117 protein-coding genes and 2 tRNA genes (1 of these 119 only partly in view) are annotated in these 115,343 nt (G+C 28.3%); 55 read left to right on the top strand and 64 right to left on the bottom strand.

All coding sequences use genetic code 11. From position 1 onward, the window contains the following. On the bottom strand, positions 1-1,924 hold the beginning of the coding sequence (gltB, locus tag ACTTBO_RS00570; RefSeq protein ID WP_440655718.1) for a glutamate synthase large subunit. The gene continues 2,582 nt to the left of window position 1, outside the view; 1,924 of the gene's 4,506 nt are visible here — the first part of the coding sequence; its start codon is at positions 1,922-1,924; its stop codon lies beyond the left edge, outside the window. Next, positions 1,924-3,363, bottom strand: a complete 1,440-nt coding sequence (locus tag ACTTBO_RS00575) for an NAD(P)-dependent oxidoreductase (protein WP_440657123.1) — start codon at positions 3,361-3,363, stop codon at positions 1,924-1,926. The genes gltB and ACTTBO_RS00575 overlap by 1 nt, the downstream gene beginning before the upstream one ends. A 182-nt stretch (positions 3,364-3,545) precedes the next feature. Here ACTTBO_RS00575 and ACTTBO_RS00580 point away from each other — a divergent pair, with 182 nt between their 5' ends. Then, complete coding sequence (locus ACTTBO_RS00580) at positions 3,546-4,310, top strand: undecaprenyl-diphosphate phosphatase (protein ID WP_440655719.1); 765 nt, start codon at positions 3,546-3,548, stop codon at positions 4,308-4,310. Here the strand turns inward: ACTTBO_RS00580 and ACTTBO_RS00585 are convergent. From ACTTBO_RS00585 to aceE, 3 genes are read right to left on the bottom strand one after another with little or no spacing between them, the layout of a single operon-like run. Then, on the bottom strand, positions 4,307-5,200 hold the full coding sequence (locus ACTTBO_RS00585) for a DMT family transporter (RefSeq protein ID WP_440655721.1): 894 nt from the start codon (positions 5,198-5,200) through the stop codon (positions 4,307-4,309). The two genes, ACTTBO_RS00580 and ACTTBO_RS00585, sit on opposite strands and share 4 nt — an antisense overlap. A gap of 6 nt (positions 5,201-5,206) precedes the next feature. After that, a complete protein-coding gene (locus ACTTBO_RS00590; protein ID WP_440655722.1) occupies positions 5,207-6,469 on the bottom strand; it encodes a 2-oxo acid dehydrogenase subunit E2 in 1,263 nt (420 codons plus the stop codon). Then, positions 6,469-9,513 carry a pyruvate dehydrogenase (acetyl-transferring), homodimeric type gene (gene aceE / locus ACTTBO_RS00595; protein WP_440655723.1) on the bottom strand — a complete coding sequence of 1,015 codons (3,045 nt, stop codon included), beginning with the start codon at positions 9,511-9,513 and terminating at the stop codon, positions 6,469-6,471. Before aceE ends, ACTTBO_RS00590 begins: the two co-directional genes overlap by 1 nt. 147 nt (positions 9,514-9,660) lie before the next feature. On the opposite strand from aceE, the gene ACTTBO_RS00600 reads away from it, so the two are divergent. Together ACTTBO_RS00600 and ACTTBO_RS00605 are read left to right on the top strand one after the other, a co-directional pair. Further along, positions 9,661-9,737, top strand: a tRNA-Arg gene (locus tag ACTTBO_RS00600). A 117-nt stretch (positions 9,738-9,854) separates the two neighbouring features. Beyond that, entirely contained in the window at positions 9,855-10,280 is a 426-nt protein-coding gene (locus tag ACTTBO_RS00605; protein WP_440653399.1) for a PaaI family thioesterase, read from the top strand. Between the two features lies 1 nt (position 10,281). Here ACTTBO_RS00605 and ACTTBO_RS00610 read toward each other — a convergent pair whose 3' ends face one another. From ACTTBO_RS00610 to ACTTBO_RS00625, 4 genes are all read right to left on the bottom strand, one after another. Then, a complete protein-coding gene (locus tag ACTTBO_RS00610) occupies positions 10,282-12,603 on the bottom strand; it encodes a TRAP transporter permease (RefSeq protein ID WP_440655724.1) in 2,322 nt (773 codons plus the stop codon). Between the two features lie 72 nt (positions 12,604-12,675). Beyond that, complete coding sequence (locus tag ACTTBO_RS00615) at positions 12,676-13,680, bottom strand: TAXI family TRAP transporter solute-binding subunit (protein WP_262590104.1); 1,005 nt, start codon at positions 13,678-13,680, stop codon at positions 12,676-12,678. An 84-nt stretch (positions 13,681-13,764) separates the two neighbouring features. Further along, positions 13,765-14,991, bottom strand: coding sequence for a pyridoxal phosphate-dependent aminotransferase (locus ACTTBO_RS00620; RefSeq protein WP_440655725.1), 1,227 nt, complete (start codon positions 14,989-14,991; stop codon positions 13,765-13,767). After that, complete coding sequence (locus ACTTBO_RS00625) at positions 14,992-16,953, bottom strand: acetoacetate--CoA ligase (RefSeq protein WP_440655726.1); 1,962 nt, start codon at positions 16,951-16,953, stop codon at positions 14,992-14,994. It abuts the gene before it with no gap. A 174-nt stretch (positions 16,954-17,127) separates the two neighbouring features. Between ACTTBO_RS00625 and ACTTBO_RS00630 the strand changes: the two genes are divergently transcribed. From ACTTBO_RS00630 to ACTTBO_RS00645, 4 genes are read left to right on the top strand one after another with little or no spacing between them, the layout of a single operon-like run. After that, on the top strand, positions 17,128-19,605 hold the full coding sequence (locus ACTTBO_RS00630; RefSeq protein ID WP_440655728.1) for a helicase-related protein: 2,478 nt from the start codon (positions 17,128-17,130) through the stop codon (positions 19,603-19,605). A 4-nt stretch (positions 19,606-19,609) separates the two neighbouring features. Then, positions 19,610-20,026 (top strand): TerB family tellurite resistance protein, encoded by a 417-nt coding sequence (locus ACTTBO_RS00635; protein WP_440613524.1) that lies wholly within the window; start codon positions 19,610-19,612, stop codon positions 20,024-20,026. Further along, positions 20,023-20,349, top strand: coding sequence for a ferredoxin FdxA (gene fdxA / locus ACTTBO_RS00640; RefSeq protein ID WP_075484280.1), 327 nt, complete (start codon positions 20,023-20,025; stop codon positions 20,347-20,349). Before ACTTBO_RS00635 ends, fdxA begins: the two co-directional genes overlap by 4 nt. Next, positions 20,306-21,211: a CarD family transcriptional regulator gene (locus ACTTBO_RS00645; protein WP_440655729.1), complete on the top strand. Its 906-nt coding sequence runs from the start codon at positions 20,306-20,308 to the stop codon at positions 21,209-21,211. Before fdxA ends, ACTTBO_RS00645 begins: the two co-directional genes overlap by 44 nt. 359 nt (positions 21,212-21,570) lie before the next feature. Here the strand turns inward: ACTTBO_RS00645 and ACTTBO_RS00650 are convergent, their stop codons facing one another. Together ACTTBO_RS00650 and ACTTBO_RS00655 are read right to left on the bottom strand one after the other, a co-directional pair. Continuing rightward, a complete protein-coding gene (locus tag ACTTBO_RS00650) occupies positions 21,571-23,268 on the bottom strand; it encodes an AMP-dependent synthetase/ligase (RefSeq protein WP_440655730.1) in 1,698 nt (565 codons plus the stop codon). Positions 23,269-23,274: 6 nt separating this feature from the next. Continuing rightward, positions 23,275-23,359: transfer RNA gene (locus ACTTBO_RS00655), tRNA-Leu, on the bottom strand. A 57-nt stretch (positions 23,360-23,416) separates the two neighbouring features. Here ACTTBO_RS00655 and ACTTBO_RS00660 point away from each other — a divergent pair. From ACTTBO_RS00660 to ACTTBO_RS00670, 3 genes are read left to right on the top strand one after another with little or no spacing between them, the layout of a single operon-like run. Next, positions 23,417-24,022, top strand: coding sequence for a YqaA family protein (locus ACTTBO_RS00660; RefSeq protein WP_440655731.1), 606 nt, complete (start codon positions 23,417-23,419; stop codon positions 24,020-24,022). Next, positions 24,015-24,497: a disulfide bond formation protein B gene (locus ACTTBO_RS00665; protein WP_440655732.1), complete on the top strand. Its 483-nt coding sequence runs from the start codon at positions 24,015-24,017 to the stop codon at positions 24,495-24,497. The genes ACTTBO_RS00660 and ACTTBO_RS00665 overlap by 8 nt, the downstream gene beginning before the upstream one ends. Continuing rightward, positions 24,481-25,014, top strand: coding sequence for a demethoxyubiquinone hydroxylase family protein (locus ACTTBO_RS00670; protein ID WP_262590095.1), 534 nt, complete (start codon positions 24,481-24,483; stop codon positions 25,012-25,014). The genes ACTTBO_RS00665 and ACTTBO_RS00670 overlap by 17 nt, the downstream gene beginning before the upstream one ends. Here the strand turns inward: ACTTBO_RS00670 and ACTTBO_RS00675 are convergent. Together ACTTBO_RS00675 and ACTTBO_RS00680 are read right to left on the bottom strand one after the other, a co-directional pair. Then, positions 25,011-25,580 carry an HNH endonuclease gene (locus ACTTBO_RS00675; protein WP_262590094.1) on the bottom strand — a complete coding sequence of 190 codons (570 nt, stop codon included), beginning with the start codon at positions 25,578-25,580 and terminating at the stop codon, positions 25,011-25,013. The two genes, ACTTBO_RS00670 and ACTTBO_RS00675, sit on opposite strands and share 4 nt — an antisense overlap. 47 nt (positions 25,581-25,627) lie before the next feature. Next, complete coding sequence (locus ACTTBO_RS00680) at positions 25,628-26,278, bottom strand: alpha/beta hydrolase (protein WP_440655733.1); 651 nt, start codon at positions 26,276-26,278, stop codon at positions 25,628-25,630. A gap of 49 nt (positions 26,279-26,327) precedes the next feature. Here ACTTBO_RS00680 and ACTTBO_RS00685 point away from each other — a divergent pair, with 49 nt between their 5' ends. Continuing rightward, positions 26,328-26,531: a twin transmembrane helix small protein gene (locus ACTTBO_RS00685; protein ID WP_262590092.1), complete on the top strand. Its 204-nt coding sequence runs from the start codon at positions 26,328-26,330 to the stop codon at positions 26,529-26,531. Here the strand turns inward: ACTTBO_RS00685 and ACTTBO_RS00690 are convergent. Further along, positions 26,528-27,037 carry a TlpA family protein disulfide reductase gene (locus tag ACTTBO_RS00690; protein WP_440655734.1) on the bottom strand — a complete coding sequence of 170 codons (510 nt, stop codon included), beginning with the start codon at positions 27,035-27,037 and terminating at the stop codon, positions 26,528-26,530. The two genes, ACTTBO_RS00685 and ACTTBO_RS00690, sit on opposite strands and share 4 nt — an antisense overlap. Before the next feature lie 24 nt (positions 27,038-27,061). Here ACTTBO_RS00690 and argH point away from each other — a divergent pair, with 24 nt between their 5' ends. From argH to ACTTBO_RS00710, 4 genes are read left to right on the top strand one after another with little or no spacing between them, the layout of a single operon-like run. Beyond that, positions 27,062-28,453, top strand: a complete 1,392-nt coding sequence (argH, locus tag ACTTBO_RS00695; protein ID WP_440655735.1) for an argininosuccinate lyase — start codon at positions 27,062-27,064, stop codon at positions 28,451-28,453. After that, on the top strand, positions 28,450-28,581 hold the full coding sequence (locus ACTTBO_RS00700) for a hypothetical protein (RefSeq protein ID WP_440633241.1): 132 nt from the start codon (positions 28,450-28,452) through the stop codon (positions 28,579-28,581). Before argH ends, ACTTBO_RS00700 begins: the two co-directional genes overlap by 4 nt. Beyond that, positions 28,581-29,795, top strand: a complete 1,215-nt coding sequence (gene lysA, locus ACTTBO_RS00705) for a diaminopimelate decarboxylase (RefSeq protein ID WP_440655736.1) — start codon at positions 28,581-28,583, stop codon at positions 29,793-29,795. The genes ACTTBO_RS00700 and lysA overlap by 1 nt, the downstream gene beginning before the upstream one ends. Positions 29,796-29,806: 11 nt before the next feature. Continuing rightward, the gene (locus ACTTBO_RS00710; protein WP_440655737.1) at positions 29,807-30,508 is read left to right on the top strand and encodes a lysophospholipid acyltransferase family protein; all 702 of its coding nucleotides are present in this window, start codon (positions 29,807-29,809) and stop codon (positions 30,506-30,508) included. On the opposite strand, the gene dnaN is transcribed toward ACTTBO_RS00710, so the two are convergent. The 4 genes from dnaN to mutM form a co-directional block, all read right to left on the bottom strand. Beyond that, positions 30,505-31,617 (bottom strand): DNA polymerase III subunit beta, encoded by a 1,113-nt coding sequence (dnaN, locus tag ACTTBO_RS00715; RefSeq protein ID WP_440655739.1) that lies wholly within the window; start codon positions 31,615-31,617, stop codon positions 30,505-30,507. The genes ACTTBO_RS00710 and dnaN overlap by 4 nt on opposite strands. Then, complete coding sequence (gene dnaA, locus ACTTBO_RS00720) at positions 31,607-33,025, bottom strand: chromosomal replication initiator protein DnaA (RefSeq protein WP_440655740.1); 1,419 nt, start codon at positions 33,023-33,025, stop codon at positions 31,607-31,609. Before dnaA ends, dnaN begins: the two co-directional genes overlap by 11 nt. Positions 33,026-33,341: 316 nt before the next feature. After that, positions 33,342-33,602, bottom strand: coding sequence for a 30S ribosomal protein S20 (gene rpsT, locus ACTTBO_RS00725; protein ID WP_440655741.1), 261 nt, complete (start codon positions 33,600-33,602; stop codon positions 33,342-33,344). Positions 33,603-33,650: 48 nt separating this feature from the next. Then, entirely contained in the window at positions 33,651-34,514 is an 864-nt protein-coding gene (gene mutM / locus ACTTBO_RS00730) for a bifunctional DNA-formamidopyrimidine glycosylase/DNA-(apurinic or apyrimidinic site) lyase (RefSeq protein ID WP_440655742.1), read from the bottom strand. Between the two features lie 29 nt (positions 34,515-34,543). Here mutM and ubiE point away from each other — a divergent pair, with 29 nt between their 5' ends. From ubiE to ACTTBO_RS00760, 6 genes are read left to right on the top strand one after another with little or no spacing between them, the layout of a single operon-like run. Beyond that, positions 34,544-35,248, top strand: a complete 705-nt coding sequence (ubiE, locus tag ACTTBO_RS00735; RefSeq protein ID WP_440655743.1) for a bifunctional demethylmenaquinone methyltransferase/2-methoxy-6-polyprenyl-1,4-benzoquinol methylase UbiE — start codon at positions 34,544-34,546, stop codon at positions 35,246-35,248. Further along, complete coding sequence (gene ubiB, locus ACTTBO_RS00740; RefSeq protein WP_440655744.1) at positions 35,248-36,816, top strand: 2-polyprenylphenol 6-hydroxylase; 1,569 nt, start codon at positions 35,248-35,250, stop codon at positions 36,814-36,816. Before ubiE ends, ubiB begins: the two co-directional genes overlap by 1 nt. Positions 36,817-36,824: 8 nt before the next feature. Continuing rightward, the gene (gene coaBC / locus ACTTBO_RS00745) at positions 36,825-38,030 is read left to right on the top strand and encodes a bifunctional phosphopantothenoylcysteine decarboxylase/phosphopantothenate--cysteine ligase CoaBC (protein ID WP_440655746.1); all 1,206 of its coding nucleotides are present in this window, start codon (positions 36,825-36,827) and stop codon (positions 38,028-38,030) included. Next, positions 38,030-38,467 carry a dUTP diphosphatase gene (gene dut / locus ACTTBO_RS00750; protein ID WP_440655747.1) on the top strand — a complete coding sequence of 146 codons (438 nt, stop codon included), beginning with the start codon at positions 38,030-38,032 and terminating at the stop codon, positions 38,465-38,467. The genes coaBC and dut overlap by 1 nt, the downstream gene beginning before the upstream one ends. After that, positions 38,464-39,219: a HesA/MoeB/ThiF family protein gene (locus tag ACTTBO_RS00755; RefSeq protein WP_440648205.1), complete on the top strand. Its 756-nt coding sequence runs from the start codon at positions 38,464-38,466 to the stop codon at positions 39,217-39,219. The genes dut and ACTTBO_RS00755 overlap by 4 nt, the downstream gene beginning before the upstream one ends. Further along, the gene (locus ACTTBO_RS00760; protein ID WP_440613543.1) at positions 39,210-39,650 is read left to right on the top strand and encodes an SH3 domain-containing protein; all 441 of its coding nucleotides are present in this window, start codon (positions 39,210-39,212) and stop codon (positions 39,648-39,650) included. Before ACTTBO_RS00755 ends, ACTTBO_RS00760 begins: the two co-directional genes overlap by 10 nt. Here the strand turns inward: ACTTBO_RS00760 and ACTTBO_RS00765 are convergent. The 4 genes from ACTTBO_RS00765 to ACTTBO_RS00780 all read right to left on the bottom strand — a co-directional run bounded on the left by ACTTBO_RS00765 (position 39,647) and on the right by ACTTBO_RS00780 (position 42,685). Beyond that, the gene (locus ACTTBO_RS00765) at positions 39,647-40,240 is read right to left on the bottom strand and encodes a DUF3501 family protein (protein WP_440655748.1); all 594 of its coding nucleotides are present in this window, start codon (positions 40,238-40,240) and stop codon (positions 39,647-39,649) included. The two genes, ACTTBO_RS00760 and ACTTBO_RS00765, sit on opposite strands and share 4 nt — an antisense overlap. A 2-nt stretch (positions 40,241-40,242) precedes the next feature. Further along, positions 40,243-41,574, bottom strand: a complete 1,332-nt coding sequence (locus tag ACTTBO_RS00770; protein ID WP_440655749.1) for a (Fe-S)-binding protein — start codon at positions 41,572-41,574, stop codon at positions 40,243-40,245. Between the two features lie 159 nt (positions 41,575-41,733). Further along, positions 41,734-42,150 (bottom strand): rubrerythrin family protein, encoded by a 417-nt coding sequence (locus ACTTBO_RS00775; RefSeq protein ID WP_262590070.1) that lies wholly within the window; start codon positions 42,148-42,150, stop codon positions 41,734-41,736. Positions 42,151-42,256: 106 nt separating this feature from the next. After that, positions 42,257-42,685, bottom strand: coding sequence for a Fur family transcriptional regulator (locus ACTTBO_RS00780; RefSeq protein WP_440655751.1), 429 nt, complete (start codon positions 42,683-42,685; stop codon positions 42,257-42,259). Between the two features lie 94 nt (positions 42,686-42,779). Between ACTTBO_RS00780 and fabA the strand changes: the two genes are divergently transcribed. Genes fabA through ACTTBO_RS00795 form a run of 3 tightly spaced genes read left to right on the top strand, consistent with a single transcriptional unit; the run spans position 42,780 to position 45,280 of the window. Next, a complete protein-coding gene (gene fabA / locus ACTTBO_RS00785; RefSeq protein ID WP_440655752.1) occupies positions 42,780-43,280 on the top strand; it encodes a bifunctional 3-hydroxydecanoyl-ACP dehydratase/trans-2-decenoyl-ACP isomerase in 501 nt (166 codons plus the stop codon). Further along, positions 43,280-44,491 (top strand): beta-ketoacyl-ACP synthase I, encoded by a 1,212-nt coding sequence (fabB, locus tag ACTTBO_RS00790; RefSeq protein WP_440655753.1) that lies wholly within the window; start codon positions 43,280-43,282, stop codon positions 44,489-44,491. The genes fabA and fabB overlap by 1 nt, the downstream gene beginning before the upstream one ends. Positions 44,492-44,494: 3 nt before the next feature. Further along, a complete protein-coding gene (locus ACTTBO_RS00795) occupies positions 44,495-45,280 on the top strand; it encodes an enoyl-ACP reductase FabI (RefSeq protein ID WP_440655755.1) in 786 nt (261 codons plus the stop codon). Positions 45,281-45,355: 75 nt separating this feature from the next. Here ACTTBO_RS00795 and pnp read toward each other — a convergent pair whose 3' ends face one another. The 12 genes from pnp to ACTTBO_RS00855 form a co-directional block, all read right to left on the bottom strand. After that, the gene (gene pnp / locus ACTTBO_RS00800; protein WP_440655757.1) at positions 45,356-47,428 is read right to left on the bottom strand and encodes a polyribonucleotide nucleotidyltransferase; all 2,073 of its coding nucleotides are present in this window, start codon (positions 47,426-47,428) and stop codon (positions 45,356-45,358) included. A 57-nt stretch (positions 47,429-47,485) separates the two neighbouring features. Further along, positions 47,486-47,734 carry a 30S ribosomal protein S15 gene (rpsO, locus tag ACTTBO_RS00805; RefSeq protein WP_075485648.1) on the bottom strand — a complete coding sequence of 83 codons (249 nt, stop codon included), beginning with the start codon at positions 47,732-47,734 and terminating at the stop codon, positions 47,486-47,488. 12 nt (positions 47,735-47,746) lie between these two features. Next, entirely contained in the window at positions 47,747-48,115 is a 369-nt protein-coding gene (gene rbfA, locus ACTTBO_RS00810) for a 30S ribosome-binding factor RbfA (RefSeq protein WP_440655758.1), read from the bottom strand. Next, the gene (infB, locus tag ACTTBO_RS00815) at positions 48,115-50,331 is read right to left on the bottom strand and encodes a translation initiation factor IF-2 (protein WP_440655759.1); all 2,217 of its coding nucleotides are present in this window, start codon (positions 50,329-50,331) and stop codon (positions 48,115-48,117) included. Before infB ends, rbfA begins: the two co-directional genes overlap by 1 nt. 10 nt (positions 50,332-50,341) lie before the next feature. Continuing rightward, entirely contained in the window at positions 50,342-51,895 is a 1,554-nt protein-coding gene (gene nusA / locus ACTTBO_RS00820; RefSeq protein ID WP_440655761.1) for a transcription termination factor NusA, read from the bottom strand. A 97-nt stretch (positions 51,896-51,992) separates the two neighbouring features. Then, on the bottom strand, positions 51,993-53,162 hold the full coding sequence (metK, locus tag ACTTBO_RS00825; RefSeq protein ID WP_440655763.1) for a methionine adenosyltransferase: 1,170 nt from the start codon (positions 53,160-53,162) through the stop codon (positions 51,993-51,995). Next, positions 53,155-54,693 (bottom strand): apolipoprotein N-acyltransferase, encoded by a 1,539-nt coding sequence (gene lnt / locus ACTTBO_RS00830; RefSeq protein ID WP_440655764.1) that lies wholly within the window; start codon positions 54,691-54,693, stop codon positions 53,155-53,157. Before lnt ends, metK begins: the two co-directional genes overlap by 8 nt. Before the next feature lies 1 nt (position 54,694). Then, positions 54,695-55,156: an rRNA maturation RNase YbeY gene (ybeY, locus tag ACTTBO_RS00835; RefSeq protein ID WP_440655765.1), complete on the bottom strand. Its 462-nt coding sequence runs from the start codon at positions 55,154-55,156 to the stop codon at positions 54,695-54,697. Continuing rightward, entirely contained in the window at positions 55,149-56,144 is a 996-nt protein-coding gene (locus ACTTBO_RS00840) for a PhoH family protein (RefSeq protein ID WP_440655767.1), read from the bottom strand. The genes ybeY and ACTTBO_RS00840 overlap by 8 nt, the downstream gene beginning before the upstream one ends. 3 nt (positions 56,145-56,147) lie before the next feature. Next, positions 56,148-57,473, bottom strand: a complete 1,326-nt coding sequence (gene miaB, locus ACTTBO_RS00845) for a tRNA (N6-isopentenyl adenosine(37)-C2)-methylthiotransferase MiaB (protein ID WP_440655768.1) — start codon at positions 57,471-57,473, stop codon at positions 56,148-56,150. A gap of 6 nt (positions 57,474-57,479) precedes the next feature. Then, positions 57,480-57,890, bottom strand: coding sequence for a Fur family transcriptional regulator (locus ACTTBO_RS00850; protein WP_440655769.1), 411 nt, complete (start codon positions 57,888-57,890; stop codon positions 57,480-57,482). Positions 57,891-57,899: 9 nt separating this feature from the next. Next, positions 57,900-58,286, bottom strand: coding sequence for a peptidase M22 (locus ACTTBO_RS00855; protein ID WP_440655770.1), 387 nt, complete (start codon positions 58,284-58,286; stop codon positions 57,900-57,902). Positions 58,287-58,293: 7 nt separating this feature from the next. Here ACTTBO_RS00855 and ACTTBO_RS00860 point away from each other — a divergent pair, with 7 nt between their 5' ends. After that, positions 58,294-59,295 (top strand): polysaccharide deacetylase family protein, encoded by a 1,002-nt coding sequence (locus ACTTBO_RS00860; RefSeq protein ID WP_440655772.1) that lies wholly within the window; start codon positions 58,294-58,296, stop codon positions 59,293-59,295. Here the strand turns inward: ACTTBO_RS00860 and ACTTBO_RS00865 are convergent. From ACTTBO_RS00865 to murJ, 4 genes are read right to left on the bottom strand one after another with little or no spacing between them, the layout of a single operon-like run. Next, complete coding sequence (locus tag ACTTBO_RS00865) at positions 59,292-60,359, bottom strand: glucosaminidase domain-containing protein (protein WP_440655773.1); 1,068 nt, start codon at positions 60,357-60,359, stop codon at positions 59,292-59,294. The genes ACTTBO_RS00860 and ACTTBO_RS00865 overlap by 4 nt on opposite strands. A gap of 6 nt (positions 60,360-60,365) precedes the next feature. Continuing rightward, positions 60,366-60,905: a NifU family protein gene (locus tag ACTTBO_RS00870; protein WP_262590050.1), complete on the bottom strand. Its 540-nt coding sequence runs from the start codon at positions 60,903-60,905 to the stop codon at positions 60,366-60,368. A gap of 56 nt (positions 60,906-60,961) precedes the next feature. After that, the gene (gene trpS, locus ACTTBO_RS00875; RefSeq protein WP_440655774.1) at positions 60,962-61,963 is read right to left on the bottom strand and encodes a tryptophan--tRNA ligase; all 1,002 of its coding nucleotides are present in this window, start codon (positions 61,961-61,963) and stop codon (positions 60,962-60,964) included. 4 nt (positions 61,964-61,967) lie between these two features. Beyond that, positions 61,968-63,497, bottom strand: a complete 1,530-nt coding sequence (murJ, locus tag ACTTBO_RS00880) for a murein biosynthesis integral membrane protein MurJ (RefSeq protein ID WP_440655775.1) — start codon at positions 63,495-63,497, stop codon at positions 61,968-61,970. Between the two features lie 118 nt (positions 63,498-63,615). Between murJ and ACTTBO_RS00885 the strand changes: the two genes are divergently transcribed. Next, complete coding sequence (locus tag ACTTBO_RS00885; protein WP_440655776.1) at positions 63,616-65,904, top strand: NADP-dependent malic enzyme; 2,289 nt, start codon at positions 63,616-63,618, stop codon at positions 65,902-65,904. On the opposite strand, the gene ACTTBO_RS00890 is transcribed toward ACTTBO_RS00885, so the two are convergent. After that, positions 65,901-66,497: a BON domain-containing protein gene (locus ACTTBO_RS00890; RefSeq protein WP_440648164.1), complete on the bottom strand. Its 597-nt coding sequence runs from the start codon at positions 66,495-66,497 to the stop codon at positions 65,901-65,903. The two genes, ACTTBO_RS00885 and ACTTBO_RS00890, sit on opposite strands and share 4 nt — an antisense overlap. After that, positions 66,487-67,347 (bottom strand): 16S rRNA (cytidine(1402)-2'-O)-methyltransferase, encoded by an 861-nt coding sequence (gene rsmI, locus ACTTBO_RS00895; RefSeq protein ID WP_440655778.1) that lies wholly within the window; start codon positions 67,345-67,347, stop codon positions 66,487-66,489. The genes ACTTBO_RS00890 and rsmI overlap by 11 nt, the downstream gene beginning before the upstream one ends. Before the next feature lie 33 nt (positions 67,348-67,380). Here rsmI and ACTTBO_RS00900 point away from each other — a divergent pair, with 33 nt between their 5' ends. Beyond that, the gene (locus ACTTBO_RS00900; protein ID WP_440655779.1) at positions 67,381-68,535 is read left to right on the top strand and encodes an ABC transporter substrate-binding protein; all 1,155 of its coding nucleotides are present in this window, start codon (positions 67,381-67,383) and stop codon (positions 68,533-68,535) included. Here the strand turns inward: ACTTBO_RS00900 and rdgB are convergent. Continuing rightward, positions 68,519-69,121 carry an RdgB/HAM1 family non-canonical purine NTP pyrophosphatase gene (gene rdgB, locus ACTTBO_RS00905; protein ID WP_440655781.1) on the bottom strand — a complete coding sequence of 201 codons (603 nt, stop codon included), beginning with the start codon at positions 69,119-69,121 and terminating at the stop codon, positions 68,519-68,521. The genes ACTTBO_RS00900 and rdgB overlap by 17 nt on opposite strands. Positions 69,122-69,157: 36 nt before the next feature. Between rdgB and ACTTBO_RS00910 the strand changes: the two genes are divergently transcribed. From ACTTBO_RS00910 to ACTTBO_RS00935, 6 genes are all read left to right on the top strand, one after another. Next, positions 69,158-69,811: a nucleotide exchange factor GrpE gene (locus ACTTBO_RS00910; RefSeq protein ID WP_440655783.1), complete on the top strand. Its 654-nt coding sequence runs from the start codon at positions 69,158-69,160 to the stop codon at positions 69,809-69,811. A gap of 63 nt (positions 69,812-69,874) precedes the next feature. Continuing rightward, the gene (gene dnaK, locus ACTTBO_RS00915; protein ID WP_440655784.1) at positions 69,875-71,800 is read left to right on the top strand and encodes a molecular chaperone DnaK; all 1,926 of its coding nucleotides are present in this window, start codon (positions 69,875-69,877) and stop codon (positions 71,798-71,800) included. 29 nt (positions 71,801-71,829) lie between these two features. After that, positions 71,830-72,960 (top strand): molecular chaperone DnaJ, encoded by a 1,131-nt coding sequence (gene dnaJ / locus ACTTBO_RS00920; protein WP_440655785.1) that lies wholly within the window; start codon positions 71,830-71,832, stop codon positions 72,958-72,960. 169 nt (positions 72,961-73,129) lie between these two features. Continuing rightward, positions 73,130-73,906, top strand: coding sequence for a 4-hydroxy-tetrahydrodipicolinate reductase (gene dapB / locus ACTTBO_RS00925; protein WP_440655786.1), 777 nt, complete (start codon positions 73,130-73,132; stop codon positions 73,904-73,906). Beyond that, a complete protein-coding gene (gene nth / locus ACTTBO_RS00930) occupies positions 73,906-74,559 on the top strand; it encodes an endonuclease III (protein WP_440655787.1) in 654 nt (217 codons plus the stop codon). Before dapB ends, nth begins: the two co-directional genes overlap by 1 nt. Before the next feature lies 1 nt (position 74,560). Then, positions 74,561-75,490: an adenosine kinase gene (locus ACTTBO_RS00935; RefSeq protein ID WP_440655789.1), complete on the top strand. Its 930-nt coding sequence runs from the start codon at positions 74,561-74,563 to the stop codon at positions 75,488-75,490. 101 nt (positions 75,491-75,591) lie between these two features. Here ACTTBO_RS00935 and ACTTBO_RS00940 read toward each other — a convergent pair whose 3' ends face one another. Next, on the bottom strand, positions 75,592-76,155 hold the full coding sequence (locus tag ACTTBO_RS00940) for a winged helix-turn-helix domain-containing protein (RefSeq protein WP_440655790.1): 564 nt from the start codon (positions 76,153-76,155) through the stop codon (positions 75,592-75,594). 11 nt (positions 76,156-76,166) lie between these two features. Here ACTTBO_RS00940 and ACTTBO_RS00945 point away from each other — a divergent pair, with 11 nt between their 5' ends. Beyond that, entirely contained in the window at positions 76,167-76,661 is a 495-nt protein-coding gene (locus ACTTBO_RS00945; protein ID WP_440655791.1) for a L,D-transpeptidase family protein, read from the top strand. Here the strand turns inward: ACTTBO_RS00945 and ACTTBO_RS00950 are convergent. Next, positions 76,658-77,317 carry a YggS family pyridoxal phosphate-dependent enzyme gene (locus ACTTBO_RS00950; RefSeq protein WP_440655793.1) on the bottom strand — a complete coding sequence of 220 codons (660 nt, stop codon included), beginning with the start codon at positions 77,315-77,317 and terminating at the stop codon, positions 76,658-76,660. The two genes, ACTTBO_RS00945 and ACTTBO_RS00950, sit on opposite strands and share 4 nt — an antisense overlap. A 9-nt stretch (positions 77,318-77,326) precedes the next feature. On the opposite strand from ACTTBO_RS00950, the gene ACTTBO_RS00955 reads away from it, so the two are divergent. After that, a complete protein-coding gene (locus ACTTBO_RS00955; protein ID WP_440655794.1) occupies positions 77,327-77,842 on the top strand; it encodes a thiamine phosphate synthase in 516 nt (171 codons plus the stop codon). Between the two features lie 61 nt (positions 77,843-77,903). Here ACTTBO_RS00955 and ACTTBO_RS00960 read toward each other — a convergent pair whose 3' ends face one another. After that, positions 77,904-78,890 (bottom strand): porin, encoded by a 987-nt coding sequence (locus tag ACTTBO_RS00960; RefSeq protein ID WP_440655795.1) that lies wholly within the window; start codon positions 78,888-78,890, stop codon positions 77,904-77,906. A gap of 220 nt (positions 78,891-79,110) precedes the next feature. Between ACTTBO_RS00960 and ACTTBO_RS00965 the strand changes: the two genes are divergently transcribed. Genes ACTTBO_RS00965 through holA form a run of 4 tightly spaced genes read left to right on the top strand, consistent with a single transcriptional unit; the run spans position 79,111 to position 83,670 of the window. Beyond that, positions 79,111-79,668: a DUF3576 domain-containing protein gene (locus tag ACTTBO_RS00965; protein WP_440655796.1), complete on the top strand. Its 558-nt coding sequence runs from the start codon at positions 79,111-79,113 to the stop codon at positions 79,666-79,668. Positions 79,669-79,686: 18 nt separating this feature from the next. Next, positions 79,687-82,221 (top strand): leucine--tRNA ligase, encoded by a 2,535-nt coding sequence (gene leuS / locus ACTTBO_RS00970; RefSeq protein ID WP_440655797.1) that lies wholly within the window; start codon positions 79,687-79,689, stop codon positions 82,219-82,221. 7 nt (positions 82,222-82,228) lie between these two features. Continuing rightward, positions 82,229-82,681, top strand: a complete 453-nt coding sequence (locus ACTTBO_RS00975; RefSeq protein WP_440655799.1) for a hypothetical protein — start codon at positions 82,229-82,231, stop codon at positions 82,679-82,681. Then, positions 82,678-83,670, top strand: a complete 993-nt coding sequence (gene holA, locus ACTTBO_RS00980; protein WP_440655800.1) for a DNA polymerase III subunit delta — start codon at positions 82,678-82,680, stop codon at positions 83,668-83,670. Before ACTTBO_RS00975 ends, holA begins: the two co-directional genes overlap by 4 nt. Here the strand turns inward: holA and ACTTBO_RS00985 are convergent. From ACTTBO_RS00985 to mnmE, 5 genes are all read right to left on the bottom strand, one after another. After that, positions 83,660-84,499: a ParB/RepB/Spo0J family partition protein gene (locus ACTTBO_RS00985; RefSeq protein WP_440655801.1), complete on the bottom strand. Its 840-nt coding sequence runs from the start codon at positions 84,497-84,499 to the stop codon at positions 83,660-83,662. The two genes, holA and ACTTBO_RS00985, sit on opposite strands and share 11 nt — an antisense overlap. Continuing rightward, on the bottom strand, positions 84,499-85,293 hold the full coding sequence (locus tag ACTTBO_RS00990; protein WP_440655802.1) for a ParA family protein: 795 nt from the start codon (positions 85,291-85,293) through the stop codon (positions 84,499-84,501). The genes ACTTBO_RS00985 and ACTTBO_RS00990 overlap by 1 nt, the downstream gene beginning before the upstream one ends. Before the next feature lie 21 nt (positions 85,294-85,314). Further along, entirely contained in the window at positions 85,315-85,959 is a 645-nt protein-coding gene (locus ACTTBO_RS00995) for a 16S rRNA (guanine(527)-N(7))-methyltransferase RsmG (protein WP_440655803.1), read from the bottom strand. Next, positions 85,959-87,830: a tRNA uridine-5-carboxymethylaminomethyl(34) synthesis enzyme MnmG gene (gene mnmG / locus ACTTBO_RS01000; RefSeq protein ID WP_440655805.1), complete on the bottom strand. Its 1,872-nt coding sequence runs from the start codon at positions 87,828-87,830 to the stop codon at positions 85,959-85,961. Before mnmG ends, ACTTBO_RS00995 begins: the two co-directional genes overlap by 1 nt. Before the next feature lie 116 nt (positions 87,831-87,946). Next, positions 87,947-89,278, bottom strand: a complete 1,332-nt coding sequence (gene mnmE / locus ACTTBO_RS01005) for a tRNA uridine-5-carboxymethylaminomethyl(34) synthesis GTPase MnmE (protein WP_440655806.1) — start codon at positions 89,276-89,278, stop codon at positions 87,947-87,949. A 46-nt stretch (positions 89,279-89,324) separates the two neighbouring features. Here mnmE and ACTTBO_RS01010 point away from each other — a divergent pair, with 46 nt between their 5' ends. Then, on the top strand, positions 89,325-90,176 hold the full coding sequence (locus ACTTBO_RS01010; protein WP_440655808.1) for a sulfotransferase domain-containing protein: 852 nt from the start codon (positions 89,325-89,327) through the stop codon (positions 90,174-90,176). Positions 90,177-90,181: 5 nt separating this feature from the next. Here the strand turns inward: ACTTBO_RS01010 and ACTTBO_RS01015 are convergent, their stop codons facing one another. From ACTTBO_RS01015 to hemE, 5 genes are all read right to left on the bottom strand, one after another. Continuing rightward, complete coding sequence (locus ACTTBO_RS01015) at positions 90,182-91,849, bottom strand: O-linked N-acetylglucosamine transferase, SPINDLY family protein (protein ID WP_440655810.1); 1,668 nt, start codon at positions 91,847-91,849, stop codon at positions 90,182-90,184. Between the two features lie 4 nt (positions 91,850-91,853). Next, positions 91,854-93,122 (bottom strand): transcription termination factor Rho, encoded by a 1,269-nt coding sequence (rho, locus tag ACTTBO_RS01020; RefSeq protein WP_440655812.1) that lies wholly within the window; start codon positions 93,120-93,122, stop codon positions 91,854-91,856. 65 nt (positions 93,123-93,187) lie between these two features. Continuing rightward, complete coding sequence (gene hemJ / locus ACTTBO_RS01025) at positions 93,188-93,622, bottom strand: protoporphyrinogen oxidase HemJ (protein ID WP_440655813.1); 435 nt, start codon at positions 93,620-93,622, stop codon at positions 93,188-93,190. Positions 93,623-93,625: 3 nt separating this feature from the next. Continuing rightward, positions 93,626-94,618 carry a ferrochelatase gene (gene hemH / locus ACTTBO_RS01030; protein ID WP_440655814.1) on the bottom strand — a complete coding sequence of 331 codons (993 nt, stop codon included), beginning with the start codon at positions 94,616-94,618 and terminating at the stop codon, positions 93,626-93,628. A gap of 3 nt (positions 94,619-94,621) precedes the next feature. Then, positions 94,622-95,623 (bottom strand): uroporphyrinogen decarboxylase, encoded by a 1,002-nt coding sequence (gene hemE, locus ACTTBO_RS01035; protein WP_440655815.1) that lies wholly within the window; start codon positions 95,621-95,623, stop codon positions 94,622-94,624. A 267-nt stretch (positions 95,624-95,890) separates the two neighbouring features. Here hemE and ACTTBO_RS01040 point away from each other — a divergent pair, with 267 nt between their 5' ends. Genes ACTTBO_RS01040 through dnaQ form a run of 5 tightly spaced genes read left to right on the top strand, consistent with a single transcriptional unit; the run spans position 95,891 to position 99,314 of the window. Beyond that, complete coding sequence (locus ACTTBO_RS01040; protein ID WP_440655817.1) at positions 95,891-96,718, top strand: pyruvate, water dikinase regulatory protein; 828 nt, start codon at positions 95,891-95,893, stop codon at positions 96,716-96,718. Then, on the top strand, positions 96,708-97,295 hold the full coding sequence (locus ACTTBO_RS01045; RefSeq protein WP_440655818.1) for a Maf family protein: 588 nt from the start codon (positions 96,708-96,710) through the stop codon (positions 97,293-97,295). The genes ACTTBO_RS01040 and ACTTBO_RS01045 overlap by 11 nt, the downstream gene beginning before the upstream one ends. Beyond that, positions 97,292-98,086 carry a shikimate dehydrogenase gene (gene aroE, locus ACTTBO_RS01050; protein ID WP_440655819.1) on the top strand — a complete coding sequence of 265 codons (795 nt, stop codon included), beginning with the start codon at positions 97,292-97,294 and terminating at the stop codon, positions 98,084-98,086. Before ACTTBO_RS01045 ends, aroE begins: the two co-directional genes overlap by 4 nt. Then, positions 98,079-98,648, top strand: a complete 570-nt coding sequence (locus ACTTBO_RS01055; RefSeq protein WP_440655820.1) for a dephospho-CoA kinase — start codon at positions 98,079-98,081, stop codon at positions 98,646-98,648. The genes aroE and ACTTBO_RS01055 overlap by 8 nt, the downstream gene beginning before the upstream one ends. Further along, positions 98,649-99,314 carry a DNA polymerase III subunit epsilon gene (gene dnaQ / locus ACTTBO_RS01060; RefSeq protein WP_440655822.1) on the top strand — a complete coding sequence of 222 codons (666 nt, stop codon included), beginning with the start codon at positions 98,649-98,651 and terminating at the stop codon, positions 99,312-99,314. Here the strand turns inward: dnaQ and ACTTBO_RS01065 are convergent. Further along, positions 99,311-99,733 (bottom strand): protein-export chaperone SecB, encoded by a 423-nt coding sequence (locus ACTTBO_RS01065; protein WP_440655824.1) that lies wholly within the window; start codon positions 99,731-99,733, stop codon positions 99,311-99,313. The genes dnaQ and ACTTBO_RS01065 overlap by 4 nt on opposite strands. After that, entirely contained in the window at positions 99,717-100,139 is a 423-nt protein-coding gene (locus ACTTBO_RS01070) for an FxsA family protein (protein ID WP_440655825.1), read from the bottom strand. The genes ACTTBO_RS01065 and ACTTBO_RS01070 overlap by 17 nt, the downstream gene beginning before the upstream one ends. Before the next feature lie 58 nt (positions 100,140-100,197). Here ACTTBO_RS01070 and ACTTBO_RS01075 point away from each other — a divergent pair, with 58 nt between their 5' ends. Next, on the top strand, positions 100,198-100,794 hold the full coding sequence (locus ACTTBO_RS01075; protein WP_440655826.1) for a Tim44/TimA family putative adaptor protein: 597 nt from the start codon (positions 100,198-100,200) through the stop codon (positions 100,792-100,794). Continuing rightward, positions 100,795-101,217, top strand: a complete 423-nt coding sequence (locus ACTTBO_RS01080; protein ID WP_440655827.1) for a Smr/MutS family protein — start codon at positions 100,795-100,797, stop codon at positions 101,215-101,217. Here the strand turns inward: ACTTBO_RS01080 and hslU are convergent. Together hslU and hslV are read right to left on the bottom strand one after the other, a co-directional pair. After that, positions 101,207-102,580, bottom strand: a complete 1,374-nt coding sequence (gene hslU, locus ACTTBO_RS01085; protein WP_440655828.1) for an ATP-dependent protease ATPase subunit HslU — start codon at positions 102,578-102,580, stop codon at positions 101,207-101,209. The genes ACTTBO_RS01080 and hslU overlap by 11 nt on opposite strands. Then, positions 102,580-103,095 carry an ATP-dependent protease subunit HslV gene (gene hslV, locus ACTTBO_RS01090; RefSeq protein WP_440655829.1) on the bottom strand — a complete coding sequence of 172 codons (516 nt, stop codon included), beginning with the start codon at positions 103,093-103,095 and terminating at the stop codon, positions 102,580-102,582. The genes hslU and hslV overlap by 1 nt, the downstream gene beginning before the upstream one ends. Before the next feature lie 89 nt (positions 103,096-103,184). Between hslV and hisB the strand changes: the two genes are divergently transcribed. Genes hisB through ACTTBO_RS01125 form a run of 7 tightly spaced genes read left to right on the top strand, consistent with a single transcriptional unit; the run spans position 103,185 to position 107,016 of the window. After that, complete coding sequence (gene hisB / locus ACTTBO_RS01095) at positions 103,185-103,775, top strand: imidazoleglycerol-phosphate dehydratase HisB (protein ID WP_440655830.1); 591 nt, start codon at positions 103,185-103,187, stop codon at positions 103,773-103,775. A gap of 5 nt (positions 103,776-103,780) precedes the next feature. Further along, complete coding sequence (gene hisH, locus ACTTBO_RS01100; RefSeq protein ID WP_440655831.1) at positions 103,781-104,407, top strand: imidazole glycerol phosphate synthase subunit HisH; 627 nt, start codon at positions 103,781-103,783, stop codon at positions 104,405-104,407. Next, a complete protein-coding gene (hisA, locus tag ACTTBO_RS01105; RefSeq protein ID WP_440655832.1) occupies positions 104,407-105,132 on the top strand; it encodes a 1-(5-phosphoribosyl)-5-[(5-phosphoribosylamino)methylideneamino]imidazole-4-carboxamide isomerase in 726 nt (241 codons plus the stop codon). Before hisH ends, hisA begins: the two co-directional genes overlap by 1 nt. Next, positions 105,125-105,880, top strand: a complete 756-nt coding sequence (gene hisF / locus ACTTBO_RS01110) for an imidazole glycerol phosphate synthase subunit HisF (RefSeq protein ID WP_440655833.1) — start codon at positions 105,125-105,127, stop codon at positions 105,878-105,880. The genes hisA and hisF overlap by 8 nt, the downstream gene beginning before the upstream one ends. A 1-nt stretch (position 105,881) precedes the next feature. Continuing rightward, positions 105,882-106,154, top strand: a complete 273-nt coding sequence (gene hisE, locus ACTTBO_RS01115) for a phosphoribosyl-ATP diphosphatase (RefSeq protein WP_440655834.1) — start codon at positions 105,882-105,884, stop codon at positions 106,152-106,154. Further along, positions 106,151-106,516, top strand: a complete 366-nt coding sequence (locus ACTTBO_RS01120; RefSeq protein WP_440655836.1) for a histidine triad nucleotide-binding protein — start codon at positions 106,151-106,153, stop codon at positions 106,514-106,516. The genes hisE and ACTTBO_RS01120 overlap by 4 nt, the downstream gene beginning before the upstream one ends. Beyond that, positions 106,513-107,016: a GNAT family N-acetyltransferase gene (locus ACTTBO_RS01125; RefSeq protein WP_440655837.1), complete on the top strand. Its 504-nt coding sequence runs from the start codon at positions 106,513-106,515 to the stop codon at positions 107,014-107,016. The genes ACTTBO_RS01120 and ACTTBO_RS01125 overlap by 4 nt, the downstream gene beginning before the upstream one ends. Here ACTTBO_RS01125 and ACTTBO_RS01130 read toward each other — a convergent pair. After that, on the bottom strand, positions 107,013-107,558 hold the full coding sequence (locus tag ACTTBO_RS01130) for a LolA family protein (RefSeq protein WP_440655839.1): 546 nt from the start codon (positions 107,556-107,558) through the stop codon (positions 107,013-107,015). The genes ACTTBO_RS01125 and ACTTBO_RS01130 overlap by 4 nt on opposite strands. Next, positions 107,558-109,642, bottom strand: coding sequence for a DNA translocase FtsK (locus ACTTBO_RS01135; protein ID WP_440655840.1), 2,085 nt, complete (start codon positions 109,640-109,642; stop codon positions 107,558-107,560). Before ACTTBO_RS01135 ends, ACTTBO_RS01130 begins: the two co-directional genes overlap by 1 nt. Before the next feature lie 61 nt (positions 109,643-109,703). Here ACTTBO_RS01135 and ACTTBO_RS01140 point away from each other — a divergent pair, with 61 nt between their 5' ends. Further along, on the top strand, positions 109,704-110,780 hold the full coding sequence (locus ACTTBO_RS01140; RefSeq protein ID WP_440655841.1) for a ubiquinone biosynthesis protein UbiB: 1,077 nt from the start codon (positions 109,704-109,706) through the stop codon (positions 110,778-110,780). Here ACTTBO_RS01140 and ACTTBO_RS01145 read toward each other — a convergent pair whose 3' ends face one another. From ACTTBO_RS01145 to ACTTBO_RS01160, 4 genes are all read right to left on the bottom strand, one after another. Continuing rightward, the gene (locus ACTTBO_RS01145; RefSeq protein ID WP_440655842.1) at positions 110,781-111,425 is read right to left on the bottom strand and encodes an LON peptidase substrate-binding domain-containing protein; all 645 of its coding nucleotides are present in this window, start codon (positions 111,423-111,425) and stop codon (positions 110,781-110,783) included. It abuts the gene before it with no gap. Between the two features lie 42 nt (positions 111,426-111,467). Next, on the bottom strand, positions 111,468-112,784 hold the full coding sequence (locus ACTTBO_RS01150; protein WP_440655843.1) for a tetratricopeptide repeat-containing sulfotransferase family protein: 1,317 nt from the start codon (positions 112,782-112,784) through the stop codon (positions 111,468-111,470). Between the two features lie 11 nt (positions 112,785-112,795). Then, positions 112,796-114,109: a tetratricopeptide repeat protein gene (locus ACTTBO_RS01155; RefSeq protein WP_440655845.1), complete on the bottom strand. Its 1,314-nt coding sequence runs from the start codon at positions 114,107-114,109 to the stop codon at positions 112,796-112,798. A 333-nt stretch (positions 114,110-114,442) separates the two neighbouring features. Next, on the bottom strand, positions 114,443-115,264 hold the full coding sequence (locus ACTTBO_RS01160; protein ID WP_440655847.1) for a hypothetical protein: 822 nt from the start codon (positions 115,262-115,264) through the stop codon (positions 114,443-114,445). Positions 115,265-115,343: the final 79 nt, after the last annotated feature.

Consider the following 115,343-nt stretch of genomic DNA (forward strand, 5'->3'; position numbering starts at 1 on the left):
CAAGCAGCATTGGAATTGGAAGTTTTGAAATTGATAAATCTTTATCGCTAAGAATTAGTTGTGTAACACCCTGTCTAACAGCAATTTCTGCATCTTTTTGAATTTTTTTAATAGCTTCATACAAACTGTTACTTTCTTCAAAAGTACAATCAATTATTGCTGAATTATTTCCAAAAAAATTGATGAATTTTTCAAACTGAGAATTAGATAAAATTGGGCTATTAAGAACATAAATATTCTGTTTTGTTAAATTATCAAAATCTAGAATATTTCCTAGATTTCCAAATCTTGTTTTTAAACTCATCACTTTGTTTTCTCTTAAAGAGTCTATTGGTGGATTTGTAACTTGGCTAAAATTTTGTCTAAAAAAATGATACAGAGGTCTATATTTATCTGATAACACAGCTAAAGGGGTGTCATCGCCCATAGATCCTGTAGCCTCTTTTGCATCCTCAGCCATAGGGTGTAAAATTAATTCAAGATCCTCTAAACTAATTCCAAAAGTATACTGTCTTCTTCTTAAATCATCCCCTGAAAAAGAATTTTTTTCATCTTCAATATTTAGTTTGTCATCTAAATCAATAATTTGTGAATTAAAATGTTTATACTCTTTTGCTAAGTAATCCTTAATTTGTTTATTAGTAAATACTTTACCTTTTTCGATTCTTACTCCTATAATTTCTCCAGGACCTAATCTTCCTTTTGATAAAATTCTTTTTTCATTTAGTTCGATCATCCCAGTTTCTGAGCCTGCAAACAATAACTTATCCTTTGTGATTGCATATCTTAAAGGTCTTAATCCGTTTCTATCATTTGCTGCAATAACCCACTCATTGTCAGTTCCGGCTATAGCGGCAGGCCCATCCCAAGGTTCCATTGTGCTATTTAAAAAATTAAATAACTGCTGATGATCTTTTGGCAAAGTCTTATTCTTCTTAGACCATGCATCTGGAACTAACATTAGTTTAGCTAATGGTGCAGGTTGACCTGAAATGTTTAATAATTCGAAAACATTATCTAAAGCTGCAGAATCTGAGGCTCCTTGTTGAATAACTGGCTTAAGATTTTCTATATCATCAAATAATAGACTATTCATTTCTTGCTCATGAACTTTCATCCAATTTTTATTTCCTCTATAAGTGTTAATTTCTCCATTATGTGCAATTGCTCTGAATGGTTGAGCAAGATTCCAGCTTGGAGCCGTATTGGTTGAAAACCGCTGATGAAATATTGCGTATCTTGATACAAATCTTTCATCATTTAAATCTAAATAAAATTCTGAAATTGCTTCAGCTAAAAACATTCCTTTGTAAATAATTGACTTTGAACTTAATGAACAAATATAAAAATTATTTAATGATTTTTTGAAAGCTTCGTTTTCGATTTTTCTTCTTGTCTCATAAATTTTTCTCTCCAAATCTTTATTTGTAAGCTCTTTATTATGAGGTTTGAAAAGTACCTGAATAATTTCAGGCATAGTTTGAAAAGCTTTTTCACCTAAAACCTTTGGATTAACAGGAACTTGTCTCCAGCCATAAATATTAAAATCATTTTTCGTTAGTTCGCTTTCAACAATTGTTTTACAGCTCTCTTGTGCAGCATAGTCATTACGTGGAAGAAAAATCATTCCTACGCAGATTTCAGAATTATCGTGTGTGTGTCCAGTAACCTCAATTTTTTCAATAAAAAAATCTTTTGGAATTTCTACGTGAATTCCAGCTCCATCTCCTGTTTTTCCATCGGCATCTACCGCACCCCTATGCCAAACAGCTTTTAAAGCTTCAATTCCATACTCAACAACATTCCTGGATTTTTTTCCCTCTGTTGAAGCTATTAAACCTACTCCACAAGCATCATGCTCCATATCTTCAGAATAGACATTGTTTTTCTTAAGTAGATCAAAATTTTTTTTATAAGTTTTCATTAAGCAACTTTTTTCTCATTTTTGGATTTTGTTTCTAAATAATTTTTTATGGAAACTGCTGCGTCTCTCCCATCTTTAATTGCCCAAACAACTAATGAAGCTCCTCTAACGATGTCTCCAGCCGCAAAAACACCACTTAGATTAGTTTCCATAGTATCAAAATCTGTTTTTATTGTTCCCCATTTTGTAACTTGAAGTTCATTGCTATCAAATAAATTAGGTAAATCCTCTGGATCAAATCCAAGAGCTTTAATAACCATATCTGCTTTTATTTCATAACTTGATCCTTCTTGTACTTCAGGTTTTCTTCTGCCAGTTTCATCTGGTTCACCTAACTTTATTTGATCTACAATTAAATTTTCTACCTTATTAGTCCCTTTAAATTCTTTAGGACTAGATAGCCATACAAATTCAACACCCTCTTCTTCAGCATTTGCAACTTCTCTTGCTGAACCAGGCATATTTTCTTTATCTCTTCTATATAAACATTTTACTGATTTTGCTTTTTGTCTTATTGAAGTTCTCACACAATCCATTGCTGTATCACCTCCACCAATTACAACAACATCTTTTCCCTCAGCATTTAGAATTCCCTTGTCAAATAATTCAACATCATCGCCCAATCCTTTCTTATTTGATGCTGTAAGAAAATCCATTGCTGGAAAAATGTTATCTAAATCATTACCTGGTAAATTAACTTCTCTTGCTTTGTAAACTCCTGTTGCAATTAATACTGCATCATGTTTTTTTCTTAATTGCTCTAAGCTTGCATCCTTTCCAACTTCAAAATTTTGTATGAATTCTATTCCACCATCTTTTAAAAGCTTTGTTCGTCTTTGAACTATTTCTTTTTCTAATTTAAAATTTGGAATTCCATATATTAACAATCCTCCAGCTCTATCATAACGATCGTAAACTGTAATTTTATACCCATTTTTTCTTAACTGTTCTGCCGCCGCTAATCCGGCAGGACCAGCTCCTATAATTCCAACACTTTGATTTTTTTCATTTGTAACTTCAATTGGTTTAACCCAACCTTGTTCCCAGGCGTTATCTGTTATATATTTTTCAACAGAACCAATTGTAACTGTTCCATGACCAGACTGCTCAATTACACAATTTCCCTCGCATAATCTATCCTGCGGACAAATTCTTCCACAAACCTCAGGCATATTGTTAGTGCTTTGGGAAAGCTCGTATGCTTCTTTTAATCTTCCTTCAGCAGTTAACTTTAGCCAATCAGGAATATTGTTACTTAAAGGACAATGAACCTGACAGAAAGGAACTCCACATTGAGAACATCTGCTTGATTGCTCTTTAGCTTTTTCATTGATATATTCGTCATATATCTCGTTAAAATCCTTTTTTCTTTGATCAACCTCTCTTTTAGGTGGAGTTTGTTGACCTATTTTTACAAATTTTAACATCTTGTCAGTCATATAAAATATAATTTTAGGCAAATTATATAATGATTTTGTTTAATAAAGCATTAAATAGGTCATATTTATTGACCTTTAAGCTCTCATTTTTGTTATAAATAAACAGGTTTCTAATAAATGCATAGCTACTATGATCAAATCGTATTGTTTGAAATATAAGCTTTATAAGCTACGAAGAAATTATGTTTCAGAATATTATAGAAGTTTTAATCCTTTCAGCAATTCAAGGGGTTTCAGAATTTCTTCCGATAAGTTCTTCTGCACATTTAATTTTAGTTTCAAGTTTATATGAATTTAAATCTAGCTCATTACTAATTGATATAAGCCTTCATCTTGGATCTCTTTTTGCAATAGTTTATTACTTTAAAGAAGAGTTATTAAACATAAATAAAAATAAAAGACTAATAAGTTTAATTGTTATTGGATCTATTCCATTAATAATCTTTGGATATTTTTTGTATACCACAGGGCTAATTTATAGTTTACGAAACATTAAAACTATTGCATGGACAACTTTAATATTTGCGGTTGTTTTATATATCTCTGACAAGAGTCGTTTTGATAAAAAAATTTCTACAAATTTAAATATTCAATCAATTCTATTTATAGGAATAATGCAAATTTTATCATTGATACCTGGAGTAAGCAGAGCAGGTATTACAATAACAGCTGCGAGGATTTTAAAATTTAATAGAGTAGATTCGAGTAAAATATCTTTTTTACTATCTATCCCAGCATTAGCTGGTTCAAGTGTACTTAGTTTAAAAGATATTTTTAATCAACCAACAGAATTTAATTATTTGGTAATAATTGCAATTATATCTTCTTTTATTCTTTCTTTTTTAACAGTTAAATATTTTTTAATTTTTATAAATAAGTTTTCTATGAATGCATTTGTAATTTATAGAATAATAATTGCTTTAGTATTGTTTAGTTTAATTTATTAAATTTTTTTTCTTTTTATAAGTGGGAGTAATTGTGATAATAAAACTCCACACAAAATAAAAAAACATCCAAGTATATTATTTATATCTAATACTTGATTTAAAATAAACCATGCAGCTACAGTTGCAAATACACCCTCAAGGGAGAAAATAATTGCTGCTGGTGCAGGTGAAATATTTTTTTGTGCATAAATCTGTAATACAAATGCAAATCCTCCAGATAATATTCCAGCATATAATATAGAATATATTTCCATTAGAATGTTGTTCCAAACAAATTCTTCATAAAGAATTCCAATGAAAAAAGATAAAATAGCTACGATTAAAGTTTGAATTGCTCCAATTGTAAGTGGAAGATTGTATTTAGAAATAATAATTCCAGTAAATATAATATGTGTGCTCCAAAATAAAGCTCCTAGTACAACCAAAGTATCTCCCAACCTAACAGTTGCATCGTAAAAATTTGTTAATAAATATCCTCCAATTAAACATAAAATTACTGAAGGCCATACACTCCAATGAATTGATTTTTTTCCAAACAAATAAATTATGATAGGCACCATAGGTACATAAAAGATGGTAAAAAAGGCTGCATTTGCAACATCTGTATAGAGCAAAGCAACCTGTTGTAATGCAGAACCTAAAAATAAGGATAATCCTATTAAAGACACATAATTTATAAATTTTTTTTTATCTGTCTTTAATTCTGATTTAAAATTTTTTAACTCAAATAAAATTACGAGTGGGGTAATAGCTAAAAAACCAACAAAAAATCTAACAGCATTAAATGTGAAAGGACCAATATTGTCCATACCAGTATCTTGAGCAATAAAAGTTGTGCCCCATATAAAAGTACATAACAAGGCACTAAATAGGGAAATGGGTTTGGACATTTTAGACTATACAGCTAGCTTATAAGCAAAATTTTTGCCTAAGTTTTCTTTAAGATCATTGTTAAATCTTGCTGCCTCAGCACCATCAATAATTCTATGATCATAAGACAAAGAAATCGGTAACATTGTTCTAGTTTGAAACTTTCCATTTATATACATTTGTTTTTTCTCTGATCTTCCTACTCCTAAAATTGCTACTTCAGGATAATTTATTATTGGTGTAAAAAATGATCCACCTATTCCACCCAAACTAGTAATGGTCATCGAACCACCAAACAATTCTTTTTTGTCTATTTTTAAATTTCTACAAAGCTCGCTTACCTCTCTCAGCTCTCTACTAATATGAGAAATTTTTTTATTATTAGCGTTTCTAATTTTTGGAACCATTAGTCCATTTGGAGTGTCTACAGCTATACCTACATGGTAATATTTTTTCACTGTCATTTTGCCAGTTTCAATTTCATCAATTGAGGAATTAAAACTTGGAAACTTTTGGAGCGAAGCAACTAAGGCTTTTACAATAAATGCTAAAGGAGTAATTTTAATTTTTTCTCCTGTATAAATATCAGTCAAAGAATTTCTGAAGCTTTCCATTTCTGTAATATCAGCCTCATCATGATTTGTAACATGAGGTATAGTGGTCCATGAATTTGTTAAATACTTTGATGATAATTTTTTTACTCTTGGTATATCTGTGATCTCTATTTCACCAAAATCTGAATGCTCAAATTCATTTTTAATTTTGTTTGATTTTTTTTCCTCAACAACTTCAACTTTATTATTTGATCTTAACGCTACAAATTTTTTTATATCATCTTCAACTACTCTTCCATCTCTCTCGCTTCCTAAAACTTTATTTATATCTACACCGAGTTCTCTAGCAAATTTTCTAGCTTTTGGGCTTGCTGATGAAATGTTAGATACATTATTTAAAACTTTAGTTTCTTGTTGAACTTCAGGTTCTATTACTTCAATTTTTTTGAACTCTTTTTCTATTATTGGCTTTTGTTCAACTTTTTGATTTATCTGTGATGACTTTTCTAAAGTTAAAATTAAATCTCCTTCAGATACTTTATCTCCAACTTTTATATTTAAGTTAGAAATTTTACCTTCAAAACTAGATGGTATTTCTACGCTAGACTTATCACTTTCTATTGTAATTAAAGGGTCATTTTTTTTAATTGATTGGCCTTTTTTTACTAATACCTCAATAACCTCAACATCTTTAAAATCTCCTATATTTGGTACCTTAATTTCAATATCTGACATTATAATTTTGTTGGCATAGGTTTATCGCCATCAATTTTGTATTTTTTCATAGCATCTTTTGCATATTTTGAAGCTATCAATTGTTCTTTTGCTAAAATACTTAATCCATAAGCTACTAAATGTTCTTTATCTACCTCAAAGAATTTTCTTAAATTTTTTCTAGTATCACTTCTTCCAAAACCATCTGCACCTAGAGAATAAAAGCTCTTATTGTTTGTGTAAGGTCTTATTTGATCAGAGTTCATTCTCATATAATCAGATGCTGCCATAATTGGTCCTTCAGTACTTCCAAGACATTGCTCTACATATGATTTTTTAGGAGTTTTGTCCGGATTTAGAAGGTTATATCTTTCAACTTCCATCCCATCTTTTCTTAACTCATTAAAACTTGTAACACTCCATATTTCACTATCAATTTGATAGTCGTTTTGTAAAATTTCAGCTGCTGACATCATCTCTCTTAATATCGTTCCTGAGCCTAAAAGTTGAAGTTTCGTTTTTTTATATTTGCTAAATTCCTTTATCTTATACATTCCTTTAAGAATTCCCTCTTCACAATTTTTATCCTTAGGCATTTCAGGATGTGAATAATTTTCGTTCATTGTTGTAATATAATAAAAAACATTTTCTTTCTTCTCATGCATTCTTCTTAGACCCTCTCTAAAAATAGTTGCCAATTCATAGTGAAATGTAGGATCATAAGTTACACAATTAGGAATTGTTGATGCAATCAAATGACTATGTCCGTCTTGATGTTGTAATCCTTCACCTGCTAATGTTGTTCTTCCGGCTGTTGCACCAACTAAAAAACCTCTAGCTTGGCTATCACCAGCAGCCCAAGCTAAATCTCCAATTCTTTGAAATCCAAACATAGAATAAAAAATATATATCGGTATCATTTCAATATCATGATTTGTGTAAGCAGTTGCAGCTGCTATCCAAGAAGACATCGCTCCTGCCTCATTAATTCCTTCTTCAAGTACCTGTCCACTTTTATCTTCTCTATAAGAACTTAGTTGTGCAGCATCTTCGGGCTCATATTTCTGTCCTTCATGAGCGTATATTCCAATTTTTTGAAAAAAACCTTCCATACCAAATGTTCTAGCTTCATCTGGGATAATTGGAACTAATCTAGGTGAAATATTTTTATCTCTTAACAAATTAGTTAACATTCTGACCAGCGCCATTGTGGTAGACATTTCTTTTTCACCAGTTGAAACTTTCATAAAATCAAAAATATCTTTTGATGGTGCTTTAATAGGTTTTGCAAAGGTTGATCTCTCTGGCAAATAACCTCCCAGTTTAAGCCTTCTTTCTTTTATGTATCTAATCTCTGGAGATTTTTCATCAGGCTTAAAGTATTCTATGTTTCTAACTTGTTCATCAGTTAGAGGAACGTCAAAACGATCTCTATAATACATAAGATCATCCACATCTAATTTTTTAGTTTGGTGAGTAGTGTTTACACTTTCACCTGTTTTTCCCATTCCATATCCCTTGATTGTTTTTGCAATAATAACAGTTGGACTTCCTTGGTTTTTAATTGCTTTATCATAAGCTGCGTATACCTTATGGGGGTCGTGTCCTCCTCGATTTAATCTCCAAATATCTTTATCTGACATAGATGAAACCATCTCCAAAGTATCTGGATTTTTTCCAAAAAACTTTTCTCGTACATATGCACCATCTCTTGCTTTCATGGCTTGGTATTCACCATCTACAGTTTCATTCATAATTTTTACTAATTGACCAGATTTGTCATTAGCTAATAATGAGTCCCAATATGAACCCCAAATAACTTTTATTACATTCCATCCAGCACCTCTGAAGCTACCTTCAAGTTCTTGTATAATTTTTCCATTTCCTCTTACAGGTCCATCAAGTCTTTGGAGATTACAATTAATTACAAAAATTAAATTATCTAGTTTTTCTCTAGCTGCTAATCCAATTGCACCCATGGATTCTGGTTCATCCATTTCACCATCTCCTAAAAAAGCCCAGACCTTTCGTCCTTCATCTTTAATCAATCCTCTATTGATTAAATATTTCATGTATCTTGCTTGATAAATTGCAAGCATTGGTCCTAACCCCATTGAAACAGTCGGAAATTGCCAAAAATTTGGCATTAGCCAAGGGTGAGGGTATGAAGATAATCCTCCAGGTTTTACTTCCTGTCTAAAACTATCTAATTGTTTCTCAGTTAATCTACCCTCTAAAAATGCTCTAGCATACATTCCAGGTGCACTGTGTCCTTGGAAATATACTAGATCACCTCCAAATTTATTGTTTTTTGCTCTCCAAAAATGATTCATTCCAACATCATATAAAGTTGCAGCAGATGCAAAGGTTCCTATGTGTCCACCTAATTCTGGAAATTTTTTGTTAGCTCTTACTACCATTGCAGCTGCATTCCATCTGATCAGAGATCTTATTCTTCTCTCAATATTTTGATCTCCATTTGATTTTATTTCAGCCTCAGGAGGAATGGTATTTATATACGGAGTATTTTGGGTGTAAGGAATATTTGCTCCTTCACGATAGGCTTTGTTAATTAATTCCTTAATTAAAAAATGAGCTCTTTGATTTCCATCTTTTGAAATTACTGCAGATAAAGACTCTAGCCAATCTTGAGTTTCTAAAGGATCTGTATCTAATCCATTTGTAACTTGAATTATAGATTGTTTTTTTTCTTTAGCTGGCTCTGGAACATTCACCGGCTCCTCTTTTTTATTTACAGCCATTGCTTCCTCAGCTTGTTTAATAATATTTTCTGTATCTTTAGGAAGATTGCTCTCTGGAAGACTTTTGGTTGAATTGCTTAAACTTAAAAGTAAATCACCTTTTGAAACTTTATCACCTACTTTGACATTAACGGTGTCAATTTTTCCTGAAATAGTTGATGGGATTTCAACACTAGATTTATCACTTTCAATTGTAACTACTGGATCATTTTCCTTGATTATATCTCCAGGCTTCACAAGTAATTCTATCACCTCAACATTCTCAAAATCACCGATGTCAGGAACAAGTAGTTTTTTGCTCATTATTTAAAAGGCTTATACACTCAAATAAAATATATTTTTATGTTATTTTATCACATTAATTAATCTTTTTATGCAAAGCTGTGTTTTAATTGAACAAAATTTGTTAATAAAACCTCAAAATACAGTATCTTTAATAAAATTAATTTTGGACCGCTGGCCAAATTGGATAAGGCGCTCGGCTACGAACCGGGAGATTCCAGATTCGAGTTCTGGGCGGTCCACCAAAAAAGGATAAAAATGATTGATTGGCTTTTAAAAGCATCTTTACAAAAATCAGTAATTTACTTTTTTATAATTATCGCATTGTTATTATTGCTATTAACAATTGTATTGTAAATTTTATGAGTAATGAATTTGAACAAATAAGCTTAACACCTGGTTTTATGAAACACAATGGAGGTGTTTTGTTTAGAAACATTTCTGAAACTGAATATGAATTTAAATCTACTATAAATGAAAATCACTTAAATGCTGCTGGTATAACTCATGGAGGCTATCTATCAGCATTAATAGATGCAGGTGCCGGAACCGCTGCTCACAGATCTGCGAGTAATGCTCCATGTGTAACTATTTCATTAGATATCAAGTTTATTGGTGCCTCAAAAGTTGGTGATGAAATTATTGGACATACAAAAATTTTAAAAAAAACTAATACATTAATATTTTTATTTTGTGAGCTTAAATGTAATAACAAAATTATCACATCAGCAACAGGTGTTTGGAAAATTTTAAAAGTTAAACCTTCAAACTTAGGTCCAGGTGGTTAATTTATTCTTTTCTTCTGATATTAAAATATCCACAAATAACTAATAAAATTAAAGCGATTGGATAAACTATATTTTTCGATGGTCTATCAAAGTTTTCAATTTTGAATTCACTAATATAATCACCCATTTCAAAACCATTTTTTTTTGCCTCTCCATTCCATTTTAAATTATCAACAATTATTTTTTCATCTTGCACCAATAAAGTAATCCCATAATCCTCTAGAGTAAAATGATCTTCAAAGGTATTTTTTGATATTACAAAAAGTTTATATCTTTCTCCATATAAACTGGGTCTTGTTACTTTAATTTGGATTTCTTTTTTTGAATCAAATTTTAATGAATTGATTTTATTAATTTCTTGATAATTATATTTTGGGTAAAATTTATTTAGAACAAAATCTGGAGACAATAAAGAAATAGAAATAATTAAAAAAATAATTATCTCATACCATTTAAGTCTATTTACAAACCAACCTTGAGTTGCTGATGTAAAAACTAAAATTCCGATTAATGTTGTTATAATAACAATAAGCCCATGCCAGATATTCTCAATACCAATAAGTAAAAGTTCATGATTAAACAAAAAGACTATTGGTAATATTCCTGTTCTTAAACTATACCAAAATGCTTGAACTCCAGTCCTTAATGGGTCTCCTCCAGATATTCCTGCAGCTGCATAAGAAGCTAGTCCTACTGGCGGTGTTACATCTGCCATCAGTCCAAAGTAAAAAACAAATAAATGAACTGATATAAGTGGAAAAATAAACCCAGATGCATTTCCAACATCAACTAAAACAGTTGCCATCAAAGATGCAACCACAACATAGTTTGCTGTAGTTGGTAAACCCATTCCTAACAACAAACATAAAATTATTGTTAAAAATAATAGTATTGTGACGTTATCTTTAGCAATAGATTCGATAACAATAATTAAGTTTGTACTTAAGCCTGTTGAGCCAACTGCACCTACTATGATACCAGCTGTAGCAATTGCTATACCAACTGCTACCATATTCAATGCCCCTTTTTCAAAACCAACGATTGTTTGATTAAACCATTCTTTAAAAGAATCTTTAGAGTAATTATTTTTAATAATTAAGTTAATTAGATTTACTAAAATTAAAGTAATTGTTGCATAAAAAATTGAATACGAAGCAGTGAACCTTAAATAAACAAGAGTATAAATTAAAACAAAAATAGGAATTAAAAAGTGAATTCCAGATAAAAATGTTTTTTTCAAATTAGGAACATCGGCATCGTCCATTCCTTTGAGATTTAATTTTAGAGCTTCTAGGTGAGATATATAAAATAGAGCAATATAAGAAATAATTGCAGGTAAAAAAGCATGTTTAACTATTTCAAAATAAGTAACCCCAATAAAACTTGCCATTACAAATGCTGCGGCACCCATCACAGGCGGCATTATTTGTCCATTTACAGATGATGAAACCTCAATTGCACCTGCCTTTTCTTTAGAGAAACCTGTTTTTTTCATTATTGGAATAGTAAATGTTCCAGTAGTTACGGTATTAGCAATTGATGATCCTGAGATTAAGCCAGTCATTCCTGAACCTAGAATTGCAGCTTTGGCTGGTCCACCTCTCATTTTACCAACCATCGCAAAGGCTAAATCTAAAAAATATTTACCTCCACCTGCTGTTTCGAGTAAGGCACCAAATAAAACGAACAGAAAAATAAAATCTACAGAAACACCAATAGGGATTCCAAATATTGCCTCTTGATCCAACCATTGAAATCCTACTAATCTATTTAAAGACAAGCCTCCATGAGAAATTATCTCTGGTGCATACCTTCCAAAATATGAAAATAATAAAAAACAAGTTGCAATGATTACCAAAGGTAATCCAATTGCTCTTCTTGTGGCCTCTAAAAGTATTAAAATACCACATCCTCCTAAAATTAATTCCACTGGAAAATTGAATGTATCAGTGATTTTCAAACTTAAAAGAACACCACCCCTCTCTACTAATTGATCATAAAAAAAATAAATATAGAGACAAGAAAAAGCGCCCACAAAACTTATAATAATATCAAAAAATGAAATTTTTTTTCTTTTTGCTACTGGGTAGATTAAAAATGCTAAAGTTAATGCAAATCCTAAATGTATTGCTCTCGCAGGTAAACCTTTAAACATTCCAATATTCAACATAAATGGAAATGGTGATGCGTACCAAAGTTGAAATAAGGACCAGATGATAGCTATTGCAGAAACTACCTTTAAATGAAATCCAGTAATGTTTCTGGTTGGTGATAAATCTTCGCTTATTTTATTTTTTATATTGGTGCTAATTGAATCACTCATAAGAAATATTCATACCATAAAAAAAAGGCCCGGTAAAAATTACCAGGCCTTTTAAAAAGTAAAAAACTTAGATTACATTAATCCAGCTTCTTTATAATATTTAATTGCACCAGGATGTAGTGGAGCAGATAAACCATCTTTAATCATGTTTTTCTTTTCCAAAAATCCAAATGCTGGATGTTGTTTTTTGAAATCGTCAAAGTTTTCAAAAACTGCTTTTGTAACTAAGTACACTAGTTCTTCAGAAACATCTGCTGAAGTTACCACAGTTGCTTTAACACCAAATGTAGTAGCATCTTTTTTCTGTTTAGTATAAGTGCCTTTAGGAATTACAGCCTGTGCATAATAATCAGCACCATCAATTAAGCCTTGAACTTCTGGTCCAGTCAAATTGATTGGAGATGCTTTAGCAGCACAAGTTGCGGCTTGTTCCATTGCACCATTTGGAAATCCAACCGAATAACCAAATGCATCAATTTTACCATCACATAAAGCTTTCACTTGCTCTGAAGAAGTTAACTCTGTCGTTGATTTAAAGAAACTATTATCAACACCCATAGCTTTCATTAGTTCTTCCATAGTTCCTCTCTGACCTGAACCAGGGTTACCAATGTTTACTACTTTACCTTCTAAGTCTGCAAAATCTTTAATTCTTGCTTTTTTTCTAGCCCAAATTTGAAAAGGTTCGTTGTGAACTGAAAACACAGCTCTCAAATCACTAAATTGTTTTCCTTCCCATTTGCTTGAACCATTCACTGCGTGATATTGCCAGTCAGATTGAGCTACACCAAATTGAAATTCTCCAGCTGCTATTTGTCCAATATTGTAGTTTGAACCACCTGTCGATGGAGCAGTACATCTATACGCTTTAGCTGTGCCTTTTTTTCTACCGTGCTCAGCACTAATCGCTGATTTATGAAGCATTTTACATATAGCGTTACCTGTTTGGAAATATACTCCAGTAGGTCCACCAGTTCCTATCGTGAAGAACTCAGCTGATTTAGCAACTGTAGTTAAGGACAGTGATGCAAATAAAATCAGTAAAGCACTTGATAGGGATGTTATTATTTTTTTCATTATTTTTCCCTCTCTATAATTGTATGTCGTTATTTTTTATAAATTAATCTTACCAAAAAATTATAATAGATGTATAGGCTGATTTTAAAGATTTTCTGACCATTTTTTTAAATTATCAACACCTTCTACAATCTTTGGTGCCAACTTTTCGATTATATTAAAATCAATAGATTGATCTTCCTTAATACTATTCATGAATTTTTCTCCATCAAAATCAGTAAAGCTTAATCTTGCAAGCATTTTACTTTCATTAAATCCAAAATCTGATCCAGGTAATAATGCAACACCTGTTTCTTTTAAAATATTTTCACACATTTCTGATGAAGTTTTAAATTTAGAATTTAAAAATTCAGGCATTAAATAGAAACCTCCTTGGGGTTCATTAATTAAAATTTTGTTTGATTTTAAATTTTGATAAACATAATTGCCGACAGCCTTTAAAATGTTTCTAGATTTATTAATGTATTTACTATGATTGTTTTCATATGCTTTTATTGCAGCATATTGGATAGGCGCACTTACTGCTGAAAAGGTTTCACTGGCTAAAACATTAATCATATTTTTTATGTCATTTAAGCTCTCTGGAACAATAAAATATCCCAATCTCCAACCACCAGCTCCACACCATTTACTTAGGCCGGTACTGATAATTGTTTTTTCAGGACAAAAATTTGAAATAGACTTATAATTTTTTGTAAAAGTCAGTTCTGAATATATCTCATCAGATAAAATTATAAGATTATGTTTATTTGCAACATTAGAAATCTCTTCCAAATTTTCACAAACTTGTCCTGAAGGATTATTGGGGGAATTTAAAAATAATAAATAATTTTTATTTTTATCTTTTAATATTACTTCCTCTGTTTCTTGAGCTGTAGGGAACCAATTATTTTCTCTTTTTGTTTGTAAAATTTGAATTTTGTTTCTTCCTAATATTGCTTGTGGCGCGTAAGAAACCCAACTTGGTGCAGGTAATATAATTTCACCATCGAATATTACATGAAGTAAAAACATCAACTCTTTAGAGCCTGGTCCTATGATGACATTTTCAGAATTATATTCATAATTTTTTTTCTTTGATGTGTATTTTGCAACAGACTGTCTTAGCTCTGAAAGACCTTGCATGGGCAAATATTTGTTTTGATACGCATTATTTTTAAGCTCTTCTACTACGTCTTGTGGAACTTTAAAGGGTGATTGTCCAAAACCAAATTTAAATATTTTTTTTCCTTCATCTTCAAGTTTTTTTGAAGCTTCATTAATTGCTAGCGTAGAAGATGGTTTTAAATCTTTAACTATATTTTTTAACATTTAATAACTTAACTGTTTCAAATTTTTGTATTGTTTTAAAACTTCTGGGTTTGCTAAAGCTTCTTTATTTTTAACAACACTTCCTTCTATAGTGCTTTTAACTGCAAGCTCAACAATTTTACCACTTTTGGTTCTTGGAATATCTTTTACAACAATTACTTTACTAGGGACATGTCTTGGTGATGCATTTATTCTTATTTGAGTTTTTATTCTATTAAGTAAAGAATCATTAAGTATGTATTCATTACTCATTACAACAAAAAGAATTATTCTTATATCATTATCCCAAGATTGACCAACTACTAGTGCTTCTTTAATTTCTTTAAACTTTTCAACCTCAGAATATATTTCAGCAGTACCAAGTCTTACACCTCCTGGATTAAGGGTAGTGTCAGATCTTCCATGTATAATAAAACCATCGGTATTTCTTTTTTCAGCATAATCACCATGATGCCAAATATTTTTATATCTATTGAAGTAAGCTTTTTTATATTTTACGTCATTTTTATCATTCCAAAATTTAAGAGGCATTGATGGAAATGGATTTTTACAAACAAGTTCACCTTTAGAATTTTTTAAAGATTTACCACTATCATTAAAGACATCAACATCTAAACCTAAGCCAGAATTTTGTATTTCACCAATATTTACTGGCTGATATACATTTCCTAAAACAAAACACGATACAATATCTGTACCACCCGAAATAGATGAGAGATGAACTTTCTTTTTAATATTTTTGTAAACATATTTAAAACCTTCACTTGATAAAGGAGAACCTGTTGAACATATTGTTTTTAGTTTTTGAAGTTTATATTTAAATTTAAGATTAGGTTCTAATTTTCTTAGAGCATCAACATATTTAGCACTAATTCCAAACAGAGTAATTTTTTCTCTTTGTGCTATTTTTAAAAGTAAATCACTTGATTTATACATTGGAGAACCATCAAAAAGTACTATTGATGCCTTTGAAGCTAACGAGCTTACTAACCAATTCCACATCATCCAACCACAAGTAGTAAAATAAAACACGTTATCATTTTCTTTTATATCGCAATGTAATTGGTGTTCTTTCTTATGTTGAAGAAGAACTCCACCAGTTCTGTGGCAAATACATTTTGGTTTTCCAGTTGTTCCACTTGAATATAAAATAGTCAACTCACTTTCGAAATCATACTTTTTAAAATTTATTTTTTCAGATTGATTATGAATAATCTCACGCCATTTAATTAAATTTATTTTCTTATATTTACTTTTATTAGTGACATATTTTTTTCCAGGATAATTAACAATCACAACATTTTTAATTGACGGAATAGATTTTAAAATTTCAGATAATCTCTCTAATACATTAATTTTTTTCCCATTGTAAAAATACTGGTCTGTAATGAATAAAACTTTTGGATTAATTTGAGAAAATCTCTCAACAACACCTTTAATACCAAAATCAGGACTGCATGATGACCAAATGCTTCCTATAGTGCTCGCTGCTATAAACGCCTCAACTGTCTCGATAGTATTAGGCATATAAGCAGCAACTCTATCTCCTTTTTTAATTTTAATTTCCTTTAAAAACTTTACAATTTTGCCTGTACTTAAATTTAATTCTCTCCAAGATTTTTCTTCTCTAAAGCCATTTTCGCTTATAAAAGTAATCGCCTTATCATCATTATTTTTTGACAATAAATTCTCACCAAAATTTAACTTACTACCTGGTAAGAATAAATTTTTATAAAATATTTTAGATTTTTTAATTTTTTTTTTACTTTTCAATCCTTTAATTTCTGAAAATTCCCAAAAATAATTCCAAAACTCAGGAGAATTTTTAATAGTCCAATTTAAAAAAGTTTTGTAATTTAAATTAAATTTTTTTTTGATTTTTTTTGAAATAAATTTCTCAAAAGCATAAAGATTTGAATTTTTTTTCTCTTTAAAAGATGCTTCCCAAAGTTTATTGGTCATTTTTATTTTTTTAAATTACTATTATAGAATTAATCTCAATTATGATATTCTCATTAATATTAATATAAAAATGAGAACTTTTTACCCTCCGATTCGGTCATGTTTTAGTCTATTTTTGTTCTTTAGCACTAACAATATCTGGTAGGTAAAAAAAATTATACACCAAAGATAGAAATGCCTAAAAATAAAATTACAGCTGTTCTTGGTCCAACAAACACAGGTAAAACTCATCTTGCAATTGACACAATGCTATCTTTTGACAGCGGAATGATTGGGTTCCCATTAAGATTATTAGCAAGAGAGGTTTACGATAAAGTAATAAAAAAAATTAGTATAGACAAAGTTGCTTTAATTACTGGTGAAGAAAAAATAATTCCTACAAACGCAAAATATTATTTATGCACAGTAGAATCAATGCCTATTGAAAAACATTTAGAATTTGTGGGCATAGATGAAATTCAAATGTGTGCAGATCATGAAAGAGGTCACATATTCACAGATAGATTATTAAATTTAAGAGGTGAAAAACTTACAATGCTAATGGGTTCTAGTACTATTAAAAACATCATATCTAAATTAAATGAGGATTTAGAATTTATTAATAGAGATAGATTATCAAAACTCACTTATGCCGGACATAAAAAGATATCAAGAATAAATAGAAAAACTGCAATCATAGCTTTTTCAGCGGAGGAAGTTTATGCAATAGCAGAATTAATAAGAAGACAAAAGGGTGGGGCAGCTATAGTTATGGGTTCATTAAGTCCTAAAACGAGAAATGCTCAAGTAGAACTTTACCAATCTGGAGATGTTGATTTTTTAGTAGCCACTGACGCTATTGGAATGGGAATAAATATGGATCTAGATTATGTATATTTTTCAAATCTTAAAAAATTTGATGGAAAAAAATTAAGAAAATTAAATTTATCTGAAATAGGTCAAATAGCGGGAAGAGCTGGAAGATATTTGAATGATGGTGGTTTTGGAATAACTGGTGATTGTAAAGAAATTTCACCTGAAGAAGTGGAATTAATTGAAGGACATAAATTTGAAGAAATAAGAACTTTATTCTGGAGAAATTCTAATCTTAATTTTAATAACCCAAATTCACTGATTAAAAGTCTTGAAGAAAGACCCCAGATGGAATGGTTAAGAAAAGTTCACGAATGTGAGGATGAAAGAGCGCTAAAATATTTTATAAAAGATGAAAAAAATAATCTAGAATTTAACGAAAAAACTCTCAAATTATTATGGGAATGTTGTCAGATACCTGATTTTGTTAAAAAAACCTACGGCAATCATTATGAAGTGATCAGAAATGTTTTTAAATTTTTAAACAGTGAAAAAGGTCTAATTTCAGAAGATTACATGAGATTACAGCTCATGAAACTTGATAAATTAGAGGGAAATGTAGATTCTTTATCAAATAGAATTGCAAATGTAAGAACTTGGTCTTATGTTTCAAATAAAAATAATTGGGTAGAAAATCAAAATTATTGGATAGAAAAAACAAAACATTTAGAAGATAGACTTTCTGACAGACTTCATGAAGAACTTACCAAGACTTTTATCGACAAAAGAGCAAGTATACTTGCAAGAGGTTTAAAACAAGACATGGAATTCAAAACTGAAATATTACAGAACAATGACGTTAAAATAGATGATCAGTTTATTGGTAAAATCAAAGGTTTGAAATTAGAATTAGATTTAAAAAAAGGCTCTCTTGAAACTGATATCAAGTCATTAAAAAAAGCTGCTAGACAATCAATTGGACCTGAGTTTGATAAAAGAATTCAGTCAATTTTAGATACAGGATTAATAGATTTAAAAGAGGATTTTAAAATATATTGGAATGAATTTCCAATTGCTAGACTGTTACCAGGAAATGATTATTTAAGTCCTAATTTTACTTTAGTTGTTGATGACATTATTGAACAAAATCCAAAACAAAAACTAAATGATTTTATTCAAAAATGGCTAAACTCGAAAATAAGCGATGTCTTGAAAAGTTTAATAGATTTAAAAAACATCAAAGAGGATAAATCTTCAATTAAGGCTTTGGCTTATCAGCTTTATGAAAATAATGGTGTTTTAAAAAGAGAACAAGTTTCTGATTATTTAAAAAATCTTGAACAAATAGATAGAAAAGTACTTAGAGAATTGGGTGTAAAATTTGGAAGATACCATGTATTCCTTTATCAGCTTATAAAACCAGATGCTGTATCTTTAAGAACCTTATTGTGGAAAAATTTTCATCAAAAATTCTATAATTTAAAACCACCAACTTTTGGATTGAATTTTTTAGAAGATAAAGATTCTCAAAATAAAAACTTTATGCTTCTCTGTGGATTTGAAAAATTTGATGATCTTTTTGTAAGAATAGATATTCTTGAAAGACTTTTTGTACAAATTATTAATGCTACTTCAAAAGAAAATAATGAAATAAAAATGATACCTGAAATGTTAAATCTTTTAGGATGCAGTAAAGAGAACTTTAAAAAATTATTACAAAAAATGGGTTATAAAACTTATGAGAAAGAACAAGACATGTTTTTTAAATATAATCCTGTTAAAAAATTTAAAAAAATACAGAACAAAAAAGTTTCAAATGAAAATCCATTTAAAGTTCTTAAAAATCTCAAGCTAGGTTAATTTTATGTTTTTTAAAAAGACAGATAAAAAAGAAGAGAATAATTTTATAGTAAAAGTTTGTGCTTTATTAATCCATGCTGCAAAAATAGATGAAAATTATACTGACAAAGAGGAGGAAATAATTAAAAAAACACTTCTAGAGTTGGGCCTTGAAAGTGAAAAAATCACAAAAACTATACAAGATGCAAAAATTATTGAGGAAAATTCAAACCAAATTTTAGACTTCACAAGAGAAATTAAAAATTTACCTGAAAAAGATAAAATTAAAATTGTGGAAGCTCTTTGGTCAATTATTTATTCTAATGAAGATGCGGATATGTATGAAACAAATCTTATGAGAAGATTAGCGGGACTTTTATACATTGACAGTAAAACTATGGGGGATATTAAGCATAGATTAAAAGAGGAAAGTAAAGAGTGACTTATATTGTAAACGACAATTGTATTAAGTGTAAGCTTACTGATTGTGTAGACGTTTGTCCGGTTGATTGTTTTTATGAAGGTAAAAATATGCTTGTAATTAAACCGGATGAGTGTATAGATTGTGGCGTTTGTGAGCCAGAGTGCCCCGTTGATGCTATAAAAGCAGATACAGAACCTGGAAGCGAAAAATGGTTAGAGATCAATAAAAAATATTCAGAAATCTGGCCAAACATAAGTGAGAAAAAAGATCCCCCAGCGGATCACGAAAAATTTAAAAATGAGCAAAATAAGTACGAAAAGTATTTTAAAGAAAATCTTTAAAGGTAAATCAGATAAAGAAATGACAAAAAAAGTTAAAAAGAAAAAAGTAACTAAAGTTAAAAAAGTTGTAAAAACTAAAACTAAAAAAGTCAAAAAAGTAGTAGTAAAAAAAGCTAAAAAAGTATTAAAAAAAATTCCAAACAAATCTCCTAAAATAAAAAAAGTTTCAAAAACTACTGAAACGCCAGATGAACCGAAAGTTGATAATTTAAGAATATCAAAAACTAATGAGGTTAAACCTGAGATAAAAAAAGTTAAAAAACAAGAAACTGAAAAAAGAGAATTTAAAATTAAAGATTATGTTGTTTATCCAAAACATGGCGTTGGTCAAATTACAGAATTTAAAAAAATAAATATCGGTGGTATTGATGTTGAAACATACGTTATCAAATTTGAAAAAGATAAAGCTAATGGTATGGTACCCGTTAACAAACAGTCTCACCTAAGGCATTTAGCAACAATTAATCAAGTAAACAAATGTATTTCTATATTAAAAAGTAAGCCAAAAATCAAAAGATCAATGTGGAGTAGAAGAGCACAAGAATATGAGGCAAAAATTTCATCAGGTAAAATTTATGAATTAGCTGAAGTTGTAAGAGATCTAAACAAAGGTGATGATCTTATGGTTGATCAATCTTATAGTGAAAGACAACTTTTTGAAAAAGCTTATGAAAGAATGCAATCAGAATTTCAGATAATTTTAAATTTATCACCAGAAGACACTCAAAAAAAATTAGATAAAGCATTAAAGAGAAATGTTGGTGGACAAGCACAAGCTATTAGCGCTACTCCTAAAACTCCAACTGCTGATTTACCTGTCGAAGAGCCTATTTCTGAAACTGACGAACCTTTAGACGAATAAAAAAAAACGCCTCTCACACAAAAAGTTATGAGAAGCGTTTTTTGTAAAGAATACTAAGTTATTATTTTCTTCTTTTCTTAGCCTTTTTAGCTTTTTTCTTAGCTTTTTTCTTAGCTTTTTTCTTAGTTTTCTTTGCCGCTTTTTTTCTTTTCTTAGGCATCTTTAGCTCCCTTTTTTGTTTAACGAATCAAATTGATTCGCTGTTAACTTATTTTTATTTTTTTATACAACTTATGTCAAATCATTAATTAAAAGCGAATTTTAAAAAAAATATTTTTTATTTTTTATTTTTTATAAAAAATTTTTTTATTAATTTAGTTAATGTTTATGCGGTAAATAAACTCTTAATTTAAAGAAATTTAATAAAGTTTTTCTATTTCACTTTTATACTTTTCAATAATTTTATATCTTTTTAACTTTAAAGTTGGTGTCATTAATCCATTTTCAATTGTAAATTGATCTTTAATTACAAAAAACTTTTTAATTTTTTCTATCTTAGATAAGTTTTTATTTATTGTTTCTATTTCTTTTGAAATGTTTTCATCTGACACATAGCTTTCATTATTATTTAAAACTAAAATAGCTATTAAATATGGTTTGTTATCTCCATAAACTAATGCTTGCTCTACATATTCAATCTTCGGTAAGTCATTTTCAATTTTTACAGGTGAAATATTGTCACCACCTGGTGTAATTAAAATATCTTTTTTTCTATCAGTAATTTTTAAGTATCCATTTTCAAAATGTCCTATATCTCCAGTATATAACCAGCCATCCTTTAAAACTTTTTCAGTCTCTTCCTTTTTGTTCCAATAACCTAACATAACATTTTCACCTTTAACCAGAATTTCACCATCATCAGCAATTTTCACCTCATTACCACTAAAAGCAGGACCTACTGTATCTATCCTTATATCTTTTATTGGGTTACAACTTACAACTGGAGAAGTTTCAGTTAACCCATATCCTTGCAAAGTCGGTAAACCTATCGAATTTAAAAAAACACCTACTTCTTTATCTAGCGCACCTCCTCCAGAAATGAATGCTTTTAAAGAACCTCCAAACTGAGCTTTTATTTTTTTTCTAACTATTTTTTCACAAATTGTATTTTGCACTTTTTCAAAAAAAGTAAGTTTTTGATTTGTTAGTACTTTTTCTCCTAGATATAGCATTTTGTTTATTAGAGATTTTTTAAAACCAGTAGCTTTATTAAAAGTTGAATTAATTTTTTGATACAGATTCTGATAAAATCTTGGAACAGCTGTCATAATATCTGGACTACACTCCCCCATATTTTTAATTAACTTATCTATACTTTCTGCGTAGTAAACTTCGGCACCTATTGCTATTTGGACAAACTGAACGGTGTGTTCATAGGAATGAGATAATGGTAACCAAGTTAAGAATTTAGGTTTGTAAGATATTATCTCTTTCAAAAGTGAAATAGAACCTTCACAATTATTTAAAATCCCCCCATGACTAAGCATTACTCCCTTGGGGTTACCTTGGGTTCCTGATGTATAAATAATACAAGCTACATCTTTTCTTGAAATTTCTAATTTTAAAAAATCGATCTCTTCACAATCGTTCTTTAGAAAAATATCTTTAATACATATGGTATCTGATTGACTGTCAATTTGATCAAAGGAGATAGCCTTTTTTATAAATGGCTTTGTAGAAATTATATTTTTAATTTTATTATATTGAACTTGATCTGAGACAATTATTACTGATGGATTACAATCATCAATTAAATATTCATAATCTCTTTCGGTATAAGTGGTATAAGCTGGCACGGTAATTCCACCTGCTAACATTATCGCTAAATCAGATATCATCCATTCAGGTCTATTTTCTGAAATTAATAAACATCTATCTTTTTTTTGAATTAAAGATTTAAGCTCGTCGCTTAATTTTAAAATATTCAAATAAGTATCTCTCCAAGAAAATTTATCGTTTGGATTTTTTAATGATTTTAGAAAAATTTGATCTGCTTTTTCTTTTGTATACTGATTATAAAATAGTTCTAAAAGATTATTATAGTTTTTTATATTCATAAACTTTGGTGGGCGAAGAGAGAATCGAACTCTCACTTCTTGCGAAACACGATTTTGAGTCGTGCGCGTCTACCAGTTCCGCCATTCGCCCATTAAATTAAATTATAATTAAATAGTATAAGAACTAAAATTATATTAAAACCAAAAAATGTTCCAAAGTCTTTATAAAAAGTGTTTAAATTTAGCTGCTCACAAAAGTTCAAATTTGTACTTAGGAATTGTTTCCTTCTCTGAAAGTTCGTTTTTTCCTATACCTCCAGATGTAATGATTATTCCTATGGTGATTGCTAAAAAAAAAGAATATTTTAAAATATTTTTAATCGCATCTTTATTTTCAGTTTTAGGTGGAATTTTTGGATATTTACTAGGTTATTTGTTTTATGATTTAGCTATTCATTTAATTGAATTTTATGGTTATGAAAATAAAGTAGAAAATTTGAAGACAAGTTTGTCTCAAGGATCAGGTTTTTTTGCCTGGCTAAGTATTCTTTTTCTAGCAGGATTTACTCCACTTCCCTATAAAGCATTCACTATTGCTAGCGGTGTTGTTGGTTTTAGTTTACCTGTATTTATTGTTGTAAGTTTAATCTCGAGAAGTCTTAGATTTTTTATTGTTGCTTATTTATCTTATAAATTTGGTGACTTATTTACTGAATTCATGGAGAAGCATGGTTCAAAATGGTTCACTATAATTGGAATTTTAATAGTTATAGTATTAGGAATTATATTTTTAATTTTTAAATTTAATGCTTAAAAATAAATCATTGTTTCTTAACCTGATTTTATTTGTCAGTTTCGTTGCTTTATTGTCAGCGTTCTTTATTGAATATATTTTGGGTCATCAACCATGCAATCTTTGTATCTTAGAGAGAATTCCATATGTAATTGCAATAGTAATTATACTCTTGAATTATAAATTTTCTCAGTTTGAAAAAATATTTTTGGTTTTATTGGTAATTGTTTTTTTAACAGCTACTATCTTATCAGTTTATCATTTTGGTATTGAACAAGGGTTTATCGAGGAATCTTTAGTTTGTGACCTAAAAAATGGCTCTGAAGTAACTTCCAAAGAAGAAATTTTAAAACAATTGCAAGAACAAAAAGTGAGCTGCAAAGATGTAACATTTAAAATTTTTGGATTATCACTTACAACTTACAATATTGTAATTTCTATACTAATTACAATCAATGCATTAAAAATTTATTTAAACTATGCCAAAAGTAAGTAAAAAAAAAATTGAAGAATTTATAAGGGTAGATCATGCTGGTGAGCGTGGAGCAGTTAAAATATATGAGGGTCAATTGTTAGCTTTAAATACATTTGTCAAAGATGAAAATTTGAAAAAAATCATAGAAGATATGAAAATTCATGAAAAGGAACATAGTGAATTCTTTGAAAATGAAATTAAAAAAAGAAACATTGCTCCTACAAAACTTTTGCCACTGTGGGATTTGCTAGGTGTTGGTTTAGGATTTGGTTCTACTTTGTTAGGGAAAAAGGCAGCCATGCTATGCACAGCATCTGTAGAGGAAGTAATTGATGAACACTACTTAAATCAAATTAATCAATTAGATGAAGATGAAAAATTTCTCAAAAACAAAATTACAAAATTTAGAGAAGATGAGCTTAATCATAAAGATATCGCTTATGAAAAAGGTGCAACTAAAAAAGGACCTTATAGTATTTTAGATAAAATAATTAAAACTGGTTCTAAAATTGCAATTAATATTTCTGAAAAAATTTAAGTTTCTAATTCAACATCCCAATACAAATAATCCATCCAACTTTTATGTAAAAAGTTAGGAGGAAAGTTCTTGCCATTTTTATGTAAATCTTCTGTTGAAGGTCTGAATGGATATTGATTTAATTTCATTCCTGAATGTTTTAATAATTTACCACCTTTTTTTACATTACAAGCTGAACAAGCTGTAACAACATTGTCCCAATTTGTTTCTCCACCTTTAGATCTTGGAAGCAAATGATCAAAAGTAAGTTCCTCATTACTTCCACAGTATTGACAAGAGAATTTATCTCTTAAAAAAACGTTAAATCTAGTAAAACTTGGTTTCGTTTGAGGAACAATATAGTCTTTTAAAGCTATAACACTTGGTAGCTTCATATTAAATGAAGGGCTTCTGATAGTTCTATCGTAATGGCTTACAATTATAACTCTATCAAGAAAAACTGATTTCACAGTGTCTTGCCATGACCATAATGATAGTGGGTAATAGCTTAGGGGTCTGTAATCAGCATTAAGAACTAATGCAGGACATTTTTCTAATGATACATCTTGTTCAATAAAGTTGTTCACATTAAAACATTAACTTAGTTTAGCATCATAATCAATATGATCAGATGTTAAATTTTTTTTAAAATATAATTTAATGCTGTACTTGATGCCTCGATAGGAATGTGATGGTCGCAATTTTTTATTAATAAAGTTTCAACAGGAATATTATTTCGAATTAAAAAATCTTTAGCTTCAAGTAAATGTGTTGATGGAACAATTTGGTCGACATCACCATGTATTAGTAATGTATCTGTGCTATTTTTGATTCTATCTTTCAAATTAATTTGATCTATTATTTTCCCTGAAAATCCTACGACACATAAAAATTTTTCATTTGAGGTAAGACCAACATTCAAAGACATCATGCAGCCCTGGCTAAAGCCTGATAAACAAATTTGTTGATTTGATAAGTTGTATTCAATTTTAACTTCCTCAATAAATTTTTTAATAACATTTTCAGCTTTAATTGACTCTTCAAGAATATAAGACTGATCTTCTTTGGTTAAATCAAACCATTGATATCCTGATGGATTAATTGCACACTTTTCATGTCCATTAGGACAAATAAAAATAGTGTTTGGCAGATGTCTTTTCCAATTTAAAGTTAACATACTTATGTCTTTTCCATCTCCACCATACCCATGAAGTAAAATTATCGCATTCTTAATTTCTGTTCCTTCTTCTGGCTTGATGATGATTGAATTAAGGCAAAATGTCATAGATGATTTATTATGTTTTTTATTTTTAAAAACACACTACAATAATAATATGTTTTCTGGAATATTAGTTAAAATTTTATCTATAGCTCTTTTAATAGCTGTTGGAATAGTTTTGGTTTTGGGTATTGGTACTTTATTTAAAGGTGGAGAAACAAGTAAAAAATATTCAAATAAACTAATGCAGCTTAGAGTTCTACTGCAATTTGTGGCTATACTTGTTTTGGTAGCTTTCGCATATTTTTTTAAAAACTAATTATATTTCTCAATCCACTTTAAAAAATCTTTGTCATTAAAGTCTATGTCACCAATAACCCTTGCAAATTCCTCACCTTCTTTATTTATAAATATTGATGTTGGAACTCCTCTTAGAGAAAATGTTTTAGCTAAAGTTACTTCTGGATCAAAAAAAGGTTCCAAATTTTTTAAGTCTAATTTCGCAAAAAATTCTTCAACTTTATTTAGGTTTTCTTTCCCAATATTAATAGGAAAAACTTTTAAATTATTAAGTGATGAATTTGCTTGCATATTGTCTAATGAAGGCATCTCTTCTTTGCACGGAGGACACCAAGTAGCCCAAAAATTTAAAACTAATAATTTTCCTTTGAAATCATTAATTTTAATTTTTTCATTTTTTTTATTTAAAAAAAATACATTTTCATACGTTTTTGGAACTTTATGAATAACAATATTTTTAATGTTCGGTAAATCACTAGCTTCTGCAGTTGTAATTAAAAAAATAAATAATGCTAAAATTCTCATATTAATTAGGTATAACTAAATATCATGGCAAAAAATAAAAACAACCAAGCAATATGGAACACGCGAATACAAAAGGAAGCGTCAAACTTATTTCAAAAAGTTGGTAATTCTATTGATATAGACAAGAGACTTTATAAAGAAGACATCCAAGGATCCATTGCACACGTTGAAATGCTTTTTAGACAAAAGATAATTTCCTTTAAAATAAAAAATAAAATTATTTATGGTCTAAATAAAATTTATAAAGAAATAACTTACAAAAAATTTGAATTTAATAAAAAATATGAAGACATTCATATGAATATTGAGAAAAGATTATTTCAAATAATTGGTGATGAAGCTGGATACATTCATACAGCTAGATCAAGAAATGATCAGGTAATAACTGATTTTAAAATTTGGATTAAAACTGCAACAAAAGATATTAATAATAATATAGATAAAGTAATCAAAAGCACAATTAAACTGGCTGAAAAAAATATAGAGACTATCATGCCAGGGTTTACTCATCTTAAAAATGCTCAAGCTATATCATTTGGCCATTATTTAATGGCTTATGTAGAAATGTTTACTAGAGATAAAAAAAGATTTTTAAACAATTTAAATTGTTTAGATGAAAGTCCATTAGGTGTAGCAGCTCTATCAGGCACTTCGTTTAATATAGATAGAAATTTTACATCTAAAAAACTTGGATTTAAAAGACCAACTAATAATTCAATAGATACAGTTTCGGATAGAGACTTTGTACTAGATTTTCTTTACGCTATTTCAGTATGTTCAATGCATATTTCCAGAATTGCAGAGGAATTAATTATATGGAATTCAGATGGATTTAACTTAATTAACTTATCAGATAAAGTTGTTACAGGCTCTTCGATTATGCCTCAAAAAAAGAATCCTGATCTCTTAGAATATCTAAGAGGAAAAACTGGTACTTCTTACGGAAATTTTTTTTCTATGTTAACGATACTAAAAGGCTTGCCACTATCCTACTTTAAAGATTTACAGGATGATAAGGAATTGGTTTTTAATTCTAATGATACTTTAATAAATTGCTTAAAAATATTTGATGAAGTTTTAAAAAATTGCAGTGCAAATAAAAAGAAGATGCTTGAACTTGCAAATACAGGTCATATTACAGCAACAGATCTAGCTGATTATTTAGTTAGAGAACACAACATGTCATTTAGAAAGGCATATCAAAAAACAGCTGCTATTGTTAACATAGCTGAAAAAAGAAAAAAAAATTTAAACGAATTAAGTTTAAATGAACTTAAAGAAATTGAGCCAAAACTGACAGAAAAGGTTTTAGAAATTTTCAATTTAAAAAACTCTATAAATTCAAAAAAATCATTTGGGGGAACTTCTTTTGAAAATATTAAAAAAATGATAACTAAATATAAAAAATTAAAATGATAAAAAAAATCACATTTATGTTAGTTATGTTGCTACTGTTATTTTCATGTGGCAAGAAAGGTGACCCTGTATACAAAGAGGACAAAAAACAAGTTTATTTAAATCTATTCTCTAAAAATAGAGTGTAATGAAATACATAAATAAAAAATTATCTATTGATAAAGTTAACTTTTTAAAAATTGCAAAAAAATATGGTACTCCAACATATTGCTATTCTTACTCAAGGTTAAAAAAAAATATTTTAAATTTTAAAAAAAATTTTAAATCAATATCACCATTGATATGTTTTGCAGTTAAATCAAATACCAATATAAATTTAATAAATGAGATATCAAAATTTGGTTTTGGAGCTGATGTAGTATCTGTTGGTGAAATGATGATGGCTCTTAAAGCAGGTATTAGTCCAAAAAAAATTGTCTTTTCAGGAGTTGGTAAAACTACAAATGAAATAAGTTACGCAATAGATAAAAAAATTTTACTAATAAACGCAGAATCGAAAAGTGAAGTAGTAGAAATAAATAGAGTGGCTAGACAAAAAAATAAAATTGTAAAAATTGGTTTAAGATTAAATCCTAATACGGATGCAAAAACATTAAGCCAAATTTCGACTGGTAAAAAGGAGAATAAGTTTGGTGTAAATGAAAAAACATTTTATGAAATAATTGAATATTGCAAAAGTTCACAAAATATAGATCTTAATTGCCTAAGTGTTCATATTGGAAGCCAAATTTTAGATCATAAGCCTTATGAAAAGATGCTTAAAGTAGTCGATAATATTTTAAAGAAAACATCTCATACATTTGAATACATCGATTTAGGTGGTGGTATGGGAATTTCTTATTCAGATAAAAATAAAAAACTTAATTATAAAAAATATAATTTAGCTATTAAAAAATTTTTAAAAAATAAAAAATGTAAAATTATATTTGAACCAGGAAGATCTATAATAGGAAATTCTGGAACATTGATTACAAAAGTAATTTATATAAAAGACAGTGAAAGTAAAAAATTCATTATATTAGATGCAGCAATGAATGATTTAATGAGACCAGCATTATATGGTGCAATTCACAAAACTTTACCTGTTATTAAATCTGGAAAAGTTTCTAAAAAAACTTATGAATTTGTAGGACCTATATGTGAAACTACAGACAAGTTTGTAACTATTAAAAACTTTCAGGAACTTCAAGAAAAAGACTATGTTGCAATATGTGATGTTGGTGCTTACGGAATGTCACTAAGTTCAAATTATAACTTAAGAACAAAACCATTAGAAATATTAATTAAAAACAACAAAATAAAAATAATTAGAAAAAGACAAAAGCATAAAGATTTAATTTAGCTTTTGAGACAATGATAAGAAACATTTTATTTTCAATAATTTTTTTTACTGGAATTATTTTTATTTCTATAATTTTTTTACCTTCTTTTTTTCTACCAAGAAAAATTGTTTTAATTGGTGGCAAATTAATGGGCTATTGGACTGGTATTTGCTTAAGGTTTATCCTTTCAGTAAAAATCCTTATCAAAGGTAAAGAAAATATAATCAAAGAGGATAAATTTTTTATTGCTGCATCTCATCAATCAATGTTTGAAACTTTTTATTTGCAAACTATTTTTAATTCACCAGTTTTTATTTTAAAGAAAGAGCTTCTTCAAATTCCAATATTTGGTTGGTATTTAAAAAAAATAGGATCTATTTCAATAAATAGAAATAAAACAACTAAAGATAATTTGGGTTTTTTTAATGATATTTCAATAACAATATCACAATCAAATCGTCCATTAATTATTTTTCCTCAAGGTACCAGGGTATTACCTGATGATAGAACTCCATTTAAAAAAGGAGCCTCAAGGATATATGAAGAATTAAAAATAAATTGTTTACCAGTAGCCATAAACTCTGGTTACGTATGGCCAAAAAAAGGTGGAAAAAATAGTAATAGAACAATTACTATATCAATATTAAAACCTATTTCTGCTGGCCTAGAAAAAAATGAATTTTTAAAAACTTTAGAAAAAAAAATCTATCAAGAATTAGATTTAATAAATTAACCCTTCATTGGCATCACAACATAAATACTATCAAAATCGCCTGGATCTTTAATTAAAGCTGGTGAACCCGTATCATTAAAGAAGATTTCGACTCTATCACTGTCTAATTGTGAAGCTACATCAATCAAATATCTGGAATTAAAACTTATTTCTAAATCGTGATCAAATTTAACATTTAATGTTTCTTTTCCGTCTCCGCTATTAGCGTTATTTACCGAAAGGTTAAGAGTATCATTTGATAAATTAAATTTTACACCATCTTTTTTATCCAGAGATACAGAGGCTACTCTATCAACTGAGTTTAAGAAAAGTTTTAAATCAATTTCTAATTTTTTTTGATTATTTTTAGGGATTACCTGAATGTAATTCGGGAATTTTCCATCGATAAGTTTTGAAATTAAAATACTATTATTCAGTTCAAACTTAATTTTTGACTTTAGATTTGATACTTTTACATCACCATCATAACTATCTAACAGTGAACAAAGTTGAAAAATTGTTTTTTTGGGAAGTATAATAGGGTCAAATTCAATTTTTTCATCTAGCCTGATTTTTGAAATCGACATTCTATGACTGTCAGTAGCAACAGCTGTTAAATAATTTTTATCTTCAACTTCAGTTTGGTGAAAATAAATACCACTTAAATAATGTCGAGTTTCATCATTTGAAACAGAAAACTTACATTTATTTAGAAGCTTCAGTAATTGTTTTGATTTTATGATAAATTCATTTTGATTAAAATTTTCATCAGTCAATGGGAACTCGGTAGCACTAATACAATTCAAATTAAAAATGGATTTTTCCGATTCTACTTGTAATTTACTTACATCGGTAAGACTAAGGTTAATTTTTTTTCCTGATGTTAATTTTCTGATTATGTCATACATAATTGACGAGGTTGTTGTTGTTTTTCCTTCTTCTAGAATTTCAACATTATTTAGCTGGTGTATAAAAATTAAATCAAGATCTGTAGCAGTGATTGTTAATTTAGAATTGCTAGCATCTAATAAAATATTAGATAAAATTGGTAACGTGCTTCTCTTTTCAATTACACCCTGACAATAATTTAGTGCTTGCTGAAGGTCTTGTTGGTTGACGTTAAATTTCATTTTCTTTGTTATTGTATAATATCTGATTTTTAAGTTTATTGATATTATCTACCATTTCTGGATCTTTTTCTTTGATTTTCTCAATTGTTTTAACAGAATGGATAATTGTTGTGTGATCTCTATTCGAGAATTCTCTACCTATTTCTGGTAATGATTTTGAAGTTAAAATTTTAGTTAAGTAAATTGCAGTCTGTCGAGGTCTTACAAGATATCTTGATCTTCTTGAAGAAAGCATTTCATTTTTACTTATCTTAAAAAACTTACACACAATAGTCTGTATTAAATCAATTGTTACTTTATTTTCTGAGATATTTAAAAGATCTTTTAATACCACTTTAGTTTCAGGTAAATTTGGAACTTTGTTATAAATTCTTGAAAAGGATACTATTCGATTAACTGCTCCAACTAATTCTCTAACACTTCCTGAGATCTCATTACTGATAAAATCTTGTATATCTTTTGATACTTGAAGCTGATCTGAATATAAATTGTTTAATTCTTCTGTTTTTTTTTGAACTATTTTTTTTCGTAATTCTAAATCGGGTTTTTGAATGTCAACAACCAATCCACCTGAAAATCTGGATTTAATTCTCTCTTGAATACGCATTAATTTATTAGGTGCTCTATCAGCAGATACTATAATTTGTGAGCCTTTATCTAACAAAGCATTGAATGTATGAAAAAATTCTTCCTGCATTGCTTCTTTGCCGCTAATAAACTGTATGTCATCTATTAATAAAATATCAGTATTTCTAAAATATTCTTTAAACTTAACCATATCATTTGATTTAATTGATTTTACAAACTGATACATGAAACGTTCAGCTGAAATGAACATCACTTTATTTTTTTTCTTCATCTCAAAACCAATAGAATTTAATAAGTGAGTTTTCCCCATTCCTACACCACCATAAATATAGAGTGGATTGTAATGAGAGATAGTTTCTGTAACCTTTAAAGAAGCTTCATATGCAAGTTTATTGCTTGATCCAGTTATAAAGTTATCAAATCGTTTGTTTGGATCTATTCGGTTATACTGAAGGTACGAGTCTTTTATAAATGAAACATTTTCATTTTGGGTATTTTCAATATTTGTTGTATTTTTTAAATCCTTATCAACTTTTTGATCAATAATTTTAAATTCAATTCTAATTATATCTTTTTTATACAATTTAATTATCTTCAGAATTTGGTCTAAATACCTTGAAGTAATCCAGTCTCTGATAAATCTAGTTGGAACAGATAAAAGTAAATAATTATTATACTCCTCAAGAAATGATATTTTTTTTAACCAACTTTCATAAATTTCCAAACCTAATTTATTCTTCATTTCAGATTGGATTTGTTGCCAATCGATCTCTTCTGAAGCAAAATTATTAATATTTTTATTTGTAAAAGTTTTATTCATAACTTAAGGGAAGATCTCAGTTAGAACGATTTAAAAAATTTTGCAACAAGTATTAAATTTAAAATTAAAAAAAAATTAAATCTGCAATTGTAGAATTTATTGTCACAATCAATTTTTTTTATGGACATAAATTTTTAAATTAGTTTTAAATTTTCTTAAAAATAAAATTTTTGATTGAATCAAATACAGATTGAATCAAACATTGATTGTATTGTGTGAGATCAAAGATTTACTAAATCTAAATATAGTAATTTGAAAATATTTAGATCTTATATAATGTGTGTGTGAAATTTATCTTCGAAACAACTTAAGATTTTTAAATTGCTGCAATCTTTTTAGTTATTCTTGAAACGTTTCTTGATGCATTTTGTTTTTTAATTACACCAGTCTTTGCAATTTTCATCAACTCAGAGTTTAATTTAGGTAAGAATTTTAACGCTTCGTCTTTCTTTTTGGTATCAATTAAAGAGTTCATTTTCTTTAATGCATTTCTAAATCTACTTTTTCTAGCTTTATTAACTGCCGTTTGCTTAGAAATACGTCTTATACGTTTAATAGCTGATTTTGTATTTGCCATGCGCAGGGGTATAGCTTGAGAACTGAAAACGGTCAACTAAATATTTGGCTAATTTTGGCAGGAATTACAAAAAAAAGTAGATCTATTTGATACAATTTTTTTCTGTATAGTATCAGTACATCCTATAGTTTTACATCTTAATCCTTCTTGCTGATATACTTTAAATTCTTTTTGATAGTTTCCAGAAGATCCCAACGTATCCTTAAAATCTCTAATACTTGAACCACCTTTTTTAATTGCTCTTAATAAAATTTTTTTTGAATAGTAAATAATTTTTTTACAATCTTCTCTAGTTAACAAACTTGCTTTTTTAAATGGATAAATCTTACTTAGAAATAAAATTTCACTTGCATAAATATTCCCAATTCCGGAAACAAATTTTTGATCTAATAAAAATGTTTTAATATTTTTATTCTTTCCTTTGAAGTAATTAAAAACATAATTCAAATTAAAATTTAAATTGAATGGTTCTGGTCCCAAATTTTTAAATCTATTTTCTAATTTTTCACTATTTTCTAATAACTCAAAAAAACCAAATCTTCTTGGGTCATTATAAATTACTTTCAAAGAATTAAATATTAATTCAATATGATTATGTTTTTTTGGTAATATAGGAGAATGATAAAAACTAGCATTAGTAAATTTTAATTTTTTTTTACTATCAATGATGTGTATGGTTCCAGACATACCCAAATGTATCAAACAAAACTCTCCACTTTTAAAATTCAATATTAAATACTTGGAAAATCTATCTACTTTAATAATTTTTTTATTCATTAAAAAAGAACTAAAATTTTTTGGAAGTGGAAATCTAAGATTTTTATTTCTAATAATTACTTTTTTAATACTTTTTTGTTTAATTTTTTTGTCTAAAGATTGTCTAACAATTTCTACTTCTGGTAATTCTGGCATTTCTCACTATATTCAATATATATTTTTTTATGCAACAATATCTTCAAAATAAAAAAGGCCTTGTGGAAGGTGTTTTTGATCAAGTTTATAGTAAATACGACTTGATGAATGATTTCATGTCACTGGGCATTCATAGATTTTGGAAAAAAAGTCTAATCAATATAATGAAACCATCTCCAAATAGAAAGTTAATAGATGTTGCTTGTGGAACTGGAGATATCGGTAAATTATTTTTGAATAGTACAAATCAAATGTCAGAAGTCACTTGTGTAGATCCAAACAAAGGTATGATTAATCAAGGCAAACAAAAATTATCTAATTATAAAAATATAAAATGGATCAATGCAGCTGCTGAGAAGCTTCCACATCAAGACAGCGAATTTGATTATTACACAATAAGTTTTGGTCTTAGAAATACAAAGAATTTAGATAAAACTCTATCTGAAGCTTATAGGGTATTAAAACCAGGCGGAAGATTTCTATGTTTAGAATTTTCAAAAATTCAAAATTCTAACCTAGATTTTATTTATAAAAACTATTCAAAAATAATTCCTCATATTGGTCAATTTATTGTTGGCGATAAAAAACCATATGAATATTTAGTAAAAAGTATTGAAGAATTTATTAATCAGGAAGAATTAATTGACTTAATGAAAAAGCATAATTTTACGAAATGTAATTATAGGAACTTTTCAGGTGGTATAGTTTCTATCCATAGTGGTTGGAAAATATAATGCTAAGAAAATTAATAACTTTATTTAAATTAGGAAGAAAGATTGCAAAATCTGATATTTTAGATATTGCCTCTAAATTTAAAAAACCGCCGGTCGCGATCACAATTTTATTTCAGCTATTAGCAATATCTTTTGAAAAAAAAGAATTGAGTCATCATGCGCTAGATGATGGTGAAAGACTTTCAAAATCATTAGAGTCGATGGGTACAACTTTTATAAAATTAGGTCAATTTTTAGCTACTAGACCTGATATTATAGGAGAAGAACTTTCTACAAAGCTGGAAAAATTACAAGATCGTGTCCCACCATTTTCTATTAATCAGGCAAAAGAAATAATTAAAAACGATTTGGGCAATGATGCTTACAATTCTATTATTGATTTAAGTGAGCCAGTTGCTGCTGCATCAATAGCACAAGTTCATAAAGCTAAAATAAATGACAATGGTACAATTAAAGATGTAGCAATAAAAATTATAAGACCAGACATAAAAAAAATATTTAATGAAGAAATTGATGCGATGATGCTATTTGCATTTATCATTGAATCATTTTTAAAAAAAACTAGAAGATTAAAACTTGTGGAAGTTGTTTTTTTGTTGAAAGAAATAACTAACCTAGAAATGGATTTAAGGTTTGAAGCAGCAGCTGCAAATGAATATGCAGAAAATACAAAAAATGATGCTGGATTCAAAGTTCCTGAAATATATTGGAACTTTACTAGTGAGAATGTAATGACATTAGATTGGATAGATGGAGTATCTATTCGTGAAACAGAAGAGCTGAAAAAAAGAAATTTAAATACTAATAAAATTGCTGAGGATATTATCCAACATTTTTTAAGACATGCAGTAAGGGATGGTTTTTTTCATGCTGATATGCACCAAGGGAATATATTTATTGATGAGAATGGTCAAATAGCTCCAATAGATTTTGGCATAATGGGTAGATTAGACAAAATGAGTAAACGTTTTTTAGCTGAAATTTTATTTGGATTTATACAAAGAGATTATAAAAAAGTTGCTGAGGTTCACTTGGTAGCAGGATTAGTCCCTAAAAATGTGCCAATAGATGATCTTGCACAAGCATTAAGGTCAATAGGAGAGCCAATATTTGGTCAAGAGGTTAAAGATATTTCGGGTGGAAAATTATTAAAACAGCTTTTTGATGTTACAGAAAAATTCAATATGCAAACTCAACCTCAATTGTTGATGTTACAAAAAACAATGGTTGTAGTTGAGGGTGTTGCAAGAAAATTAAATCCTAACACTAATATTTGGACAACCTCTAAACCAGTTCTTGAAAATTGGTTAAGAGAAACAAAAGATCCTATAAATAATTTTAACGAAACACTTAAAAATAGTACTGAAGTAATTAAAAGATTACCTGAGTTACCTGAAATCATGGACAAAGCAAATCAAGCTCTAACATTTTTAGCTAGCGGACAAATTCCTCAAAACTCCAATTCTTATACAGCTTTAAACGATAAAAAATCTGAAATGATAGCATTTAGAAACCAATCTATTATTGGTTTATTACTTCTTGTAATTTTTGGTCTTATAGTATTTTAATTCTGCAAATGAAAAATCTTAATAACAAAAAAATTCTTTTTATTATTTGTGGTGGTATTTCAGCTTATAAAAGTCTTGAAACGATTAGATTATTAAAAAAAAATGGTGCAGAAATTAAAACTATACTTACTTCTAGTGCTAAAGAATTTGTAACTCCATTATCAGTAGCATCATTATCTCAAGGTAAAGTTTATAGTGATTTGTTTAGCTTAGAAAACGAAACTGAAATGGATCACATTTCACTTTCTAGATGGGCAGACGTAGTTGTCGTTGCACCAACTACAGCAAATACAATTTCAAAATTAGCACAAGGTACTACAGATGATTTGGCTTCCACTGTAATACTTGCTTCAAATAAACAAATTTATTTAGCACCAGCGATGAATGTTAGAATGTGGGAACATAAATCTACAAAAACTAATTTAAAAAAATTAAAAGATTTTGGTTATAAGTTTATTGGTCCAGAAATAGGAGATATGGCATGTGGGGAATACGGAGAAGGTAAGATGTCAGAACCATTAAAAATTGCGGATGAGTTAAACCAATTTTTTTTAAACCAAAGTCAAAATAAAAAATTTAAAGCTTTAGTTACTGCGGGTCCAACAAATGAGTATATCGACCCTGTGCGTTTTATAACAAATAAATCAAGTGGCAAACAAGGATATGAACTAGCTAAATGTCTATCGAAAAAAGGTTTTGATACAATTCTGATTTCAGGGCCAACTAATCTAGAAGTAGAAAAAGATATTAAACTCATTGAAGTTGAAACAGCAGATGAAATGTTTGCTGCTACACAAGAGAATTTACCTGTAGATGTAGCAATTTTTTCAGCAGCAGTATCGGACTTTAAAGTAAAAAATAAATCTCAAACAAAAATAAAAAAAGAAGAAGCATTAAATTTAAATTTAGAAAAAAATATTGATATTTTAAATTACATATCAAATCATAATTCTATGAGGCCTGAAATTGTGATTGGTTTTGCAGCAGAAACAAACGAAGTTTTAAAAAATGCAGAAGAAAAATTAAATAAAAAGAATTGTGATTGGATAATTGCTAATGATGTTTCTAAAAAAAATATTGGATTTAACTCTGATTATAATGAAGTTGTAATCCACTACAAAAATAAACCTTTAAAAAGTGAAATCCTACCATACAAAAGAAAATCTGAAATTTCTGAAGAAATAGTTGATAGAATAATTGATCAATTAAATTAATGGCAAAAATCCTTGTTAAAAAATTAGATCCTTCAATAGAGCTACCTGCCTACAAAACAGAAGGGGCTTCGGGAATGGATCTTATGGCATTTATAAAAGAACCTATTATACTTAAATCCCAAAAATCTTGTTTAGTTCCAACTGGAATTGCCGTTGCTTTTTCAAATGAATTTGAAATTCAAATACGACCTAGATCAGGTTTAGCAGCAAAAAATAATATTAATGTTTTAAATACACCAGGAACAATAGATAGTGATTACAGGGGTGAGATAAAAGTAATACTTTACAATCACGGAAAAGAAGATTTTTTAATAAACAATAAAGACAGAATAGCTCAAATGGTTCTTGCACCAGTGATAAAAATGAATTTTGAAGAAACAGATGAGCTTCCAGAAACAATTAGAGGCGAAGGCGGATTTGGCTCAACAGGAAAATGAGCAAAAAATTAAACAAAAAACAAATCGAACGTTTTTCAAGACAGATCATATTAAAAAATATTGGTATTTTAGGTCAAAATAAAATTACAAATGCAAAAGTATTAATAATAGGCATGGGTGGTCTCGGGTGCCCAGTAGCAGAATTCTTGACTAGGTCAGGGGTTGGCTCATTAGGAATTGTGGATCATGATCGAATAAGCCTTTCAAATATTCATAGGCAGAGTTTATTCAATCAGAAAGATTTAAATCAACTAAAAGTCAAAATAGCTAAAAAAAAATTAAACAACATTAATTCTTTAACAAAAATAAAAATTTTTAATTACAAATTAAATAAATCTAATTTTCAAAAAATTATTAAAGATTACGATTATATTGTTGATGGAACTGATAATTTTGAAAGTAAATTTCTAATTAATGATTTAAGTTTAAAGTATAAAAAGTTTTTGGTAACTGGTGCTATAAGTAAATTTGATGGTCATATCTTTACATTTAATTTCAAAAATAAAAAAGAACCATGCCTTCGATGTTTTTATCAAGAGGAAAAAATATCAGATGAAATACTCAATTGTGAATATGAAGGAATCCTGGGAACTGTAGCGGGAATAGTTGGCACGATGCAAGCTAATGAAATTTTAAAAAATATTTTAAATATAGGCCAAAGTTTAAATAATTATATTTTAATTATTGATTTATTAAATTTAAATTTTAGAAAAGCAAAAATTAAAAAAAGAAAAAACTGTCTATGCAATTAATTATAAGAATAATTTTAATTTTTATCTTATCAATTTCAATAAGTTCAGCTGATGAAATATTTGTTTCTTTAAAAAAAAATAAAGTAAACGTTAGGTACGGTCCAAGTTTTGATTCAGATGTAAAATATGTTTACAAAAAAATTAACCTTCCTTTAAAACAAATAGATAAAAAAGAAAACTTTAGAAGAATTATAGACCTTAAAAATAATGGTGGGTGGATACATATATCTCAATTAAAAAAAAATAATTCTGCAATTGCAACAAAAGATAAAATTTTATTTAAAAACCCTACATCTTTTGCAAAACCAATTGCTCTTATTAAGGAAGGTAGGTTATTAATATTAGAAAAGTGTGAACAAGAATGGTGTCAGATAACATCTGGAAAATTTCAAGGTTGGGTTAAAACAGATAATATCTGGGGATTTAATTAACTAAAATCAGCAGCAAGTGACTTTTTGTTCTCTAAAGACAGCTTGGTAGTATGGGAATATTCTTTATGATCTATTCCTATTTCAACTTCAATTTCTTCAGATTTAAATTTAGCTATTTGGTCATCTGAAAAATTAAAATGAATAAATTGAACTGAAGAAGCTTTTCCTTCAGCTGATGTTCTATCAACATCTTCCTCTGGTATAGCTTTTATTTTTTCTCCATTAATTTTCATAAACACTGTTTCTTCTATTCCACCCACTTTTCCTAGGAAAGCTGCACGTGATATAGGATTGTCTATTTCAAACATCAAAGTAGCTGTTAATTCTTTACCATTTGGTATTAGAGGATTGTATGCTGACAACTCATCTTTAAGTTGTTCGTCTCCACCTTTTTCAATATATAACATTTCTTGAACTTGAGCTAACATTGTCTCGTAACTTTCAAAATAAAAAGTTGCATAAGGACCTAATGCAATTCTTCTATTTTTTTTAAAATCAACAATATTTTTTCTCAGTTCTTTTCTATTTTTTGTGTAGACATCCAATGGCATGATGTCTTCTTTTTGTATCTCTCTTTTTTCTCTTGGCATAATCATAATTTATAACTTTTAGCCATCAATTCGATAGGATGTAGTGCCTCATCATTGGAGATGTTAGTATCCACTTCAAGCTGCTTCAAGTGCTTACCTGCTAAAGGACAATCAGAAGCCATGTACTTGTTATTTTTTGTTTTAATTTGTCTTGCAGTTGGTCTTCCTACTTTATTGGCCAGATCATGTGTTTCTTTCATCACACCAAAAGTTCCACCATGCCCAGCACATTTTTCTACAACATCAATTTTAACATTCGGGATAAGTTTAAGCATATCTCTGGCTTTGATACCCATGTTTTGTGCTCTTGCGTGACACGCATGGTGCACTGTCACTCCACCATCTATTTCTTGTAAACCATCTGCTAATCCCTCATTGTTTGCAATATCAACAACATACTCATCAATATCCATAACGTTTGCAGATAATTTTTTTATTTTATCATCATTAGGTAAAAGTAATGGCCATTCAAATTTTAACATTAAACCACAACTAGCGGTTAATGTAACAACTTTGTAACCTTTGTTAATCCATTCAACTAAATCTTTAGAAACTTTTTTAGCCTGTTCCACAACTTTAGGAAGATCAGCTTGCTCTAAGAATGGCATTCCACAACATCCAGGATAGGCTTCTTGAACTTCTACACCATTTTTCTTTAGAACTTTTAAAGCTGCAACACCCGTATTTTTTTTATTAAAGTTAACAAAACAGGTAGAATAAATTACAACTTTTCTATCATTAGTTTTTGTCTCATAGTTTATTTTGTCATTATTTTTCTTAAAAAAGTTAGAAAAAGTTTCTGAATTGTATTTTGGAAGTTGAACCCTTTTATCGATACCAGCAACTACCTCTAATATTTTTCTGAACAACTTATTTTTTATATCTGATACCCAATTAATTATTTTAGAAAATAAAACCCCAATTTTTGCGTTTCTATCTATTTGGGCTAATTGCATTGGAACACTTGGTAATTTACCTAATTTTTTCTGTGCCGTTCTGTACCTCAACATTAAATGAGGGAAATCAAGATCAAAATCATGAGGAGGTACATAAGGACATTTGGTCATAAAACACATGTCGCAAAGAGTACAGGCATCAACAACCGGAGCAAATTGCTCACTTTTTAAACTTTCTACGTCTTCATTTTCAGACTCATCAATCATATCGAACAATTTTGGAAAGGAATCACAAAGATTAAAACATCTTCGACATCCATGGCAAATATCAAACACTCTTCGCATTTCTGCATCTAATTTTTCAGGATTTAAAAAATCTGGATGCTCAAAATCAATAGGGTGACGAATTGGGGCGTCTAGACTTCCTTCTTTGCTCATACGATTATATTAGAAATTATAATTAATGATAAAGAAACTAGTACCACTGGTTCATTAAACCAATCTTTTATTAATTGTAAAAGTTGCTCTTTCATTTTTTTTGATTTTAGAAATTTTGTTAAATTTAGTGGGCGGTAAACGCCCACTAATGAATATTATTTAGGCAATTGACTCTAAAGTTTTTTGAAATTTACCAGCATGTGATTTTTCAGCTTTTGCTAAAGTCTCAAACCAATCTGCAATTTCCTCAAAACCTTCTTCTCTTGCAGTTTTAGCCATACCTGGGTACATGTCAGTATATTCATGCGTTTCTCCCTCAATTGCTGAAGCTAAATTTGCTTTAGTTTCACCAATTGGTTTCCCAGTAGCTGGATCTCCAACTTGTTCAAGGTATTCTAAGTGACCATGTGCGTGACCAGTTTCACCTTCTGCTGTTGATCTAAATACCGTAGCTACATCATTATAACCTTCGATGTCAGCTTTTTGTGCAAAATAAAGATATCTTCTATTTGCTTGACTCTCACCAGCGAATGCTGCTTTTAAGTTCTCTTCTGTTTTACTTCCTTTTAAAGACATTTTTTTCTCCTTAATTTAACTTTATAGACCATATAGTGTCTAAAACTTTAATGTCAATAGTTTAGAATTATTATAATCTAGATTTTATATAATTGATTTAATTGAATTATTTTTGAGTTTGATTATCACTCGCAACTTTAACCAAAACTTCAACTGAATTTATTTTTTTTCCTGTAATATTTTTTTTAATATTTACTGGGTCTATATCATTTTCATCACAATCTATTAGCTGATGAGTATCTTCATCATAAAAATGATGATGAACAGATGTGTTAGTATCAAAATAACTTTTATCGCTGTTAATCGAAATTTCTTTTAAATAACCTTTTTTCTGAAATACATGAACAGTGTTGTAAACTGTTGCTAAAGAAATTTTTTCATTCATCTCCTCAGAAATCATTTTTACGAGATCATTGATTGTAAAATGAAAAGTTTTTTCTCTATTAAATAGAACTTCACACATTTTAACCCTTTGTTTAGTGGGTCTAAGTCCTAAATCTCTTAATTTTTCAACAAAATTACAGTTTTTTACCATTGTATTTTATAATTATTCTAATGTATGAATAAAAATATACAGTTTTATTATATTATATTGGCATTAAATCAAGTAATAAGGTTTCTCAAAAAATATGAAAAAAAATTCCTACTCATATGACGATCTAATAACTTGTGGAAATGGTGATCTTTTTGGACCAGGTAATGCAAAATTACCACTTCCTCCAATGTTGATGTTTGATAGAATAACTGAAATCAACGAGAATAATGGAGCTTTCAATAAAGGCTCTTTAAAGGCTGAATTAGATATAAAAAACGATCTATGGTTTTTTGACTGTCATTTTAAAGAGGATCCAGTCATGCCCGGGTGTCTAGGTTTAGATGCTATGTGGCAACTAGTTGGATTTTTTCTGGGCTGGCTAGGAAATCCTGGCAAAGGTAGAGCTCTAGGAGTTGGTACTGTAAAATTTACTGGTGAAGTTTTACAAAATGTTAAAAATGTAAGGTACGAAATAGATATGAAAAAAATTATGTCGCCAGGTGGAACAACTGTTGGTCTTGCCAATGGAATTGTACTTGCTGATGACAAAAAAATATATTCAGCAGAAAGTTTGAAAGTGGGGTTATTTAAATAATGAGAAGAGTAGTAATTACAGGATTAGGAATTGTCTCTTGTTTGGGAAACAACCAAGAGGAAGTTCATCAATCATTAATTAATTCAAAATCAGGAATTTCTTATGCTGAGGAATATAAAGAACATAATCTTAAAAGTCATGTTCATGGCAAACCAAATATAAAATTAGAAGATCATATCGATCGAAAAACAATTAGATTTATGGGTTCAGGTTCAGCTTATAATTATATTGCAATGAAAGAAGCTATTGAGGATTCTGGATTAGAAGAATCTGAAGTTAGCAATTTTAAAACTGGAATCGTTATGGGTTCTGGTGGTCCATCAATTGAAAATGTTATTTTGGCTGCGGATAAGACAAGAGCTAAAACTCCAAAATTAATGGGACCATTCATTGTTCCAAGAACAATGGCAAGTACAGCTTCTGCAACACTTGCGGTTCCATTTAAAATTAAAGGAACTAACTACACAATGAGTTCTGCATGCGCAACAAGTGGCCACTGTATTGGTAATTCAATGGAATTAATTCAAATTGGCAAACAAGATGTTGTTTTTGCAGGTGGAAGTGAAGAAGTTCATTGGGCTATGACAGCAATGTTTGATGCGATGACTGCTTTATCATCAAAATATAATGACGCTCCTGAAACAGCATCAAGAGCATATGACAAAACAAGAGATGGTTTTGTAATTGCAGGTGGCGCAGGTGTGCTAGTGCTTGAAGAATATGAACATGCTAAAGCAAGAGGTGCTAAAATATACGCAGAATTAACTGGTTATGGAGCAACTTCAGATGGATACGATATGGTGGCTCCATCAGGAGAAGGTGCAGTTAGATGTATGCAAATGGCAATGTCTACTGCAAAAAATAAAATTGATTATATCAATACTCATGGAACTTCTACTCCAGTTGGAGATATAACAGAGCTAAATGCAGTTAAAAATACTTTTGGAGATAACATCCCAAAAATTAGTTCAACAAAATCTTTATCGGGACATCCACTTGGCGCAGCTTCAGTTCATGAAGCAATTTACTGTTTGATAATGATGAAGAATAATTTCATAGCTGGGTCTGCAAACATAAGTGAGATGGATGAGGAAGCTAAAAAATTTCCCATAGTTTCAAAAACTGAAACGGCAGTAACTTTAAATACAGTAATGTCAAATAGCTTTGGTTTTGGTGGAACTAATGCAGCTTTAATTTTTGAAAAGGTTTAATTTATGAGTTTAATGAAAGGCAAAAAGGGATTAATCATGGGTGTTGCAAATGAAAGATCTATTGCCTGGGGTATATCTCAAAAACTTGCTGAAGCAGGAGCAGAACTAGCATTTACATATTTAGGCGATGCTTTGAAAAAAAGAGTAGTTCCTTTAGCAGAAAAATTAAATTCAAATGTTACATTTAGTTGTGATGTTGAAAAAAAAGAAGAGGTTGTAAAATTATTTGAAGATATCAAATCCCAATGGGGTGAAATTGATTTTGTAGTTCATGCAGTTGCTTTCTCTGATAAATCAGAGTTATCAGGTGAGTATTTAAACACGACTAGGGAAAACTTTTTAAGAAGTATGCTAATCTCATGCTTTTCATTTACTGAAGTAGCAAAAGAAGCTTCAAAGATAATGAAACAAGGTGGAAGTTTATTAACTTTAACTTACGAGTCTACTAAAGCGATTCCAAATTATAACGTAATGGGTGTTTGTAAATCAGCTTTAGAAGCTAGTGTTAAGTATATAGCTCGAGATTTGGGTGCCAAGGGCATGAGAGTAAATGCAATAAGCGCGGGCCCTATTAAAACATTGGCAGCTTCTGCGATTGGAGATGCAAAATTCCTATATAAATGGAATGAGGACCATTCTTTTCTCAAAAGAAACGTAGATATCCATGATGTTGGGAATTCAGCATTATATCTATTAAGTGATCTCGCAAACGGAGTTACTGGTGAAATTCACTATGTAGATGCAGGATATAATAAGGTTGGAATGCCTGACCCGAAGAATATTAGCTAAATTTAGTTAATTTTAATTAAAAAAACCCCCAGAACTCTCATTCAAGGGGTTTAAAATTTAAATTTAAGCTATTAATTATTCAGTAGCTTGTTTCATAGAAAGTTTAACTTTACCTCTATCAAAACCAATCACTTTAACTTTTACCTCATCACCTTCTTTGACAACATCTGTTACTTTAGCAACTCTTTTATCTGCAAGTTCTGAGATATGAACAAGTCCGTCTTGTTTTCCTAAGAAATTAACAAATGCACCAAATTCCATAATCTTCATTACTTTACCTGAATAAATTTTATTCAGTTCAGCTTTTGCAGTTATGTCTTTAATCATTTGCATTGCGATGTTTCTAGACTCTTCATCTGGAGCAGCGACTGTTACCACACCTTCGTCATTTACATCTACTTTCGCACCTGATTTTTCAACTATCTCTCTGATTGTTGCACCACCTTTTCCAATGACAGCAGCAATGTCTTTTTTATCAACGTTAACTTGCTCCATTTTTGGAGTATGTTTTCCAACATCAGATCTTGAAGCTGATAATGCTTTATTCATTTCTCCTAAGATATGAACTCTTCCATCTTTAGCTTGGCTTAATGCTTGCTCCATGATTTCAAATGTAATACCTGTAATTTTGATATCCATTTGAAGAGAAGTAATTCCATCTTTAGTTCCAGCAACTTTAAAGTCCATATCACCTAGATGATCTTCATCACCTAAAATATCTGATAAGACACTAAAATCATCACCTTCTTTAATTAAACCCATTGCAATACCTGCAACTGGCTCTTTAATTGGCACTCCAGCGTCCATTAAAGCTAAAGAAGTACCGCAAACAGTAGCCATTGAAGAAGAACCATTAGACTCAGTTATTTCTGAAACTACTCTAAAAGTATATGGAAATGCCTCTTTAGCTGGCAATGAAGAGTTAATTGCTCTCCAAGCTAATTTACCATGTCCAATTTCTCTTCTACCAGTTCCAATTCTTCCAGTTTCTCCAACAGAAAAAGGAGGAAAATTATAGTGAAGCATAAATCGTTCTCTCTGAAGCCCATCTAAACTTTCAATTCTTTGTTCGTCATCAGAAGTTCCTAGAGTTGCTACAACAATTGCTTGGGTTTCTCCTCTGGTAAATAATGCAGAACCATGAGCTCTAGGTAAAATACCCACTTCACACTCGATAGGTCTTACATCAGATAAACCTCTTCCATCAATTCTATTTTTATTTTTTAGAATATCAGTTCTAACAATTGATTTTTCTAGGCTTTTTAGCTGACTGTTAACATCAAGATCTGTGTAGTTTTCATCTTCCTCATAAAGTTTTTTAGCTTTATCAGTAATTTCAGAAATTTGATTTGATCTTTCTTGTTTATCTCTTGTAGCAAAAGCTTTTTTAAGATCTTCTGTAAAAGTTTCCTCAAGTTTTTTCTTAACTTCAGATAAATCTTTTTTCTCAACTGTCCACTCAGGTTTTCTACATTCTTTTGCAAGTTCCTCTATCATTTCAATTACTGGAACAAAGCCTTTGTGACCAAACTTAACTGCATTTAACATTTCTTCTTCTGTTAAACCACTTGCTTCTGATTCAACCATAAGCACAGCATCTTTCGTACCCGCTACAACTAAATCTAATCTCGATTTTTCTAGCTCTGCTTTAGATGGGTTTAGAACATATTTTCCATCAATGAATCCAACCCTTGAGGCTCCTACAGGTCCCATAAATGGCATACCTGATATAGCTAATGCTGCCGATGAAGCAGTGATTGATAAAATATCTGGTTCGTTTTCTTTGTCGTATGAAATTACAGTTGGTAATAACTGTACTTCATTTTTAAATTCATCTGGAAACAAAGGTCTGATTGGTCTATCAATTAATCTAGAGATTAATGTTTCGCTCTCAGTTGGTCTTGCTTCTCTTTTAAAATATCCGCCTGGAATTTTTCCAGCTGCATAATATTTCTCTTGGTAATTTACAGATAATGGAAAGTAATCCATATCAGGATTTACTTTTTTTGTCCCCACTACTGTTGCTAGTACGACTGTCTCTCCACATGTTGCGATTATTGCACCGTCTGCCTGTCTTGCTACTTTACCTGTTTCTAAACTTATCTTCTTTCCCGCTACTTCAATTTCCTTCTTGTATACTTTAAACATTTCATTTCCATTTCGTTTCGTTCGTTTCGTTCCATTCCGTTCTATCTATCTTGACTTCTATTTTCTTAAATTCAATTTGGACAGTACATTTTTGTAAGAATCCATTTTGTTTTTTTTTAGGTATTCCAACAATTTCTTTCTTCTATTTACCGCTCTCAACAATCCAACAGATGAATGTTTATCCTTCTTGAATTGCTTAATATGCTTAGAGAGAGTTTCAATTTTCTCTGTTAGCAAAGCGATTTGGATTTCTGAAGATCCAGTATCTTTATCGTGCATTGCTAATTCTTGTGCCTTTTTATTCATGCCTCTTTCTTCCTATTTATTTGTTTGTTTTATTAAGTTTTCTATTTTTTCCGCATACTCAAAAGACTCATCTTTTCTAAAAAGTAATTTTGGTAAAAATTTCATAACCACTTTTTGTGATAAAATTTTTCTTATTAAAAATGAGTATTCTTTCAAAACATTAATTGTTTCTTCAGCATCTTTTCCTCCCAATGGAAGAACATATGCTTTGGCAATTTTTAAATCAGGACTCATTCTAACCTCAGTAACTGTTATAGTATTTGTTTCTAAATTCGGCACCTTAGCCTCATTTCTTATAAAAATCATGCTTAAAGACTGCTTAATCATCTCTCCAACTCTAAGCTGTCTTTGTGATACTGGTTTTCCTATTCTATCACCCATTAAATCGATCTCTCTGTAGATGTAACACTAAATGCCTCTATTGTGTCGTTTTTTTGGAAATCCATATAATCTTTAACGGTAATTCCACATTCTTGACCATCACTAACCTGTTTTACTTGGTTTTTTTCTCTAAAAATTGTTGAAACTTTTCCTGTGTAAATTATTGCTCCATCTCTAATAATTCTTACATCAGAATTACTATTTATTTCACCTTCAGTAATTTTTGAACCTGCAACTTTTCCAGCACCTGAAACTTTGAATATCTCGAGAATTTGTGCTGTTCCAGTAATTGTTTCTTGAACATCAGGAGATAATAATCCAGACATTTTTTGCTTAACATAATCCAACACCTCATAAATGATATTATAGGAAGAGATTTTTATTTTTTCATTTTCAGCAAGTTTTTTAGCCTCTTTGCTCGGTTTAACATTAAAAGCTATTAGAACAGCATTTGATGCTTTGGCTAATGTAACATCAGTCTCTGTTACCATTCCAATGTCCGCTAAAATTATTTTTGGTTTCACTTCTTCATGTTTAATTTGAGCAATCGCATTTTTGATAGCCTCAGATGATCCTTGTACATCGGATTTAATAATTAAATTTAATTCCTCAGAAGACTTATCTGAAAAAGCAGAATCTTGTGTTGCAAAAGTTAAAGGGTTTTTTCCATCTTTGCTCTCTTGAGCTCTATTTTCACTCAAAGTTTTAGCTTCTTTTTCAGTGTCTAAAACAATAAAATCATCTCCAGCTTTAGCAGCACCATTTATACCCAAAACTTCTACAGGAGTTGATGGCGGAGCCTCACTAATATTTTGACCTTTATCATTAATTATTGCTCTAACTTTTCCCCATTTTAAACCACTTACAAAAAAGTCGCCCTTTTTGAGAGTACCTGTTGTTACAATAATATTTGCAACCGGTCCTCTCCCAACATCTATTTTTGACTCTAATACAATTCCTGTAGCTTTAGATTCATAATCTGTTTTAAGATCTAAAATTTCGGCTTGTAAAATTATAGACTCAACTAACTTATCTAAATTTTGTTTAGTTTTTGTAGACACCTCAACCATTAAAGTATCACCAGATAAATCTTCTGCTATTAACTCATGTTCAAGTAATTGATTTTTAATTTTCTGTGGATCAGCTTCAGGAAGATCACATTTATTTATTGCAACTACAATTGGAACATTCGCAGCTTTTGCATGTTTTATAGACTCCACTGTTTGTGGCTTTACTCCATCATCAGCTGCAACAACCAAAACTACTACATCTGTTAATTTTGATCCTCTAGCTCTCATTTCGGTAAAAGCTGCGTGACCTGGAGTGTCTATAAAAGTTAATTTATTATTTTGACTTTCAATTTGGTATGCTCCGATATGCTGAGTGATTCCACCAAACTCTCCTGAAACTACATTTGCACTTCTTAAAACATCTAAAACAGAAGTTTTACCATGATCAACATGGCCCATAACTGTAACAATAGGTGGTCTATTTTTTAAATTTTCTACTCTAGTAGCTTTTATTTTTTGAATAATTTCTTCTGCTTTTTCTTCTCTTATTGGATTATGTCCAAATTCTTTAACTAAAAATTCAGCTGTGTCAGCAGCTAAAGTTTGATTAATTGTTACAGTTACTCCCATTCCGAATAAATATTTAATTACATTGCTAGATTGCTCCGCCATTCTATTAGCTAGCTCTCTAACGGTTATTGCTTCTGGAATATTGATGTCTCTTTTTACTGGTTTTGAATTTTCTTGCGCATCTTCTTTAGAAGAGTTTTTCATTTCTTTTTGTCGAGCTCTTTTAACTGATGCTAAACTTCTTTCTCTTGCTTCTATTTCGTCACTTAATGCTCTTGAAACAGTTAATTTTAATTCTCTTTTTTTTGTTTCAGTTTTTAATGTTTTTTTATCTTTTTCATTATCTCCCTTAAGTCTTTTAGTGGCTCTTTGCTCTGCAAGTTTTCTTCTTTCAAAATCGCTTGTAATTGGGGGAGATTTTGGTGCAAAAGATGGTTTTAATGGTGCACCTCTATTAAATGAAGTAGTAGATTTTGGTTTTCCAACACCAGGTCTAAACGATCCACCTCTATTAGTGAATTTTCCGCTTTGCTTTTCAATTACTCTAGAATTTTTCCCTTGAGTTTTAGCTATCTCAATATTTCTTATAGATTTCTTTGCAGAGCCGGATATTGTTAATTTTGTTTTTTTCTCCATTGCTCATCTCTCAATCTTTATAAATTATATTTCTAGCAGACATAATTAATTCATCTGCCTCTTCTTTAGATAAAGCAAAATCCTCCAGATAACCCTGAATTTTAACTCTCTCTCCTTTAACTACATCGTAGCCACCAGTAAGTTCATCAGATGCTAGATCTGCAAAATCTTCTAATGTTAATATTTTTTGTTCACCCAATGTAACTAACATTCCTGGAGTAAGACCCTTAAGGTTGATAAGAGCATCTTGTAGACCAAGCTCTTTAATTCTCTCCGATATATCTTCTTGATCTTTTTGATGAAACTCTTTTGCTCTTTCAATTAACGCAATTGCTGTTTCTTCCTCAATTCCCTCTATTTTTGTTAAATTTTCTGGCAAGCTATCTTTAATTTCATCTATTGTTGAAAAACCTTCAGCAACTAATAACTGACCTAAAGTTTCATCTAATTCTAAGTTTTTAACAAAGTTATCTGTCTTTTCTTTAAATTCTAATTGTCTTCTCTCGGAATCTTCTGCATCAGTCATAATATTAATTTCATAATTTAACAATTTAGTTGCCAATCTTACATTTTGACCCCTTCGACCAATCGCTTTACTCAAATTTTCCTCAGTTAAAATCACATCAAGTTTTTTTCTTTCTGCATCAACATTAACTCTTTGAACTTCTGCAGGCGACAAAGCATTAGATACTAATATTGCAGCATCCTCTGACCAATTCACAATATCAATTTTTTCTCCTTGAAGTTCATTTACAACTGCCTGAACTCTGGAACCTCTCATACCAACACAAGCTCCAACAGGATCTAATGATGTATCAACTGCTTTAACACAAATCTTTGCTCTACTTCCAGGATCTCTTGAAGAAGATTTAATTTCAATTAATCCATCATAAATTTCTGGCACTTCTTGAACAAAAAGTTTCTCCATAAATTTTGGATGAGCTCTAGACAAGAAGATTTGTTGACCTCTTGGCTCTCTTCTTACGTCATAACAATAAGCTTTTACTCTATCACCAGCTTTAATATTTTCTCTAGGAATTAATTCGTTTTTTTGAATAATTGCTTCTGTTCTACCTAGATCAACTATAACACTTCCAAATTCTAATCTTTTAACAATACCACTTAAAATTGTATCTTTTTTATCAATAAAGTCATTAAATTGTCTTTCTCTCTCTGCTTCTCTAACATTAAAGCTTATTACCTGTTTTGCAGTTTGAGCAGCTATTCTACCAAAATCAAAAGATGGTAATGGCTGAAGAACTTCATCACCGATTGATTTATCTTTATTATTTTCATTAAGACTTATCGCATCTTCTAATTTTATTTCTGTATTTGCATTTTCAGGATTTTCAGAAATAACAAGTTTTCTGAACAATTCTATATCTCCATTATCTCTATTGATTGAAACTTTAATTTCATTTTCTTGACCAAACTTAGATTTAGCTGCTTTAGCTATTCCTGTTTCCATAGAAGTAATTATAAGTTCTTTATCTATCGATTTTTCCAAAGCTACTGCCTCAGCAATTCTTAATAATTCTAATTTATCTGCTCTTTTATTTAACATTTTTTATCTGCTCCAAAAAAAAATGGGCCAAAGCCCATTTTGATAATTCAACAATGTAAGGGCAATATAGTAAAGTTTTTTTTTAATTCAACTGAAACTATTTAGAAAAAACGTTGATTTTATCAGTTTTTTCCCACGAAAATGATCCATCATCTCCTGGAAGTCTTCCAAAGTGACCATAGGCTGCTGTTTTTTCATAAATAGGTCTATTAAGATTTAACATCTCTCTAATTCCTCTAGGACTGAGATCAAAATTTTCATTAATCTTTTCAACAACAAATTTGTTTTTATCTAAATCATTATCAAATAAATCAACATAAATTGATAAAGGTTTTGAAACTCCTATTGCATAAGCTAACTGTATCAAACATTTATTTGCTATTTTTGAAGCAACAACATTTTTAGCAATATATCTTGCCGCATAAGCAGCAGATCTATCTACTTTAGTAGGATCTTTACCTGAAAATGCTCCTCCTCCATGGGGTGCTGCTCCACCATAGGTATCCACAATAATTTTTCTTCCTGTTAAACCACAGTCCCCATCTGGACCACCTATTACAAAGTTACCAGTTGGGTTTACATAAAACTCTTCCTCATTAAAGTCTTTAAGAAATTTTTCTGGAATTGATTTTAACATATAAGGTCTTAATAATTCTCTCACCTGGGCCTGATTAACATCAGAAGAATGTTGAGATGATATAACAACAGATTTTACTTTAGTCGGCTTACCATCAACATATTCGAATGTAACTTGGCTTTTTGAGTCAGGTTCAATATTTTTTAATTTACCAGATTTTCTATCCTCGGCCATAAGTCTTAAAATTTTATGCGAATAATGAATTGGTGCAGGCATAAATACATCTGTTTCATTACATGCATAACCAAACATTATACCTTGGTCTCCTGCGCCCTCATCTTTATTTCCAGATGAGTCCACACCCATTGCAATGTCAGCAGATTGAGAATGCAAATGACTTTCTATTTTTGTTGCTTCTTTCCAGGTAAATCCTTCCTGATCATATCCAATATCTTTTATACAATTCCTTACTTTTTCGATTAAATCATCTGTTTTAATCTCAGGTCCTCTTACTTCACCTGCAAGCACAACTTTGTTTGTTGTCGTTAAAGTTTCACAAGCAACTCTTGAATAAGGATCTCCAGAAATATAACTATCAACAACCATATCAGAAATTCTATCTGATACTTTATCTGGATGTCCCTCTGAAACTGACTCGCTTGTAAATAAGAAATTTTTTAAATTACTCATTTTTAAATCTATTAAATGAAAATATTAAAAAAATATACAATAAAATTATTAAACCAAAAATTTTATTCCCATATTTAGAAAAGACTGTTGGTTGAATTTTTCTCATTTTCGTAAAATCAATATATCCAACTTCATTAAAGTTAATTTTTTCCTCAACGATACCGAGAGGATTTACTATCGCAGCTATTCCGTTATTAGCTGATCTAATTACATATTTTCCACTTTCGATAGCTCGAAATATACTGTGAACAAAGTGTTGCTCTGGTCCTATTGATTGACCAAACCATCCATCCTCTGAAATATTTACTATTATATCAAAGTCATGATTTTTATATAATTTTCCAGAATAAATTATCTCATAACAAATTAATGGTAAAAATTTTATGGAAAAATTATTTTGATTTAACTCTATAATTTCCCTTTTTTGACCTTTAGAGTAGGATTGATAATTGTTAGTTAATGATTCGAGACCTACATTTTTTAATAAATTTTCCATAGGTAAAAATTCGCCAAACGGTACAAGATTTATTTTATTATAATAATTTAATAAATTAAGATTATGATCATAAACAGATAAAGAATTGTAATACTTAACTTGATCATTAACTTTTGATTTGTTGTTGATGCCTAAAATGAGTAAGTGATTTTCGTTAAAACTTTCATTAAATAAATAATCATAACTTTGAATTTGATCCTGAGAAATTCCAGGCAATATACCCTCTGGCCAAATGAAAATTATTTTCTCTTTCTTATTTGGTGAACTAATATTTATAAGATCTTCTATAGTTGATAAAGGCCCCTCTCCTGAATAAAACCTATCTAAAGAAATATCAGTACCAACTAGTCTTATTTTATAATCAAGTTTTTTAACATCACTATTGTAAAAATCTTGCTTATTTGAATATCCAAATAAATAAAATAATAAAAATATTAAAGGTAAAATTAAGCAAAAAATTAAATCTTTTTTGTCGTTCCGCAAAATGAAGAGTGCAGGACTTAGAAACAAAGTTACACAAAATAAGTTTAAAGAATATGTGCCTACTAAAGATGTTATGCTTAGAATTTCTAAATGATTTGAAAAACTATATGCAATTAAGTTCCAAGGAAAACCTGATAAAATTGAACCTCTAATGAATTCTAGAAAACCAAAGATTACAGAAAATAATAAAATTGAACTCAAAGTTTTATTTGGTTTAAAGAAAATAAACAAATAACAAACAAATCCATAAAATAACGCAATAAAAGAAGGAACTAAAATTAGAGCAAATGGAATTAAAAATTTAAAATTTTCATCAAATGTTAATGAAATAGAGATCCAATATATATTTGTTAGAAAATATCCAAATCCAAATAACCAGCCATAGAAAAAAATTAATTTATGTTTATTCTCTTTTTTTTTTACTAAGAAAATAAAGAATAAGCTAAATGTTAAAAAATTAATTATTAATAGATTGAAAGGCGGTAAACTTAGGGAAGTTATCGCTCCAAGAAACAATAAATAAACTGCATCAATATATAAATTTTTTTTCAATTTACTTAATTTTTGAGATAACTGATTTATAGATTTTTTCTTCTTCTTTTAACATTTTTAAATAATCTTTATTTTTTACATGATCAAATCCTAACAAGTGTAAAAAACCATGAATAAATGTTTTAATTATTTTTTCTTTAAATTCTCTATTCGTTTGTGATTTTGGTTTATTCATAAAATTAAAACTAATAATTATATCTCCCAAATAAGTTTGCTTTGATATTTTTAAGATTTTGCTAGATGGGAAAGATAAAATATCAGTAGATTTATTTTTATTTCTAAATTTTTTATTTAAAATTTTAATTTTTTTATTATTTGAAAGAAGCAAAGATAAACTTATTTTTTTATTTAAAAATTTATATTTTTTTGGAAAGGCATCACAAATACTTTTAAAAAAAAAATCTTTTTTTTTAAGTTTTTTAGACCAAGCCTTCTCTTCTGAGAAGACATTTAAATTAATCATTTTTAGAGTAGGCTTTTACAATTTTAGAAACCAGTGGATGTCTAACTACATCTGAATGATCAAAGTCTACAACTGAAATTTCATTTAGATGCCCTAATAATTCTTTTGATCTAACTAATCCTGACATACTTTTGTTAGGAAGATCTATCTGAGTAGGATCTCCATTGACTACAATTTTTGAATTTTCACCGATCCTTGTTAAAAACATTTTTATTTGTGTATCTGTTGCATTTTGCGCTTCATCTAATATAGCAAAAGAATTTTTTAGTGTTCTACCTCTCATAAATGCCAAAGGAGCGATTTCGATATCGCCAATTTCGATCATTCTTTGTATTTTTTCAAAATCAAATAAGTCGTACAAAGAGTCATATAAAGGTCTTAAATACGGATCTACTTTTTCTTTCATATCTCCGGGTAAAAAGCCAAGTCTCTCTCCTGCTTCAACAGCAGGCCTAGATAGGATAATTCTTTCTATTTTTTTTTCTAACAACATAGTCAAACCAACTGCTACGGCTAAAAAAGTTTTTCCTGTTCCGGCTGGACCTGCTGAGATTACAATATCACTTTGTCTTAGAGCTCTGACATAGCTTTTTTGTTTTTCGGATCTAGGAATAATTGATTTTTTTGGTGTTTTAATAATGTCAGTTACATTGTTATTTTTAACCTTCTCTTTAATCATAAATTGATCAACTGATGATATAAGATCTTTATTTTCGATTGAACCGTTATTTATAAATTGATTAGTTAAAAATTGAATTGCATTTTTTATTAATTCATTTTTTTGTGGATCAGATTTTATCATTATTGAATTTCCCCTAGAATACAAACTAGAGTTAGTGATCTTTTCTAATTCTTTTAAATTTTTATTAAATTCTCCAGCAACGCCCATTAGTAATTCATTGTTGTGAAATATTACACTTAATGAATTGTTGTCTGAGTAAACAAATTTTAGAGTAGTATCGATTTTTTTTTTAATTGTATTATTCAAAGATTATGCCACCTTTTGATCTGGGTTGCTTAACAATTCTCCAAACAATGTAGATCTATTACTATTTGTAATTTTTACTTTCACAATTTTTCCAATATGTTCTCTTTTACCATTAAAAATTACTGATGTCATATATTCAGTTCTGCCAAAAGCTTTGGATTTATCTTCAGTTAAATTTTCAACCAACACATCAATGGTTCTATTTTCTAATTTTTTGTTCATTTGAGTTTGATTTTCAGATAATAAATTTTGAATAAATTCTAACCTTTTCATTGAAATTTTTTTATCAATTAAATCTAAACCTTCTGCCTTTGTCCCAGGCCTTGGACTAAAAATAAATGAGTAAGAATTTATAAAATTAACTTTTTTAATTAAATCGACTGTACTTTGGAAATCTTCTTCAGTTTCACCAGGATAACCAATAATAAAATCACTAGAAAATTCAATTGATTGATTAATTTTTTTCAATTCGTCATAAACTTTTAAATAATAATCTATTTTATGTTTTCTATTCATCAACTTTAAAATCTTATCGGATCCACTCTGAACTGGAAGATGAACTAAAGGCATTAACTTTTTAGAGACATTATATACTTCAATTAAATCATCAGTCATATCTTTTGGATGCGAAGTTGTGTATCTAATTCTTTTTATATTTTTAATCATTTCAATTTCTAAAATTAAATCAGATAGTCTTTTACTATTATCATTGTAAGCATTTACATTTTGTCCCAAAAGTATGATTTCTTTTGCTCCATTATCTGACAAATAATTTGCCTCCTCAATTATTTGATTGAATGGTCTAGAATATTCTGGTCCACGAGTATATGGAACCACACAAAAATGACAAAACTTATCACATCCTTCTTGAATAGTTAAAAAAGATGAAACCTTACCTGCCTCATTCTTTATTTTACTAAAATATTTAAATTTTGAAACAGCATCAAAATCTGTTTGTTCAATTTTTTTTCTTTTTTCAATATAATCCAGAATTGTTTGGTTAATCTTATGATAGGCTTGAGGGCCAATTACTAAATCTATATAAGGCTCACGTTTAAGCATCTCTTGATTTTCTGCTTGAGCAACACATCCTGCAATTATTACTAATGGTTTTTTTTTGGCTCTAAAGCTTTTTTTAACTCTACCTATTTCAGAATAAACTTTTTCTTTTGCTTTATCTCTAATGTGACAAGTGTTTAATAAGTAACAATCAGCCTCATCTAGATTTTCACTTTTTTGATAACCAATTTTCTTTACTGAATCAAAAATTCTATTTGAATCATATTCATTCATTTGACAACCGAATGTTTTTATAAAAATTTTTTGCATTCTAGCTTAGGGTTTTTTTTTAATCCCATAAAGTTCAAGCTTATGATCAACTAAAGTGTAACCATATTTATCTGCTACCTTTTTTTGAAGTTTTTCGATTTCTTCATCAACAAATTCTATTATTTCACCTGACTTCACATCTATTAAATGATCATGATGTCCTTCATTAAGCTCTTCATACCTTGCTTTTCCACCTTTAAACTCATGCTTTGTAAGTATTCCGGATTCTTCAAATAATTTTACTGTTCTGTAGACGGTAGCAATACTTATTTTATTATCAATCTTTGAAACTCTATTGTAAAGCTCATCAACATCAGGATGATCGGTAGACTCGGACATGACCTGAGCAATTATTTTTCTCTGATCTGTCAATTTCACACCTTTTGCTAAACATTTTTGTTCAATTGTTTCAGACATAATTTAATTTTAACTTATATAAATAGGTTTAATCAAATTTTTTTTAATTTTAAATTTATTACACAAATAAGGGACATTTTCATACTTTACATTTTTTTCACCTTTAAAATCCTCTAAGCTGTAGCAATAATAATCAATATTTTTCGCTAATTTGAGAGCCTTCACAACAGAAATAGAATTTCTAATCCCTGCAAAACTTCCTGGGCCTCTGTTAATGTATATTTTATTAATATCCTTCAGTTCAAATTTATTTAATTCTAAAAATTCTTTTATAATCAAAGTTAATTTTTCATAATTTATTTTAGTATTCTCATGAGTAATATTGTAAACATGATCATTAGCCATGATCATTAAAAAAATTTTATCTCCAGCTACATCAATTATAAGTTTGTTCATTTTATCTTTGTTTTTTAGTTTTAGTTCTAAATCAGATGAAAATAATATCAAATTTTACTCAGAAGATAATGGGATTTTATCAATAATGTATCATCGTTTTAATGAACATAAATACCCATCAACTAATATTAATATGGAGGTATTTAAGAAGCACCTAGAAATTGTTAAAAATTCTAAATATAATTTTCTTAATCCTAATGAATTTAATTCAAAATTTAAAACTTCAAAATCAGAAAAAGAAGTTTTGATAACAATTGATGATGCATTTGAATCATTTTACAATGAAGCTTGGCCACATTTAAGAGATAACAAAATTCCATTTATACTTTTTGTTTCAACAGAACCAGTTGGAAACAAGGGTTATATGACATGGGATCAAATTAGAGAAATTGATGCAGTAGATTTTTCTTTAATTGGACACCATTCACATAGCCACGAATATCTAATAGAAAAAACTCAAGAAAATTTCATTTTAGATATTGAAACTGCAAACAAAATTTTTAAACACGAACTTAATTATATTCCTGGTCTATTCTCTTATCCATTTGGTGAATATTCTAAATTTATGAGAGATTATATTTCTCAAAACTTTGAATACGCATTTGGTCAACATTCGGGGGTTATTGATCTTAATAAAAATAAATTTGAATTGCCAAGATTTCCGATAAATGAAAAATATGGAGAACTTAAAAGATTTAAATCTATAATTAATTATTACCCTTTAGAATATAAAAGTTTATCTCCAAGTGAAAAACAGCTTACAATAAATAATAATCCACCAAATTTTAAAGTTGAATTTTTTAAAGAACAAAAAAATTTAAGTAATATTACATGCTATTCCAACGAAGGAGACAAGTGGGACAAATCTAAAACTAATTTATCTAATCAAATCTTAACTATTGAATTTAGAGAACCTTTTAAGCCTAGAAGAGGTAGGATAAACTGTTCTTTAAACGATAATGGTAAATGGAGATGGTTTGGAGTTCAATTTCCTATCAAGACAAATTAAATCAAACTTTCTAGATCCTTACTAGATGGCAATAATCTTGCCTCATCAAAATCTTTCAATTTATTTTGATTAATTATTTTTTGTAGTACTTCAATATACTGACTTCCAGTTTCTGCATATTTATCTAAATGTTTAGATAAAATTAAACTATCAAGTGGTTTATCATCACTTCTCAATTCACTTCTAGCTTTTCTCAGATTTATGTAGGATTTATGAGTATTTAAATTTCTTAAATATGCTCTTACAGATAATTGTAAACTATTAAATTTCATTACTTTATGAGTCTCATCTTTGTCAGCTTCTTTGGGCTTTAAACCTTCACCTGACCATGTCCATTGACCAAACAAAGCATTTCCTTTTCTTGCAAATCTTGAAGTTCCCCAACCTGTTTCTTTTGCTGCTTGTGCAATTGCTAACGAAACTGGAATTTCATCCATTCTTACCTTTAATGATGAAAAATCATTTTGCCTAACACCATATTGCTTAAACTTTTTTTCAAGCCATTTTTTTTCAATGTCAGTATTGCTACTTTTATTTAAAATCGTAAAGAGTCTTTTTCTATCTATTCTAATTTTAGTGTTTTCTTTAACAATCAATGGGAGGATTATTTTAATAAACATCTCTTTTTTTTTCTTTGAACTAGAGATGTCATTTATTTCGTTTGGAAGAAGTCCTATATCGATAGGCTTTACAAGTTTATTTTCCCTCACATCTTTTAAGTTATAGTTTACCTCTTTAAATAATGAATTAATTTCTGAGGTTGTGTACCTGACTAAATTAATTTCTGAATTATTTTCCTCTAAAATATCATAAAGTAAATCCATCTCGTCTACTTCCCCTAAGATATCTTCTTCAATTAACCCATTTGTATTAAGTTTTTTTAATAAAAGATTTTTAGAATTATTTGTAAATTCCTCATGATTAAAATTTTTTTCAGCAAAGTTAATAAACAACGGTGTTGCATAAAAAAATGAAATTAAAAAAATTCCACTTAACATAAATCTAGAAATAGAATTAATACTTTTATTTTTACTAAATTGAAATTTGATTAAATTTTTTTTCATAAACTTTTATATTGCAACAACTTCTTTTACCTCTGGAAGATAGTGACATAGAAGATTTTGTACTCCTTGCTTCAAAGTCATTGTCGAGCTTGGACAGCCTGAACAACTTCCTTGTAATTGTACTTTTACTATTCCGTCTTTAAATTCTTTAAATTTTATATCACCACCATCTCTTGCAACTGCAGGTCTAATTTTTTGATCTAGAATTTTTACAATTTTTTCCTCAATTTCACTCAAATTGTTATTTTTTTCCTCTTCATTTTCATCAATAACGTATTCTTTACCATCTAAATAAAAATCGTTTATCAATGAAATAACAATATGTTTAATTTCGTCCCATTTAATTTGGTCATTTTTGTTTACCGAAATAAAATCCTGTCCTAAAAAAATACCCTCAACCCCATTGACTGATAAGATATTTCTGACCAAATCATTATTTATTTGATCTTTATTTGTGATTTCGTAAGGACCACTATTTGATACTTTCTTCCCGGGAAGAAATTTCAAAGAATTAGGATTTGGCGTTATTTCTGTTTGTACGAACATGTTGTAAATATATATAGAGCTTATTTCTAAAATTTAAACTCGATATTTAAATTATATTAAAATCCTAGTATTTCTTTAATTCTATCTATCTTTTTTGATGCAATTAAGTTTGCTTTTTCAACTCCTTCTAGAAGGATATTATCTAAATAAGGTTGATCATTTAAAAGTTTTTTTATTTCTAAAGATATAGGTTCAATCTTTTTAACCAATAAATCAGAAAGTTGATTTTTAAATTCAGAAAAATTTTTACCTGAAAAATTTTCGACTGTATTTTGTAAAGTTGAATTATTTAAACTAGAATATATGCCAAGAAGGTTTCTTGCCTCTAACCTCTCATTTAATTCTTCCACACTACTTGGCATTGGTAACGGATCAGTTTTTGCTTTTTTTATTTTATTTACAATTGCATCTCTATCATCTGTTAAATTAATTCTGCTTAAGTCTGATAATTCAGATTTACTCATCTTTTTTGATCCATCTTTTAAACTCATAATTCTAGAAAATTCTTTTTGAATTAGAGGTTCAGGTACTTGCAAAAAGTTATCTTGATCAAAATCGTTATTAAACTTTTGAGCAATATCTCTACATAGCTCAAGATGTTGTTTTTGATCATCACCAACAGGGACATGAGTCGCATCGTACAAAAGAATATCTGCTGCCATTAAAACAGGATATGAGTACAGTCCAACGCTTGCTTTTTCTTTATCTTTACCTGCTTTTTCCTTGAATTGCGTCATTCTATTTAACCAACCCATTCTAGCAACACAGCTCAAAATCCAAGCTCCCTCTGAATGGGCTGCTACACCAGATTGATTAAAAATAATACTTTTTTTAGGATCAATTCCACTTGCTATAAAAGTAGCTACGGTCTCTCGAATATTGTTTTTTAGCTCTTTTGGGTCTTGTTTAACTGTAATTGCGTGCAGATCAACCACACAGAATATACAATCATTATCAACGTCATTATTAAGGTCTACAAAGTTTTTGATTGCACCCAAATAATTACCGAGGTGAAGATTACCTGTTGGCTGAACACCAGAAAATATTTTTTTACTCATATTTTTAATAGTTTATTTTAATATCACTAATTTTAAAAGCTTTGATGAAATAACAAATAAATATGTAAAAGAACAGTGCAAATAGTACGCTTAAGATTAAATAAATTGATTTAAAACTATAATAAAATGAAAGTTGATTTTCAAAAAAGTTTAATAGAAAATTAAAGAATAATCCCATTAAAATTGATGCAAAAATTATTTTAAAGAAATTTAAAAAAAAGTTATTTTGAAAATAGAATAAATTATTATTTTTTAAATATATAAATAATAGTACTGCATTAAACCATGATGAAATTGAAGTTGCGATTGGAATGATAATAAAACCTATTTTGTTAAAATAATAAATACTAATCAAAATATTTAAAAAGACCGAAATTAACGAAATATAAAATGGTATTTTTGTATTATGATTAGCAAATAAAAAACTTGAAAGAACTTTTATCAAAGCAAAAGCAGGTAAACCTAAAGCAAAATAAAATAAAGCAAGACTTGAGTTAACAACAGATTCTTTATTAAAGTTACCATAACCAAACAATGCTGAAATTATTTCCTCTGAAGAAATCACTAAAGCTATCGTTGCTGGAATACTTAAAAATAAACTCAACTCTAAAGCTTTGTTTTGAATAAGAGAAATTTTTTCATCATTTTTAGAGTCTATAAACCTTGAAAGTTGTGGCAGAATCACAACTCCAATTGCAATACCAGCTATCGCTAGATTGATCTGATAAATTCTATCTGCGTAATAAAGATAAGAAACTGCGCTAGCTTGAAAAGAAGCAATAATTGTTCCAACCAAAATATTGATTTGCGTTACGCCAGATGAAAAAATACTCGGTAGTAGTTTTCTAAAAAAAAACTTTACTTTTTCGTCAGTTTTTAACTTAAAATTAAATTTAAATGAAAAAAATTTTTTAACAAAATAATATAAAAAAATTAATTGTAAGAATCCTGCTAAAGATACGCCATAAGATAAATAATACACAAGCTCATCTCCTAAAGCTTTAGAAAATAATAAAACAATAATTAAAATAACATTTAATAGAATTGGTGCTGCTGAAGCTGCAGCAAATTTATTATGAGAATTTAATATTGCAGAAAAAAAAGATGCTAAACTAATAAATAATAAAAAAGGAAAAGTAATCCTAGTTAAACTGATAGCTAAATCCATTTTTTCTAAGTCATTTACAAAACCTGGGGCAATAATTGATACAAATCCAGGCATAAAAATCTGAGCGACTATTGTTAAAATTAAGAGACCTAAAAACAAAAGATTAAAAATATTATTTGCAAAATTGTTCGCAGATTTTTTTCCTTTGTTCATTTCAGAGGTATAACTAGGTACAAAGGCTGCATTGAAAGTTCCTTCTGAGAATAATCTTCTAAATGTGTTTGGAATTCGAAATGCTACAAAAAAAGCATCTGCCAACAAACCTGTTCCAAGAAATATTGCAATTAATATATCTCTAATATATCCAAGCAATCTGCTAATGATGGTATAAAAGCCAAATGTGCCTGTTGACTTAATTAAGTTCATAAATCATATTAGTCTTAATTTTACCCTAATTGTATACTTATTATCAGAATATATAGATCAAATATTCCAAATAATAAAAAATATAAAATAGATAAAGTTTGTATTCAGTTTAATAAAAATGAAAAAAACAAAGATTGATCATTACACAGATAAAGAAGCTTTAGATTTTCATAAGGATAAGAAACCTGGCAAAATCGAAATAATTTCTTCAAAGAACATGACTACTAAAAGAGACCTTGCTCTTGCTTATTCTCCAGGGGTTGCTGCCCCAGTTAAAAAAATAAGTGAGGATCCAGAAGCAGCTTATGATTATACGAGCAAAGGAAATTTAGTAGCCGTAATTAGTAATGGTTCTGCAATTTTAGGATTGGGCAACTTAGGGGCATTAGCCTCTAAACCAGTTATGGAAGGAAAGGCAGTACTATTTAAAAGGTTTGCAGATATAGATTCGATTGATTTAGAAATAGACTGTAGAGATGCTGATGAAATTATAAATTCAATTAAAAATTTTGCCCCAAGTTTTGGAGGAATAAATTTAGAAGATATAGCAGCACCAGATTGTTTTATCATTGAGCAAAAGCTTAAAGAAATATTAGATATTCCAGTATTTCATGATGATCAACATGGAACAGCAATTATCACAACAGCAGCTTTACTAAATGCACTCGATATAAGTGGAAAATCGATTAAAGATATAAAAGTCGTTGTTAATGGTGCTGGTGCATCTGCTCAGGCTTGTACGGAGTTGTTTATTAACTCGGGTGTTAAATCTGAAAATGTAATAATGCTAGATCGAAAAGGTGTGATCTATAAAGGAAGAGCGGAAGGTATAGATCAATGGAAATCAAGATTTGCAATTAATACAGATTTAAGAACTTTAAGTGATGCTATTAAAGGAGCTGATGTATTCTTAGGATTGTCTTCTAAAGGTGTTTTAAAAAAAGAAATGGTTAAAAGCATGTCCAAAAATCCAATTATATTTGCATGTGCAAATCCTGATCCAGAGATTACTCCAGAGGAAATAAATGAAGTTAGAAATGATGCAATTATTGCAACTGGAAGATCCGATTATCCCAATCAAGTAAATAATTTAATTGGGTTTCCTTACATATTCAGAGGTGCGCTAGATGTAAGATCAAAAACAATTAATGAAGAAATGAAGGTTGCTGCTGCTAAAGCTATAGCAAAACTTGCTAGAGAAGATGTGCCAGATGAAGTTGTAGCAGCTATGGGTGGTGAAAGGCCTCATTATGGTAAGGATTATATAATTCCATCAACTTTTGATCCAAGATTAATTAGTGTTATTCCAGCTGCTGTAGCTAGGGCAGCAATAGAAAGTGGAGTTGCTAGAAAAAAAATTGATAATTTTGAAAACTATAAAGAGCAACTCAAACAAAGATTAGATCCAACAGTTACAATCATGCAAGGTATAAATTCTTTCATTAAAAAAAATCAAAAAAGAATTGTTTTTGCAGATGGGGAAGATGAAAATACTTTAAAAGCTGCAATAGCATTTAAAAATTCAAAACTTGGTATTCCAATTTTAGTTGGTAAAGAAAGTAAAATTAAAGAGCAAATTAAAAATATTGGTTACAGCGAAAATTTTGATATTGAAATCACTAATTCAAAAGACGAAGAAAAAAGAAAAAAATACGTAAATCATTTATTCAAAAAACTTCAAAGAGAACAAGGATTATTAGAACGAGATTGCGATCGAATGGTCAGAAACGACAGAGTTGTCTGGGCTACAAGTATGGTCGCTTGTGGAGATGCAGATGGTGCAGTCACAGGAAATACTAGACGTTTTGGAGCATCTCTTGAAAAAATAAAACAAGTTGTAGATGTTAGAAGAGGTGAAATAATGTTTGGACTAAACATGGTTGTTAATAAAGGAAAAACAATTTTTATTGCTGATACAAGCGTTCATGAATACCCATCATCAGAAGAAATGGCAGAAATAGCAATTTCAGCTGCAAGAGTAGTAAGACTTTTTGGAATTGATCCGAAAATTGCATTTGTTTCACATTCTACGTTTGGACAACCTTTAACGAGTAGAACAAAACACATTCGTACTGCAGTAGATATTTTAAAAGATAAACAAGTTAATTTTGAATTTGATGGGGATATGCAGCCTGATGTTGCTTTAAATCCTGATTATGAGGAATTGTATCCTTTTGCAAAAATAGTAGGTAAAGCAAATATATTGATAATGCCTGGACAGCATAGTGCAGCAATATCTTATAAATTAATGAAAACTTTAGGTGATACTAAAGTTATAGGACCCTTATTGATTGGACTTGGTTTGCCAATTGAAATTGCTCCTCTTAGATCTTCAACATCAGAAATTATCAATTTAGCTTCAATTGCTGCTTATTCATCTGAGGTAATTGAATATAAAATAGATTAATTTTTTTGAATTCTCAAATCTTCAAGTAGCAAAATACTTGCAACAACATCTTCTACATCAAGAATTTCTTTTGCTTCACTGATAACCATTTCTTTTTCTTCATCAGTTAAAGCTATTCCATAAACGTAAATTTTCTTTTTATAAGTATCTATTTGATAATTTGTTGCTTTGATATTTTTATTTACTATCAAGGCAGTTCTTAATTGAGACGTTATAAGTAAATCTTTTGCTGACTGCTTAAAATTAAATTCCTCTTTTATTTTGATATCATTTCTTACCGATCTAGCGCCTTTTGTTTCCCAGGCAATTTTAGTAATTTTTAATTTTTCTTCTGGTGCATCAACTTTTCCAGTAATAAATATTCTTCCATCCAAAACTTTAGTTTTAACTTTTAAAAAATGTTTTTTATCCATAGCAAGTATTTTACTTGAAATTGTTTTTTGCATAATAGAGTCGTCTATTTGTGTTCCGACAGTTCTTGGGTCAATTGCTACTGATACTCCTGTACCGAATAAACCAGTTGAGCTAACTCCTGGCACACAACCTGATAAAATAATCGATAAAAAAATAATTATTAAAATTTTAAATTTCATTTTTTAATTTTAAGCAAAAATTATAAACCACTTTTTTGGGAATATTTTTATTGCTACATATTAAATCTGTAATTTCTTTTGTAGTTAATTTGTTGATCATTTTCTTTATCAAATTAATATCTGATTCACTTAGCTTTTGGGAAGTTTTTTCTTCTTTTTTTTCAGAAATAACTATTGTTAATTCGCCTTTTAAATCATTGTTAAATAATTCCAATTCATCAATATCCTTTCTAATATACTCTTCATACAATTTAGACAGCTCTCTACAGAAGACTATTTTTCTTCCATTAAAAAAATTTTTAAATGCAGGAATAAGTTTATTTATTTTTTTTGATGATGAAAAAAAAACTAAACTGTGATTAAAATTTGATAGTTTTTTTAATTCATCTTCAATTTGATTTTTTTTTTCTGGTAAAAAACCATAAAATAAAAACTTATCTGAAAACCCACTTGCTGCAACAGCGGTTGTAACTGCTGACGGTCCAGGTATTGAAAATATGTTAAGATTATTTCTTATACATTCATTTACCAATACTAAACCTGGATCAGAGATACTTGGAGTTCCCGCATCTGATATAAGTGAAATTAATTTACCTGATTTTAAATATTCAATTACTTGTAGTGTATTTTTTTTTTCATTGAATTTATAATTTGAAATCAATTTTGATTTAATTTGATATTTTTCTAATAAATTTTTAGAAACACGTGTATCCTCACAAAGTATATAATCTGATTTTTCCAGAACCTCTAATGATCTAAATGATATATCTTTTAAATTACCTATTGGTGTTGCTACCAAATAAAGCCCATTTTTATAATCATTTGATTTAAATTGTGGTTTTGTGATCATAATTTAGCTTGAAAATTATATAATAACATTAAAATGAAAAAGATTATCAAAATTATTTCTGTTTCTTTACTTCTCTTATTCTTAAACTTCTTAAATTTAGTAAATGCCAATGAAAAAATAAAAATTGGACTGTTAGTTCCGATGACTGGAGAAAATAAAGATCTGGGGTCATCTATTATTAAGGCTGTAAGTTTAGCTGTCAAAGATATTAATAATGATTTAATTGAAATTTATCCAAAAGATACCGCAACAAGAGCTAACCAAACTCTTAAGTCTGCTTTTGAATTAAAACAAATGGGAATAAAAATTGTTATTGGACCAATATTTCATGAAAGTTTAACTTATTTAGATGAGATGAAAGATTTAACTTTTTTATCATTAACAAATAAAACTTTAGATTTACCTGAAAATGTAATTTCTGCTGGAATAAATTCCACATCACAGTTTAATACTATAAAAAAATTTTTAGAGAATAATAATTTACAAAAAACTCTTTTTTTAACCCCAATTCAGAATTTTGAGTTTGAAGTCAAAGATGGTGTTAAAAATTCCAAAATAAAAGTTTTTAAAAATTTTGAATATAATACTGAACCGACAAAACTTACAAAACAAATTGAGGAAATAACTAAATACAAAATTAGAAAACAAAATCTAGCGGATGAAATAAGAAGAATAAAAGAATCAAATGAATCAAATAAAGAAAGAAAAATTAAAAGCTTGGAAAAGAAATATACGATTGGAAATGTTAATTTTGATGCAGTTGTTATATCTGACTTTGATGAAAACCTTAAAAGTGTTGCAACCTCTTTACTTTACACTGATGTGTCTCCAAAAAATAAATACTTTATAACCCTTAACCAATGGTTTGATAAAAGTTTAATGGAAGAAACAAATATTCAACCAATTTATTATCCATCAATTAATAAAGAAAATTTTGATGATTATAAAATTAAGTATTTTAATGCTTTTAATCAAAACCCAACCCATCTCTCGCTGTTAAGTTATGATTTGGTTGGCTTAATATATTATCTTTCATTGAAATCAAATCTTTCGAAAATGAATAAATTATTTAAAAAAGAAAATTCATTTAAAGGAAAGATGGGAATTTTTGATATTAAAGATAACAAAATTAATCACAGATTAAATTTTTATAAAATAGAAGACAAAAAACTTACAGAAATCTTTTAAGCTTTTTGAAAGCTTGATAGCGATGGTCCATTTTGTATTTTTGAGACGGTTTCATTTCACCAAATGTTTTAGATTTTTTTAATGGAATAAAAATTGGATCATAACCAAATCCGTTTTTCCCCTTTGGCTCATTTGATATACGACCCTCAACTTTGCCTACTACACAAGTGATTTTTTTATTTAAATACGAGATTGATAGAGCACAAACAAATCTTGCTTTAATTTTTTTATTTTTCCAATTCTTATCTTTTTTATCTAGCTCTCTAAATACTTTTTTAATAGCTTTATTAAAATCCCCAGATTTTCCTCCCCATCGTGCAGAATAAATTCCAGGTCTTTTATCTAAATGATCTATCTCCAAACCAGAGTCATCAGCCAAACATATTAAACCAGTCTTTTTAGAAAAATGTCTTGATTTAATTAAGGAATTTTCCTCAAAAGTTTTTCCATTTTCAGCAGGACTTTTAAGTTTAAAATTAGAAGTAGAGTAAATTTTGATGTAATTTGGTAATAAACTCCTAATTTCTCTTAATTTACCCTTGTTGTTGGTGCCAATGAGTAATTGTTTAATTTTTTGCTTAGACATCTAGAAATAATTAAATTCCTTACCATATATGAGCTTATGGAAAAAGAAGAAAACCAAAACAATACTCCAGAAGAAGAAAATCAGAATTTAGAAAAAGAAACAGAAAAACCTGAGGAAAGCTCAGAGGGTGAAAATAAACAAGAAATACCTCAGGAAACCAATGAAGAGACTAAAGAACCAACTCCAGAAGAAAAAATTGCTGAACTAGAAGATAAACTGGCACGAACTTTTGCTGAAATGGAAAATCAAAGAAGAAGGTTCGAAAAGGAAAAAGAGGATGCCTTTGAGTATGGAGGCTCTAGCTTTGCTAAAGAAGCATTAAATTTAATAGATAACTTAGATCGTTCTAAACATGTTTTAGAAAGCGATGACAAGTTAAAAGAAACAGACGCTTTAAAAAAAACACTGGAGCATTTAGAAATAATAAAGAAAGATTTAATTTCTATTTTTGAAAAAAATAATATTAAACCGATTGATTGTATTAACAAAAAACTAGATCCTAACTTTCATCAAGCAATGATGGAGATTGAAGATGACACTAAAGAAGCTGGAACAATTGTTCAAGAAATTCAAAAAGGCTTCACTATTAAAGATAGACTTTTAAGACCTTCATTAGTTGGTGTCTCAAAAAAAATTACCAAAAAAGATGAAAAAACTGAACAAAATCAGGAAAATTCAGGAGATAAATAATAATGAGATCAACTTGTAGTTTCAAATTTAAACCCTATATGAGGAAAGAGAGATAATAATATTATGAGCAAAATAATTGGAATAGACTTAGGAACAACCAACTCTTGTGTTGCGGTAATGGAAGGAACACAAGCTAAGGTTTTAGAAAATGCAGAAGGAGCAAGAACGACACCTTCGGTAGTTGCATTTACTGATGAAAATGAAAAATTAATAGGTCAACCTGCTAAAAGACAGGCAGTAACAAATCCTGAAAACACAATTTTTGCAGTTAAAAGATTAATCGGAAGAAATTTTGATGATCCAACAGTAAAAAAAGATGTTGAAGCTGCACCATTTAAGATAGTTAACTCTGAAAAAGGAGACGCTTGGATTGAAGCTAAAGGAGAAAAGTATTCTCCCTCACAAATCTCTGCATTCATATTACAAAAGATGAAAGAGACAGCTGAAAAATATTTAGGATCAGAAGTAACAAAAGCTGTAATTACTGTACCAGCATATTTTAATGATGCACAAAGACAAGCTACAAAAGATGCAGGTAAAATTGCAGGACTAGAAGTTTTAAGAATTATCAATGAACCAACTGCTGCATCGCTAGCTTATGGTTTAGATAAAAAACAAAATAAAAAAATTGCTGTATATGATCTAGGTGGAGGAACATTTGATGTTTCTATACTTGAGTTAGGTGACGGTGTATTTGAAGTTAAATCAACTAATGGTGATACTTTTTTAGGTGGTGAAGATTTTGATAATGCTATAGTTGATTATTTAATTTCTGAATTTAAGAAAGATAATGGTATTGATCTTAAATCAGATAAACTTGCTTTACAAAGATTAAAAGAAGCAGCTGAAAAAGCAAAAATAGAATTATCATCTGCAGAACAAACAGACATAAATTTACCATTTATAACTGCAGATAAAACAGGTCCGAAACACATTAATTTGAAGATGACTAGAGCAAAGCTTGAGGCTTTAGTTGAAGACTTAATTTCTAGAACAATGCCTCCATGTCAGACTGCTTTAAAAGACGCAGGAATTACCGCAAGTGAGATAGATGAAGTGGTTATGGTTGGTGGTATGACAAGAATGCCAAAAGTTATAGCAGAAGTTAAAAACTTTTTTGGAAAAGACCCTAATAAGAGTGTAAACCCTGATGAAGTAGTTGCAATGGGTGCTGCTATTCAAGCAGGAGTATTACAAGGGGATGTTAAAGACGTTCTTTTATTAGACGTTACGCCGTTATCATTAGGTATTGAAACGCTTGGTGGTGTTTCTACAAAACTAATTGATAAAAATACGACAATTCCAACTAAAAAAAGCCAAGTTTTCTCAACCGCTGAAGACAATCAGCCAGCTGTTTCTATTAGAGTTTTACAAGGTGAGAGAGAGATGGCTTCTGATAACAAGTTATTAGGTAATTTTGAATTGGTAGGTATTGCTCCAGCTCCAAGAGGAGTTCCTCAAATTGAAGTTACATTTGATATTGACGCTAACGGTATCGTAAATGTTTCGGCAAAAGATAAGGGAACAGGTAAAGAGCAGAAGATACAAATTCAAGCTTCTGGTGGATTAAGTGATGAAGAAATTGAAAAAATGGTCAAAGATGCTGAAGCTAATAAAGAAGCTGATAAAAAGAAAAGAGAATCTGTTGATGTTAGAAACCAAGCAGACACTTTAATTCACTCAACTGAGAAAAACTTAAAAGAGCATGGATCAAAAATTTCAGATGCAGAGAAAAAAGCAATTGAAGATGCATCATCTGCTGTAAAAGAAGCTCTAAAAGGTGAAGATATTGAAGATATCAAGAAAAAAACAGAAGCTTTAGTTCAAGCTTCAATGAAGCTTGGAGAAGCAATCTATAAATCACAACAAAGTGCTAAACCAGAGTCAGGTAAAGATGATGGTGGAGATGATACAGGTAAAAAAGACGAGAATGTTGTTGATGCTGATTTCGAAGAAGTAAAAGACGAGAATAAAGAAAAAAGCGCATAAACTGACATTTAATTGTCTGGGGTAATTTGATGGCTAAAAGAGACTATTATGATGTCCTAGGCGTTAGTAAAAGCGCGAGTCCTGATGAGCTTAAATCCGCATATAGAAAACTAGCAGTTAAATATCATCCAGATAAAAATCAAGGAGATTCAAAGGCTGAAGAAAAGTTTAAAGAAGCTAGTGAAGCTTACGGAATACTTTCAGACAAAGAAAAAAAGCAAAATTACGATAACTTTGGACATGCTGCATTTGAAAATGGTGGTGGTGGTAGACCAGGTGGCGGTTTTGGTGGTTTTAGTGGAGCTGATTTTTCTGATATTTTTGAGGATTTCTTTGGGGATTTTGGAGGTGGAGGAAGATCAAGAAACAGAAGATCAAATAACAGAGGTTCAGATTTAAGGTATGATTTATCAATTTCATTAGAAGAAGCTTATCATGGGAAAAAACAAGATATAAAATTTTCAACTACTGAACAATGTGGAACTTGCAAAGGTAATGGTTCAGAACCGGGCTATTCTCCAGACAGGTGTTCTTATTGTGGAGGAAATGGAAGAATAAGATCTAACCAAGGTTTCTTTACTGTTCAACAAACATGTCCACAATGTAATGGTAATGGTGAGGAAATAACTAATCCATGTAATGATTGTAATGGTCAGGGCAAAAAACAAGCATCCAAAAAAATATCTGTGACTATTCCTAAAGGTGTAGATGATGGTACAAGAATAAGGCTTGCTGGAAAAGGTGAAGCTGGCAGCAGAGGTGGTGCTACAGGTGATTTATATTTATTTATAAATGTTAAATCTCATGAACTATTTAAAAGATCAGATGAAAACCTATTTTTTGAATTTCCTCTGTCTCTTGCTGATGCAGCGCTTGGAACTACTATCGAAATACCAACAATTGATGGTGGACGAGCAAAAATAAAAATTCCAGATGGAACTCAAAATGGTAAACAATTCAGATTAAAAGGCAAAGGAATGCCATTTATGAGAAGAGGTGATTTTGGTGATTTATATGTTCAGGTAAAAACAGAGGTACCTGTATACCTAAATAAAAAACAAAAAGAATTATTGGAACAATTTAGAGAAATAGAAAACGACAAATCAAATCCAAGCATTAAAAAATTTTTTCAAAAAGCTAAAGATTTTTGGAAAAACTAAATTATGGAAATAGAAGAAATAATTCCATCAATAGCTTTAATATTAATACTAATTCTAATTTTACCTAGCTTCATAAAGTCAAACTTAAAGAAAAAAGTTTTTTTAAAAATTTAAGTATTTGGGGTGTCATTATAATTGTTCTTATGATATTTCTATATTTTATCACTTAATGAAAAAAATTAATTTAGCTATTTCAGGATGTATGGGAAAGATGGGTCAACAACTCATCAAGTCATCTAAGAAAAATAAAAATTTTAAATTAGTTACACTTACAGAAAATAGATTGGTAAATAAAAAATTTAATGGAATTAAACCTGAATTAAATTCTGATAAAGCCTTTAAAAAAACTGATGTGATTATTGATTTTACTGTTCCTAAGTGCACCCTTGAAATATTAAAAATAGCATCAAAATTAAGAAAAAAAGTAGTAATTGGTACCACTGGATTTACTAGAGCTCAAGAAAATCAAATTAAAAAATATTCAAAAAAAATATCTATTTTAAAAGCTGGTAACATGAGTTTGGGTGTAAATCTATTAATGTATTTAACTGAAATCGCATCGAAATCTTTAAATGATGAATACTTAATTAAAATATTTGAAGTGCATCACAAACATAAAAAAGACTATCCATCTGGTACAGCATTAATGCTTGGTAAAGGAATTGCTGATGGAAAAAATAAAAATTTGTATAATTTAATTGGTAAAAAGTTCTTAAATAAAAAATCTTTTCCTTATGGAAAAAAAATTAATTTTAACTCAATTAGAAAAGGTGAAATTATTGGTGAGCATGAGGTAAAATTCTCTAGTGGAAAAGAAATAATTACATTAAACCATGAGGCTTTTGATAGAGCACTTTATTCAGATGGAGCTTTGACTGCCTCTAAATGGTTAATGAAAAAAAAACCAGGATTATATTCGATGAGAGATTTGCTTAACTTTTCATAATGAATGAGAAACAAAAAGCAAAAATCATAATTAAAAATTTAAATAAAATTTATCCTAAAGCTCCCGTTCCTTTAAAAAGTAAAAATGTATTTACATTATTAATTTCTGTATTGTTATCTGCTCAGTGCACCGATGTAAATGTTAATAATGTGACTAAAGATATATACCCAAAATACTATAAACCTGAGCATTTTGTAAAATTAGGAAGAAAAAAAATTGAAAAATTAATAAAAAAAATTGGGATTTTTAGAATTAAAGCTAAAAGCATTTATTTGATGTCAAAACAGGTGCTAGAAAAACATAAAGGTAAAGTTCCAAAAACTTTTGAAGAACTTGAAAAATTACCTGGTGTAGGCCATAAAACAGCTAGTGTAGTTATGTCCCAAGGTTTTGGATATCCAGCTTTTGCTGTTGATACTCATATACATAGACTTGCACAAAGATGGGGTTTAACGAGTGGAAAAAATGTAGTTCAAACTGAAAAAGATTTAAAAAGAATTTTTCCAAAAAAAACTTGGTCTAGGCTTCATCTCCAAATAATTTTTTATGGACGAGAATACTGTAAAGCCAGAGATTGTTATGGTTTACAGTGCAAAATATGTACTACTTGCTACCCAAATAGAAAAAAACCTGTTATTACCAAAAAAGCTTAATATGAAAATTTTAGGAATAGGAAACGCTATTGTAGACGTCATTTGTAAAGTTGATGACAGTTTTATCGATCAAAACAACCTAACAAAAAGCACGATGAAATTATTTTTTAATGAAAATGAATTCAAAAACTTATTAACAAATCTAAAAATTGAAAAAACAGTTTCAGGTGGATCAGTTGCAAACTCAATAGTTGGTATATCTCAGCTTGGTAATAAAGCAGGCTTTATAGGAAAAATTTCAGATGATGAATTTGGTAGTAATTATGAAGAAGGATTAAAAAAAGAAAATGTAGAGTATTATTATTCAAAAAAGAAGGAAAAATTACCAACAGGGACTTGCTTAATATTAGTAACTCCGGACTCAGAAAGGACAATGTGCACCTTCTTAGGTACAGCTGGAAAAATTAATGAAAATGACGTTAGTTCTGATGCTATTAAAAAAAGTGAAATAATATTTTTAGAAGGTTATTTGTGGGATGAAGGAGAACCCAAAAAAGCATTTGATAAGGCTATAAATAATGCAAATAAAGTTGCAATGTCTCTTTCGGATCTATTTTGTGTGGATAGACACAAACCTCACTTTTTAAATTTAGTTAAAAGCAAACTCGATATAACTTTTGCTAACGAACAAGAAATTACTTCATTAATTGACGCAAAAAATTTTGATGAAGTTATAAATTTTTCAAAACAACTTAATAAATTAATGATTGTAACTAGAGGAGAAAAGGGTGCTGTTGCCATTAATAATGATGAAGTTTTTGAAACCGAAACTCAAAAAAATTTAAAAATTGTTGATCTTACAGGTGCAGGCGATCTCTTTGCTGCTGGTTTTTTACATGGTTACATTAATAAATTATCTACAAGAGAATGTCTTGAAAAAGGTACTGAAATGTCATCAAAAGTAATCCAACAAATTGGGGCAAGACTTTAAATTAACTTTTCTTTCTTTTAAAACTCCCCTTACCTTTTTTTGGCTTGATAGTTTTTGGTTTATACTTTTTCGAAAATAAATTTTTTGCAATAGGATTTTTTTTACTTAATTTGATAACCATTTTTTTTGCTGATTATAAATTCATTATCCTTAAAAGAATTTAGAATTTTTTTTCTTAAACGATATATATGAGTCTCAACTGTATGGGTTTCTATATCAGATTGATAACTCCATACTTTTTCTTGCAAAACATCAATGCTAACAGGTTCGTTTGATCTAGATAAAAAAATAATTGTATTTATCTCTTTTTCCGTCAATTTAAGCTTGATATTTTTCGCAAAAATTTCTCTAGAGTTTAAATCAATAACATAATTTTTCAGTTTAAATTCTGATTGATTATTAAATTGCGTTTTTAACAGTTCAATATTTATTTTTTCTATCAATTTAGAAATACTTATTGGGATGCTATTTAAAACAAATTGATGATCAATGTATGAATATTTTTTATTTGTTATTATCAAACAATTATTAAAATTTTTAATTTTATCATTTAAATTTTTTTCATTATCTACGAATAAAACATTAAAATTTAAATCTAATCCTAGTTCTTGAAGAATATGATATAGTTTTTCAAATTTATATATTATTAAATTCTTATTGATCACTAAGATAACATATGACAATTTTTGTAAAAAATAAACATACACTTCAAATAGATGAATTTAAATTTAAATGCTGTGTTGGAAAAAAAGGTTTAAGTAAATATAAAAAAGAAGGAGATAAAAAAACTCCAAAGGGTAACTTTCAAATTGAACATCTTTATTTTAGAAAAGATCGTTTAGAAAAACCACTAACTTCACTAAAATGTATTAAAATAGAAAAAAATATGGGCTGGTGTAATGATACAAAGTTACCAAAAATGTATAATAAATTTTTCAAAATAAGAAAAAAAGTTAAACATGAGAAATTATATAGAACAGATTATAAATATGATTTAATGATACCAATTAAATATAACTTTAAAAATCCAATCATTGGTAAAGGAAGTTGTATATTCATTCATTTAACAAAAAATTATAAACCTACTGCTGGGTGCGTTGGTTTAATCAAGAAAGACTTTTTAGTTATGTTAAAGTTAATAAATAAGAATACAAAAATAAAGATTTTTTAAGACCTTGCTCCAAAAATACCAGACCCTATCCTAACATATGTTGAAAGGTATTGAGTAGCTAAAAGAAAATCTGAGGACATCCCCATGCTTAATTCAGTAAAACCTAAAACGTTATTTAGCTCTTTCATGTCTTTAAAATAATTATCTGGATCAACGTTTATTGGAGGGATGCACATTAAACCAATCAAATCTAATCCGATTTCTTTGCAATAATTAGCGAGTTGAATAACATGGTTCTTGCTAATTCCTGATTTTTGATTTTCATTACCTATGTTAACTTGCAGAAATATTTTAATTTTTTTTCCAATTTTATTTTGTTCATCACAAATTTTTTTAGCAAGCTTTTCACTATCCACTGAGTGGATGTAATCAAATATTCGAACTGCAAATTTGACCTTATTGGTTTGCAGTCTTCCAATCATATGTAGTTTTACTTTTGAATTTGTTTTTTTGATGTTGGTCCATTTTTCGATAGCTTCCTGAACTTTATTTTCTCCAAAATCAATATGGCCATAATCTATAAGCGGTAGAATTTTATCTATACAAAAAGTTTTGGATACAGCAATAACTTTAGGATTATTATTAATATTTAACTTATTAAGATGATTTTTAATATTATTTTCAATATCTAATAAGTTTTTTACAGTATTATGCATATATACAAGATGAACAAATATTACTTTATAAATAAATTTGATACAAATAATATAAACAAGCAAGATAAACGAACCATCATAATTTACAGAAACTATTCTTCAGATATCCTAGATGAAAAGGTTATTCTTAATATAAAAAAATATTGTAAAAAAAAATCTATTAAATTTTATTTATCTAATAACATAAGATTAGCTTTGAAATTGGGCTTAGATGGTGCTTACATTCCAGCATTTAATACTGATTTAAAACATTTAGCCTACACCTTTAAAAAAAATTTTGTAATTATTGGTTCTGCACACAATCTAAAAGAGATCAGAATTAAAGAAAGACAAAATGTTAAAAAAATTTTTTTATCATCGTTATTTAAAAAAAATAAAAATTATTTAGGAATTAATAGATCAAAACTACTCTCAAAACTTACTAAAAAAGATATAGTTATGTTAGGTGGAATTACAAAAAAAAATAAAAAACTAATTAATCTTTTAAAACAATCTGATTTTGCAGGAATATCTTACTTTGAATAATTAAAGGCTAAAAAAAAAGGCCCCTAAAAGGGGGCCTTTTTAAAATTAATTCTAATTTAAATTAGAATGCAAACGCTAGGTCTATTGCGTAACCTGAAATGTCGTTTACCGCAGTAGTTTCACCACCTCTGTTTTCTTCATCAACAAACGCTGCTGCTAATGTCATAGAACCCATTGTGTATGAAAACGAGATGTTTGTAGATTCTTGGTCAACACCTTTATCACCAGCATTATAAGCTGACGCATGGTAACCAATAGTCAAATCATCATTTACTTGGTAAGTAATACCAGATGCTGAGAACTCATCAGAATTTGCTGCTGTAGCTGCATCTATTTCTGATTCTTGCATACCAACTGTAATAGGACCATATGCGTATTTAACATACATAGTACTATTGTCAGTTTCTGATCCAGCAGTAGCATTGTCTTCACCTTGTGCATAACCAAGTGTTAAACCTTCAATACCTGTATACTCAACAGCTACGTCTGTAGAACTTGACGCTTCAGTAGAACCTTGTGGAACGTAAGACAAAGATAATTTTAGACCATCCATCAAATCAGAGTTTGAATAGTGGAACATGTTATCTGAACCAGCACTTCCAATTGAATCAAAGTTAGTTGAAGCAGTTGCAGTTACAGATCCGTTATCTGGGCTATTTGATAAAATATCCCATGCTTCACCGTATGCAGTTGGCATAACATCATCAACAGCACCCATTGCTGAGCTTCCACCGTGACCACCAAAAGTAACAGTACCCATACCATTAGTATCGATTACTATACTTCTGCTGTCCATAAACTGACCAGAAGCAGCTGAAGCGTTGTTATCTAATTCGAAAGAAACAGTAACGTTCATACCATTATCCATTTCTCCACCACCTGAAAAAGTAACAGAGTCAGTCATTGACCAACCATTTCCAGAAGTACCTTTGTCGGCACCTGCAAAGTTAATACCTGCAGAACCAGTCGCTTCTAAACTACCAGCAAATGCTGAAGTAGCTACAAGTGAACCTGCTAATGCAGTTAAACCTATTTTTTTAATGTTCATATTAATTACTCCTTTAATTAATTGTTAATTATTAATAATAAACATTGGATAAATAACATGTTTGCTTGATTTTTTATTAATAATAGAATTTTAAACTTGAAAAAATTATCACTTGTTGCATATTTGCAACACAAAAATTGCTATATTTGAGTTAAAATTAACCAATTTTAGCATTTTAATATATAAGTCTCATAATGTTCGTTTAAATAAATATAACAAAATGAATTCACCAAAACACATTATTTTGCTTTTTACCATATTTTTATTATTGAGTGGTTGTAACGGTAAGTTGCCTGGAGCTGATGCAAGAAAAGTTCCCTATGATCCTGCTGAAAGAGTGAAAAAAAATATAGAAGAGGGAAGAGGATTTAGGTTAATGGATTCTGTTTCTACAGGAAGAGGTGGAGATTTTGAGTTTGCAAGCTCCAATGAGTTATGGCGAGCATCCTTGGATGTGATTGATTTTATGCCTTTATCATCAGTAAATTATAGTGGTGGCATGATAATTACTGATTGGTATTCAGATCAAAATAATAACGGAGAAAGTATAAAAATTTCAATAAGATTTTTAACTAATGAAGTAAGGTCAGATGCCATAAGTATTAAAGTATTTTATAAAAATTGTGCAACAACCAATAACTGTGTAATCAGTGAAAAAGAGGGCAAAATTGTAACGCAGTTAAAAAAAGAAATACTTAAAATTGCTGCTCAGTATAAAGAAGTAGAGGATAAAGAAAATTTTAAGCCTTATAAAGCTTTTGAAAGAGACAGAAGATAATCCTTTAATTTAATTTTCGTGGATAGATATAATTTTAAAATAGTAGAAAAAAAATGGCAAGATAAATGGGAAAAAAATAAAACTTTTTTATCAAAAATTGATCACACAAAAAAAAAATTTTATTGCTTAGAAATGTTTCCATATCCATCAGGGAAAATTCATATGGGACATGTTAGAAATTATACAATCGGAGATGTTCTAGCTAGATATAAATCTTTAAAAAATTATAATGTCCTCCATCCAATGGGCTGGGATTCTTTCGGAATGCCTGCTGAAAATGCCGCCCGACAAAATAATTTAGACCCAAAGACTTGGACTGAAAAAAATATTTCAGTAATGAAAAAACAACTTAAAAAATTAGGACTATCTATCGATTGGAGTAAAGAAATTTCTACTTGCTCAAAGGAATATTATAGACATCAGCAACAGTTTTTTTTAGAATTATTTGACAAAGGACTTGTCTACAGAAAAGAAAATTATGTAAATTGGGACCCAATTGATCAAACTGTCTTAGCAAATGAACAAGTTGTTGACGGTAGGGGCTGGAGATCGGGAGCAGTTGTTGAGAGAAAGAAACTTAATCAATGGTTTTTTAAAATTACTAAATTCTCTAATGAATTATTGAATGGTTTAGGTAACTTAAAAGAATGGCCAAATAAAGTAAAAGTAATGCAATCAAATTGGATTGGAAAATCCTATGGATGCGAAGTTAATTTTAAAATTGAGTCCCAAAAAAAAATTAAAGAAATTAAATGCTATACAACTAGACCAGATACATTATTTGGGATGTCTTTTTTAGCTTTATCTGTTGATCATCCAATAGCAAAATTTTATGAACAAGACCCAGAATTTATAAAATTTAAAGAAGAATGTTCTAGAACAGGCACAACAGAGGAATCCATCGCAATAGCAGAAAAACTTGGATATAAAACAGAATTACTAGCTATCAATCCTTTAGATGAAAATATGAAAGTCCCAGTATATTTCGCAAATTTTGTATTGATGGATTATGGATTAGGTGCTGTTTTTGGTTGTCCAGCTCACGATCAACGAGATTTAGATTTTGCAAAAAAATATAAACTATCAGTTACACCAGTGGTAAAGCCAGATAAGGATGAAATTTTTGAAATAAAAGATAAAGCATATACTGGAGAAGGAAAACTATTTAACTCAAAATTTTTAAATAATCTCAAAGTTCCAGAACAATCAATTAATGAAACAATTAATTACTTAGAAAAAAATAAACTTGGGAAAAAAAAAACTAACTTTAGACTAAAAGATTGGGGAATTTCTAGACAGAGATATTGGGGTTGCCCAATTCCAATTGCGTATGATGAAAAAAACAATCCAATTAAAATACCATTAGATAAATTGCCAGTAGAACTACCAGAAATAAAAAAATTTAACTCAAATGGTAATCCCTTAGAGGAAATGGAAGATTGGAAAAACATAGAAATATATGGAAAAAAATGCAAAAGAGAAACTGATACGTTAGATACATTTGTTGACTCTTCCTGGTATTTTTTGAGATTTTGTTCTTCAAAAAACTCGACCTATGGTTTCAATGACTCAGAAATTAAATATTGGATGCCAGTAGACCAATATATAGGAGGTGTTGAACACGCAATATTACACTTACTCTATTCAAGATTTTTTATGCATGCTCTTTCATATAAAAATAATAAGTTAAACTTGCATGAGCCATTTAAGGGATTATTTACACAAGGAATGGTCTGTCATGAGACATATAAAGATGAAGATGGCAATTGGGTAAGTCCTGATGAAATAATATCTAAAGATGGTATGAAATTTTTAAAAAAAGATCAGTCCAAAAAGATTAAAGTTGGACCATCTGAATCGATGTCTAAATCAAAAAAAAATACTATTGATCCAGAGGAAATTATCAAAAATTATGGAGCTGACTCGGTAAGATTATTTATCTTATCTGATAGTCCTCCAGAAAAAGATGTGCAGTGGTCTGATGAGGGTATGACTTCTTCATTTAAGTTTATTCAAAAATTATGGACGTTAAATAATAAAATTTTAGAACAAATAAATGCAAATCATAATGAAGTGTCAACAAATGATCTTGAAAAAATAGCAAGTAATTTTATTAAAAATGTAGAAAATAATATTGAAAATTTTAGTTACAATAAAATCGTTGCAAACCTACATGAAATTTATTCTGCTTTAAATAGAATAGTTAATAATAAAATTAAAAGCGAAGATTGGATAAAAAATTATAAAAATATTCTTATAACGATGTCTCCTATCATACCTCATTTTTCAAATGAATGTTTAGAGTTACTTGGAGAAAAAAATCAATTTAAATGGCCATCTATTAATAAAAACATTCTATTTGAAAAAAATGTAAACTTTGTTGTTCAAGTCAATGGAAAAACAAGAGGTGTATTAAATATAAATAGAGATACTAGTGAAGATGAAATTTTAAAAAATATTAGAGAAAATGATAAAATTAGCAAACATATCAAAACCAAGTCAGTAAAAAAAACAATATTTATTCCAAATAAATTAATTAATGTAATATTATAAACTAATTGTGAAAAATCATTTTATATTAATCTCTTTTTTATTTTTTACAGCTTGTGGATTTACACCTATATATAAAGATTTTTCTGCAGAAAATTTAAATATCCAAATTAATAGTCTTTCTGGTGATAAAACCATAAATGATACTATTAATAAAAAAATAAATATTATTTCAGATGAAAACAGTGACAAATTTTATGTTTTAAATATTGATACTAATTTAAATAAAATACCAATATCTAAAAATAAAAAAGGGAAAACCACTATTTTTAAGTTAACAGCAAGTTCAAAAGTTAATATTAAATTTAAATCTAAAAATAAAATAGTTTCTATCAATCAAAGTTCAAACTTAGAAATTAGTGATGACAATTTTGATACAGACACATACGAAAAAACTATTAAAGAAAATTTTGGTACTGCTATAGCTAACGAAATTATTTTAGTTATTAATTCAATGAAATGATAATTAAATCCCAAGAAATTAATAAAATTACGAAAAAAAATTTTGCATTTCTGTTATTCTACGGCAAAAATCAAGGACTTAAAACTGAGGTTATTAACAATTTATTAAGGAACGAAGTCGAAATCTTAAAGTATGAAGAAAGTGAAGTTTTAGAAAAACCAAATGAATTTTATGAAAGCTTAGTATCAAAATCATTATTTGACGAAAAAAAAAATATAATAATTAAAAGAGCAACAGACAAAATAATTAAATTATTAAACAGTATAATCGAAAAAGATTTAGAAGATATTTTAATAATAGTTGAAGCAAATGTTTTAGAAAAAAAATCAAAATTAAGAACTTTATTTGAAAATAATAAAAAATGTGCATGTGTTCCATTTTATGAAGAAAATGAACAAACATTATATAAATTTGCATTTAATTTTTTTAAAAATAAAAATATTTCCATTTCACCAATTAATATAAATTTGATTATAAAAAAAAGTAATAACGACAAGCAAAACTTACTTAATGAATTAAATAAAATTGAACTTTACACTAAAAGTGGAAAAAAAGTTTCAGATGAAATTATATCTAAATTAACAAACTTATCAGAAAATTACAGCGTTTCAGAACTAACTGACAATTGTCTGACTATGAACAAAAAAAAAGTTATAAATATTTTAAGCGAAAATAATTTCAATCATGATGATTGCATGCTAATTATAAGAACATTATTAAATAAATCTAAAAAAATCCTTAAACTTTTAAATGAGTATGAAATAAATAATAATATAGATTTGACAATTTCATCAGCAAAACCCCCTATTTTCTGGAAAGATAAGGAAATTATTAAGCAACAAATTTACGAATGGAAGCCTAAAAACATTAAAAATTTAATTTTTAAAATAAATAAAATAGAGTTAATAATAAAAAAAAACTTTGATAATTCTGTTTATTTAATCACAGATTTTCTTTTGAAACAATGTTCTAACAAAACTAATAATTAGATTTAATAATATCAATAATTTTGTTTAATTGATCTAAATCCTTATATTCAAAACTAATTTTTCCTTTGTTTCTTTTGTTATTTTGAATATCAACATTTAAACCAATTTTATTCGAAATTGATAATTCGAGTGCGATTATATTAGTATCTTTTAAAGTTTTTATTTTCTTTTTATTTTTGAAGATCTTAACGAAATTTTCAGCTTGTCTAACAGATAATTTTTTTTCAATAATTTTATTTGCAACAAAACTAGCATTGTCAAGCCCAACTAAAATTTTAGCGTGACCAGCTGTTAATTTTTGAGTTTCAATTAATTTTATTACATCATCTGGCAAATTTAAAAGCCTTAAAGAATTAGTAATGTGACTTCGACTTTTCCCAATAAATTTTGATACTTTTTCTTGATCATAAGAGAATTCATCAATTAACCTTTTATAGCCTTGAGCTTCCTCAAGAGGGTTTAGATCATGCCTTTGAACATTTTCTACAATTGCATATTCTAAAGACTTTAAATCGTCAGCTTCAGTAATAACAACAGGAACTTTGTGTAGACCTGCCCTTTGTGCTGCAAGCCACCTTCTCTCTCCTGCTATTATTTCAAATTTTCCTCCACCATCATTTGATTTTCTAACAATGATTGGTTGTATCATTCCCCTTTCTTTAATTGAATTTGTCAGATCAATTAAATTGTTCTCATCAAATATTTTTCTTGGTTGATATTTATTTGGAACAAGGTCGATAATTTGTAATTCATTTTTCTCTGACACTACTTTAGCTTCACCAATCAATGATGATAAACCTCTCCCCAGACCTTTTTTAATTTTATCCATTAAGCAGCACTTCCTATTGTTGATTCTTGATTTATAAATTCATCTGTAAAACTAAAATACGACTTACTACCTGGGCATGATTTATCATAAATTAAAACTGGCATTCCATGCGAAGGTGCTTCTGATAATCTAACATTCCTAGGTATTACTGTTGAGTAAACTTTTTCACTAAAATAATCTCTTGCTTCCTTTTCAACTTGTGAAGATAACTTATTTCTTTTGTCATACATTGTTAAAAGTATACCTCTGATTTTTAATTCTGGATTTAAACTTACTTTTATTCTTTCAATTGTCTTCATAAGCTGAGTTAGACCCTCAAGAGCAAAAAATTCTGTCTGTAGAGGGACCAGTAACGAGCTTGAACAAACAAGAGCCATGACAGTTAATAGACTGAGAGAGGGAGGGCAGTCAATTAGTATATAATCGTAAGATCCTTCAGAATCATTTAAATAAGCGGCTAATTTACGCTTTAAAATAAAAGCTCTATTTGTATCATCAGCTGTTTCAACCTCGAGACCTGATAAGTCAACATTAGAAGTTACTAAATCCAAATTTTCAAACTGGGTTTTCTTAATTACTTGATAAATTTCTTTAGTTCCATTCAAGACCCCATAAATTGTATCAATAGAGTTATCCATGTTAGATAATCCAAGGCCTGTAGTTGCATTTCCCTGAGGATCTAGGTCTATAACTAAAATTTTTTTATTAAGTTGTGATAGTCCAGCTGCAAGATTTATTACTGTTGTAGTTTTTCCTACCCCACCCTTTTGATTTATGACTGAAATAATTTGCATTTAATTTTATTTAAAATTTTTTTAATTTTTTTTTTTAATTTTTTTAATATTTATCAAAAATGAATCCTTACTTGTTAAACTTTTCTTTTCTATATATTCTAAATTCCATTTTTTTTTAGAATTTTCAAAAACTTTTTTTCCACTTCTGCCCATAAAGAAAATTAAATTTTTATATTTCGAAAAATTTTCATAAACTAAATCTAAAACAACAGGCATAGGTTTAAACGCTCTCGACATAATTGTTCCTGTCTCTAAATTTTTTATCTCGAAAATATTTTTTTGAAAAACTTTTGTATTTAAATTCAATTTTTCTGAAACTTCTTTTAAAAAATGGCTTTTATGGTAGCTTTTTTCATACAGATGCACATTCATTTTATTTTTCATGTTTTTTAGTATAATTGCCATTATAATTCCCGGGAAACCTGCTCCAGAACCTAAATCTGTGGTCGTATCACTATTTAAATCAATAAAATCAATTATTTGTGCTGAATCTATAATATGACGCTCAATTATTACGTTTTTTGATGCTGTATTTTCACCAATTATGTTAATTTTTTTATTTTTTTCAAGAATCATAGATATATAATTTTCAAAGTCTAAAAATGTTTCACGTGAAACATTTAGATCATTAAGTCTAGAGTAAGAATTTAAAATTTCTTGATCCATTAAGCTATATGCTTAATAGACTTTCTTTTTACGTGTGACAACAAAATATATACAGCTGCTGGGGTTATTCCATCAATTCTTAAAGCTTGACCCATAGTTTTAGGCTTTATTTCTTTAAATTTAGCTTTAACCTCATTAGACAAACCTGAAAGCTCATCATAATTAATTTTATCAGGAATAATTAAGTTCTCATCCCTCTTAAATGCTAAAATATCTGCTTTTTGCTTCTTTAAATACCCCCTGTAATGAGCATTAATTTCTACTTGTTCATCAATTTCTTTACTAAAATAGGGTATTTCAGGCCATATTTCTCTAATTTTACTCATATTTACATCTTTTTGGGTTAGCACCTCATTTGAAGACCTCAATATTCCATCTTTCGCTATTTTAATCCCAAATTTTTCTGCTTTAGAGGGTGAAATACTAGATTTATTCATTTTTAAATTAATTTTTTCAATTTTATCAAATTTATCCAAATATAAAGCTTTTCTTTCGTCTCCAATTAATCCAATTTCTATTCCCTTAGGTGTTAATCTTTGATCTGCATTATCTGCTCTCAAACTTAATCGATATTCTGCTCTTGATGTAAACATACGGTATGGCTCCGCAACTCCCTTAGTAACTAAATCATCAATCATTACACCAATATAGGCATCAGATCTATCAAGGATAAAAGGCTCAGAATTTTTAACAGATAAAGCTGCATTTATACCAGCTATAAGGCCTTGCGCAGCTGCTTCTTCATATCCTGTTGTTCCGTTAATCTGCCCAGCAAGATAAAGATTGCTGATCTTCTTAGTTTCAAGGGTCAAGAATAGTTCACGTGGATCTATATAGTCATATTCTATAGCATAACCTGGTCTTATAATAGTAACATTCTCTAAACCGTTGATATTATTACATATTTCTTTTTGTACTTCGAATGGAAGCGATGTGGAGATCCCATTTGGGTAAATTGTGTGATCATTAAGCCCTTCTGGCTCTAAAAAAATCTGATGACGAACTTTATCTGCAAATTTTACTATCTTATCTTCTATAGATGGACAATATCTTGGACCTACCCCTTTTATATTACCTGAGTAAATTGCACTTTTAGATAAATTTTTTTCTATAATTTTATGAACCTTCTCATTGGTATAAGTCATGCGACATGACACTTGTTTGTTTAAATTTTTTTTAGTTAGGAAAGAAAAATAATAGGGATCATCATCTGCAAATTGTTCTTCAAGGTTTTCAAAATTAATTGTTCTTGCGTCTAACCTTGGAGGTGTTCCAGTTTTTAATCTTCCAATTTTAAAATCATATTTTGCTAATTGTTCACTTAAACCTGTTGAAGGTTTTTCATCATACCTTCCTGCTGGTGTTCTTTCATCACCTATATGTATCAAACCATTTAAAAAAGTTCCTGTTGTTAATATTAACTTATTACATGATACCTTTTTACCTTCTTTTGTTTCAAAACCATTTATAGCATTATTATTAAAAATAAACTTTATTACAGGGTCTGAAAAAATACTTAAATTACAATAGTTTATCAGTTTTTCTTGCATAAATTTACGATATAGTGCCCTATCTGATTGCGTTCTTGGTCCACGCACAGCTGGCCCTCTGCTTCTATTTAATAATCTAAATTGTATGCCTGATTTATCTGCAACATCTCCCATAACACCATCGAGTGCATCTATCTCTCGAACTAAATGACCTTTACCTAAACCACCTATTGCAGGATTACATGACATCTCACCAATCGTTTCTATTTTATGAGTGAATAGGGCAGTGTTTACACCTAGACGAGCAGAAGCTGCAGCTGCCTCACATCCTGCATGACCACCACCAATTACAACTACATCAAATGACAAATCGTTTTTCATGAGTTGAATTTATATGTGAATACATAATTTACAAGACAGGCTCATTTTTTTGTAAATAAACATTAATTATCAACAGTTTTTGATAAAAATGTCTAAAAAACAAGGAAAATGGGGGATTATTTACCGATGCAAAAATCGTTGAAAATACTACCTAATATCTCTTCTACATCAACTTTTCCAACGATCATACCTAAATGTCTAGTAGCTAATCTTAAATCTTCTGCTGCTTTATCAAAATCTTCTATTTCTTTTTTTTGATTAAAGTTATTCAAATGTTCTAAGCACTGTTCTAAATGTTGTCTGTGTCTTTCTCTAGTAATTAAAATATCATCGCTTGTTATAAATTTATTTTTTAAATTATTTTTTATTTTTGAAATTAGCTCATCAATATTTTTATTATTTTTAATTGAGATTAAAACATGATTTATATTTTTAATTTCTGAATCAATTTCTTTTTCTAAAAGATCAGACTTGTTAATAACTAAGATTGCATTTTCATCTAATAAGCCCTTCAAAACACCAGTAAAATCAAGGCTTTTTACATCTATCACTACAAGCTTTAAATCTGCTTCATCAGCTTTATTTAAAGATAATTTAATACCTTTTTTTTCTATCTCATCTTTAGAATCTCTTATTCCTGCGGTGTCAGATATTATTACAGGATAACCATCAATATTAAGATGAGTTTCGATAACATCTCTTGTGGTACCAGCTATTTCAGAAACAATTGCAACATCTCTATTTGATAAATAATTTATTAAACTAGATTTCCCTGCATTAGTAGGTCCAAGAATTGCAATCTTAAAACCCTCTCTAATTCTTTCTCCAACTTTTTGATCATTTAAAATCTTTTTAATTTTTTGAATAACATCATTTAAGTTATTTTTGATTTCATCCAAAATATTGTTTGGTAGATCTTCATCAGGAAAATCAATTTTAGCTTCAACATGAGCCAAAATTTTTAAAAGTTTTTCTCTTAAAAAATTAAATTGATCAGCAGATTTGCCATTCATAACTTTAATAGCTTGTTGCCTTTGAATTTCTGTTTCAGAAGAAATTAAATCAGAGATGCTTTCTGCTTCTAATAAATTTATTTTTCCATTTTGAAATGCAAGTTTAGTAAATTCACCTGGTTCAGCTAATCTGCAATTTTCGATTTGAGAAATGGAAGAGTGAAGTGCATCTACTACAGCTTTACTACCATGAACTTGTATCTCGGCCATATCTTCGCCTGTATAGCTTTGGGGGCCAGGAAACCAAAGAATTAATCCCTCATCAATTAGTTCAGATGTGTTGATTTTGTTGATTTTTCTTAATGTTGCGACACGAGGTTTTGGGGGATTTTTTCCTGTTAGAAGTTTAATTACTTGTGAGGTGTCTTTTCCTGAAATTCTAATAATTGCTACACCAGAAATTCCTGGTCCTGATGAAAGTGCATAAATTGTCATCAATTTTTATTATAGCTATATATTATCTTTAATTATATAAATTTTTATGATCATTTGGTTGGCGTCTTATCCTAAAAGTGGAAATACTTACGTAAGAGCATTTCTTTCAGCATATTACTTTTCCGATAATGGTCAATTTGATTTTAATCTGATTTCTAATATTGATCAATTTCCACATGAAAAATACTTTAATCAAAAAGTCGATAATTTTGAGGAAGCTTCAAAATTATGGATACCCATTCAAAAAAAAATTAATAAAGACAAGAAAATTAGATTCTTTAAAACACATAGCTTTTTAGGGAATTATAAAGGTAACGAATTCGCTTCACATGAAACCACACTTGGTGCAATTTATATAATACGTGATCCCAGAAATGTGTTCACTTCTATTAAAAATCATTATTCATTAGACAATGAAAAAGCTCTGGAAATGATTACAGATAAAACAAGAAGTTTAATGTCAAATAATGGTTCGCATGCTTCTCTGACTTATATAAGTTCATGGGCTGAAAATTACTTATCTTGGTTTAGAAATAATAAATTTAGAAGATTTTTTGTTAAATATGAAGATCTTATAGAAAATAGATATGAAACCTTTAGAGATTTAATTGTATTTACGAATGCTCTAATGAATAACGTAGAAGGAGTAAATAAATTAAAATTGCAAAAAGCTATAGAGACTACAAATTTTAATATTCTGAAAAAAAGAGAGATGAGTGAAACTTTTAATAACACAGATAATAGTTTTAAAAATTGGAGAAAATTTCATTCTGAAAATAAAAACTTATTCTTTAACCTTGGCCCTGAAAATAATTGGGAAAAAATTTTAGAAAGGGAATTTGCTGAAAAAATTAAAACTGGTTTTAAAAAAGAAATGAAAGAATTGAAATATTTGTAAAAATTTTATTTTTCTATTTTATTATAAGTCCATTCAATTATATTTTCAAAATTTTTAGCAAATGTAACTGTGTCGAACAATGGTGAAGAAATTGCCTTTTCTCTTAATTTTAATCCAGAAACTTTATTTAAATTATTTTTATTCATGAAATGAATTGCTTTTTCATAATAATCATTTTTATCTTGAGCAATTAATTCAGGTAAAGCAATATTCTTAAGTATACTTTCACCACATCTTGAATTTAAATTAAATCCTCTCATTGTTAAAACAGGAACGCCCATTAAGATAGCCTCAAAAGATGTTGTAACCCCTGGATATGGAAAAGTATCTAGTGCTAAATCAATTTTGTAATATAACTTTAAATGATCACTGATTTTGTCAGTTCGATCTAAAAATATGACTTGGCTATTTTTAACTCCACGTTGAAAAAATTTATTTAAAATATTTTCCTTGATATCTTTACTTTCCATAATTGAACTTTTTAGGTAAATCTGTGAATTAGTATCTAAGAGTATCTTTGACCAAACTTTAATTGTTTCATTTGAGAGTTTTTGATAGTTGTTGAATGAACCAAAAGAAAAAATATTTTTATTCGTATCCTTAATAACATTTATATTTGGTAAATCTTTAGGTATAGACATGGCATTCCAAATTTTTGGTAAAAATAATATTTTTTCGTAATATTGATTTTGTTCATCTGATTTAACTAAATTAGGATCTGCTATTAAATAATCCAAATTCTTAATTCCCAAACTATTATTATATCCAAGCCAACCGATTTGAATTTTTGCACATCTATTTACTATAACTTGCAATCTGTTTCCTTTAAAAAAACCACTCAGATCTATAAGAACATCTAAATTTAAGCTCCTAATTTTTTCTATCACTAAATCGTCCTCTAATGAAAAAATATCAAACCATTGATTTGAAAATGATTTAAAAAAAATTGTATAATCATCATATTCAGAAATATCTAAATTACTAAAAAAAATAATTTCAAATTTTTCTTTATTTATATTTGATATAAGACCTTTTAAAAAAAAGGAGACTGAGTGAGTTTTTAAATCTCCTGATAAAAATCCAATTTTAATTTTTTTGTTTTCTTTAGGATTAATTAATTTGTCATATTTAATATTGTTTACAAACGGCTTTAAATATTTTTCACATACCTTCAAATAATTCTTCTGATCAATATCTGAAATATAATTAAAGGCAGATATAAATGAAGTAAGATAATTTATTGAATTTGGATTTTTGTCAAAAAAGATTTTAAAATATTTTATTGCTTCAACATTATTTCCTAAAAAAAAATTAATTTTAGCTATTCCTTCTATTAAATTATTATCTTTACTATTTTTTTCATATTCTTTTAAAATATGAGGAAACACTCTTTTAAAACATTTTGTTTTAAAACTTATTGCAATCATATTATATAAAGATTGTAGATCATTTCTTAAAAGATAAACTTTTTCAAATAGCTCTTCAGCATATAAAAGATCTTCATTGTCTGAATTTATGTTAAGAGCTATAGACGAGGCATAATAAAAAATAATTAATGGATGTTGGTCCTTTATTTCACCAATTACATCAACTTCATATTTTAGTCTTTTAAATTGTTTTTCTGTTAGAAATTTTTGAAGTTTAATTACCAGATCTTTATCAAGATCAGACATTTATTTATGAAGGTTTATTCATTGAATTAAAAAATTCAGTGTTATTTTTTGTATCTTTTAACTTTGAACTAATAAATTCAATAGCATCCATTGTGCCCATAGGCGCAATTATTCTTCTTAATACATTCATCTTTTGTAAATCATTTTTATCAAATAATAATTCTTCTCTTCTAGTCCCAGATTTTGTTATATCGATAGCAGGGTAGATTCTTTTGTCAGCAATTTTTCTATCAAGAACTGTTTCACTGTTACCTGTTCCCTTAAATTCTTCAAAAATTACTTCATCCATTCTACTTCCAGTATCAATTAAAGCTGTGGAAATAATGGTTAATGAACCGCCTTCCTCAATGTTTCTTGCGGCACCAAAAAATCTTTTTGGTCTCTGAAGTGCATTTGCGTCTACACCTCCTGTTAAGACTTTTCCTGAACTTGGTATTACAGCGTTATAAGCTCTTCCTAATCTTGTTATCGAATCTAATAAAATAACCACGTCTTTTTTATGTTCTGTTAATCTTTTTGCTTTTTCTATAACCATTTCAGCAACAGCAACATGTCTTTGTGCAGGCTCATCAAAAGTAGAGCTTATTACCTCACCTTTTACAGTTCTTTGCATGTCTGTAACCTCTTCTGGACGTTCATCAATCAATAAAACTATCAGATAACACTCTGGATAATTTTTGGCTATTGAGTTTGCAATACTTTGCAAAATCATTGTCTTCCCAGCTTTTGGTGGTGAAATAATTATTGATCTTTGCCCTTTTCCTATTGGACTAACTAGGTCGATTAATCTTGGGGTTAAATCTGGTTTTTTTTCCAATTTACTTGTTTCAATTTCCATAACCAATTGTTTGTCTGGATACAATGGTGTTAAATTATCAAAAGCAATTTTATGTCTTGTCTTTTCTGGCTCTTCAAAATTAATTTTACTTACTTGTAATAATGCAAAATATCTTTCACCTTCCTTAGGGGCTCTAACTGGTCCTTCAACAGTATCACCTGTTCTTAAACCAAATTTTCTAATTTGGCTTGGGCTCACATATATATCATCCGGTCCTGGAAGATAGTTCGACTCCATTGCTCTAAGAAAACCAAAACCATCTTGTAGAAGCTGTAAAACACCTACACCAGTTATTTCCTCTTTTTCAGCAACTTTTTTAAGAATGGCGAAGAGAATTTCTTGTTTTCTTAATGTGCTAGCATTTTCTATACCAAGGTCTTCCGCTTGAGTAATAAGCTGTTCAGATGATTTGAGTTTTAGTTCTTGGATGTTCATGGTTAATGCTTTGATAAGGACTTATCAATAGACTTAATATATATTCTGATTTTATTATTTCAACCCTATATTGGCTTAAAAATAGCCAGAAATACAACAATAATTAAAATAACAGTTGGTATTTCATTGATAATTCTAAAAAATTTAGCAGATCTTGTGTTTGTAGAATTTTTTAAGCTAAAAAAACATTTTCCTAAAAAGTCATTATAGGCTGAAAGTAAAACTATCAAAACCATCTTTATCTGAAACCACAGCTGTAATAAAATTTCAATTCCATTTAAATAAATCAAAACCAGTCCGAACACCCAAGTAAATATCATTGCAGGACGCATAATATAAAAGAATAATTTTCTCTCCATTACTTCAAATATATCGGTGGCTTCTTTCTTTACTTTATTCTCAACATGATAAACAAAAATTCTTGGTAAATATAAAAGACCAGCCATCCAAGAAACAACTGCAATTAAATGTAAAGATTTAAATAATAAATATGTGTTCATTACTTAAAGGTTGTTTTCAATTAAAGACTTTATCAAAAATATATGGTCATCATTGTCATTTAAGCAAGGGACCATATCAAAATTTAACCCACCTGCATTTATAAAACTTTCTTTTCCTTGAATTAATATTTCCTCCAATGTTTCTACACAGTCAGATGAAAAACCTGGACAAATTGTAAGAACATTTTTAATTCCTTCTTTGGGTAAATTTTCTAAAGTTTTATCTGTATATGGTTGAAGCCACTCTTGTGGACCAAATCTTGATTGAAATGTAGTTTGAATTTTAATTAAATTAAATTTTTCTGATATAAGCCTTGTTGTCTTGTGACAATAGCAATGATAAGGATCTCCTTTATCAAAATATTTTCTTGGTATTCCATGATATGAAGCTATGATTAAGTCAGGCTTCCAACTAATTTCGTTTATTTTTTTATTAATCGAATTAACTAGTGCATCAATATATAAAGGATTAGATTCATAGTGTGGAATTATTTTTAAAGAAGGTTGCCATCTCATTTTCATTAAAGTCCTATAAACTTCATCACAAACTGTTGCTGTTGTTGCTGCTGCATATTGAGGGTAAAGAGGCAGAATTACTAAATTTTCACATCCCATCTTATGTAATTTATGTATCTTCTTTTCAATACTTGGATTTCCATACCTCATTGCAAAATCTAAAATGATATTTTCTTTTTGTATTGACTGAGAGGTTTTTTCACTTTGTTTTTTTGTGTAATAAAGAAGTGGAGACATATTTTCATTTTTCATCCAAATTTCCTTATAAGCCTTAGCAGTCTTAGATGGTCTAAAAGTTAAAATAAATAAATTTAAAATTATTTGCCAAATTAATGGATTTACTTCTATGACTCTTCTATCTGATAGAAATTCTTTTAAATATTTCCTAATATCAAACCAGTTTGTTGAATCTGGTGTGCCCAAATTAATTATGAGCACCCCTGTTTTCCCATAGTTTACTAGTGGATGAATTTTATGCATATTTTAATTATTTTTTACTATTTTAATTAAATTTTCGACCATTTCTGGTTTGGTTTCGGGGAGAATACCATGGCCTAAATTAAATATATATGGATGATCTTTAAAAATTTCTAAATACTTGTTTGTTTCTTTTTTCAAATTGTCATAATCAGTTAATAAAACCTTAGGGTCTAGACCTCCTTGTATAGGGACTTTAATATCTTTTAATATTTTTTTAGGATCAACATTATAATCAATACTTAATGCGTCAGGTCTGACAATTTCACAAAATTCTTTATAATTTTTGATTTCTCTTGGGAAACATATCACTGGTACATTTAAAGACTTAACATATTCTACTAAATTTAAAGTGGGTGTGTAAATATAATTTGGTAAATCTTTTTCTTCTAATAAACCAGCCCAGCTATCAAAAATTTGAATAACGTTTGCTCCATTATCTATTTGATTTTTGATATGAACTTTTAAAAATTTTTCTATAAGTAACAAAATTCTATTTATTAAAAATTTATCTTTAAAGAAATTTTTATTTAAATCCTTTTTTGGAGATTTTAAATTAATCATATAAACTAGAAGAGTCCACGGTGCTCCAATAAATCCAATAGTGTTTTTATCTTTTACAATTGGATCAGAGCTTACTTTTTTAATTGCTTTATAAACAGGATATATTTTTTCAACAAAATCTATCTCATCCAATTTTGCTATCTTTTTTAAATCTAGATTCTCTAGTCTAGGACCAAAATTTTTCTCAAATTTTACTTTTTGACCTAAACCATAAGGCAACATTAAAATATCAGAAAAGATTATTGCAGCGTCAATATTAAATCTTTTTAATGGTTGTAGAGTTATTTCAGCTGATAAGTTGTCATTTAAACATAAATTAATAAAATCAGCATTCTCTTTTCTGATTTTTCTAAACTCTGGTAAATATCTACCTGCTTGTCTCATTATCCATAAAGGATTAAATGAAGTATCTTTGTTGATAATTACTTTGTTTAAAGGTTTCATACAAAAGTCTTATTAATTATTGTAGTATTAATATATCCTGTGAATAAAGGAGATTATTTTTTATAAACATTATACTCACAGTTTATCAGCATGTTTGATGATTAAAATTGTTTAAAATGAAGCTTTTTTGATTATCTCAATTTTTGTGGATTGTTTTAGCTTATTTATTATTATTGTTGATAAAAATCAGGTTTTACAGATGTTATTAGAGAAATTTAAAATTGTATTATTTAACCAAAATAATACACGTTTATTAACAATTTATTTATGAATAGTACATATCAAATTTATTTAATTTCTGATTCTACGGGAGAAACTTTGGATAGAATATTTTTAGCTCTCAAAGCACAATTTTTAAATATAGAATATAAGGTTAATTCTTATTCATTTACAAGAACAGAAAATCAAATTTTAAAAATTTTAAGTGATGCAAAAAAAAATGAAAATTCAATAATCTTATATACTATTGTAGACAATAACCTTGCTAAATATTTAGCAAATGAAAGTGAAAAAAAAAAGATTCCTTGTTTTGGCGTATTAGGTAACTTAATCTTAAATTTTTCTAAAATTTTAAACCAAAAAGCTACTCATGAACCTAGTGGGCAACACGTTTTAAATGATGAATATTATGAAAGAATTGAAGCAATCCAATTTACTATGAATCATGACGATGGTAATTTAATAAGTGAAGTTGAAAAATCTGATATTATTCTTGTTGGAGTTAGTAGAACCAGTAAAACACCAACATCTATTTACCTTGCTAACAAAGGATTTAAAACATCAAATATTCCTTTGGTAAATGAAAATTCCTTACCAAAAAAACTTAAACAAAATCCTCACATAACTTGTGTTGTTGGTTTAAGCACGGAACCCGAAAGGCTTGCAGATTTAAGAAAAAATAGAATGAATTCACTTAAAGAGACGGAAAACATCGATTATACTAACTTAGAAAGTATAAAAAAAGAGGTTCTTCAAGCAAAAAAGACATTTCAAAAGTATAAATGGCCGGTAATTGATGTAACAAGGAAATCTGTAGAAGAAACTGCTGCTTCAATTATAAAAATTCACGAGATATATTTAAACAATGCAAAATAAGATTATCCTTGCCTCTAAAAGCAAGGTTAGAAAAGATATTTTAGATAAAAATAACATAAAGACTATTGTTGAACCATCAAACGTTGATGAAGATGTTGTTAAAATTGCTTTGATTAAAGAAGAAGCAACTCCTGAAATTATTTCAAAAAATCTTGCTGAATTAAAAGCAAATAAAGTTAGCATTAAAAACGAAGATCAAATAGTTCTTGGGGCCGATAGTGTTATTGATTTAAATGGAGAATTGATATCAAAACCAGAGAGTAGAGAAGAGGCAATGACAATATTAAGAAAACTTAACGGTAAATCTCATTTTTTAATAAGCTCTGTATGTATTTCAAAAAATGGTTCAATGATTTGGAATTACACAGATAAAGCAACTTTAGTTATGAAAAATTTTTCAGATTCAGAATTAAAAGAGTATTTATCTAAGATATCAGATGAAAATCTTTATGCTTACAATGTTTATCAGATAGAGGGAGAAGGTAGAAATTTGTTCAGCAGTATAGAAGGTGATGAAAATACAATAATGGGTCTACCTATAATAAAAATTAAAGAATATTTGGCTTTACAAAAATGAAGAGATATTCAGTAATAGGTAATCCAATAGATCATTCGTTATCTCCGAAATTACACAATTATTGGTTAAAAAAAAATAATATTGACGCTAATTATACTAAAATAAAATTAGAAAAATCTGAAATTAAAAACTTTATTCAAGAAATTAAAATACAAAAAATAATAGGATGTAATGTTACTGTACCTTTTAAAAAGACAGTAATACCCTATTTAGATAAATTAAGCCCTGAATCAGAACAAACACAATCAGTAAACACAATTATTTCTCATGATGGTCTTTTAGTTGGACACAATACCGATATCGTTGGCTTTCAAAAAGCAATCCAAAATACAAATTATAGTTTTGAAAATAAAAAAATATTAATTTTAGGGGCTGGAGGAGTAGTGCCCTCTATAATTCTTGCACTAAACAAAATGAATGTATTAAAGATAACAATAAGTAATAGAACAAAGGAAAAAGCTGAAAATTTAAAAAATCAATTTAGTAATATTGATATTTTAGAATGGGGGATGACCACAAATTATGATGTCATTATTAATGCTACAAGTTTAGGCTTAAAAAATGAAACTATAAATTTAGATTATTTAAATATTGCGAAAAACAAACTTTTTTACGATGTAATTTATAATCCAAGCGAAACTAACTTTTTAAAAGAAGGAAAAAAATCTGGTAATCAAATAGAAAATGGTAAATTAATGTTTATTTATCAAGCCTTTGAGGCATTTAAATTATGGCATGGAATTGAACCAATAATTGATAAAGAAACTCTTAAATTATTAAATAATGATTAGAATAGGCATAATTGGAGATATTGGGTCTGGGAAAACATTCGTTGCAAATAATTTTGGATATCCAGTTTTCAATGCTGATTATGAAGTTTCAAAATTATACCGAAAAGATAAAAAAATTTTTGCTAAATTAAAAAAAAAATTACCAAAATATATCACTAATTTCCCGATAAACAAAAATGAAATTACAAATGCAATATTGTCTAATAAAAATAATTTAAAACAAATAATAGAAATTGTTCATAAAGAAATAAGAAAAAAATTAATTTTATTTCTTAAAAAAAATACAAATACAAAAATTGTAATTTTGGATATACCTTTATTGATTGAAAATAAGATATTTAATAAAAATGATTTATTAATATTCATTGACTCAAAAAAAAGAGATATAAATAAAAAAATTAAAAAAAGAGTAAATTTTAATGCTAAACTTATTAATATGTTTAGAAAAATTCAATTAAAACCATCTTTGAAGAAAAAAAAATCTCACTATATAATTAAAAATACTTTCACTAAAAATCCTGTTAAAAAACAAATTAAGAGAATTTTGAAGGAAATTGTATAAATGAAAGAAATAGTTTTAGATACAGAAACAACAGGAATATCCATAAAAGATGGTCACAGAATTGTTGAAATTGGATGCATAGAATTAGACAATTTAATTCCAACAAAAAATAGTTTTCATTGTTACCTTAATCCAGAAAGAAAAGTTTCTGAAAAAGCTTTTGAAGTACATGGTTATTCTGATGAATTTTTATCTAAACAAAAAAAGTTTAGTGAAATTGGAGATGATTTTTTAGAATTTATAAAAGATAAAAGACTTATTATACATAATGCTGAGTTTGATATTGGTCATTTAAATAATGAATTAAATTTATTTGGAAAAAATAAAATTGAGAATGAAATTGTAGATACTCTAATTTTAGCGCGAGACAAATATCCTGGATCTCAGGTAAGTTTAGATGCTCTTTGTAAAAGATTTAGAATTGATAATTCAAAAAGAACACTTCATACAGCTCTGATTGACTGTGATTTACTGGCAAAAGTATATATAAATTTAATTGATCAAAAAGAACCAAGTTTAAATTTTGAAACGACTAACAATGAAGAAAAAAATCAGACAAATGGAAAAAAAATTCAATATTATAAGAAGGTGATTTATCCAAGTGAATTAGAAACTAAAAATCATCAAAAATATCTCAAAGAACATTTGAAAAAAAATTTTTTTTAATTCTGATTATTTTTATATAATACTTCAAAGTCTACTTTTTTATTAAATTTTAAACCTTCATAACCAGAACCATTTAAAATATTTAAGAATAATTTTTCTAATTCTGGGTAAATTTCGTTTTGAACATCACATAACACAACTTTTCCTAAAGCTTTTTGATCTTTTAAATCGTCATCAATTTTAATTACTGTTGCATATACCATCACAAAAATAGATTTTTTTTTATTTTGACTCTTATCTGAATAAGTTAAAGTTGTTTCAACTTGAATAATTTTCTCTTTTAATATTTTTGATTTTATATCAATATTTAATGAATAATTTGATATGTTATCTTTTACAAACAAATAAGTGTCCACATCTGGTGTTTCACTTGACATATCTTTAACGTACTTAGCTAAAATTTTATAATTTTTTGTCATCGTGATCCTCTATATCTTCAAATTCTCCGTCTATAAAATTATTTTTTTCTTTTTTTTTGTTAAATCTTTTAGAAAATTTATTAAATATTAATTTTCTGCTTATTGGAAAAATTAATAAAAAACCTAAAAAGTCTGTGGCAAACCCAGGAATAATCAAAAGAAATGCTGCAAAAGCAATTGCAGCTCCAGAGACAACTTCGTATGCAGGTGTTTCGTTTCTACTTAATTGATGGAAACCGGCCTTTAGAGTATTTAATCCTTCGTATCTAGCATAATAAATTCCAATAATAGCTGTTGAAAATATAAGTAAAATTGTAGTAATTGCTCCAATTTGACTTCCTATTTTAATGAAAAGATATATTTCAATTACTGGAATAAAAATAATCAAAAATAATATTGAGCTCATTTGTCCTTAATCTAAATTGCCGGTTGAAATTAATCAACAGAGTAATTACTATCAGAAGATGAATTATAATTTCGAGTATATTGATATCATTTTACTTGCAATGATTGCAGGTTTTATATTTCTAAGACTAAGAGGTATTCTTGGTAAAAGAACTGGTTTTGAGGGTAAAACACCGGGTCAGTTCAAAGAAGTTTTAAAAAATATCAAAGTAGACCAAGTTGTAAAAACAAAAGAAAAATTTGATGATGAAGCTCAAAAAGAATTTTTAAAAGGAGCTAGAATAGCATATGAAACAATTATTACTGATTTTAGTGATAATGATAACAAAATTACAACTGCAAAACCTTTATTAAACAAAGATATATTTAATCAATTTGATGATGCACTAAAAGAAAGAGCAAAAAGAGGGCATTTTGCAGAGATTACATTTATAGGGGTCAATAAAGCTGAAATTAAAGAACATAAAAAAATCGGTAATATATTAAATGTAACCGTAGATTTTATAGGGGAAATAATTACTTGCATTAGAGATAAAGAAAAAAAGATTGTTTCTGGAGATCCAGAAAAAATTAAAAAAATTTATGATACTTGGGTTTTTTCAAGAGACACTACATCACCCAATCCTAATTGGCAGCTAGTTAATATACTAACCTAATTGAGCGACAATATTTCAGATAAAGATAAAAAAGATTGGCAAACTTTTGTTTTAAGCAATGATAAATTGCCAAATAAAGATTTTAAACCACAAAAGCAGAATACACTAAAAGTAAAATCTATTGATCTTCATGGATACACTTTAGAACAAGCAAATAATGCCATAGAGGAATTTATATTAAAAGCATATGACGAAAAAGTAAGTAAATTAATTGTTGTTACTGGAAAAGGAATTCACTCAGATATTGAAAAAGATCCGTATGTTTCAAAAGATCTAAGTATTTTGAAATATTCAGTGCCTGAATTTATTAATAATAATCAAAATTTAATGAGGGTTATAAATGATATAAAAGATGCCACTATTGAAGATGGGGGCAGTGGTGCTTTTTATATTTTTTTAAAAAAAAATAAATCTATAGGATGAATTTAGAAAGATCAGTATCTTTAACAAGATTATCAAGATTTTTATTAATATACTCTTTATCAATTACAATCTTTTCTCCAGCTCTATCAGTTGCTGTAAAGCTTATGTCATCTAATATTTTTTCAATTATAGTATGAAGTCTTCTTGCACCAATGTTCTCTACTGTTGCATTTACCTCAGACGCTATATTTGCAATCGCATCTATTCCATCATCTGAGAATTCAAGATCAACATTTTCAGTCTTTAACAATGCTATATATTGTTTAATTAAACTAAAGTCTGGCTCTCTAAGTATTCTTTTAAAATCATCGCTAGTTAATGCTTCTAACTCTACTCTTATAGGTAGTCTTCCTTGTAATTCTGGAAGTAAATCCGAAGGTTTTGCAAGTTGAAATGCACCAGATGCAATAAATAAAATATGATCTGTTTTTATTGGACCATGTTTTGTATTTACTGTTGTTCCTTCAATTAAAGGCAGTAGATCTCTTTGAACACCTTCTCTTGATACGTCACCTCCAACTCTATCTGTTCTTGCAGAAATTTTATCTATTTCATCTAAGAATACTATTCCATTATTTTCAGTCGATAGTTTTGCAGCTTTAATAATTTTATCTTGTTCGATTAGTTTGTCGGATTCATCATTTATTAAGATTTCATGAGATTCTTTAACAGTCATTTTCTTTTTCTTTTCTTTAGACCCCATTGATTTTCCAATCATATCTCCAATATTAATCATCCCAACGTTAGCACCTGGCATTCCTGGAATTTCAAAAGAAGTACCATTAGAGCCTGTATCACTTACAGCTATCTCAATTTCATTGTCGTCCAAATCACCATTTCTAAGTCTTTTCCTAAAACTTTCTCGTGTTGCAAGACTTGCTTTTTTGCCAACCAATGCATCTAATACCTTTTCTTCAGCAGCTTTTTGAGCTTTTGCATATACTTCTTTTCTTTTTTTCACTTTTTCCATAGCAATTGCAATTTCAATTAAATCTCTAACAATTTGCTCAACATCTCTTCCAACGTATCCAACCTCTGTAAATCTTGTTGCTTCAACTTTTACAAAAGGTGCTTCAGCAAGTTTTGAAAGTCTTCTAGAAATTTCTGTTTTACCAACCCCAGTTGGTCCAATCATTAATATATTTTTTGGCAAAACTTCATTTTTCATTTCACCTTTTAAAGCCTGTCTTCTCCATCTATTTCTTAATGCAACAGCAACAGCTTTTTTTGCTTTATTTTGTCCAACAACAAAACGATCTAATTCTGAAACTATCTCTCTTGGTGAAAGAGCACTTACCAAAGAAGCTTCTTCTTTTTGAGTTTTTTCTTTAGGATGCAAAGGTGTTACGTTTGAATTATCCATTATATTTTTTCAACTTTGACATTGTTATTTGTGAAAACACATATATCAGCTGCTACTTTAATAGCTTTTTTTGCAATTTCTTCTGCTGACATATTTCCTTCCATTAATACTTTTCCTGCTGCTAGAGCATAGTTTCCACCAGAACCTATTCCTATCACATCACCTTCTGGTTCAAGAACATCTCCAGTTCCAGAAATTATATAACTATTGTTCTTGTCACCTACAGCCATTAGCGCCTCTAATCTTCTTAAATATTTATCTGTTCGCCAATCTTTTGCCAGCTCGACAGCTGCTCTAGATAAATTGCCTGCATGTTTCTCCAACTTTCCTTCTAGTCTTTCAAACAACGTTAGTGCATCAGCTGTTGATCCAGCAAATCCAGCAACAACATCTCTTTTTTCTATTTTTCTAACTTTTGAAGCTGTGCTTTTAACAACAGTATTGCCCATGCTTACTTGTCCATCACCAGCAACTACAACTTCATTATCTTTTCTAACTAGTACAATTGTTGTCATAACTAATAAATGGTAACTATTTTTGATACTTCAAGTCTTTACACTAATATTGATATAGTTGGATTAAGTATGTATACCATTTAAAATATATGGCTAGAAAAGGAAAAGTATCTCGAAAAACAAAAGAAACTAGTATCAATGTTGAATTAAACATTGACGGTAAAGGTAAATACCAAATCGATACTGGAATAGGCTTTCTAGATCACATGCTTGAGCAATTATCAAAGCATTCTTTGATTGATTTAAAAGTAAAAGCAAAAGGTGATACTCATATTGATCTTCACCACACAACTGAAGACACAGGAATTGCAATTGGTGAAGCTTTAAAAAAAGCTGCAAATAAATTTGTAGGTATTAAAAGATATGCACACAGAGTTATTCCTATGGATGAAACATTAACCAGAGTTGCAATAGATGTTTCAAACAGACCTTATTTAATCTGGAAAGTAAAATTAAAAGTTGAGAAATTAGGTGAGATGGATACAGAACTATTTAAGGAATGGTTCCAGGCATTTTCACAAGCTGCAGGTATTACGATGCATGTAGAAAATATTTATGGTGATAACAGTCACCACATTATTGAGTCTTGTTATAAAGCATTAGCAAGATCATTAAGAGAGGCATTAGAGATGGATCCTAGAAGCAAAAAAAGTATTCCATCTACTAAAGGCTCATTATAAGTTTAATGAACGTCATTATTGTTGATTATAATTCTGGCAATATAAGCTCAGTAATAAACTCTTTTAAGGAAGTTGCTAAAGATAAAGTGAACATTGAAGTGACTTCAGATTTAAACAAGATTAAATCTTCTGATAAGGTAGTTCTGCCAGGTCAGGGTTCGTTTAAAAGTTGTGTTGATGCACTTGGTAAAATCAATGGTTTGATAGATGTATTAAATGAATTTGCAATAAGTAATAAAAAACCACTTCTAGGAATTTGTGTTGGTTTTCAAATGTTTGCAGACATAGGTTTTGAAGAAACGGAAACAAAAGGGCTCGGTTGGATTTCAGGCAAAGTATCAAAAATAGATAATCAAAATGGAAAATATAAACTTCCACACATCGGCTGGAACGAAATTAATATAACAAAAAATAGTAAAATTTTTAAAGGTATAGAAAATAATTCTCACATGTATTTTGTTCATAGCTATGAATTTGTGCCAGAAGATAAAAATATGATTTCAGCAACAACTGATTATTCTTCAAATATTGTTTGTTCTGTTGAAAAAGAAAATATTTTTGGAACACAGTTCCATCCTGAAAAAAGCGATAAAATTGGGCTTAAAATAATTGATAATTTTATAAATTTATAATGAAGATATTCCCAGCAATAGATATTAAAGATAAAAAGTGTGTGAGGTTAGTTAAAGGAGACTTTGATAACAAAACTGAATATGAAATGTCGCCAGTTGAACAAGCTGGAAAATATAACGATCATGGTTTTAAAAATTTACATATAGTAGACTTAGATGGAGCTTTAACTGGTGAAACAATTAATTTAGATATTATTCAAGAAATAATTACAAAATTTGATCTTAAAATTGAAATTGGTGGAGGAATAAGAAATTTTGAAAGTATTCAAAAATATACTGATGCTGGTGTAGAAAAAGTTATCTTAGGAAGTGCTGCTATAAAAGATAAAAATTTTTTAAAAAAAGCATGTGAAAAATTTCCAAATAAAATTGCTTTAGGATTAGATGCTAAAGATGGTTATTTGTCAGTTTCAGGTTGGAAAGAAAATTCTAATCAATTAACTTTAGATTATTTAAAAGAAGTGAACGATTATGGAGCAAGTAGACTGATTTATACTGATATTAATAGAGATGGAATGAAGCAAAGTCCTAATTTTGAAGAAACAGCTAAGGTTGCTGTTACATCTAATTGTCCAGTGATTATATCAGGTGGAGTTTCATCAATAGATGACATTAAAAAAGCTAAGGAATTAAATAATAAAAATATTGAAGGTATTATAGTTGGAAAAGCTATTTATGATGGTGATATTAAATTGGATGAATTAGCTAGAGAAGTAAATGCTTAAAAATAGAATAATACCTTGTTTAGACGTTAAAAATGGCCGTGTTGTAAAAGGAATTAACTTTGTTGACCTACAAGATGCAGGCGATCCAGTCGAACAAGCTAAAATTTATTCAGAAGGTGGAGCAGATGAAATTTGTTTTTTAGATATTACTGCATCAAATGAAAACAGAGATACTATTTACGATGTAGTAGAAAGAACCTCAAAGAAATGCTTTGTTCCTCTGACAGTTGGAGGTGGTGTCAGAAGTGTTGAGGATATAAATAAACTACTAAATTGTGGTGCGGACAAAGTATCAATCAATACTGCTGCAGTTCAAAATCCAGAAGTAGTTGTAGAAAGTTCTAAAAAATTTGGCTCACAATGTATTGTGGTAGCGATTGATGCTAAAAAAAATGGAGATAAATGGGAGATTTTTACACATGGTGGAAGAAATAATACTGGAATTAATGCAATAGAATTTGCATCAAAAATGGAAAGTAGTGGGGCAGGTGAGCTATTGGTAACATCAATGGATAGAGACGGTACTCAAGTTGGTTATGATATTGAGCTTATGTCTAAAATTTCATCCAAGGTAAATATTCCAGTAATTGCATCTGGTGGGGTAGGAAATCTAGATCATTTAGTGGATGGAATTAAATTAGGAAACGCTAGTGCAGTTTTAGCAGCTTCGATATTTCACTACGGAAAACATTCAGTAAAAGAAGCTAAGGAGTATTTGGATTCAAAAGGAATTCCTGTTAGAATTTAATATGCTTAAAACATTAGAAAATTTAATTAAACTTGCAAGAGAGAGAAAAACTAATCCAGTTGAAGGTTCTTATACTAACAAGTTACTTACAGACAAATCTCTCAGCAAAGCAAAGGTTTTAGAAGAAATTGATGAATTAATTGAAGCTATTGAAGAAAATACAAACAAAATACATGAAGCTGCTGATGTATTTTATCATTTGTTAATGTATTTAGAAGCTAATGATGTGAAAATTGAAGAAGTAATGGAAGAATTACAAAAAAGGAAAAAATGAGTTACGATGATAATAATATTTTTGCTAAAATTTTACGTGGAGAGATACCTTGCAACAAAATTTACGAAGATGATTATGTTTTGTCATTTCACGATATCAACCCACAAAAAAAAGTTCATGCTTTAGTAATTCCTAAGGGAAAATATACAGATCTTGATGATTTTAGTGTGAATGCATCATCAGAAGAGATAGTGGGACTTTTAAAAGGTATTAATATAGTTGCAAAAAAGCTAGGTATTTCAACAGAAGTAGGCCAGGGTTATAGGGCACTAGCTAATATAAGTGAACATGGTGGCCAAGAGGTCCCTCATTTACATTTTCATTTATTTGGTGGTGAAGCTGTTGGAAAAATGGTCGAGTGACAGAAGAAGTTAAAAGAAACTACTTAGAAATAAACTCACTTAATGATCTAAAAGAGGGTGAACAACCTTCAGAAGATTATATTGTTAATTTAATTGAACCAACTGATTTTCAGTTAAATAAATTTTTTTATAAAAATATTGGAAAAAAACACAAATGGTTTGATAGATTAATATGGACAGAAGAACAGTGGATTAAATATGTTTCTAATAAAAATGTTAAAACATTTGTGTTAAAAAATAAAAATGATTTAGTTGGTTTTTTTGAATTAATTATTCACTCAGAGAGAAAAGAAGTCGAAATAGCATATTTTGGAATATTAGAGGAATATCAAAATAAAAAATTAGGATCATTTTTACTATCATGTGCCATTAAAAAATCTTTTAGAGAAAATATAGATAGGGTTTGGCTTCATACATGTTCTCTAGATCACAAGAATGCACTTGCTAATTATTTATCGAGAGGTATGAAAATATTTAAATCTGAGATTGTCAAAATTTAATTTTGAAGTGGTGTTTTAAAAATTTTGTCATCAATTTTTTGATTTAATTTAATTGAATAAAGTAGCGTTACCGAAGTATTTTGATAGACATCTTTTGTTTGCCATCCAATTAATTCATAATTTTTAATATCAAAAAAGATATCTAATTGTTGACCATTCTCTTTGATTGTAAATTTTATTAAAGAATTGTTGATTATTTCCTCATTTGATTCTGATATTTTCTTTAATAAAAAATTTTTATCTAAAATAAAATTTAAAGGTGTTTTATCGAGTGCATATCTATAATAACTTGATTTTGATTTTATTACTAAAGATTTTCCATTGGAAACCATAACTTTATTTTTTTTATCATATTCACAAAACATCTTCTTTGGATATTGAATTGTACAATTACCTAATTCTATTTTTCCATTAATATTTTGTTCAAAGTCAAAAGTTAAATTAGAAGTATTTTTTAAATTATTAATAATTTCACCTTTGTTGTTTGCATATACTTGATTTGATAAACTAAAGAGAAAAATTAGCAGAAGAAACCTTAACATTAAAGTACGTCTCTTTTACCCACATGGTTTGCTTTACTTACAATTCCATCAGCTTCCATCATGTCAATTATTCTTGCAGCTCTATTATATCCAATTTGAAGTTTCCTTTGTAAAAATGAGGTAGATGCTTTTCCTTCTGATCTAATAATTTCCACTGCTTGTTTATATAATTCATCTTTATCTCCTTGATCAGTGTTTGATCCTAATTCTTTTTCATCAGCAAAATTTAAAATTTCATCAATATAATCAGGCTCTGCTTGTGATCTTAAAAAATTGTTTATTTTTTCTATTTCATTATCGGAAACAAATGGAGCATGAATTCTTACTATTCTGTTAGCAGAAGACATGTAAAGCATGTCTCCCTTTCCTAATAGTTGTTCTGCTCCTTGCTCGCCAAGAATTGTTCTACTATCTATTTTTGAAGTTACTTGAAAAGAAATTCTTGTTGGAAAATTAGCTTTAATTGTACCTGTTATTACATCAACACTTGGTCTTTGAGTTGCCATAATAATGTGAATGCCTGCCGCTCTTGCCATTTGTGATAATTTTTGAATATAATTTTCTATCTCTTTACCAGCCACTAACATCAAATCTGACATTTCATCTACAACCACCACTATGTAGGGCATAGGAAGTTTATGTTTGGCATTATAACCATCAATATTTCTGACCCCTTCTTTTGTCATTAATCTATATCTACTCTCCATTTCTTTGACGACCCAACCAAGCACAGATGCAGCTTTCTTTGCTTCAGTAATTACAGGGCAAAGTAAATGAGGTATTCCTTCATATGTGGAGAGTTCAAGCATTTTAGGGTCAATTAATATAAATTTACATCTTTCAGGAGTGTGACGGTAAAGAAGTGATAAAATAATTGTATTAATACAAACAGATTTTCCTGAACCTGTAGTACCAGCTATCAGTAAATGAGGCATAGAGGATAGATCTCCTACAATAGGTTTTCCAGAAATATTTTTACCAAGAGCTATTGGTAATTTTGTTTCCTTTTTTTTAAAACCTGTATCGTTTAATATTTCACTAAGATAAACATTTTCTCTAGAATTGTTTGGTAATTCAATTCCCACTGTACTGCTACCTGGTATAGTTGAAATTCTTGCAGATTCAGAACTAGTATTTCTAGCAATATCATCTGATAAATTAACTATTTTAGAAACTTTTACTCCAGCAGCTGGTTCAAATTCATTTAGTGTTACAACTGGTCCATGACTTACTTTCTGAATTTCTCCCTTAACTCCAAAATCCATAAGAATTTTTTCTAAAAATTTAGGATCATTAGTTTCATTTTTACTTGAGTTTTCTCTTTCTTTTTTAGATGGAACTTTTAATAAATCTATTTTTGGTAATTGAAATTTATTTTTAATATTTGATTTATTTTCTGCTTTAATAAATGGTAAGTCCTCCTGAATTAAGTTTTTAATTTCTTCTTGAGGAATATATTCACTTATAAGTTCACTTTTGTCTGTATAGGATTTATTTTCTTTTTTTGAAAAGATTTTAATAATGTTAATTATAAAATTATAAAATTTTAATGGATGAAAATTCACACTAATTAAAAACAAAACTATAATAATTAGAATTAAAAAATAATAAATAACTGTTTCATTAATTTGAATTAAGGAATTTAAAAAAGTTTGATTTAAGTAATTTCCAACAAAACCACCATTTCCGTTGATATAGAGTGTAAAAGCATTTGAGTAAAAGTGACTGAAAAAAAGAGTTCCAAATATTGTATAAATTATAGCTATAAAAGTATTTTCAATTACTAAAAAAAATTCTTTTAGACGAAATATGTTTATACCAGTAATTATGTATGTAATTGAAATTAGATAAGAAATATATCCAAATGATTGCAACAAAAGATCAGATATAAAACTTCCTTGAAATCCAAAATAATTTTGAATTTTGGTATCTTTTGGAAAAATAAAATTTGGGTCTTCAGGAGAATATGAAAAAAGTGCAACAAATAGAAAAATTCCTGAAGAGAATATAATGATTCCAAAAATCTCTGCTAAACGTTTTATAGCAAAATGAAGCAACAAATTAGCTGTTTTTTTTATATTCATTTATAAAAATCAATTATACCACTTTGTATCATCTAATTTTTGTTGTTAAAATTAAAATAATATGAGAGTTGGAATTTTAGGTGACGGTCTTACAAGCTTAACTTTAGCAAAAGCTTTTGTTAACCTGAATATTAATGTTGAAGTTTACAGTGAAAAAAAAAAGCAAATAATTGATCAATCTAGAACTATTGGAATAACAAAAAGTAATTTAGAATTTTTTAATGATAATATAATAAATATTGAAAAAATTTTATGGAGGTTAAATAAAATTGAAATTAATTCCCAAAAACTTCCAAAAGAAGAATTAATAAAATTTGAAAATAATAATGATCAATTATTTTCGATGGTAAGAAATAATAAACTTTATAAAATTTTAGAAACAAATTTAAAAAAAAATAAATTTTATAAAATTAGTTATAAAAAGAATTTGTTATCTATTTTAGATAAGCATGATTTAATTATAAATTTAAATCCTATAAATTTAGTTTCAAAAAAATTTTTCTCAAATAAGATTAAAAAAAATTATCAAAGCGTTGCATATACTGCTCACTTGAAACATAATAAAATTAACAATAGAACTGCTTCTCAAATATTTACAAAAATTGGACCTCTTGCATTCTTACCTTTATCTCATACCGAAACTTCTGTAGTCTATTCAATAAATAAAAGTGATTTCATTAAAAAAGAAAAATTTATTGAACTTATAAATTATCACAATTCAAAATATGAAATTAAAGAAATTATAAAAATTTCATCTTTTGAATTAAATTTTATAAATCTAAGATCTTATTATTATAAAAATATCTTAGCATTTGGTGATCTAATTCATAAAATTCATCCATTAGCAGGGCAGGGTTTTAATATGACTATACGAGATATAAAAATCTTACTTAAAATAATTAAGAATAAAATAGAATTAGGGTTGCCAATAGATACTTCGGTAAATCAAGAATTTCAAAATAAAATTAAACATACAAATTTTATTTTTTCAAATGGCATAGATTTTGTTTATGAGTTTTTTAATATTGATAGAAAAATTAAAAATAATGCTCTAATTAAGTCTTTAAAATTTTTTGGCAAAACAGAGTCTTTAAATAAAATTTTTAAAAAAATTGCAGATAAAGGTTTAATTTATTAATTATTGGAGTGTGTTATTGTTATATAAATCGTGAGTGTAAGTTTTAAGTATTTCTGCAATTTTACTTTTTCTAATATCTAAATTTTCAGCTTCTAATAAAACTTGCTTTTCCTCTAGAGAAAAGGGTGAAGCCATTGCCAAGGCATTGATTGTTTCATCTAAATTTTGTTTTTCTAACGCTTTCCAGTTTATAACAAAACCTTTCTTTTCAAATAATGATTTAAGATCTTTAAAAATTAGTTCTAAATCTGTAAATTTTAATTCCTGATTATTATTTTTAAGATCATGCTCGAAGTCTTTGTAATTCACATCAAATTCTCTGTATTTATTATCAGTTTCTACCTCATTGATAATTTTAAACCTAATTAAACCTTTTAATTCAATTAAATATCTTCCATCATCAGTTTCTCTAAAAGAAATAATTTTTCCAAGACAGCCAATTTTGTACAACGAGGGAGACTTATTGGTGGTTTGGTATTCCATTGGTTGAATCATACCTATTAACTTATTTGTTTTCATACTATTATTTATCATATCTATATAACGTGGTTCGAAAATATTAAGAGGCACAGTTGTTTTTGGAAAGATAATAAAGTTGCTAATTGGAAATACTGAAATTTTTTTTGGTAGATCGTTAATATTCATTTTTATACCATCATAAGTAAAATATTTATAAGTTAAACTAAATTAATCTAAAAGGTAATAATATTTTTTATATTTATCATAATCATAACTTTTTATATTTTGTCTAACTTGTAAAAAACTATTTGTTTTATTAAACAATTTTTCATTCTTATCAAAATCTAAATAATTGTCAGAGACGCTAATATTTAAAAACCTTAATATTTTTTTTGTCTCATTTTCTTTATGATTTGTAAGATTGTCTAAATTTACATCCAAAATTTTTTCAGGGTATTTTTTTCTGAAATAATCCATAGTTTCGTTATAATAATCTATATAATTTTTAATTTCCCCAATAGTATGACACCATGATAATTCTGGCAATAATGTTTGATATATTGCTATTATAGAATCTTTGTAGTTTCTAATTGTATTAATAAATTTTGCTTCAGGAAAAAACTTAAGTATCAAATCTATATTAAAAAAATTCTCTAGTGATTTATCAATAAAAGCTTTGTTGTCATGATTACAATATTTTTGTAAAAGTTCTTCTTGAAATTTTTTAGTATCTATATGAATTTCATAACTTTTATTATCAAAATCTTTTGAGTAAATTTTTTCACTTATTTGATTTAGAATAGATGTATTAAAAGCATGGAATTCACCAAAGGAATATAGATTTTTATAATTGTGATTTATTATTGTCTCAATTAAACTAGATCCAGATCTTGGTAGTCCTACTATAAAAATATGTTCTAAATTATTAAAATTTTCTAATGGTTTAAAATCATTTATAAATTTGATTTTGTGATAGTTTTTAGAAATTATCTTATTATAATAAAAATTTGATTGTACGTGATGATTGTAGTTTGCTTGATAGCATAAACTATGAGATAATTTTAAAAGTTTTCCTTCATTCTCAAATTCTTTATTTTTTTTTTTTATTTTAGAAAATAAATAATTAATCATGCTTTGATTAAACAAAGATAAAGTTTTTTTTTCAAGAATAGACTGCAAATCGGTGAATATTTCATCTGTGATATTACTAATTCCCAACATATGTAATCCAAAATAAGATTTTATATCCTCTTTATTAATCGAGATAAGTTTTAAATAAATTTTTTTAGCTTTTTCAATCTTTCCACTACTTTGAAAAACAAGAGATAAATTAAAAAGTACATTGGGGTTATTAGGTTCAATTTTTCTACAATTTTCATAATAAATAAGACTTTTGTCGAGATTATTTAAATCATAATATATTTTTCCAAGGAAAAAATTGGCTCTAAGATCATTTGGTTTATTTTCAATTATTTCTTCAAAAGTTTCGATTGCATCTTTAAAATGTCCCTTTCCTAATAACATTTTACCTACTTCATGAGACATAATTAAATAAATTAATTGTTTTTTATTCTAGAACTAATTTGTTCTTTTTCTATTTCTGATAACAAATTTGTATTAATATCGAAATTATATATTTCTTTATAAGTATTATCATTAATTAATTTTGCATATAAGAACCAATTTTTGATAATTAAAAAATCAGTAAGATTAAATTGGTTTAATGTTTTATTAAAAATTTTTTGTTTATTATTTTCTTTTATAAAGTTTAATTCATCATATTGTTTTTCAATGTCTTCCCAATTTTCTTTATAAATATTATGAAAGCTACTTGCGTCTAAATTTTTATAATTTTTATATTTTTCATAATACTCTGTGCAACCATGTTTAATTTCAATTTTCTCTGGGATTATTGAAATTTTGGATAGATCTTGGATCGTTAATTTCATAATTTGTTCAGCATCTCTAAGTGATTGTGAAAAAATGTATCCCTTATAATTTCCTTTAATGTTTTTTCTTAATTCTACAACACATTTTCTTATATTATTTTCTTTGAAATTTGCTTTGTTAAAATAAAAATACAATTTAACCAAATCTTTAACATTCTTAACAGTTATTTGAACTTTAAAACAACTAAAGCAATATTTTGGAATAATTTGATGCTTGTTAAAAATATCAAGATGCCTATCACAATTTAAATTTAATTCATTTCTTCTATAAATTTGTGTTTGGGGATAATTTAGTTCTACTTTTTTTCCACTTAATATTTGTTCAGATCTTTCCAGGATTTCTTTTAATATTTTGTTTTCCAATTCTATATTATTTTTATATAAAATTTTTTGTGCTTTTATTTCATTATTAATTTCGAATATTTCGTTCTCGTTTTCTTTGGTTTCATGAAAATTTAATATGTCAATTAAATGATTTTTTAATCTTATATTACTAGGATCAATTTTTAGTACTTCTAAAATATATTGTATAGAAATATCGTAATTACCTATTAATTTATGAGAAATTACCAAGTTTTCATAGGATGGGATGTAGTTTTTATTCTTTGATAAAGATTTTTCAAATTTTTCTGCTGCTTTCAAAAAATGTCCAAGTTTAAACAAAACTATTCCGTAATTATTTAAAGTTTCAAAATCTAAACTATCTTCCGAAATCTTTTGATAGAAATTAAGTGAGGTTTTCCATTCTTGCTTTTTTAAAAAAATAAATGCTTTTAGTTTATTTTTGTAATCAATTCTTGTTTTATCTGTAAGCTTTAAATCTACAAGGTTAGAAGCTTCTTCAAAATTTCTATTTTTGATTAAATTTAATATCTTAATATGTAGTTCTTTAGTAAAATTATCTTTGTTAATTTTAACCATGAATTAATTTTAATTTATAAATTTTTTAACACACCCTATAATTATTTTTTTAAAATTTTAAAAAAAACTAATACATTATTACTATATATAATATATATTTCGTTAATTACTGAAGCGATTCTTTTCAAAATGATGGTCTTTGATTAATGTCCTAAGTATTCTTTAACTAACTTTAAAGACTTATAGAATTATTCTTAGTATAGATATTAAAGCAGAAAATAGAAGTATTAATAATTATGTAATAAGATAGCACAGAAGCTAATTGCAAGTGATTATTTGAGCAAGACTATACCCCTAATAAAAATTTTAAATCTAAAAAAAGTATTATGTTGATTATTTGAAATATAAATTTCTTAGAAACAATGAATGCCACATAAAATAGTATACAAAAAGTAGTTCCTGTAATTCTGATAATCTAAAAAAATTAAATGATAGAATTACACTGAACATTGTAGTTAAATTAAATCCCTTAAAAATTTCATTCTCATAAATATGTAATTTTGAAAAATCTACCATCCCCAATTTAGTCAATAATAAATCTGGTATAATAAATATTAATAATAAATAACTTATTAAAATTAGTTTTATATTTGGTGTTATGATAATTTTTAATTCTTTTAGATTTCTTAATTTTGTGAGTCTAAAAATAATTATAGATAACGAACACCACAGTATTACAAAAATTCTAGGAAATTCATTGAAAACTCTTGAAGTATTATGAAGATTCATTTCACCCTGATGATTATAAAAAAAATTGTTTCTGTCTAAAAAAAATTTAAGTGTATCAAAATTAATAAAATGTTGTCCCCAACTTATTTCTTCAAAAAAAAAATAAGTTAATCCGATTAATTCAATAATTATAAATTTTTCAATTAGAGTAGACTTCAAAATTTTTTTTCTTAAAAGATATAAATTTAAAAGTATTAGAATTGTTATTAATAAAATAATTATTTGAATTGTCTCAATCAAACCATTCTCAAACCATATAAATTGATTCCATCCCTCATTCTTAGTACCAAAAGTCATGAAGTAAATTTCTGGATATACTTTATTCATTCCCCAACCAAAACTTTGGTCAAATGCTTGTCCTAAAAGAAAAATAATAAAAATGATTAAGATTATATTTGTACTTTTATAAAGTTTATTTAATTCCATTATATTATTTTTAAATATAAATCTAAATTTTTAAAACTTAAAAATATACTTCAAAAAAACTAGTTTTAATGTTTGATGC

It is taken from the genome of Candidatus Pelagibacter sp. HIMB1509 (assembly GCF_052047855.1).
Taxonomy (GTDB): Bacteria; Pseudomonadota; Alphaproteobacteria; order Pelagibacterales; family Pelagibacteraceae; genus Pelagibacter.

Bases quoted from the DNA above. Each gene is read 5' to 3' on its own strand.
- ACTTBO_RS00850 (WP_440655769.1), bottom strand. From the start codon at position 57,890: ATGTCTGAAACAATTGAACAAAAATGTTTAGCAAAAGGTGTGAAATTG.
- coaBC (WP_440655746.1), top strand. From the start codon at position 36,825: ATGAAAAATCTTAATAACAAAAAAATTCTTTTTATTATTTGTGGTGGT.
- dut (WP_440655747.1), top strand. From the start codon at position 38,030: ATGGCAAAAATCCTTGTTAAAAAATTAGATCCTTCAATAGAGCTACCT.
- rpsT (WP_440655741.1), bottom strand. From the start codon at position 33,602: ATGGCAAATACAAAATCAGCTATTAAACGTATAAGACGTATTTCTAAG.
- hslU (WP_440655828.1), bottom strand. From the start codon at position 102,580: ATGGATAATTCAAACGTAACACCTTTGCATCCTAAAGAAAAAACTCAA.
- ACTTBO_RS01040 (WP_440655817.1), top strand. From the start codon at position 95,891: ATGAATAGTACATATCAAATTTATTTAATTTCTGATTCTACGGGAGAA.
- ACTTBO_RS00630 (WP_440655728.1), top strand. From the start codon at position 17,128: ATGCCTAAAAATAAAATTACAGCTGTTCTTGGTCCAACAAACACAGGT.
- ACTTBO_RS01070 (WP_440655825.1), bottom strand. From the start codon at position 100,139: ATGAGCTCAATATTATTTTTGATTATTTTTATTCCAGTAATTGAAATA.
- argH (WP_440655735.1), top strand. From the start codon at position 27,062: ATGGCAAAAAATAAAAACAACCAAGCAATATGGAACACGCGAATACAA.
- hemH (WP_440655814.1), bottom strand. From the start codon at position 94,618: ATGCATAAAATTCATCCACTAGTAAACTATGGGAAAACAGGGGTGCTC.
- ACTTBO_RS00910 (WP_440655783.1), top strand. From the start codon at position 69,158: ATGGAAAAAGAAGAAAACCAAAACAATACTCCAGAAGAAGAAAATCAG.
- ACTTBO_RS00955 (WP_440655794.1), top strand. From the start codon at position 77,327: ATGAACAAATATTACTTTATAAATAAATTTGATACAAATAATATAAAC.
- infB (WP_440655759.1), bottom strand. From the start codon at position 50,331: ATGGAGAAAAAAACAAAATTAACAATATCCGGCTCTGCAAAGAAATCT.
- ACTTBO_RS01045 (WP_440655818.1), top strand. From the start codon at position 96,708: ATGCAAAATAAGATTATCCTTGCCTCTAAAAGCAAGGTTAGAAAAGAT.
- ubiE (WP_440655743.1), top strand. From the start codon at position 34,544: ATGCAACAATATCTTCAAAATAAAAAAGGCCTTGTGGAAGGTGTTTTT.
- metK (WP_440655763.1), bottom strand. From the start codon at position 53,162: ATGAGTAATTTAAAAAATTTCTTATTTACAAGCGAGTCAGTTTCAGAG.
- rdgB (WP_440655781.1), bottom strand. From the start codon at position 69,121: ATGTCTAAGCAAAAAATTAAACAATTACTCATTGGCACCAACAACAAG.
- aroE (WP_440655819.1), top strand. From the start codon at position 97,292: ATGAAGAGATATTCAGTAATAGGTAATCCAATAGATCATTCGTTATCT.
- rpsO (WP_075485648.1), bottom strand. From the start codon at position 47,734: ATGAATAAAAAGGCACAAGAATTAGCAATGCACGATAAAGATACTGGA.
- ACTTBO_RS00855 (WP_440655770.1), bottom strand. From the start codon at position 58,286: ATGAACAAACTTATAATTGATGTAGCTGGAGATAAAATTTTTTTAATG.
- ACTTBO_RS01075 (WP_440655826.1), top strand. From the start codon at position 100,198: ATGAATTATAATTTCGAGTATATTGATATCATTTTACTTGCAATGATT.
- ACTTBO_RS00585 (WP_440655721.1), bottom strand. From the start codon at position 5,200: ATGTCCAAACCCATTTCCCTATTTAGTGCCTTGTTATGTACTTTTATA.
- ACTTBO_RS00580 (WP_440655719.1), top strand. From the start codon at position 3,546: ATGTTTCAGAATATTATAGAAGTTTTAATCCTTTCAGCAATTCAAGGG.
- ACTTBO_RS00690 (WP_440655734.1), bottom strand. From the start codon at position 27,037: ATGAGAATTTTAGCATTATTTATTTTTTTAATTACAACTGCAGAAGCT.
- murJ (WP_440655775.1), bottom strand. From the start codon at position 63,497: ATGAACTTAATTAAGTCAACAGGCACATTTGGCTTTTATACCATCATT.
- ACTTBO_RS00670 (WP_262590095.1), top strand. From the start codon at position 24,481: ATGCCAAAAGTAAGTAAAAAAAAAATTGAAGAATTTATAAGGGTAGAT.
- ACTTBO_RS00965 (WP_440655796.1), top strand. From the start codon at position 79,111: ATGAATTCACCAAAACACATTATTTTGCTTTTTACCATATTTTTATTA.
- ACTTBO_RS00660 (WP_440655731.1), top strand. From the start codon at position 23,417: ATGTTCCAAAGTCTTTATAAAAAGTGTTTAAATTTAGCTGCTCACAAA.
- ACTTBO_RS00795 (WP_440655755.1), top strand. From the start codon at position 44,495: ATGAGTTTAATGAAAGGCAAAAAGGGATTAATCATGGGTGTTGCAAAT.
- ACTTBO_RS01065 (WP_440655824.1), bottom strand. From the start codon at position 99,733: ATGACAAAAAATTATAAAATTTTAGCTAAGTACGTTAAAGATATGTCA.
- mutM (WP_440655742.1), bottom strand. From the start codon at position 34,514: ATGCCAGAATTACCAGAAGTAGAAATTGTTAGACAATCTTTAGACAAA.
- ACTTBO_RS00995 (WP_440655803.1), bottom strand. From the start codon at position 85,959: ATGGATCAAGAAATTTTAAATTCTTACTCTAGACTTAATGATCTAAAT.
- ACTTBO_RS00780 (WP_440655751.1), bottom strand. From the start codon at position 42,685: ATGGTAAAAAACTGTAATTTTGTTGAAAAATTAAGAGATTTAGGACTT.
- nth (WP_440655787.1), top strand. From the start codon at position 73,906: ATGAATGAGAAACAAAAAGCAAAAATCATAATTAAAAATTTAAATAAA.
- ACTTBO_RS01160 (WP_440655847.1), bottom strand. From the start codon at position 115,264: ATGGAATTAAATAAACTTTATAAAAGTACAAATATAATCTTAATCATT.
- ACTTBO_RS01055 (WP_440655820.1), top strand. From the start codon at position 98,079: ATGATTAGAATAGGCATAATTGGAGATATTGGGTCTGGGAAAACATTC.
- mnmE (WP_440655806.1), bottom strand. From the start codon at position 89,278: ATGACAATTTATGCACTTTCATCAGGACCAGGAATTTCTGGTGTAGCA.
- ACTTBO_RS00760 (WP_440613543.1), top strand. From the start codon at position 39,210: ATGCAATTAATTATAAGAATAATTTTAATTTTTATCTTATCAATTTCA.
- ACTTBO_RS00575 (WP_440657123.1), bottom strand. From the start codon at position 3,363: ATGACTGACAAGATGTTAAAATTTGTAAAAATAGGTCAACAAACTCCA.
- ACTTBO_RS00625 (WP_440655726.1), bottom strand. From the start codon at position 16,953: ATGACCAATAAACTTTGGGAAGCATCTTTTAAAGAGAAAAAAAATTCA.
- ACTTBO_RS00890 (WP_440648164.1), bottom strand. From the start codon at position 66,497: ATGAAATTTAAAATTTTAATAATTATTTTTTTATCGATTATTTTATCA.
- ACTTBO_RS00650 (WP_440655730.1), bottom strand. From the start codon at position 23,268: ATGAATATAAAAAACTATAATAATCTTTTAGAACTATTTTATAATCAG.
- dnaN (WP_440655739.1), bottom strand. From the start codon at position 31,617: ATGAAATTTAACGTCAACCAACAAGACCTTCAGCAAGCACTAAATTAT.
- ACTTBO_RS00620 (WP_440655725.1), bottom strand. From the start codon at position 14,991: ATGTTAAAAAATATAGTTAAAGATTTAAAACCATCTTCTACGCTAGCA.
- ubiB (WP_440655744.1), top strand. From the start codon at position 35,248: ATGCTAAGAAAATTAATAACTTTATTTAAATTAGGAAGAAAGATTGCA.
- dapB (WP_440655786.1), top strand. From the start codon at position 73,130: ATGAAAAAAATTAATTTAGCTATTTCAGGATGTATGGGAAAGATGGGT.
- hemE (WP_440655815.1), bottom strand. From the start codon at position 95,623: ATGAAACCTTTAAACAAAGTAATTATCAACAAAGATACTTCATTTAAT.
- nusA (WP_440655761.1), bottom strand. From the start codon at position 51,895: ATGTTAAATAAAAGAGCAGATAAATTAGAATTATTAAGAATTGCTGAG.
- dnaA (WP_440655740.1), bottom strand. From the start codon at position 33,025: ATGAATAAAACTTTTACAAATAAAAATATTAATAATTTTGCTTCAGAA.
- dnaJ (WP_440655785.1), top strand. From the start codon at position 71,830: ATGGCTAAAAGAGACTATTATGATGTCCTAGGCGTTAGTAAAAGCGCG.
- ACTTBO_RS01155 (WP_440655845.1), bottom strand. From the start codon at position 114,109: ATGGTTAAAATTAACAAAGATAATTTTACTAAAGAACTACATATTAAG.
- hisH (WP_440655831.1), top strand. From the start codon at position 103,781: ATGAACGTCATTATTGTTGATTATAATTCTGGCAATATAAGCTCAGTA.
- hisF (WP_440655833.1), top strand. From the start codon at position 105,125: ATGCTTAAAAATAGAATAATACCTTGTTTAGACGTTAAAAATGGCCGT.
- fabB (WP_440655753.1), top strand. From the start codon at position 43,280: ATGAGAAGAGTAGTAATTACAGGATTAGGAATTGTCTCTTGTTTGGGA.
- ACTTBO_RS01120 (WP_440655836.1), top strand. From the start codon at position 106,151: ATGAGTTACGATGATAATAATATTTTTGCTAAAATTTTACGTGGAGAG.
- aceE (WP_440655723.1), bottom strand. From the start codon at position 9,513: ATGAGCAAAAAACTACTTGTTCCTGACATCGGTGATTTTGAGAATGTT.
- ACTTBO_RS00680 (WP_440655733.1), bottom strand. From the start codon at position 26,278: ATGACATTTTGCCTTAATTCAATCATCATCAAGCCAGAAGAAGGAACA.
- ACTTBO_RS00685 (WP_262590092.1), top strand. From the start codon at position 26,328: ATGTTTTCTGGAATATTAGTTAAAATTTTATCTATAGCTCTTTTAATA.
- rho (WP_440655812.1), bottom strand. From the start codon at position 93,122: ATGAACATCCAAGAACTAAAACTCAAATCATCTGAACAGCTTATTACT.
- rbfA (WP_440655758.1), bottom strand. From the start codon at position 48,115: ATGGGTGATAGAATAGGAAAACCAGTATCACAAAGACAGCTTAGAGTT.
- hisE (WP_440655834.1), top strand. From the start codon at position 105,882: ATGCTTAAAACATTAGAAAATTTAATTAAACTTGCAAGAGAGAGAAAA.
- rsmI (WP_440655778.1), bottom strand. From the start codon at position 67,347: ATGATCACAAAACCACAATTTAAATCAAATGATTATAAAAATGGGCTT.
- fabA (WP_440655752.1), top strand. From the start codon at position 42,780: ATGAAAAAAAATTCCTACTCATATGACGATCTAATAACTTGTGGAAAT.
- ACTTBO_RS00865 (WP_440655773.1), bottom strand. From the start codon at position 60,359: ATGAAAAAAAATTTAATCAAATTTCAATTTAGTAAAAATAAAAGTATT.
- ACTTBO_RS00985 (WP_440655801.1), bottom strand. From the start codon at position 84,499: ATGGATAAAATTAAAAAAGGTCTGGGGAGAGGTTTATCATCATTGATT.
- hemJ (WP_440655813.1), bottom strand. From the start codon at position 93,622: ATGAACACATATTTATTATTTAAATCTTTACATTTAATTGCAGTTGTT.
- ACTTBO_RS00990 (WP_440655802.1), bottom strand. From the start codon at position 85,293: ATGCAAATTATTTCAGTCATAAATCAAAAGGGTGGGGTAGGAAAAACT.
- ACTTBO_RS00900 (WP_440655779.1), top strand. From the start codon at position 67,381: ATGAAAAAGATTATCAAAATTATTTCTGTTTCTTTACTTCTCTTATTC.
- ACTTBO_RS00605 (WP_440653399.1), top strand. From the start codon at position 9,855: ATGAGTAATGAATTTGAACAAATAAGCTTAACACCTGGTTTTATGAAA.
- ACTTBO_RS00645 (WP_440655729.1), top strand. From the start codon at position 20,306: ATGAGCAAAATAAGTACGAAAAGTATTTTAAAGAAAATCTTTAAAGGT.
- ACTTBO_RS00960 (WP_440655795.1), bottom strand. From the start codon at position 78,890: ATGAACATTAAAAAAATAGGTTTAACTGCATTAGCAGGTTCACTTGTA.
- trpS (WP_440655774.1), bottom strand. From the start codon at position 61,963: ATGAGTAAAAAAATATTTTCTGGTGTTCAGCCAACAGGTAATCTTCAC.
- ACTTBO_RS00635 (WP_440613524.1), top strand. From the start codon at position 19,610: ATGTTTTTTAAAAAGACAGATAAAAAAGAAGAGAATAATTTTATAGTA.
- ACTTBO_RS01130 (WP_440655839.1), bottom strand. From the start codon at position 107,558: ATGTTAAGGTTTCTTCTGCTAATTTTTCTCTTTAGTTTATCAAATCAA.
- ACTTBO_RS00935 (WP_440655789.1), top strand. From the start codon at position 74,561: ATGAAAATTTTAGGAATAGGAAACGCTATTGTAGACGTCATTTGTAAA.
- hisA (WP_440655832.1), top strand. From the start codon at position 104,407: ATGAAGATATTCCCAGCAATAGATATTAAAGATAAAAAGTGTGTGAGG.
- dnaK (WP_440655784.1), top strand. From the start codon at position 69,875: ATGAGCAAAATAATTGGAATAGACTTAGGAACAACCAACTCTTGTGTT.
- ACTTBO_RS00610 (WP_440655724.1), bottom strand. From the start codon at position 12,603: ATGAGTGATTCAATTAGCACCAATATAAAAAATAAAATAAGCGAAGAT.
- ACTTBO_RS00615 (WP_262590104.1), bottom strand. From the start codon at position 13,680: ATGAAAAAAATAATAACATCCCTATCAAGTGCTTTACTGATTTTATTT.
- ACTTBO_RS00710 (WP_440655737.1), top strand. From the start codon at position 29,807: ATGATAAGAAACATTTTATTTTCAATAATTTTTTTTACTGGAATTATT.
- ACTTBO_RS01135 (WP_440655840.1), bottom strand. From the start codon at position 109,642: ATGAATATAAAAAAAACAGCTAATTTGTTGCTTCATTTTGCTATAAAA.
- dnaQ (WP_440655822.1), top strand. From the start codon at position 98,649: ATGAAAGAAATAGTTTTAGATACAGAAACAACAGGAATATCCATAAAA.
- hslV (WP_440655829.1), bottom strand. From the start codon at position 103,095: ATGACAACAATTGTACTAGTTAGAAAAGATAATGAAGTTGTAGTTGCT.
- ACTTBO_RS01015 (WP_440655810.1), bottom strand. From the start codon at position 91,849: ATGTCTGATCTTGATAAAGATCTGGTAATTAAACTTCAAAAATTTCTA.
- ACTTBO_RS01145 (WP_440655842.1), bottom strand. From the start codon at position 111,425: ATGAATATTAACGATCTACCAAAAAAAATTTCAGTATTTCCAATTAGC.
- miaB (WP_440655768.1), bottom strand. From the start codon at position 57,473: ATGCAAAAAATTTTTATAAAAACATTCGGTTGTCAAATGAATGAATAT.
- ACTTBO_RS00590 (WP_440655722.1), bottom strand. From the start codon at position 6,469: ATGTCAGATATTGAAATTAAGGTACCAAATATAGGAGATTTTAAAGAT.
- ACTTBO_RS00945 (WP_440655791.1), top strand. From the start codon at position 76,167: ATGACAATTTTTGTAAAAAATAAACATACACTTCAAATAGATGAATTT.
- pnp (WP_440655757.1), bottom strand. From the start codon at position 47,428: ATGTTTAAAGTATACAAGAAGGAAATTGAAGTAGCGGGAAAGAAGATA.
- ACTTBO_RS01010 (WP_440655808.1), top strand. From the start codon at position 89,325: ATGATCATTTGGTTGGCGTCTTATCCTAAAAGTGGAAATACTTACGTA.
- ACTTBO_RS01150 (WP_440655843.1), bottom strand. From the start codon at position 112,784: ATGTCTCATGAAGTAGGTAAAATGTTATTAGGAAAGGGACATTTTAAA.
- hisB (WP_440655830.1), top strand. From the start codon at position 103,185: ATGGCTAGAAAAGGAAAAGTATCTCGAAAAACAAAAGAAACTAGTATC.
- ybeY (WP_440655765.1), bottom strand. From the start codon at position 55,156: ATGATTAATTTAAATGTCTTCTCAGAAGAGAAGGCTTGGTCTAAAAAA.
- ACTTBO_RS00885 (WP_440655776.1), top strand. From the start codon at position 63,616: ATGAAAAAAACAAAGATTGATCATTACACAGATAAAGAAGCTTTAGAT.
- ACTTBO_RS00870 (WP_262590050.1), bottom strand. From the start codon at position 60,905: ATGTTCGTACAAACAGAAATAACGCCAAATCCTAATTCTTTGAAATTT.
- holA (WP_440655800.1), top strand. From the start codon at position 82,678: ATGATAATTAAATCCCAAGAAATTAATAAAATTACGAAAAAAAATTTT.
- ACTTBO_RS00700 (WP_440633241.1), top strand. From the start codon at position 28,450: ATGATAAAAAAAATCACATTTATGTTAGTTATGTTGCTACTGTTATTT.
- ACTTBO_RS00755 (WP_440648205.1), top strand. From the start codon at position 38,464: ATGAGCAAAAAATTAAACAAAAAACAAATCGAACGTTTTTCAAGACAG.
- ACTTBO_RS00665 (WP_440655732.1), top strand. From the start codon at position 24,015: ATGCTTAAAAATAAATCATTGTTTCTTAACCTGATTTTATTTGTCAGT.
- lysA (WP_440655736.1), top strand. From the start codon at position 28,581: ATGAAATACATAAATAAAAAATTATCTATTGATAAAGTTAACTTTTTA.
- ACTTBO_RS00775 (WP_262590070.1), bottom strand. From the start codon at position 42,150: ATGTCTTTAAAAGGAAGTAAAACAGAAGAGAACTTAAAAGCAGCATTC.
- ACTTBO_RS01140 (WP_440655841.1), top strand. From the start codon at position 109,704: ATGAGAGTTGGAATTTTAGGTGACGGTCTTACAAGCTTAACTTTAGCA.
- ACTTBO_RS00950 (WP_440655793.1), bottom strand. From the start codon at position 77,317: ATGCATAATACTGTAAAAAACTTATTAGATATTGAAAATAATATTAAA.
- ACTTBO_RS00765 (WP_440655748.1), bottom strand. From the start codon at position 40,240: ATGCCAAGAGAAAAAAGAGAGATACAAAAAGAAGACATCATGCCATTG.
- mnmG (WP_440655805.1), bottom strand. From the start codon at position 87,830: ATGAAAAACGATTTGTCATTTGATGTAGTTGTAATTGGTGGTGGTCAT.
- ACTTBO_RS00770 (WP_440655749.1), bottom strand. From the start codon at position 41,574: ATGAGCAAAGAAGGAAGTCTAGACGCCCCAATTCGTCACCCTATTGAT.